The organism is Rhizobium sp. NFR07, from assembly GCF_900111905.1.
Classification (GTDB): Bacteria; Pseudomonadota; Alphaproteobacteria; order Rhizobiales; family Rhizobiaceae; genus Neorhizobium.
The window spans coordinates 1-112,913 of sequence record NZ_FOKM01000009.1; the positions used below are offsets into that span (position 1 = coordinate 1).

A 112,913-nucleotide genomic window follows, 5' to 3' on the forward strand; every position below is an offset into this window, starting at 1 on the left:
CCCAATCGGCAATACTGCTCTTGTTGCGGATGTTGAAAACCGCCGCAGCCTGACGATGGGAAAGCCCATCTTCCCATATCCGATGAAGTACCGATAGCTTGAACTCGGCATCGTAGCGGCTGAACTTCTTCTCCAGCCCCGAAAGACCGTGAGCCGCATGGATTGCCACCCACTTGCGAACCGTCGAATGATCAATCCCGAACCGAGTGCCGATCGCACGGAAACCATCCGTACCACCCGCATAGGCAGACACCACCGACTGCTTGAACGATATGCTGTATCTAGACATGCAAAACCCCGAAAAGTTGGGTCCAACTTTCCGGGGTCAGTTCATTTCCGGCGGGCTTTTTTTGTCTGGTTCGCGCTGCTTACTTGCAGGATGCGCAGAAGCGCTGGATGCGCTTGCAGGCTTCCTCGAGCAGTTCCTCGGAAGTCGCATAGGAGATGCGGAAGTTCGGGCCGAGACCGAAGGCGGAACCGTGCACGACGGCAACGCCTTCTGCTTCCAGAAGCTCGGAGACGAAATCCTCGTCCGTCTCGATGACTTTGCCCGTCGGCGTGGTCTTGCCGATGAGACCGGCGCAGGACGGGTAGACGTAGAAGGCGCCTTCCGGCTTCGGGCACACGAGGCCGGTCGCCTGGTTGAGCATCGAGACGACCAGATCGCGGCGGCCTTCAAAGATCGCCTTGTTCTTGGTGACGAAATCCTGCGGGCCGTTCAGCGCTTCGACGGCGGCCCACTGGGCAATCGACGACGCGCCCGAGGTCTGCTGGCCCTGGATCATGTCCATAGCCTTGATCAGCTCGATCGGGCCTGCGGCATAACCGATACGCCAGCCGGTCATCGCATAGGCCTTGGAAACGCCGTTCATCGTCAGTGTGCGGTCGTAGAGCTTCGGCTCGACCTCGACTGGAGTGGCGAACTTGAAGTCGCCGAAGGTCAGGTGCTCGTACATGTCGTCGGTCAGGATCCAGACATGCGGATGCTTGAGCAGAACGTCGGTAAGGGCCTTGAGCTCATCGGCGCTGTAGGCGGCACCCGTCGGGTTGGACGGCGAGTTGAACAGGAACCACTTGGCCTTCGGCGTGATGGCTGCTTCCAGTTCGGCAGCCGTCAGCTTGAAATTGTTTTCCTGCTTGGTGACGACCGGAACCGGCGTGCCGCCGCACAGTGCCACCATTTCCGGGTAGGAAACCCAGTAAGGAGCCGGGATGATGACTTCATCACCTGCATTAAGAGTTGCCATGAAGGCATTGAAAAGAATCTGCTTGCCGCCGGTACCGACGATCGTCTGCTCCGGCTTGTAGTCGAGGCCGTTCTCGCGCTTGAACTTTTCCGCAATCGCCTTGCGCAGTTCCGGAATACCGGAAACCGGCGTGTACTTCGTCTCGCCGCGATTGATGGCGTCGATGGCGGCCTGCTTGACGTTGTCCGGGGTGTCGAAATCCGGCTCGCCGGCGCCGAGGCCGATCACATCCCTGCCCTTCGCTTTGAGATCTCGCGCTTTCTGCGAGACTGCGATGGTGGCGGATGGCTTCACACGGGAAAGGGCATCGGCAAGAAAGGCCATATCTATCGGTCCTGGAGGCTGTTGATCGGTGCGGACGCACGGGCGCATCCGCCGAACAAGCTGTATGTCGAATGACGCCCACCGTTTCAAGCGGAAAGCTTGAATAGTTTCCATCAAATTGGGTGATCGCATGGCGGATGGCTGGCGATTTTGATTACATTTGCACGCTTTTGCCTGCCCGGTCCCGCCATCGTGAACAAAGAATTGACGCCGTGCGAAGATTACCGTGATGGTGGACCGCCAAGTACAAAGAGAAGAGCGAGAGAGCAACGCGACAGCATACGCGCTTTACCCTAAGCCGCCTGGGCTACAGTCGTCTAAGTTGCCGTCGGAGCGCATCGTCGAACGCCAATCCAATATGACACAACTGTAACTTTGGTGTCTCGGAACGGCACATTCCGCAATACAATCAATGATGGTTGTCGATATACTGTGGCCGCGCCATTGGCGTACGGGCGAAACGTCTTGCGTTTCAACGCCTTCACCCGATTCGATTTTTCAACCCATCGGCGCACCTTCGCAAAACTTTTTCTTGCCAATTTTCGATAAACACAGCAATCTGCCCACGTTCGGGCAATTTACGAGCATGGGAAGACCTATAAAAATGCGATCCGAAGGCGCCAAAACTTCGGGCGGGGAACTGGGGCAACGTTTTGAAACATTCCTTTATTCACCGCGGTAACACAGGGACCCTTTCTTAAAACTGCCTGCCGCCGCCCTTCGGGGCAATACTATGTTGTGCTGTCCGCCGCTGAACACGGACAGAGAGAAAAGGACCTGCTGCATGGCCGAAACTGGCACTGTAAAATTTTTCAATACTGACAAGGGCTTCGGCTTCATTAAGCCAGATAATGGTGGCGCCGATATCTTCGTCCACATCTCCGCCGTACAGGCATCGGGCTTGTCCGGTCTGTCGGAAAACCAGAAGGTGAGCTTCGACACGGAGCCGGATCGCCGCGGTAAGGGCCCCAAGGCCGTTAACCTGCAGATTTCTGGCTAAGCCTCTGGCTTGACCCAAGTTGAAGCCCGGCAGATTTGCCGGGTTTTTTTATGCCTGCACGGTTCTTAATGCCTGTATTGTCCCGTTACGGGCAGGAAATGCTAGAGCATTTTCGCCTTTCTTCGAAACGCGAAACTGCTCCATCTATCTGTTTCTACGCCATTCCGCATGCAAAACCGGTTTCCGCTTTTGCTGGAATTGCTCTAGAGCCCTTGAAGATAGGGATTGCCCCTGCGCTCGTCGCCGATCCGGCTGCCGGGGCCGTGGCCGCAGAGAAAGCCGACCTCGTCTCCGAGCGGCAGAACCTTGTCGCGGATCGATGCCAGCAGGGTCGCATGATCGCCGCCGGGCAGATCGGTGCGCCCGATTGACCCGTTGAACAGCACGTCGCCGAGATGGGCGAATTTCTGCAACGGATTGTAGAAGATGACGTGGCCGGGCGCGTGGCCCGGGCAATGGTAGACTTCGAAGACATGGTCGCCGAAGGACACCGTGTCACCGTCGGCAAGCCAGCGATCGGGCACGAGATTGTGCGCCTCCATGGCAACACCGAAGGACCGGGCCTGCATTTCGAGATTTTCCAGAAGCGGCAGGTCTGCTTCATGCGGTCCGATGACCCGGACATCCAGGGCGTCGCGAAGCTGGGAAGCGCCGCCGGCATGGTCGATATGACCATGGGTGATCCAGATTTCCTTGATCAACAGGTTGTTCTCGCGGATGGTCGCCTCGATCACCGGCACGTCGCCACCCGGATCAATCACCACGCCTTCGCGGGTCTCGTCATCAAAAAGGATGGTGCAATTCTGCTGGAAGGGCGTGACGGGTATGATCCCGGCTTGAAGTTTTCCCATGGCCTCCGACTTTCGCGCGTGTTTCGCGGGATATAGCGCCTGATGGGAAAGAATGCAGCCCTAAACTATTCGGCGGCGACGGCCATGTAGCGGGCATCGGCGGCAACCGGCGGGGCAAGCGAAGCCGTGGCGATCAGAAATGCGCAGACCGCAAGCTTCAGGGTCAGGACGGTAACGAAGACGGCACGCAGTGGATGCGGCTTGGCTTCTTCGATCGTAATCGGCGGGATGGAAGAATAGGTCTCAGTCATGGCGGGTGCTCTCCGATCTGTCTGGCGGTAATAATGAGTTTTCCGCCGGTAAGTTCCCGTCCTCGATCGGCATGAAGCTATATTGGAACTTGCTTGAGAAGCCGAATACTCTGATCGCGGGCCTCGGCTCATGTCATTTCGCCGAATGTCGCGCGTGCACGAGAAGATTGCCGACCGATCACGTTTCGTTGCCGGTTTGCGAACAAATTCTGTTGATTGTTCAAGCCGATCGCGCTTTATCGAGACCGAAGGATTACAATCGGTGGCGGTGAAACCCTGCCCTGACGTCTGGCCTGCAGAAAGGATTCGTACGTGTCTCGAGCAATGGCGGCCAAGCCCGTCAGGAAAGCCCAGCCTCCCATGCCGGCGGTCGATGAGAGCCGGATAGACTTCGAGACGATCGAGTTGTTCTTCTTCGCCTATCGTGACTTCATCTCCGACCCCGACGCCATCCTTGCCGGGATAGGCATGGGCCGGGCACACCACCGCGTGGTATATTTCGTCAGCCGCCAGCCCGGGCTGATGGTGAGCGACCTCCTCGATATCCTGCAGATCACGAAGCAGAGCCTCTCACGCGTGCTGAAGCACCTGATCGAGGCAGGCTATATTCGCCAGATGGCGGGCGCCAAGGACCGGCGCGAGCGGCGCCTTTATCCCACGCTTGCTGGCCGCGAGCTCTCGCTTGCCCTATCTGAGCCGCAATCGCTGCGCATCGCCCATGCGATGGAAGGCCTGAAACCGGAAGCCCGTGAGGCCGTGAAACAGTTCCTGAAGCAGATGCGCGGCCGCGACGAAAGCCTGCCGCCCGTTCATGACGACGTGGAATAGGATGCCGCAATGACGAAGACGCCACCATCCGACGACGCCCCTCACCTTCTGATCGTGGATGACGACAAGCGCATCCGCGACCTGCTGAACCGTTATCTGACGGAACAGGGATTTCGCGTGACGATCGCCGCCGATGCCGCCGAGGCACGGCGCAAGCTCGAGGGCCTGTATTTCGACCTGATCATTCTCGACGTCATGATGCCGGGCGAATCCGGCCTGTCGCTGACGAAGTCGCTCTACGAGAAAAAGACGATCCCCGTCATCCTGCTGACGGCCCGCGTCGAGGCAAACGCCCGCATCGAGGGACTGGAAGCGGGTGCCGACGATTATCTGGCAAAACCCTTCGATCCGCGCGAACTCGTCCTGCGCATCAACAACATCCTGCGCCGCAGCGCGTCCGACACGCCGAAGATCGAACAGGTCATCTTCGGGCCGTTCACCTTCTCGATCTCCCGCAAGGAACTGCGCCGCGCGGCCGAAACCATTCGCCTCACCGATCGCGAGCAGGAAATCATGCTATTGTTCGCGACACGCGCCGGCGACACGATCCCGCGCCATGAACTGATTGGCGACGATTCCGATGTCGGCGAGCGGACGATCGACGTGCAGATCAACCGCCTGCGCCGCAAGATCGAGGAGGATCCGGCAAACCCGGTCTATCTTCAAACGGTCCGCGGCATCGGCTATCGCCTGAGCATCGATTAAAAAGGTGGAGCGGCAGAGGAAGCGCCAATGGCCCTTTTCGAAACGCTGAGACAGAACGTGGCCGCCGTCACCCTTCCGGGCTGGCGCCCGTTGACGCGCTGGCTGCGCCGCCGCCTGCCGACGGGCCTTTATACCCGCTCACTGCTTATCGTCATTCTTCCCATGCTGCTGCTCCAGACCGTCGTCGCGGCGGTCTTCATGGAGCGCCACTGGCGCATCGTCACCGAGCGCCTGTCGGAAGGCACCGTCCGCGACATTGCCGGCATCATAGAGGTCATCCGCGCCTACCCGCAGGATGCCAATTACGAGAATATCACCCGGATCGCCGACCAGGCGCTGAGCCTGACGATCGCGGTCGAGGAACACGGCCAGTTGCCGCCGCCGCGGCCACGGCCCTTCTTCTCCATTCTCGACGATATCCTGTCCGACCAGATCACCCAGCAGATCCGCATGCCTTTCTGGCTCGACACGGTGGGCGACAGCCGGCTCGTGGAAATCCGCATAAAGCTGGACGAGCGGGTCCTGCGCGTCTTCGTCCGAAGAGGTTCGACCTACGCCTCCAACACCCACATATTCCTGGTGTGGATGGTCGGCACCGCTTTCGTGCTCGTGCTTATCTCGATCCTTTTCCTGCGCGGGCAGATCCGTCCGATCCTGTCGCTCGCCAACGCCGCCGAGAGTTTCGGCAAGGGACAGAAGAACGAGAGCTTTTCCCCCAAGGGGGCCGACGAGATCCGTCGCGCGGGTCTCGCCTTCATCCTGATGCGCGAGCGCATCGAGCGGCAGCTGGAACAGCGCACCGCCATGCTGGCCGGCATCAGCCACGACCTTCGCACCATCCTCACCCGCTTCAAGCTGCAGCTGGCGCTGGCCGGCGAAAAGCCGGAACTCAGCGGCATGACGGAGGATGTGAATGACATGCAGTCCATGCTCGAAGGCTATCTCGCCTTTGCCAAGGGCGAGGCCGAGGAGGATTTCGGCACGCTGCATCTGCGCGAGTTGCTGGAGCGTTTCCGCATCGATTTCGAATTGCGCGGCCGGCCGCTCACCTTCGAGATAGAGGGTGAGGACGAGATCGCCGTCAGGCCGAATGCCTTCACCCGGCTCGTCGGCAATCTCGTGTCCAACAGCGAGCGTTATGCCAAGACGCTTCACATCAATGCCCGTCACAGCGCCAAATGGCTGACACTGACGCTGGACGACGACGGCCCTGGCATCCCGGCAGAATCCCGCGAGGAAGTGTTCAAGCCGTTCTATCGGCTCGATGAGGCGCGCAACCTCGATTCCTCCGGCACCGGCCTCGGCCTAGCGATCGCCCGCGACATCGCCCGCGCCCATGGCGGCAATGTCACCCTTGGAGAAAGCCCGAGCGGTGGTCTGCGGGCCGTCGTCCGCATCCCGGCATAGTCCCAGCCCGCGGGAGGAATCAGGCCTGGTCCTCCGTTCCGCTCTCGGCGCGATTGCGCAGGAGATCAAGCCTGATGAGGCTTTCCGCACAGCTGACGATGGCTTCCTCCCTTGATCGGGGAGCCCAGCCCAGCAGGCGTTCGGCCTTCCTGCCCGTTGCGTTCATGTCATAGCCGAGCAGTGGCACGACCCCTTTGAGCTGCGCATTCGTCTCTGCCGCAATGCGAACCTGCTCGTCCGGCCAGACCTGTGTCGGCACGTTTTTGGCGGCTTCTCCGAGATGTTGCCGCAGCACGTCCGCGACCTCGATCATCCACATGGCCCTACCCGCCGTTGCGAGAAAGCGCTCTCCCTTTGCGGCGGGATCGATCATGGCGAGCAGATGCAGGTCCGCAACGTCGCGGACATCGACGCAGCAGGAATTGACGTTCACGCATCCCGGCTGGCCTTCGAGCATATTGACGATCAGCCGGATGGAATGGGAATAATCGGCCCCTAGAGCCGGTCCATAAACCGCCACGGGATTGATTGCCGCAAGTTCCAGCCCATTGCCTTCCCGCGCGATGAAATCCCAGGCCGCCCGCTCCGCGAGCGTCTTCGACTTCTGGTAGGGAGCGACGTTGCTGTTGAGATCGCTCCAGTCTGTTTCGTCGAATGGCCTGCGATAGTCCGCTCCATGGCCCACACCGATGGCGCCGAAGGCCGAGGTCAGCACGACCCGCTTGACGCCGGCGTCGCGCGCTGCCCGCAGCACCCTAAGGTTTCCGTTGACGGCCGGCTCGATCCAGTCTTCCTCGCGGGTCTGGCTGCCGGAAGGCGTGGGCGAAGCGCCATGCATCACATAGGTGCAACCGGCCGCTGCCTCCGCCCATCCGGCGTCATCGCCAAGGTCAGCGACAACGAACGACAGGCGATCGCCGGCCTCCACCCCGCCGACGCTCAGATGCTCGCGCACCTCCGTCTGCCGCCCGAGAGAACGGATTGTCGTGCGCACGCGATAGCCTTCGTTCAGCAGTGCCATCATGCAGTATTGCGCAATAAAGCCGGTGCCACCGGTCACGAGTACAAGATTATCGGTCATGTCACGCCTCAAACATAGGGAAGTCCGCGCCGCATGCGGTTGCAGGCGCTTGACGAGGCGAAAGCTATGGCGCGCCACCCGTACTGTGAATACTTGAAAATGCGCGTTACTTGCGCGAGAGTACGAACATGATCGTCGACCCCTTCTCGGACGTCCTCAGGCTCACCGATGCCGAAGCCGTTGTCACCGGCGGTTTCTGCGCCGGCGGCCCCTGGGCCATCCGTTTTCCGGGGCGCGACAAGATCAAGTTCTTCGCAGTGGTGAAAGGCAGTTGCTGGGTCACGCTCGAAGGCGAGCCCGAGCCCATACTTTTCGAAACCGGCGACGTCGGGCTTCTGGCGAAACGGCGAAGCTTCGTTCTTGGCAGTGCGCCCGAGATACCCGCCGTCGATGCCATGGAGCTGTTCGCCGGTGCAGGCAGAACGCTGGCGACGCTGGGTGACGGCCGCGACTTCGCCCATATCGGCGGTCATGTCATGCTCGATCCGGTCCGCGGCGGACTATTGGCGGATATATTGCCGACATGGATCCACACGCGGGCAGCATCGCCACAGGCCACGGTCTTCCGGTGGCTTCTCGACCGCCTCATAGAAGAACGGGAAACCGGGCAGCCGGGCGCACATCTTGCTTCGGCGCAGCTGACGCAACTGCTTTTCATCCAGATCCTGCGCGCGCATCTCGACACCTCCGCGCAGATGCCTGCCGGATGGCTGCGAGCGCTGGGCGACCCGCGGATTGCCCCGGCACTCAGGCTCATGCACGGCGATCCGGCCCGCGCATGGCATCTGGAAGAACTGGCAAGGGCATGCGCCATGTCGCGAACCTCCTTCGCCGTCCACTTCAGGACGGTCGCCGGGATCGCGCCGCTGACCTATCTCACCGAGTGGCGCATGCGCCTTGCCGAACGTGCATTGCGCGAGGAGCGCACGCCCGTCGCGGTCGTCGCCCGATCGCTCGGCTACACGTCGGAGAGCGCGTTCAGCAACGCGTTCAAACGCTTCAGCAGCAATTCCCCGACCGCCTATCGGGCATCTTTGAGAGCCTTGGACAAGAATGCGGCAATCGAAACGATCCCGGATGAGATTGATGATGCCGTGCCGGCGAACTGATCGCGGCCCGTCTCTGCCAATCCACCTAACTGGCAGCTTTGAACCAACTCGCCGTCACATATCCTTCACTCACGCCGGATAGGCAGGCCGGAATCGGAGACCGTCAATGCAGCCTGCCCCGCAATCCATTCGCCCCAAGATCGCCGAAACCGTAATCCACCAGACGGCGAGCTTACGCGAGTCGACCGTCGGAAAATGCTGCGAGATCCTCGACGATACGTCGCTGCACAATGTCGAGCTCGGGGACTATTCCTATCTCGGCCAGCGCTGCATGGTCGGCGATGCGAGTATCGGGAAATTCTGCGCCATCGCGGCGGAGGTTAGGATCGGCGCTCCCAATCACCCGATGGACCGGCCGTCCATGCACCGCTTCACCTATTGTCCGGAATATTATTCGGCGGATGCCGTGCGCGACCAAACCTTCTTCGACCAGCGAAAGAATGACCGCGCCATCATCGGCAACGATGTCTGGATCGGTCACGGCGTGATCGTGCTGCCCGGCGTGACCGTCGGGGATGGCGCCGTGCTTGCGGCCGGCGCGGTCGTCACCAGGGACGTTGCTCCCTACACGATCGTCGGTGGCGTGCCGGCAAAATTCATCCGCGAGCGCTTCACACGCGAGGCAGCGGAGAAGCTTGCGTCCATCGCATGGTGGAACTGGCCCTTCGAAACGATCATGGAACGGCTCGCCGATTTCCAGTCGGATGACATCGTGGCCTTCTGTGAACGCTGGTCCCCGGCGACGGCCAGTCCTAAGGTCGAAGCTTGATCCATGCGGAAAGACGGAGAAAGCCGGTCATGAGCGACGATAGACAACAGCACGATGCGGGCTGCCACTGCGGCTCGGTCAGGTTTCGCGTCAGACTTGCAGACGAGTTCAACACGATCCGCCGCTGCACCTGCTCCTATTGCCGCATGCGCGGTGCGATTGCCGCGTCGGCACAGCTCGCCGATATCGAATTCGTCCAGGGCGAGGACAACCTCACCCTCTACCAGTTCAACACCGGCACGGCGAAACACTACTTCTGCAAGACCTGCGGCATCTATACCCATCACCAGCGTCGCTCGAACCCGACCCAGTTCGGCATCAACGTCGCCTGCATCGAAGGCGTGAGCCCCTTCGACTTTCCCGAAGTGCGGGTCATGGATGGCGTCTCCCACCCGTCCGACACCGGTTCCGTTTCGAGGATCGCCGGCATCCTGCGGTTCGAACCGACGACGTAAAGTGATCCGTAGCGCCACGTCCTGCTTCGGATTTGGCTGCCCGACGGACTTTCGGAATTAAGCGCGATCTGTTCGTTTCTGTCCGTCATCGATATGCAATATCCGCGTGAGCACTCAGCCCGACAACATCATGCAGCGGTCGAAACGTCCGGCCGCCACATCAGCGGCAGGCGCCATGATGATGAGATCGTCGGCATCCCAGAACACCATGCCCGTGGCCGAGCCGGCGCGAAGGCGGACAAGCACTATCCATGCCTTGTGATCGTCCAGCCCCTCTGCGCCTTCCCTCTCGGCAAAGCGCGCGGCTTCAGAACGGCAATCGTGCCCGCCTCTGATGGTCGCGAACCCGAGCATCTGATGAACCTGCGGCGTTCCGGCGCCGGCAGTCGGTCCGGCAACGGCGCCGTCAAAAGCCTCGTAGACCTCGACCAGATCGTCCTCCGACCCCTTCCCCGTCTCCCCGATATGCGCCTCGGCAGCGGCGTTGTCGAAGGAGCGGCTGGGCTGAGGCCGCAGACGCACGGAGACCGCACTCGCCCAGCGATGATCGGACAACGCCTCGAAAGCCTCATCCGGCTCGCCTTTGGCCCAGGCCGGATCGGTCGTATGGGCAAATTTCAGAGCGCCTTCGGGCGTCAACTCCGCCATCACCAGATCGCCTTCCTCATGCGGCAAGCGACCGGGCGGGGTGTCGTCGTCAATGTCCTGCAGCAGATATATGGCCGCTTCCGAAGCCTCGATGATCGCGTCCGACATGGGATGGCGCGTGAGCGGCACGCCGGCCGGCGTGTAGACGACATCAACATCCAATGCATCGCCATGCACGAAGAAGGAAAGCAGACCATCCGCTGGCAATGGCCCGCTCGATCCGCCCTCAGAGGCGATTTCCGCAAGGTCGATCTGCATCAGGAACGGATGGTGCATGCCGCGCTCATTGCCCGGCCATGTCCCGGGCGGCAGATCCGGTCCGCCACCGATACGGCTTGCGCCGAGTGGCGCCTCCTCCCCGAACGGCTCTTCCACCAGCGAGACCGAGGCGGAAAAGAGTGCTGCAACGGCGGCAGGATCCGTCTCGCCGAGCGCCTCGGCAAATCGCCGGTCCCATGCAGCGTCGGCAGCATCGGGATCGATGGCCCCGCCCTGCCCCGCGGCTTCAAGCGCCGCAACCATCATCTCACGGGTCTTCTGCTGCCGATGGAACTGCGACTTCAGGATCGTGTCGCTGGTTTCATCGCTGCGGAACTGGAGGCCTTGCATCATCAGGTCGTAATTGCTTTCGACCACCTGCCGGCCATCCGTGCCCGAACGCCAGCCGAAGGCCCATATGCGCCCCTGCCGGCCACGCACGAGTGTCAGGCCGAGATCGTCCCCCGTCGTGCCATGGCGCGCCTCTCGTCCGAAAACCTGCCTCGGGGAAGGCGACCATGGGGCCTTGCCGGCAGCTCCGAAAAGCTCGGCGGCGACCTCCGAGAATCCGTCATCGAGGTCGAAGTCCTCGCCTTTCTCGATGACCGCCACGAGGAGCGAGGGGACATCCGACCCGCCGGGATAGGCGAAGAGTTCGAACCGCTGGAGATCGCTTGCCACGACATCAGGAAATCCGGGAGGCGCGGTGAAGACGAAGTCGCGTGTCATCCAGCGGATCGAGCGATGGGCCATGGAAATTCCCTTATATGCAAAAGGTCATAAAATTCGACGCGGAGCGGCCGCGCCCATGGACAAATGGCGATATAGGGTACGCAAACGACAGGGCTACGGCGAGAATATCGAACGATGTGCGGCAATCTGCCCGAGCTTGAAGCCGGCACGAAGCCATCCGGAACGCGGTGTCTGGCTGCCCGTGACGGCTTTCAATGTGCTGGGAAAGGCGCGGCCTCAGCCGCTCACATCATCCTGCGGCCGTTCGGCACGCCCTGCTCGACGGCGGCGAGAACGATGGCGCCGTTCTCATCCTCGAAGCCGAGAGTAAGAACTTCCGAGCGTACCGGTCCGATTTGGCGCGGCGGGAAATTGACGACGCCAAGGACCTGGCGGCCGACAAGCGATTCCAGCGTATAATGGACGGTGATCTGGGCAGACGATTTCTTCACGCCGATTTCCGGGCCGAAATCGATCTTCAGCTTGAAGGCGGGCTTGCGCGCTTCCGGAAAGGGTTCGGCTTCGATGATCGTCCCGACGCGGATATCGACCTTCTCGAAGTCGCCGAACGTAATCTCGTCTGCCATGATTTATCAGCTTCCCAGTTCTTCTGCCCGCTTGCGTGCCGCAGCGACCGCCTTGTCGAACAGCGGCTGCATACCGTCATCGGCCATCAGCACGGAAAGTGCCGCAGCCGTCGTGCCGCCCGGCGAAGTCACGTTCTTGCGCAGCTGCGCCGCCTCGTCGGAGGATTGATGGAGAAGTTCACCGGCACCGGCAACGGTCTCGCGGGCAAGTCGCATGGCGATATCCGCCGGCAGGCCGAGCTTGCGGCCAGCCTCGGCCATGCACTCGACGAGATAGAAGACATAGGCCGGACCGCTGCCCGACACGGCCGTGACGGAATCGATATCGGCTTCGGTCGCAACCCATTCGACCGGGCCGCTTACCTTGAGAAGCCCATCGACGGCCTCGCGCTGCGCGTCCGTCACCTTTTCATTGGCGAAGGCGCCGGTGACACCGCGGCCGACCATCGCCGGCGTGTTCGGCATGGCACGAACCATGACCGCATCGCCGAGATGGCTCTTCATGTAAGACAGTGTCTTGCCGGCCGCGACGGAGACGACGACGGTATTGTCGCCGACGATCGCCTTCAGCGGCGGAAGCACCGTATCCATCATCTGCGGCTTCACCGCCAGAAACAGGATATCGACACTGAGTCCCGCAGGCGCAGTCGTCACATGTTTCGCACCGGCTGCGGCAATCTTTGCCTGCATGGCATCCGACGGCGACGGATCAATGACCGTGATCCGGTCACCCGAAACACCATTATCGAGCCAGCCGGACAGCATGGCGCCGCCCATATTGCCGGCGCCGACGAGAACGATCGTTCCGCTGCCGCCGGCCATGATCAGCATTCACCGACGGTTTCGAACAGCACGGCATCGAGCGCCGCCTTGGCTTCCATGCCGGACCAGACGACGAACTGGAATGCCTGGAAGTAGCTCTCGCAGGCTTCGAGCGCGCTCGAAAGCAGCACTTCCACCTGCTGGTTGGTCGGCTCGGCGCCGCCGGCAAGCAGCAGCGACTGACGGAAGATGATGACGTCTTCCTGGCGCCACAGGTCGAAATGGCCCATCAGCGTCTGGCCGTTCACATGCGACAGAAGCCGGATGATCTCGTTGACGCGGGTCTCGGGGATCTTGAGGTCGAAGGCGCAGGCAAGATGCAGCGCCTCAAAATCTTCCATCCAGGAAAACGACACGTGATAATCGGCCCAGCGACCCTCGACGGTCATCGCGATCTCGTCCTCGCCGGATCGCTCGAACGTCCAATCGTTGGAGGCAGCGACGAATTCGATCATGTCGACCGGATTCGACTGACGTTCAATTTCCAATTCCATGAGGCTCATGCGGCACCTTCTTGACCGGAATGAATGCGGATTTGCGGATACGCCAACACGCGAACACTTAACCGGAACGACACTCCCGATGATCTTACGACGCCGCCAGATTAACGCTCTCACCCTGTCTGGAGCTTACCAGTTCGTTTCGAATCATCATTTAAAATCAGTGTAGCTAGACAGGTTCCGGTCGCTACCCCCTCACCCCATTATTTCCGTGGGGGAATCACTTGGCGGGTTCGTATCGGGGATCAGAAGAGAGTCTTAACTGACTCTGCCGACTTGCTTTTTCGGCTATGTCCACAGGCTGTATTTTTCACCTGAAGACTGATCCTTTTCTTTGGATAAGGACCAAAGAAGGTGTGCGGAAACGCGACAATTCTGCCGCGCAAAACAAAACGACCTCCCGCGTCGCCGCGGAAGGTCGCATATCGATTCCCAATCCGGCTTTGGTCGCCGGTCAGCCCTGCTGGGCGGAAAGCTTGGCTTCCAGTGCCTCGATGCGGGCCTTCAGGGCTTCGTTCTCGTCGCGGGCACGGGCGGCCATTTCGCGGACTGCCTCGAACTCCTCGCGCTTGACGATATCCATATTGTTGAGGAAGCGCTCGGCCTGGGCGTGGAATGCCGTCTCGACTTCCTTGCGCACGCCCTGCGCCGCACCGGCGGCATCCGTCATCAATCGGGCGAAATCGTCGAAAATGCGGTTGGTTCCGGTCGACATTGTCATCTCCTTGCAGCCGGTCGTCTAGCGTCCGGCAAAATATCCATGGCAAGGGAAGTAGGGCTAGAAACGCTCGGTTGCAAGCGCCATCCACTGCCACGGCGGGTGATCCGCCGATTCCAGCTTGACCGCCACAATTGCCGAGGCCATGTTCCCGCCACGACGGTCTCGCCTGGAAATTACATTTGTACGAAGCAATCCATCTTCTCGCCATTCTGCCGTTTCCGAACATCGATCCGGTGGCATTTTCCATCGGACCTTTGAAGATCCATTGGTATGGTCTTGCCTATGTTGCAGGAATACTGCTCGGCTGGTTCTATGCCTGCAAGCTGGTCGACAACGATCGCCTCTGGCCGAATGACAAGGCGCCGCTCACCCGCGTCCATCTGGATGACTTTCTCATCTGGATCACGGCCGGCATCGTGCTCGGCGGGCGTATCGGCTACGTCCTGTTCTATGACTTCCCCAAATACCAGCAGGACCCGATCAGCGTCTTCCAGATCTGGGATGGCGGCATGGCCTTCCATGGCGGCCTTATCGGCTCCACGATCGCGATGTTCGTCTTCGCCCGCAGGAACGGCATTCCGGTCTGGTCCATGTTCGACACCATCGCGGCAGTGGCGCCTATCGGGATATTCTTCGGCCGCATCGCCAATTTCATCAATGGCGAACTATGGGGCCGGCTGAGCGATGTTCCGTGGGCTGTCGTCTTCCCGACAGGCGGGCTCGGCGCGCGCCACCCGAGCCAGCTCTACGAAGCGGCACTGGAAGGTGTCCTACTCGCTGCCGTGATCGCGATCCTGATCTTCGGGTTTAAGGCCCTGCGCAAGCCCGGCCTCGTAACGGGCGTCTTCGTTGCAGGTTACGCCGTGTCGCGCATCATCGTCGAGTTCGTCCGCGAACCCGACAGGCAGGTCGGCTATCAGTTCGGCACCGACTGGATCACGCGCGGCATGACGCTGTCCGTGCCCATGGTTGCCCTTGGCCTGTGGGCAGCGGCGCGCGCAATCGTCGCCGCACGCAAGGCCCGCCACTGAGGATCGCCAGGAGTGATGACAACGCCCCTTGCAGATAAGATCAAGACCCTGATCCGCGCCAACGGACCGATCAGCGTCACCGACTATTTCGCGCTGTGCCTCGCCGATCCGGAATACGGCTATTATCGCACCCGCGAGCCCTTCGGCCAGGCCGGCGACTTCATCACGGCGCCGGAGATCAGCCAGTTGTTCGGCGAGATGCTCGGCATCTTCATGGTCCATGCCTGGCAGCAGCACGGCAAGCCGACCGGCGTGCGCCTCGTGGAAGTCGGCCCCGGCCGAGGCACGATGATGGCCGACATGCTGCGCGTCATCAAACGCATCGCGCCTGCCCTGTTCGAAGACCTCGACGTGCATCTGGTGGAAACCAGCGAGCGCCTGCGCGGCGTCCAGCGCATCACGCTCGAAGCCTATTCGACCAAGGTCAGCTGGCACGACAGTTTCGAGGAGATACCGGCAGGTTTCTGCCTGATCGCCGCCAACGAGCTGTTCGACGCCATTCCGATCCGCCAGTTCGTCAAGACGCCGACCGGTTTTCGCGAGCGCCTCGTAGCACTTGGCGCCGATGACGAGCTGACCTTCATCGCCGGCGTCGCAACGGTCGATCCGACGATGCTGCCTGCCCCCGCGGCCGGCATTCCCGACGGCACGATCTTCGAACATGCCCCTGCCCGGCAGGCGGTTATGCAGACGCTCTGCGAACGTCTGCAGCAGCAGGGCGGCACCGCCGTCATCATCGACTATGGTCACATGGTCACCGGCTTCGGCGATACGCTGCAGGCCATCATGAACCACGACTTCGACCCGCCGCTTGCCCATCCGGGCGAGGCGGACCTGACAAGCCATGTGGATTTCGAGGATCTGGCGAAGGTCGCGGTCAGCATCGGCGTCCACCTGAACGGCGGATTGCGCCAGGGCGAATTCCTCTACGGTCTCGGCCTTGCCGAGCGGGCCGCAGCGCTTGCCCGCGACAAGGATCCGGCCGAGCAGCGCCTGATTGCTGCAGCCGTCGACCGGCTTGCCGGTGAAGGCGCCGGCAAGATGGGCGAACTGTTCAAGGTGATCGCCGTCTCCAGCCCCGCACTGAAGCTCATGCCCTTCCGCCCCGTGGAGTGAGAAGCCCGTCGGCGGATTGACAGCAGGAGCCATCTTGCGCCAATCTCCATCACAAGAAACCGAAGCATTCGCGTACATTGCGAAATAATTTCAATGGGATGAACGCCGATGCCGGGACTTGGCCTGCCACAGCCGATTGAGAGCGATTTGCTGAACGAGCGGGCGTCGCCCCGTATCCGGCACGGCTTCTTCACCCGCCAAGGCGGCGTCTCCGAAGGCATCTATGCCGGGCTGAATGTCGGTGTCGGCTCCGATGACGACCGGGAAAAGGTGACGGAGAACCGCTCGCGCGTCGCTGCATGGTTCAGCCTTGGCACTGACAGGCTCAACACCGTCCATCAGATCCACTCTCCTGACGTCGTTGTCGTAGACGCCAGGAGCGCCGGCGGCGAGCGCCCGAAGGCAGATGCGATGGTCACGACAGTTCCTGGCGTGGCGCTCGGCGTCCTGTCGGCCGATTGCGGTCCCGTCCTGTTTGCCGATGCCGAAAACGGTGTCATTGGCGCTGCCCATGCCGGTTGGAAGGGCGCTCTCCATGGCGTGCTGGAGAACACGATCGAGGCAATGGTGACGCTCGGCGCCGACCGCTCGAAGATCACCGCGGTGCTCGGCCCGTCGATCGGACCGAAGAGCTACGAGGTCGGCCCCGAATTTGTCGAAAACTTCAAGATGGTCGATCCGGGCTACGCGATCTTCTTCCGGCCTTCGGAAAAGCCCGGTCATGCGATGTTCGACCTGCCATCCCTGACGATCAAGCGCCTGACCGATGCCGGCATCAATGCCGCCAATCTCGGCCTCGACACCTATTCCGATCCCGACAGGTTCTTCTCCTATCGGCGCACCACCCATGCAAAAGAGCCGGATTACGGCCGCCAGATTTCCGCAATCGCGATCCGGGAGGATTGACATGGCCCTGCACTTCGAACGCGAAGAATATGCCGTCCGCATGAACCGCCTGCTGGCCGCGATGCAGGAGCAGAAGCTCGATGCCGTGCTGCTGTTTGCCCAGGAAAGCATGTACTGGCTGACCGGCTATGACACGTTCGGCTACTGCTTCTTTCAGACCCTGATCGTAAAGGCGGACGGGTCGATGACGCTCCTGACCCGCTCGGCGGACCTTCGCCAGGCGCGCCAGACCTCCATCATCGAGAATATCAGTATCTGGGTGGACCGGCTTAACGCCGACCCGACGCTCGACCTCAAGAACCTTTTGAGCGAGATGGACCTGCTCGGCGCCAAGATCGGAATCGAATACGATACGCATGGCATGACCGGCCGCATCGCCCGCCTGCTCGATCACCAGCTCGCCACCTTCGGTCAGCTGAGCGATGCATCCTACATCGTAAGCGGCCTGCGCCTCGTAAAGAGCCCGGCCGAGGTCGCCCATGCGCGCCGCGCCGCCGAACTCGCGGACGATGCGCTCGACGCCGCTCTTCCGCTGATCAAGCCGGGCGCCGACGAGGCCGATATCCTGGCTGCGATGCAGGGTACGATCCTAGCCGGCGGCGGCGACTATCCCGCAAACGAATTCATCATCGGCTCCGGAGACGACGCGCTCCTCTGCCGTTACAAGGCCGGCCGCCGCAAGCTCGATGCCAATGACCAGCTGACACTCGAATGGGCAGGCGTTTCCGCGCATTATCATGCCGCGATGATGCGCACCGTCATCATCGGCGAACCGAGCTTTCGCCATCGCGAGCTCTACAAGGCGTCCCTTGAGACGATTCAGGCGATCGAAGAGGTATTGCGACCGGGCCATGTCTTTGGCGACGTCTTCGATACCCATGCGCGCATTCTCGACGAGCGCGGCCTCTCCCGTCACCGGCTGAATGCCTGCGGCTATTCGCTCGGCGCCCGCTTCTCGCCATCCTGGATGGAGCACCAGATGTTCCACGTCGGCAACCAGCAGGAAATCCTGCCCGACATGACCCTGTTCGTGCACATGATCATCATGGATTCCGAGACGAATACCGCGATGACGCTCGGCCACACATACCTCACGACAGGCGAGGCACCGGAGCCCCTCTCGCGCCACGGCCTCGACCTCATCGTATGCTGACAACCCGTCACCACCTCGGGCGTCGCGATTGACTCCCATTGAAGGCGACCTCTAAGCTCCCGGCCGGGGCAAGCTGGTCAGGAGACGGATTCGTGCGGCGTTTCGGAAGATTTCACATCGCCGCGCTGCTGATCGTCGGACTTGCCTCCTGCACCACGCCCGATGCGCTGACGCCTCAGGTGGATGTTGGCGGGGGCACGACACGCTCATCCACACCCGTCACCCAAGACGACACCGACCGAATGGCCGGCACCTACGCTCCCCGTACGACCCAGCCGTCTTCGGGCGGTTATGCCAGGCGGCCGCAGAATACGCTGGAGGCACAGGCCCGGGCACTCGATGACGGCAACGCGGTGTCGCCATCATCGTCAGGCCCGCCACCCGACTGGCAGGGCAACGAGAACGAGCCGATACGCTCGCCTGCGGATGAGACGATTGCTTCCGCGGAACCCCAGGTGGCGGCCCAGCCTCCGTCCGGAGGCGGCGGCACGATCCGCTTCCTCCCCATCATCGGCGCCCCCGTTCAGGCCGTCACGCCTCTCTCGCGACAATTGGGCGCAGAGGCCCGCGCAGGCGGCCTGACCATCCGCCCGTCGAGCGACAGCAGTACCGAGCAGATCCTAAAGGGCTATTTCTCCGCCTTTGCCGATGGCAGCAAGGTCACCATCGTCTATGTGTGGGATGTTCTCGACAATGCCGGCGCCCGCCTCCACCGCATGCAGGGCCAGGAAACCCTGCCCGCGCAAGGATCCGATCCATGGGCGGCCGTACCGCCATCCCTCATGCAGCAGATCGCCACGAAGACGATCCGCGGCTATCTCGCATGGCGCCAGACGCAGGCCGGGTGAAGCATCTCCGGCTGCCAAATATGCATCGCAAGTCACAGATCGTTCATAAAAAACGTGGGCAGGTGGGAAATGGCTATTGCATTCGAAACCTGCGGCGGTAAAAGGCGCCCATCCAGCTTCAAAACAGGCGGACCGCAATGAAGGTTTTCGCAGGCAACTCGAACCGGCACTTGGCCGACGCGATCTGCAGTTATCTCAATGTTCCAGTCGGAAAAGCCAGTGTCAGGCGATTTGCAGACCAGGAGATCTTCGTTGAAATCCAGGAGAACGTGCGCGGGGAAGACATTTTTGTCATCCAGTCGACGTCCTTCCCGACCAACGATCACCTGATGGAACTGCTGATCATGACCGACGCGTTCAGACGCGCTTCGGCCAGACGCATCACCGCAGTTCTTCCCTATTTCGGCTACGCAAGGCAGGACCGCAAGGCCGGGCCGCGCACGCCGATTTCGGCCAAGCTCGTCGCCAATCTGATCACCGAGGCAGGCGCCAACCGCGTCATGACGCTCGACCTGCATGCCGACCAGATCCAGGGCTTCTTCGACATTCCGACGGACAACCTCTACGCCGTGCCGATCCTGGCGCGTGACGTGAAGGAAAACTACGAACTCGAAAACGTCATGGTCGTCTCGCCGGACGTCGGCGGCGTGGTTCGTGCCCGCTCACTGGCCAAGCGTCTGGGCTGCCAGCTCGCGATCGTCGACAAGCGCCGCGAACGCGCCGGTGAATCCGAGGTCATGAACGTCATCGGCGACGTGACCGGCAAGGACTGTCTCCTGATCGACGACATCGTCGACTCGGGCGGCACGCTCTGCAACGCCGCCGAGGCCCTGTTGAAGAACGGCGCCACCAGCGTTACCGCCTACATCACCCATGGCGTCCTGTCGGGCGGCGCGGTGACCCGCATCTCCTCGTCGAAGCTGAAAGAACTGGTCATCACCGACTCGATCCAGCCGACGACCGCGGTTCAGTCAGCTCACAATATTCGCGTCATCTCGACTGCGAACCTTCTGGGCGAAGCGATCAACCGCACGGCGATGGAATCCTCGGTCTCCAGCCTGTTCGACTGACCGGCTGGCCAATTCCGCCAAAGTTCCCCATTAGTGCACCGGGCCGGAAGTCGTTTTCGATTTCCGGCCCGATGCTTTAGGGTCACCGTGATCAACCGGGGAGGATTCGCCATGTTTTCAATTACAAGCCAGCGCAACAAGCTGCCGCTTCTCGTTCTGTTGCCGATGCTTTCGGCCTGCGTCGAAGGCGGTCCGCCGTCCGGCCCGGGCGGCTATTATCCACCGCCGCGCCCTCAGCCCGGACCGCAGATGTGCACGATGGACTATCGTCCGGTCTGCGGTGAACGCGGTGGCCGGTTCGAGACTTTCGGCAATTCCTGCCAGGCCGGTGCGCGCGGCTTCCGTGTCGTCAGCTCCGGCGAATGCCGCGGTCCCGGCGGCTACCCGCCTCCGGGCCGCCCCGACAGGCCGGATAGACCCGAATGGGATCGCCCGGGACGTCCGGACCGGCCGGATTGGGACCGCCCCGGAAGACCGAACAGGCCTGATCGCCCGGAACAGGGCTTCTGCACCCGCGAATATCGCCCCGTCTGCGGCCAGAACCGCGGGCGCACCCAGACCTTCCCGAATGCGTGCGAAGCCCGCAATGCCGGTTTCGGCGTGATTTCCTCCGGCGAGTGCCGCCGCAGCTGATCGAAGAAATCGCTGTATGACGCAAAACAAAATGCCGGGATCGCTGTCCCGGCATTTTGCATTCGGCAAAAGCGTTGACTATGTAGATCGCAGATTCAAGGAGCCCCGCATGGCCTCACGCGACCGCTATTCCCGAAAACTCGAATGCTCCCAGTGCGGCCACACCGGCTTTGCCGAGGTTTCGGAAACGGACGACAAACGCGCCGGCAACCGTGACTTCCGCATCGATGAGCTGCCCAAGGGCTTTCACACCGAATTCGCATCGACCGATCCGCGCAAATACATGATCCGCTGCGGCGACTGCGGGTTCAAATTCCGCTTCGAGCAGAAGTCCTATTATGCACCGGGCGGAGAGGCCCGGCGCTAGACGGTTCGGTAGCGGCTGCCGTTTCAGGCGGCAGCGATCACGAGCTGATCGCCGATCGGCATCGGCCGCCCGAGAAGATAACCCTGCGCCTCATGGCAGCCTTCGTCCCGAAGGATCGTAAGCTGGTCGCGGGTTTCAACGCCCTCGGCAAGAACCGGTATCCGAAGCCCCTGCCCCAGAGCAAGGATCGCACGGACCATCGCCTTGGCCTCCTCGCTGCGCTCGACATCGGCGAGGAAGCTGCGGTCGAGCTTGATCTTGTCGAACGGGAACGACTGGAGCGTCTCCAGCGACGAATAGCCTGTGCCGAAATCGTCGATCGCGATCGACACGCCGAGCGCCTTGATCGCCCTGAGCGCATGGAGCGCACGCTGCTTGTCGGCGAAGATCGAGCTTTCGGTGATCTCGAGTTCAAGCCGGCTCGGCTTCAGTCCGGTTTCCAGGAGCACCGAGTGGACGATCGACGGCATGTCCGCATGGGCGATCTGCACCGGTGAAAGGTTCACGGCGACCTTATGCCCGACAGGCCAGGTCGCAGCCTCGCGGCAGGCTTCGCGCAGCACCCACTCGCCGATCGGCAGGATGGCGCCGCATTCTTCCGCCACTCCGATGAAATCGACCGGCGAAACCTGACCGCGCTCCGGGTGCCGCCAGCGCAGCAGCACTTCGTATCCGGTGATCTCACCTGTCGAGATCGACTTCTGCACCTGGTAATGCAGGTGGAACTGCTTGGCTTCGGCGGCTGCCCAGAGGTCCTTTGCCATCTTGGTGCGGTCGCGTGCAGCCTCGTCCATCTCCACGTCGTAGAAGCACACTTCGCGGGAAAGCGACCCCTTGGCGCGGTACATGGCAAGGTCGGCATTGGCGATCAGCGCCTCCGGCGAATTGCCGTCGTTCGGATAGAGCGCCACGCCCATGCTGGCGCCCGGCACCAGTCGGTGACCTTCGACATCCATCGGACGGTTGAATTCAGCCGCCATGCGCTCCAGGAACGCCTGAACGTCCGCAATGTCGCTGTAGCGCATGGCGGCCACGAATTCGTCACCGCCGAAGCGGGCGAACATATCGTTCGGGCCCATCAGCAGCAGCATGCGCCGCGCCATTTCCTTCAGCACTTCGTCGCCGACGGCGTGACCGAGCTGGTCGTTGATCTGCTTGAACTTGTTGAGATCGATGCCGACGACGGCAAGCTGGTCACCACTGTGCCCGGCATGCAGGACTTCACCTTCCAGGTAGCTCATGAAAGCCGCACGATTGGGCAGTTGCGTGAGGCTGTCATGCCTTGCCATGAAAGCGATCTGCTCCTCGGAGCGGACCTGTTCGGTGATGTCTTCGAAGGTCGCGACCCATCCGCCGCCGGGAAGCTCGTTGAGCGCGGTGCGGATCGTGTGGCCGCCATACGTACGATGCAGCAGGCTCTGCGGTCCCGCCTTCATCGCCGCCATGTAGCGTTCATAATGGGCGCGGGCGCGCACGCCGGCATCCTTGGGATCGGGATAGGACATCTCGAAGCCCTTGCGGACGATGTCCCAATAGCTGCGGCCGGGCACCACGAAGCCTTCCGGAAAACTGAACATGTCCCGATAGCGGCCATTGGACAGGATCAGCTTCTCGTCACGGTCGAACAGGCAGATGCCCTGGCTCATGTTTTCCAGCGCCAGATCCAGGTTCTGCGTGATGGCGGCAATGCTGTCGCTGTCTTCCTTCTGCCGCGTGATATCGCGCGTGATCTTGGCGTAGCCGACAAGAATGCCCTCCTCGTCGCGAACCGGCTGGATAACCACATGCGCCCAGAACCAACTGCCGTCCTTGCGGTAGCGCTTGCCCTCGGCATCGAAACGGCCCGTCTCGCGTGCGGTCTTCAGCGCATTCGCGGGCATGCCTGCTGCCTGATCCTCGGCATTATAGAAGCGCGCGAAATTTTGCCCGACGATTTCCTTGGCGGTATAGCCCTTGGCCCGCTCGGCGCCCGCGTTCCAGTTGGTGACGATGCCGTTCGGGTCGAGCATGTAGATGGCATAGTCCGTCACGCCGCGCACGAGGAGCTGGAAATTGCGCTCGGTGGCCCTCGATGACCGGGCAGCCTGGCTCGATATGATGGCGGCGGCAGCACCCGAACCGAGGAGGGAAAGAGAGACGACGATGATCGTCGACAGCATGAGAGGCTTGGAGATCGCGCCGATCTCGATCGTCTCGGAAAGATCCGGAACGAGCTCGACGGCCCCCATTGCGATGAAATGCATGCCGACGATCGCAAGCGACAGCGCAGCCGCAGCCTGGACCACGGTTTTCGCACCCTTTCCAAGGGCGATCAGGAACGCGGCGGGCGCCATGATCACGGCAGCGGCAATGGCGACGATGACCAGCGGCCGGGACCAGGCGATCGCGCCGCCGAACTCGATGGCCGACATACCGGTGAAATGCATGCACGACACGCCGGCGCCGAATACCATGCCGGCAGCAATCGCGCCGGGCCGCGTCGGTGCCGCGACCATCAGGAAGGCGGCAACGAAGGTCGAAATGAATGCCAGCGCAAGCGACGCGAGGGTGAGCGTCAGGTTGAAGCGGAACGACAGGCCGGGATCATAAGCGAGCATGGCGACGAAATGCGTCGACCAGATGCCGAAGCCGCCGGCCCCGCCGGCGACCGCAGCCCAGATCAGCCGCGCGCCCCGACGCGCCTGCTTCGCCCGTCCGATGAACGCGACCGTAGCCAGATTTGCAAGGAAACAGAGTATCCCTGCCACCACCACCAGTGCCAGATCATGCTCATAGGCCAGGCAGGTGAACACACCATACATAAGAACTTACCCCCGAAACTTGATCCTTTTTTAAGGGGCTGCGTCTTTAACAAACTCCATATGACTTATTGAGCCCACGCTTTTTTAGACCTTCACGGCAAAACGTGCTTAATAGTCCCGCAAGGACAGCCTACCCAGAGTAAGCCCTTGAAGACGCCGCACCGAAAGGCTGCGCGGATCCGAGCGTCAGTCAGCTTGACTGAGCCCTTGCCTCACTCCGGCCCTTGTATTATAGGGACCGCGTCCGCACAGACACCCTTGGAGGCAATGCGGATGGAGAGCGTCGTGAGATGCCCTCCGGTTCGAACCGGCAGATGCCGGCAGAACTCTCCAAACAACCTCGAAAGGAAATGCCATGAGCCAGGAAACTTACGTGCTCAAGGCCGAGGCGCGCGAACGGGTCGGTAAGGGGTCCTCCCGTGAACTTCGCCGCAACGGTTTCATTCCTGCAGTCATCTACGGTGACAAGCAGGCTCCTCTGTCGATCGTCCTCAACACCAATGAGGTCACCAAGCGTATCCACGCTGGCGGTTTCATGACGACGGTTGCATCCATCGAACTCGATGGCAAGAAGATCAGCGTCCTGCCGAAGGACTACCAGCTTGATCCGGTCCGCGACTTCACCATGCATGTCGACTTCCTGCGCGTTTCCGCCAAGACGGAAGTCAACGTCGAAGTACCGGTCCACTTCGTCAACGAAGACAAGTCCGCGATCAAGCAGGGCGGCGTCCTGAACATCGTCCGTCATACGGTCGAGCTTCACTGCCCGGCCAACGCCATTCCGGAATTCCTGACCGTTGACCTCGACGGCGCCAAGATCGGCGACAGCCTGCACATTTCGGCTGTCAAGCTGCCGAAGGGTGTTCGCCCGGTCATCACCGACCGCGACTTCACGATCGCAACGATCGTTGCGCCGGCAGCAGGCATTGCCGACGAGGAGGAAACCGCAGCAGAAGCTTCGACTGAAGAATAAGATCTTCAGCAGCATCCGCGATTTGCAGAGCCCGCCCCTTTCGGGGGCGGGCTTTCTTGTTTTCGGGACACCGCATACGCCGCCGGGCGCAGCCCTTAACGATGTATTTGCTTAACCCCATGAGGGAAGTTTAAAGCTTTCGATGGAAGTATGCCCCTCTATTTTGGGGAAATACTTTGATCGCATCTAGGCGAATTGCGGGGAAAACGAATGACTCATTCCGTTGAGAGTCGTTTCATTGCGCTGATTTCTGGCGCGCTTCTTGTCGTCGTTGCACCCCTTTTTACGCTTTTCCTGACATTGTCTTCCCAGCAGGCATCCCAAAGCCTGACCGAACATGTCGATGTCGTACTGACGAGCAATTCGCAGGCGCTCGGCAAGCCCCTCTGGGATCTCGACGTCGACAGCATCGGGCAGGTCGCCCTGATGCTCGTGGCCGATCCGATGATCCATGCCGTCGACATCCGCGATACGACCGGCAAGCTGAGCGTCTTCGAAGGAGACGGCAATCCGAACAATTTCTACGGCTTCGATGCCCGCACCCGGCCGGTGCTCTACAAATCCGTCCAGGGCATTCGCGAGGTGGGAACGCTGACCGTATGGGTGCCCCAGCCGAGCTGGTTTTCCGCCCTTCACCAGATCGAATTCGCTTTCATCTCCATCTTCATCATCGCCATCCTCACCGTGTTCGGTGCCGCCGTCTTCGGCAACAGGATGATGGTCATCAAGCCGCTGATGCGACTGACCGCCGCGATCGAGGCAACCCGCCGGCTCGGCTCGCGCCATCACGTCGACTGGCGCTCCAATGACGAGATGGGAAGGCTGGCCAAGAGCTACAACGAAATGCAGGCCCTGCTGGAGCGTGAGGAACGCGAGCTGAAGCGGGCACATGAACAATCGGTCGAGATCTACAATCTCACGCCCGCCATGCTCTTCTCGCTGACGACCAGCGACACGATCGCCGCGGTCAGCGACTACTGGCTGCTTGCCAGCGGCTATTGCCGGGAAGAAGTGATCGGCCGTCCATTCTCCGAACTGCTTTGCCCGGCGGATCGAGCCACCTTCGAAGGACGTCGCCCGGGCGGTGATGCCGAAAGCTCACCACTGGAGATCACCGTGCGCTTCCTGCGCGGCGACGGCAGCGTCATGGATGTGCTGATTGCGGAAGCGGAGCTTGCGGGCGTCAGTGGCCATCTGACGGGCTCCCTGAGCGTCATGACCGACGTCACGCAGTTGAAGCAATCCGAACTGCGCAATCGCCAGCAGGCGATCTCGGACCATCTGACCGGCCTCCTGAACAGACAGGGCTTTGAAGGCGCGCTCGACCTCAAGATCGTCGATGCCGACCGTCAGCGAACCAAGCTCGCCTGCCTTTTCGTCGATCTCGATCGCTTCAAGTCCATCAACGACAATCATGGCCATGCTGCGGGCGACACCGTTCTTTGCGAATTCGTGGCCCGCCTTCAGCCAATGCTGCACGAGGACGACCGTGCATCGCGTCTCGGAGGCGATGAATTTGCGATCCTGCTCGCAGGCGACGATGTCGAGGCAAGGAGCGAGGCGCTCTGCCGGAAGATCGTGGACATGCTCGAGGTACCGTTCCACCTTGCCGGTGCGACCGTGAGGCTCAGCGCCAGCGTCGGCGTCGCCTTCTATCCCCAGCATGCGTCGAGCGCAGCGGAACTTCTGCAGAAATCCGACCTTGCCATGTATGCCCGAAAACGCGACGGCAAGAACGGCACGCAGGTCTATAACGCGGCCATCCTCGACCGCACGCGCGAGCGTGCCGAGATCGAGAGCGACATCGAGTTCGGTATCGCGGGCAACTGGTTCGAGGCGCATTTCCAGCCGATCGTGGAAATCACCACCGGCCGAACAATGGGTTTCGAAGCGCTCATGCGCATGCGCCATCCGCGTAAGGGTCTTATGTCGCCCGGTCCGCTGGTCAGCGTGGCAGAAGAGATCAGCAGCATCATAGAGATCGGCAATCTGATCCTTGAGGACGCACTGGCAAATCTTGCCCGGACATCCCGCCTTCCGGGCCTGTCGGAGGCCTATGTTGCGGTGAACTTTTCGCCGCGCCAGTTCCAGGCGGGGCTGCCGACCCGTCTGGCCTCGCTTCTCGCACGCCACGGCATCAGGCCATCGCGCCTGGTGGTCGAGATCACCGAGGCCGTGCTGATGCACGACGACCCTGAAATCCGGCGCATCCTCGACGAGATCCATTCCTTCGGCTGCCGCATCGCGCTGGACGATTTCGGCACCGGCTATTCCTCGCTCAGTTACCTCAACCGCTTCCCCGTCGACATCGTGAAGATCGACCAGTCTTTCGTGCAGTCGCTGATCGGCCGGGAGCCGGATGTGGAGCGCAAGAGCCGGATGTTGATCGAGGGCATCACCACCATCTCGCACAAGATGAACTGCGCCGTCGTTGCCGAAGGCGTCGAGACGCGTCAGCAACAATTGCAATTGATGCAGATGGGCGTCGACTGCGCCCAGGGCTATTATTTCGCCAAGCCCCAGGGCATCAAGGACCTCCTGGCCAACCTGTCTTCACGGCCGGATGAAGCGTCCCTCGCAAGCTGATATGCCTTGAACCACCATTTGGCAGGCCCTCACACAAACACCGTCCGAGGCATGCGATGAAGAAGAAGACATTGCTGATAGGAGCGCTGGGCCTGGCATCGATGCTGGCATCACACGCCTTTGCGCAGCATGCGGTGACATTCACCACCGAAGCCTACCCGCCCCTCACCTATCGCGAGCCGGATGGCACCTATCGTGGCGCCGGCATCGAACAGGTCGGGGCGATGATGCGCAATGCCAGCATTCCTTTCACCATGGAAATCATGCCCTGGGCCCGCGCCATTGCACTGGCCGAGACCCAGCCGATGCACTGTGTCTTCGCCGCGGCCCGCACCCCCGAACGCGAGCAGAAGTTCAAATGGGTTACCCCGCTCAACGTAGATCGTAATTTCCTCGTGCGGAACGCCCAGTCCGCAGTACGTGCAGAAACCATGGACGAGGCAAAGCGCTATACGATAGGTACCCATCGCGCCGATTACACCGAAAGCCTCCTGCGCGAGCGCGGCTTTCCGACGGTCGATCTCAGCGCCGACTTCGCGTTCACCCTGAACAAGCTTCTGGAACAGCGCATAGACATGATGCCGATGTCGGAAAGCGCCTTCGAAAAGCTTCGGGAGGATGGCAAGCCGCTCGAGAAGGTCATCCTGTTTTCCGAACAGCAGCTCGGCATCGCCTGCAACAGGGACATGCCGGACCAGATGATCGAGCGGATGCAGGACGGCTTGGACACGCTTATACGCGACAAGCGGCAGGACGCGATCCTCGAACAATATGGTGTCAGGCCACTACGCTGGTGGGCGCGGTAAGCGAAAAACGGTTGACACGACCTCTGTTTCGCGGTGGTGAACCGGTAATAGCGAACGGAGATCTTCGATGCTGATCATTGCCGGCCTGGGTAATCCCGGAGCGAAATACGCGGGCAATCGCCACAATGTCGGCTTCATGGCCGTCGACGCCATCCAGCGTCGCGCGAGCTTTTCCCCATGGTCGAAGAAGTTCAAGGCGGAGATTTCCGAAGGCGAGATCGGCGGCGAAAAGGTGTTGCTGATGAAGCCTCAGACCTTCATGAACCTGTCGGGCGAATCCGTCGGCGAAGCCATGCGCTTCTACAAGCTGGAGCCGGCCAACATCATCGCCATCTATGACGAGCTCGATCTCGTGCCCGGCAGGACCCGCATCAAGACCGGCGGCGGCCATGGCGGCCATAACGGCATCAAGTCGCTCGACGCCCATTGCGGCAAGGAATATCGCCGCCTGCGCATCGGCATCGGTCATCCGGGTTCGAAGGAACAGGTTCACAACCATGTTCTGGGTGATTTCGCCAAGAGCGATCGCGTCTGGCTGGAGCCGCTGATGGATGCCATCGCCGACAATGCCGAGATGCTGGTCAAGGGTGAGGATTCCCAGCTGATGAACAAGCTGACGCTGGCGGTGGGCGGAAAGCCCGAAGCGGAAAAGCCTGCCAAGCCTGCGGCAGCAGCGAGACCGGCCGGCAAGTCTCACATCCATCAGGCCCGTGGCGGGACAAAGCCCAGCCTGCCGACGACAGGCCCTATGGCGGATATGCTGAAGAAGATGTTCGGCAACAAGGAATAAGCGCCTACTCTTCCGGCTCCGTGGTGAACATCAGCGGGAAACCCGCCTCCTTGCCGAGGTCGGTCGCTTCCTTCGCCTTCGTCTCGGCAATGTCCCTGGCACAGACCACCACGACGCAGGAGCCGAGGCGATGCGCGGTCATCATCACCCTCAGCCCGGTTTCCTCGCTCATGCGGAACACGGCCTTGAGGACCATGATGACGAATTCGCGCGGCGTATAGTCGTCGTTCAGCAGAATGACCTTGTAGAGCTTGGGGCGCTCCAGCTTGGGCTTCGATTTTGTCTTGGGATCTATAACGGTATCGTCGGCCATCAGCGCAACCTCCTGATGGGGCCCTGTTTAGGGCATTCGATTAACATTTATTTCGCATCACAATAGCGAGATTTCAAGGCGTAGCCGAAAGATCTCGTTCAGTCGGCATCAAGAACGAGGCTCCGCCGGCCTTGCGAGGCGACAACCGCCGCCGCCTTTTTGTCGAAGGTGACAAAGGTCTCTCCGCCGAGCCGCCGCCCCTGAAACTCGATCACCCCATCGGCGAAATCGCCCCCGGCATTGAGGAAAGCAAGGCCGGCTTCGACGGCTGCACGGTCAACGACAGCTCTGGGATCGCTTACGAGCAGGCGGATCGAATTCGCCAAATCAGAACGTGCTTCCCTGTAATTCTGTCGAGCAACCCAGACGAACTCACACAATGTCGTATTGGCAATGAAAATGCTCGCAGCATCTGCCATCGCTGCGCGCGCCTTCGGCGATTGAACGGCGTCGTCTCCCGCCCAGGCGCGCAAAAGCACGTTCGTGTCAACGATCATCGTCCAAACGCATCCCTTTTGACCAGCCGGCTTCGATCGAATCCTGGATTTCATCAAGCGTCAGATGAACGTTATGCGTATTCTTGAAACTGCCGAAGAATGCCTCAAGCCCACCTTCCTGGCTCGGCTTTGCGGCGGAAATCTCCAGCTTGCCGTTGGGCAGCGCCACAACCTCGATCTGATCGCCCGGCCCGACGTTGAGATGCCTTTGCAGCTCCTTCTTGAGCGTCACTTGCGCCTTGCTCGTCAATGTCAGAATGGTCATCGGAATGTCTCCTTACGACAGAAGTAAGGCACATTTACCTTACCTGCAAGAGCCGGCTGTTGCGCAAGCCTTGACCCGCAAGACACTTTCCCCCATAGCGACTGCAAAATCAGTTCAAGCGATAGGTTTCATCCCCGATGGGCTTCAAATGCGGTATCGTCGGACTGCCCAATGTCGGCAAGTCCACTCTCTTCAACGCGCTGACCAAGACCGCCGCCGCGCAGGCCGCGAACTATCCGTTCTGCACGATCGAGCCGAATACCGGTGAAGTGGCGGTACCGGATGCGCGCATGCAGCAGCTCGCAGCGATCGCGGGCTCCAAGGAAATCATCCCGACCCGCATCTCCTTCGTCGACATCGCCGGCCTCGTGCGTGGCGCGTCCAAGGGTGAAGGCCTGGGCAACAAGTTCCTCGCCAACATCCGCGAAGTCGATGCCGTAGTCCATGTCCTGCGCTGCTTCGAAGACGATGACATCACCCATGTCGAAGGCCGCATCAACCCGGTCGGCGATGCCGAGACGATCGAGACCGAGCTGATGCTCGCCGACCTCGAAAGCCTGGAGCGCCGCGTCGAGCAAACCCGCAAGCGCGCCACCGGCAAGGACAAGGAATCGGTCGCCCAGCTGCCGGTCATGGAAGCGGTGATCAAGCTGCTGCAGGACGGCAAGCCCGCCCGCCTTCTCCTCCAGACGCTGTCGCCGGAAGATATCGAGATCCTCAAGGGCCTGAACCTTCTGACCTCGCATCCGGTCCTCTACGTCTGCAACGTCGCCGAAGGCGATGCCGTCGACGGCAACGAGCATACGAAGGCCGTCGCCGAAATGGCGAAGAGCCAGGGCGCGGAATGCGTCATCATCTCGGCCGCGATCGAATCCGAAGTGGCCCAGCTGCCGGAAGAAGAAGCCAAGGAATTCCTCGGCGCGCTCGGTCTGGAAGAAGCCGGTCTCGACCGCCTGATCCGCGCCGGCTACCACCTGCTCGACCTGATCACCTATTTCACCGTCGGCCCGAAGGAAACGCGTGCCTGGACGATCGTGCGCGGCACCAAGGCTCCGCAGGCCGCGGGCGTCATCCACACCGATTTCGAACGCGGCTTCATCCGTGCCTTCACCATCGGCTTTGACGACTACATCGCCTACAAGGGCGAAGTCGGCGCCAAGGAAGCCGGCAAGGGCCGCGACGAAGGCAAGGAATATGTCGTCCACGACGGCGACGTGATCCACTTCCGCTTCAACACCTAAGTCTTCGACAGGTGACCATGGCAGACTAACCTCTGCCATGGTCACCGACCGATCTGCCGAGGCGCCGCATGCTCTACCTCGAGGATTTCACGCCCGGCCGCGTTCTGCCGCTTGCCTCGCAGACCATCACGGCCGAAGCGATCATCGCCTTCGCCTCCGAATTCGATCCGCAGCCGATGCATCTGGACGAAGAAGCCGGCAGGACCAGCATCCTCGGCGGACTGTCGGCCTCCGGCTGGCACACGGCGAGCGTGTTCATGCGCATGATGTATGACGGCTGGCTGGCGGATTCGACCTCCGAAGGCTCTCCCGGCATCGACTTCATGGAATGGAAAAGGCCGGTTCTTGCCGGCGACAGGCTCTCCGGCCGCTCGACGGTGATCGAGGCGAGGCGTCTGCAGTCGCGTCCCGGTATCGGCCTCGTCAGGTTCCTCCACGAAGTCACGAACCAGAATGGCGAGGTGGCGATGCGCGGCGAGAACCCGATCATGTTCCGCACCCGCACCGACGGGAGCAACCCTGCATGAGGCTCGCAGAACTCTCACCGCCCGGCCAGACGATCGTCATCGGCTCGCTACTCTTCACCGCCGAGGACATTATCGCCTTCGCGAAGAAGTTCGACCCGCAGCCGTTTCATACGGACGCGGAGCTGGCGAAAAACTATGTCTTCGGCGCCCTCTGCGCCTCGGGCTGGCATACCTGCGCCGGCTGGATGAAGACCTATATCGCCTATCGCGATCGCGAACGTGCCCGGCTTCTCGCCGAGGGCATCGACCCGCCGAAATTCGGCCCTTCGCCCGGCTTCAAGAAGCTGCAATGGCTAAAGCCCGTTTATGGCGGCGACACGATCACCTACTCGACGGCGCTTACCGAGAGCCGTGCGCTGATGTCGCGGCCGGGCACCTTCATCAACACATCCGCCAACGAGGGCGTCAACCAGAACGGCGAGACGGTTCTGCGTTTCCAGGGTAGCGTGCTGGAATTCGAATAGAGCGTCCTATCGGACGGCCACGACCGCAGCCCCTGCCCCGATCATCACCGTTCCGGCCGCCCGGTTGGCGCGCCGGACAACAGCCGGACTGCGAAGCGCACGCCGCGCCCGGGTCGCCAGCATCACATGTCCGCCCACGACCAGAACTTCCACGACAAGGATTACGGCAGCCAACGTCGCACCATCGGCTGCGGTCAGCCTGGTCCCGACCACATTCGGCAGCAGCGCGATATAGAATAGCGGCATCTTGGGATTGCCGAGATTGAGCACGACACCTGCGAGATAGGAACTCCAGACACCCCGCCTCGGCTTCGCATGGAGATCCGCAACGACGGGTTTCGCGGTCCAGAGCCGGATGCCGGTCCAGACGAGATAGAGCGCACCGGCATAGCGCAGCACGGTCATCACCGCACCCATTTCGCTGGCCACCACCGACAGACCAAAAACGGCAAGGCAGAGAAACAGCAGGATGCCGGTGCAGGTCCCCGCGCCATAGGCGATCCCCGACGCCGCACCCTGTGCGATCGTACGAGCAACGATCGTCACGTTGTCGGGTCCCGGGCTGGCGGCAAAGAACAGGAAGGCGGCCGCAAAAGTCGCAAGCGCAGTGATATCCATCGATTCCCCCATCGGAAAGATGGAAGCCTAGCAAGCTGCGTCTATCACGCCATCCCGTGATTATAGGGGAGGTGTGCGCATTTCACGGCTTTCCAAATGCTGCCCTTACGGCTGGATAGCCTTGAAATGGAAGTCATATTGCCGGGTGAACCGATCGCTCAGGGTGAAGAGCCCGCCATCTGCGGTCTCGCCATCGCAAGCTTTATACTTGCGATAATAGGCCCGGCACATTGGCCAGATGACAGCGTCTTCATTCTGCTGATCGAAGAACATATGCCTGTAGGACGCATCGTCGAATTGTGTGACGCTGGCATCGTAATCGCAGAAGTATGGGGTCTTGGAGAGGGTTGCCCTCGCCTGCTGGTTCAACTTTCCGAACAGGGCGCGATGGCAGTCTTCCTTCAAACCGCATGCAAGGACCGAAGTCCGAAACGCTTCGAATGAAGAAGTCAGCGAGACGCCCGCGCCTCCACTTTCTATTTCATTTCCGACGGTCTTTTCGACGTATTCGGCGAAGCTCTTTTCAAAGTGGTTTTCCAGCCCGAGCTTGTATTTCCACATCTGCACAAAGATGAGGTCGCTATTGCATGTTCTCAGAGCGGCCTCGATGTCTTTCGTCATGCCATATTGCTGGCAAATGCCCGGAAAATTCAGGGTTATTGTATTAAGCTCGCCGCGGCCCTGGCAGACGCCGGCGACAAAATTGGGTACGGTGACCGCACAGGTTTCGGGCAGTCTTGGCTCGGCGGAGGATTGAAGCGGCGTGGATGTTTGAGCGCTTGCTTGGCGGGACATGGGCGTCATTGCGACCAATCCCATGCATACCAACAAGGTGCACCATCTCTTCAACATCATGCCGCCCATACCCCGCTCTGATCGGTTTCAATAATCCGATGAATTGTAGCTGTAGGCTAAGCCGTTGATCAATGCCCCGAAAATTCCGCCAGCGTGCGCACTTCGACGCCGAGCGCCTCGAGTTTCTGACGGCCGCCGAGATCCGGCAGGTCGATGACGAAGCAGGCGGACACGACTTCCGCGCCGATCTGGCGCAGCAACTGCACGGCGCCGACAGCAGTGCCGCCGGTGGCGATCAGGTCGTCACAAAGGATCACCTTCTCGCCCGGCTTCACCGCATCGACATGGATCTCCATCTCGTCGGTGCCGTATTCTAGCGCATAGGCCATGCGGACCGTCTTGTGCGGCAGCTTGCCCTTCTTGCGGATCGGCACGAAACCGGCCGAGAGCTGATGCGCCATCGCGCCGCCGAGAATAAAGCCACGGGCTTCCATGCCCGCGATCTTGTCGACGCCAAGACCTTCATAGGGCTTCACCAGCTCGTCCACCGCCAGCCGGAACGCAGCGGCGTCGCCGAGCAGCGTGGTGATGTCGCGAAAGATGATGCCGGGCTTGGGATAGTCCGGGATCGAACGGATGGCGGCGGCGAGAATGTCTTTGGTGGAGGTCGTCATGAAAACCCTGTCTGTCGTCCTGTTGCGGCGTCTTGGAAAGCGCGCATGAAAAAGGCGGCCGAAGCCGCCTTCTCTACCTGTGAGCCAACGGGGGATCAATGTCCCTTGTTGGCGTAGACCGACTTCTTCGTCAGATAGATCAGGCCGGTGAAGATCACCAGGAACACCATGACCATGAAGCCGGTGCGCTTGCGCTCCTCAAGATGCGGCTCGGCGGTCCACATCAGGAAGGCGGAAACGTCCCTGGCATACTGGTCGACCGTCTGCGGTGCGCCATCGTCATAGGTCACCTGATCGTCGGCGATCGGCGGTGCCATGGCGAGCGAGGCGGCATTGGCGAAGTACGGGTTGTAGTGACCACCCTCTGGCACTTCGACGCCGGCCGGCGGCTCCTGATACCCGGTGATCAGCGAGTGGATATAGTCCGGCCCGCCTTCCTGGTACTGGGTGAAGATGTCGAAGATGAACTGCGGGAAGCCACGGGTGATACCGCGTGCCTTGGCAAGCAGGGACATATCCGGCGGGGCCGCACCGTTGTTGGCGGCGGCGGCGGCCTGCGGGTTCGGATAGGGCGACGGGAAATAGTCGGACGGCGTGCCCGCGCGCTCGAACATTTCGCCCTCGTCGTTCGGCCCGTCCTGCACCTGGTAATTGGCCGCGAAGGTTTTCACCTGCGCTTCCGAATAACCGAGGTCCTCCAGCGTGCGGAAAGATACGAGCCGCATCGAATGACAGGCGGCACAGACCTCCGTATAGACCTTCAGGCCGCGCTGCAGCTGCTGCTTGTCGTAGTGGCCGAACGGCCCGGCAAAGCTCCAGTCCTCATTCTTGGGATGATGGATCGGATAGTGCGGCGTGCCGCCCTCGGCATGTTCTTCGCCACCGGCGGCAGCGTCGTGGTTCTCCTGCGCCTGGACCTGGGTCAGACCGAGGCCGAGACCCACGCCCGCGAGAAGCGCCAGCGACAGGATGCTTGTAGCAAGCTTTTTCATGATCTTGTCCCTCTCCGCCGCGCTCATGCCGAAGCCTTCGCAGGTTCGGCAACGGTCGAACCGCTCTTCCTCGCCTGCTGTTCGAGCACCGCCTCGGTGATCGAGTTCGGGATTCTCCGCGGAGTTTCGAACAGGCCGAGCAGCGGCATGATCACCAGGAAGAAGCCGAAATAGTAGAGCGTGCCGAGCTGCGACAGCGTCGTATAGATGCCTTCCGCCGGTTGTGAACCGAGCCAGCCGAGAAGGATGGCGTTGGCGACGAACAGCCAGAAGAACGTCTTGTACCAGGGGCGATAGACGGCGGATCGAACCTTCGACGTATCGAGCCAGGGGAGGAAGAACAGGATGATGATCGAGCCGAACATGACGAGTACGCCGCCGAGCTTGGAATCGATCGGCCCGACATTGAAGGTAATCGCACGCAGCATGGCGTAGAACGGCAGGTAGTACCATTCGGGCACGATATGCGACGGCGTCTTCAGGGCATCGGCCGGGATGTAGTTGTCCGGATGGCCGAGATAGTTCGGCATGTAGAAGATGAACCAGGCATAGGCGATCAGGAAGATCGACACGCCGAGCGCATCCTTGAGCGTCGCATAGGGCGTAAACGCGACCGTATCGGTCTTGGTCTTCACCTCGACGCCGGTCGGGTTCGTCTGGCCGGTGACGTGCAGCGCCCAGATATGCAGCACGACCACGCCCGCGATCATGAAGGGCAGCAGATAGTGCAGCGAGAAGAAGCGGTTCAACGTCGGCTGGTCGACCGCAAAGCCGCCGAGCAGGAATTGCTGTATCCACTCGCCGACAAGCGGAAAGGCCGAGAAGAAGCCGGTGATGACCGTTGCCCCCCAGAAGGACATCTGCCCCCAGGGAAGCACGTAGCCCATGAAGCCGGTCGCCATCATCAGGAGGTAGATGACGACGCCAAGGATCCAGAGGATTTCACGCGGCGCCTTGTAGGAACCGTAATAGAGGCCGCGGGCGATATGCAGATAAACCGCGATGAAGAAGAACGACGCGCCGTTGGCATGCATGTAACGCAGGAGCCAGCCGTGATTGACGTCGCGCATGATCTTCTCGACGCTGTCGAAGGCGACACCGGTCGATGCCGAATAATGCATGGCGAGCACGATCCCGGACAGGATCTGCACGATCAGCATGACCGACAGCATGGCGCCGAACGTATAGGCGTAGTTGAGATTGCGCGGCACCGGATAGGCGACGAAGCTGTCGTACAGCATGCGCGGCAGCGGAAGCCGGGCATCGATCCACTTTTCCACGCCGCTAGACGGCTGGTATGACGAATGTCCACTCATGTCCCTGCCCCTCACCCAATCCGGATCACGGTATCGCTCGCAAAAGCGAATGTCGGAATTGCCAGGTTCTGCGGCGCAGGACCTTTTCGGATGCGGCCCGCAGTATCGTAGTGCGAGCCATGGCAGGGACAGAACCACCCGCCGAAATCCCCGGACTGGCCGAGGGGTACGCAGCCGAGATGGGTACAGGAGCCGATCATGACGATCCAGTTCTCCTTGCCGTCACCGGCCGAGCGGTCGATGCTCGTGGCCTCGGCGTCGGCTGCCAGATTGGCGTTGCGGGCGACGGGATCCTTCAGGTCGCCAAGCGCGACCGCGTTGGCCTCCTCGACTTCCTTCGGCGTCCGGTTGCGAATGAAGACCGGCTTGCCGCGCCATTTCACCGTCAGCGACATGCCAGCCTGCAGGGCAGCGACGTTCACTTCGATCGAGGCGAGAGCCAGCGTCGATGCGTCGGGACGCATCTGGTCGATGAAGGGCCATGCGACGGCTGCGGCTCCGACCACACCCGTCATGCCCGTCGCTAGATAGAGGAAATCGCGACGAGTAGGCTCGCTCACGGTTCCATCACTTGGATTATGCTCACTCACGGTTCAACCATCCTCTCATGCAATGTCCCAGTCATTCGCATGCCTCCTCCTGGCTATGGTTAAGCCTCCGCCACCATAGATCGAACATCGATTCCCCAGCAAGACGGCTCCTCAACGCTTTGATCGCAGAAAAACTCCCGCTTTGGCAAGGCCTTCGGCCTTCCAAGCGAGGGTCGCCCTACACTTTTGCGTCGCAACAACCAGGTGCTGCAACACTCCTTTTCAAGCGATGGCAGCAACACTGATTTAGCGCGCAAAATCAAAGCGTAGCTTGACATGGATCAAGTGTGGCGGAGCCGTTTACACCCGCCAGGGCTGCCGCGTTGCCAGTGTTTTGCAGGCATGCTAATGCATCGCAGCATCACGGGGCTTCGGACGCGATCATGACCATCAGACAGATCCTATCCGTCGCCATCTGCGTCATCGTGTCGCTTGTCTTATTTGCAATTGCGACGCGCTATTTCCATCCGCACTGGATTCTGGCGGCTCTGCACAGCCTGCAACTGCATTTTGCGCTGGCCTGTGTGGCCGCGATGCTGGTCGCGATCGTGCTTCATCGCAACCTCTTCAGCTATCTGCTTCTGATTGCCGCCCTGGCGCTGGCCGGGCACGCGGTCGTCATGGGCAGGCAGCTTGCAGCGGTCGTCACGGCGGCCGATGCCGATGCGCCGGACTTCAGGCTCATGTCCTTCAACATCCTGTCCAACAACTACACGAACGGCGAAGCGATCGCGAAGATGATCGCGGCCTCGGGCGCAGACATCGTCAACGTGATGGAGAGCGAGCCGCTGCGGGCGCATCTGCCGCTGCTCGCGGATGCCTATCCGTATCATGTCGGCTGTGGTGTCCAGGTCTTGGACTGCGACCAGCTGATGCTGTCGAAGACGCCGCTTGAAAACGGTGTGATCCGCAGTCTCGGCCCGATCTTCGACAATCGCTTCATCCTCGCCGAGACGATGATCGCCGGCCAGCGTGTGCATGTGGCCGGCATCCATACGACAAAACCCTATTTCGACAATTTCCAGACGATGGAACTGATCCGCGCCGCGCTCGCGCTGACCGACACGGAAGGCCCGCTCGTCCTGTCGGGTGATTTCAACGCGTCGAGCCTCGGACCGAATATACGCGAATTCCTGCGCTGGACCGACCTGCATGCCGCGTCCTGGGAGCCTGCGACCTGGCCAATCGAACTCGGTCCATTCGGCCTTGCGATCGACCATGTCTATGTTCGGGCGCCGCTGAAGTTCAGATCGATAACCCGCCTGCCCGAGGCCTACGGATCGAACCATGCCGGGCTGATGGCCGAGATCGCCATCACCGGCAACTGAGACGCCCCAACGCCGGTGCGACAGCCGATCTACTGCGCAGCGTCGGCGGCGAGGAACCCGCCCGTCTGGCGCGACCAGAGCTCGGCATAGAGCCCGCCCCGCGCCAGCAGCTCGTTGTGGGTGCCTTCCTCGACGATCCGCCCCTTGTCGATCACGATCAGCCGGTCGAGCATGGCGATGGTCGAGAGTCGGTGGGCGATCGCGAGCACCGTCTTGCCCTGCATCAGTTCGTCGAGGCTGGACTGGATCGCCGCCTCGACCTCCGAATCCAATGCCGAGGTCGCCTCGTCCAGCACCAGGATCGGCGCGTCCTTCAGCATCACGCGGGCAATTGCGATCCGTTGCCGCTGGCCGCCCGAAAGCTTGACGCCGCGCTCGCCAACATGAGCGTCAAAGCCCTTGCGGCCGCGCTGATCGACCAGGCTGGCGATGAACTCTTCGGCCTGCGCTCGTTTCACCGCATCGAGCAGTTGGGCATCGGAGGCATCGGGACGGCCGAACAGGACGTTGTCGCGGATCGAGCGGTGCAGCAGCGACGTATCCTGGGTCACCATGCCGATCTGCGCTCTCAGCGATTCCTGCGTCACCTTCGAGATATCCTGACCGTCGATCTCGATCCGGCCGCCTTCGAGGTCGTAGAACCTCAGAAGCAGGTTGACCAGCGTCGACTTGCCGGCGCCCGAACGGCCGATGATGCCGACCTTCTCCCCTGCCCTGATGGTGAGATTCATGTGGTCGATAACGCCGGCGCTGCGGCCATAGTGGAAGCTGACGTCGTCGAAACGGATTTCAGGCCGCACCACCGTCAGTGCCGGAGCACCGGGGACGTCGGTCAATCGGATCGGCTGCGAGATCAGCTCGGCTGCGTTCTGCACCGTGCCGAAATTGCGCATGATGCCGTTGAACTGCGTCATCAGCCGGCCGAGCAGGAAGTTCAGTCGCAGCACCAGCGCCAGCGTGAAGGCAACGGCGCCAGCGCTGATCTTGCCCTGCAGCCAGAGATGGATGCAGAGCGCCGCCATCGAGGTTATCATCACGCCGGAGAGAAGCGCCATGGAAGCACGCACGCCGGTGATGAACCGCGTGAACATGATGACCGACGACTGGAAGACGTCGAAGCCGTTGCGCATGTAGCGGTCATTCGCCTCGTCGCGGCCGAACAGCCTGAGCGTCTGGATATTGCTGTAGGCGTCGACCATCCGGCCGGAAAGCATCGATGCCGCTTCGGCGGTCTCCTTGGAATGATAACGGATACGCGGCACGAAATAGCGGGCGAGAGCGGCAAAGATCGCCACCCAGGCGAGAACCAACATCGCAAGTCGCCAGTCCAACCCGCCGATCAGCGTCAGCATCGACACCGAATAGATCAGGACGAACCAGACGCTTTCCATCAGCGACGTTACGAGATCGCCCGCCGCCTGACCGCCTGACCAGACCTTGGTAACGATCCGCCCGGCGAAATCGTTCTGGAAGAAGGACAGCGACTGGCGCGCCACATGCCGGTAGGACTGCCAGCGGACGAGATTGTAGAAGCCCGGCGTGATGATCTGCTGGTCGACCAGCGCCGTCACCATGGTCACGAGAAAACGCACGACGCCGATCAGCACCAGCATGCCGCCGAGTTCCCAGCGGTGGGCGGCCAGCAGGCCATCCCATCCTGCCGCCCGATCGACGGTGGCAAGAATATCGACCAGCCGCCCGACGAACCAGAACAGCGCCGCCTCGATGGCCGCCGTCAATCCGCCGAGCACCAGCATGGCCGCAAATGGCGCCTTGGCCTGCCGGACATAGAACCAGATGAAGGCGAACGTGCCGGAAGGCGGCCGCAGATCCTCTGCTTCGGCGAAAGGTTCGACACGTGTCTCGAAGAAGCGGAAGAATTGGGTGATGGCCATGGCCACCGATATATGCCGGTTCCACGATACGGCAAAGGGTGCGGGCGGATTACATTTCGGCAAGCATGATGAACCACCGGCAGAAACGAAAAACGGCGGCCCGAGGCCGCCGTTCGATGTCGTCGTCAAACCCGGTGTCGGGCTTAGAATTCGGACCATTCCTGCTTCACGGCTGCAGCCGAGGAACCGCCGCCGAAGGCAGAGGCGATCCTGTTGCCGAGCGCACGCGCCGGCGATGCGGCCGGACGCGAGGCAGGCGTTGCCGCACGCGGCGTGGCTGCTGCTTCGCCGCCGAGCTTGAACTGCGAGAGCAGCTCGTTCAGTGCCGCTGCCTGCGTTGCGAGGCTGTGGCTTGCCGCATTGGTCTGCTCGACCATTGCTGCGTTCTGCTGGGTGCCCTGGTCCATCTGGTTGACCGAAGTACTGATTTCCGAAAGGCCCGTCGACTGCTCGCGGGTGGAGACCACAATCGAGGCGACATTGCGGTTGATCATCTGCACGTCGGTGACGATCGTCTCGAGCGCCTTGCCGGTCTCTCCGACCAGCGTCACGCCGTCGCGGACCTTCTCGCCGGAGGCGTTGATCAGCGCCTTGATTTCGCGCGCAGCATTGGCCGAACGCTGGGCGAGTTCACGCACTTCCTGGGCAACGACCGCAAAGCCCTTGCCTGCCTCACCGGCGCGGGCCGCCTCGACGCCGGCATTGAGCGCTAGGAGGTTGGTCTGGAAGGCGATCTCGTCGATCACGCCGATGATGTTGGAGATCTCGCCGGATGACTTCTCGATCGCCTCCATGGCGGAGACCGCCTGACGGACGATCTCGCCGGAACGTTCGGCACCTGCACGGGTCTGGTCGACCAGCGTGCCGGCCTCGCCGGCGCGAACCGCCGAGTCCTTGACGGCCGTAGTGACCTGTTCGAGCGCCGCAGCCGTTTCTTCGACCGAGGCCGCCTGCTGTTCGGTACGCTTGGAGAGGTCGTCTGCAGCCGAACGGATCTCGTTGGCACCTGCATCGATCATGCGGGCATTGTCGCCGACCGAACGCAGCACAGTCTGCAGCTTGCCGACCGATTCGTTGAAGTTGACGCGGAGCATGTCGAGTTGACCGGAGAACTGCTGTTCCAGACGAACCGTCATGTCGCCATTGGAAAGGCTCTTCAGGCCATGGGCAAGACCATCGACGGCAAAGGCGACGTCGGCGGCTTCACGTGCCTTCTGTTCTTCGCGGGCGATCCGTTCGCGCTCGCTCATCGAACGGTTGGCTTCGGTCTCCTGCTCCAGTCGAACGCGCTCCAGCGCGTTGTCGCGGAATACGGCGACGGCCGCTGCCATTTCGCCGATCTCGTCCTTGCGGCCGGCATAGGGAATGGCGACAGAGGCGTTGCCCGCGGCAAGGACGTTCATCGAATTGGTGATCTGGGTAACCGGACGCGTTACGCGCATCAGGCACAGAACCGCTGCACCGATGGCAATCGCGACAGCGAAGAGAACGCCACCGATCGTCGACATGTAGACGAAGTCCGCCGTTTCGCTTGCCTTCTGGCGATCTTCGACGCTGCGGGTCTTGTTGTCGTTCATCAGGCCCTGCAGCATCGTGCCGACCTCTCCGCCCTTCGGAATCATCTTGGCGATGACGTCCTTGGCTTCGTAGATCCGCGACGACTGGATGAGACCGATGAACTGCTGGCCAAGCGCATCATATTCCGCCATGACCTTCTCGATCTCGGCGAATTTTTCCCTGGAGGCAGGGATCGTCATCGAGTCGCCATAGGCCTTGAAGGCTCCGGCGCGAGCCGAGTTCTTTTCCTGAAGTTGGGCGAGCCAGTTCTTCTTTTCCTCGGCATTGCTGGCCGTCAGCGTCATGAGATAGAGGCGGCGGATATCGGACAGCACGCCATCCATGTCCGCAACCATCAGTGCCCGATCGATGCGCCGGCTGATCTGGTCGGTCTGCGCGTCCATCTGCGCGACGGAACGTATGCCGAGAGCACCCTGAACAATTAGAATTAAGACCATCACGCCGAAGAGCGCAGGCAAAAGCAGTTTTATCTTAATAGAGTTCATCATCTCGTTAACCAGCTGAGGAAGAAGCCAAAAGTGCGAAGCACCCTGCTTCCTTGCTGCCAGTTTCCGATGAAGAAAGACTTACCAACCGATGGGAACAATCGGTGTTCAACGCAAAGTCGAACATGGATTTGACGAACGTCAATTCCGTTTTGCGCAAACCGCGCAGCGGACAACTACGAGACGAAATGCCTGAGACGGCGGGTTACCCCGCCGCCGCATCCTCCAGAGCATGATCGGCTAGGAACCCGCCGGATTGCCTGTGCCACAGATCGGCATAGATGCCGCCCGAGGCGACGAGTTCCTCATGCGTCCCGACCTCGACGATATGCCCCTTGTCGAGCACGATCAGCCTGTCCATTTCCGTCAGCGTCGACAGGCGGTGCGCGATGGCGATCACCGTCTTCCCTTGCATCAGCGCGAACAGGTTTTCCTGGATCGCGGCTTCGACCTCCGAATCGAGCGCCGATGTCGCCTCGTCCAGCACCAGCACCGGCGCATCCTTGAGGAACACGCGAGCGATGGCGATTCGCTGACGCTGACCGCCGGAGAGTTTTACGCCGCGCTCGCCCACATGGGCGTCGAGACCGGTACGGCCCTGCAGGTCGGACAGTCCCTCGATGAACTCCCAGGCATTGGCGCGCTTCGCCGCCTGCATGATCTCCGCATCGCTCGCCTCGGGGCGGCCATAGGCGATGTTGTCGCGGATCGAGCGGTGCAAGAGCGACGTATCCTGCGTCACCACGCCGACGAGACCACGCAGGCTGTCCTGCGTGACCGCCGAAATGTCCTTGCCGTCGATCGTGATCCTGCCCACTTCCAGATCGTAGAAGCGCAGGAGCAGGTTCATCAGCGTCGTCTTGCCGGCGCCGGAGCGGCCGACGAGACCGACCTTCTGCCCGGCCGGAATGTCGAGCGACAACCCATCGATGACACCCTTGTTCTTGCCGTAGTGGAAGCGGACATTTTCGTAGCGGATATGCCCCTTGCCGCCCGTGGCCGACCCGCTAGCGATCGGATGAGCGCCCTCGACATCGATCACGTCATGGGGCTTGGTCATCATGTTCATGCCGTCGTAGACGGTGCCGATCGCTTCGAAGAGCGCGGTGACTTCCCACATGATCCACTGCGACATGCCGTTGATGCGCATGGCAAGGCCGATCGCGACCGCGATCGAGCCGACGGTCACGCCGCCGCCGAGCCACAGCCAGATGCCGAGGCCCGCCACGGCAAACACCGTAAGTGCATTGTTGAGGTCCACGAAGATGTTGAGCAGGCTGATCTGGCGCATCTGGCGATGCACCGTGCCGAGAAACTCGTTCATGCCTTCCTTGGCGTAACGCTCCTCGCGACCCGCATGGGAAAACAGCTTCACCGTGCCGATATTCGTATAGCTGTCCACGATCCGGCCGGTCATCATCGAACGGGCATCAGCCTGCTCGCTGGAAAGCTTGCGCAATCTCGGAATGAAATAACGCAGGATCAGCACATAGAGCACGAACCACATGACCAGCGGCAGCACCAGCCGCCATTCGACCGCGATGACCAGCGCCAGCATCGAGACGAAGAAGCTGATCGCATAAACGAAGACGTCGATGATCTTCATCGTCGCTTCGCGCACGGCAAGCGAGGTCTGCATCACCTTGGTCGACACGCGACCGGCAAACTCGTTGGCGAAGAAGGCCATCGAATGCCGGAGCAGGAAGCGGTGCATCTGCCAGCGCGCCATCATCGGATAGTTGCCGGCAAGCACCTGGTGCATGGTGATAGTATGGACCGCGCCGACGAGCGGCAGGCCGATCAGCACCAGAGCCGCCATCCAGAACAGCTTTGCCCCCTCGTCCGAGAGGAAGGTTTCGCGGTTTGCCGCGGCCAGCCAGTCGACGATATTGCCGAGAAACTGGTAGAGCAGCACTTCCGCGACCGCGATCAGCAGCGAGCAGGTGCCGAGCAGCGCAAGCCACGGCCAGACCGGCTTGGTATAGTGCCAGCAAAAGGCAAAAAGCCCCTTCGGCGGGAGGGTCGGCTGATCGTCCGGATAAGGATTGAGACGACGTTCAAACCACGAAAACATGAAAGAGCTCCGAAGGACGGAAACCTCGAGCGATCCGGGGACACAGGCATGCCTTGGTCGCCACATATCGAGATGAAACAGGTATGGACGCATTCGATAACGAACGGTCCCTGAAGAGCGGATCAGTGAAGAATAGACTTTGCGTGAACCGCGAGACGCCTCAGGCCAGACGAAGATCCGACTGGCGGAGGCGCGTGAGCACGGTCATATCCATGTAGGCCTCCGGGTTGGGCGTTAAACAGGCCGTCCTCATACACGCTTGCGGCAAAATTGAAAAGACCATTTCGGCCACAGATCGCCTCTCGTGAAAAGTCATCGAAGGCATGGGGACTTGAGCGGGAGACCCGGTCTCCGCTAACAAGGTTGCCATGACAGACCTGCGCATTGCCCTCTACCAGCCGGACATTCCCGGCAATACCGGCACGATCCTGCGGCTCGCCGCCTGCCTCGGCCTCGGCGTCGACATTATCGAGCCGGCCGGCTTCGACATATCCGACCGAAATCTGAAACGTGCAGGAATGGATTACCTTTCCGCGGTTTCCCTCACCCGTCACGTGAACTGGCAACAGTTCGACGAATGGCGCAGCAGTGCCGGCCGCAGGCTGGTACTGGCGACGACGAAGTCACCCGAACCCTACACGCAATTCGCCTATCGGCCCGACGACATCCTGCTCTTCGGCCGCGAAAGCGCCGGCGTGCCCGACCATGTGCATGACGCGGTCGAAGGACGCATCCTGATCCCGATGATGGAAGGCCAGCGCTCGATCAATGTCGCCATGTCGGCGGCCATGATTGCCGGCGAAGCGATGCGCCAGACGGTCTGGAAATAGCGACACCGGCAGGGCCTAACCACGTCGCCTAACACGCAGAAAACTGTCGCGGCGAGAACCTTGCAAGGGCTCGCAAAAGGGCTATCATTCATTAGCCGGCAATGGAATCGCCTGTTCCTTTTCAGCTGAAATCAGGGAGCTCGATGTGCAGTCGACGCTCGTCGTCATAAACATTCTAGGCGCAGTCGCGCTGCTGCTCTTCGGCCTTTCCCAGGTCAAGGAAGGTGTGACGCGTGCCTTCGGCGCGAGGTTGCGGACCGGACTGGCCAACAGCACCCGCAGCGGCGCCCGCTCCCTCGTCTCCGGCCTCATCGCGACGATCGCGCTGCAGAGCTCGACGGCCACCGCCTTGATGACAGCCTCCTTTGCCGAGCGAGGCCTGATCAACCCGCGCATGGCGCAGATCGTGCTGCTCGGCGCCAATATCGGCACTGCGGTAACGGCCTGGCTGGTCGCGGCAGGAACCGAAGTCTTCGCCCCTCTCCTACTGCTTGCCGGCGTGATCCTGTCGCGTAACGGATCCACGGCGCGAAAGGGTCTCGGCACCGCCCTGATCGGTATCGGCCTCATGCTGCTGTCGCTTCAGCTGCTCGGGTTGGCGACTGAGCCGATGCGCCGGTCGCCGGCGCTTGCGGCCTTCCTCAACCTGCTCGACTCCGCCTGGCTCGTCGCCCTCATCTTTTCCGCAGCGCTTGCCTTCGTCTCGTCGTCGAGCCTTGCGATCGTCATTCTGGTCTTGTCACTCGCATCGAGCGGCATCGCCTCGCCGGGTCTGGTCCTCGTGCTGATTCTCGGCGCCAATCTCGGCGGCGCCATCCCGCCGGTCGTCGCGACGTTGGCAAGCCCGCCCGAGGCGCGTCGCATCACCCGCGGCAACCTCCTCGTCCGCACGATAGGCTGCGTGCTCGCGCTACCGCTTGCCGGTGTTGCCGCCGATCTCCTGCAGACGCTGCCCATCTCGCCGGAAAAGCTGCCGGTCGACGCCCATCTGGCCTTCAACCTGCTGCTGGCGCTGCTGGCCTGGCCCTTCGGCGGTCTGGTCTCAGACCTCATGACGCGTATGATCCCAGACGAACCCGAAAAGGAAACCGGACCGCAGTTCCTCGATCCGCAGGAACTCGATGATCCGGTGCGCGCGCTGGCCAACGCAACCCGCGAAGTACTCGGCGTCGGCGACCAGATCGAGCGCATGCTGATTCGCGCCGAGAATGCCTTTAAGCACAACGACGCCTCGCCGCTGAAGGAGATCGCCACGATCGAAGGACGCGTCGACAGACTGCAGCAGGACGTGAAGCTCTATGTCTCGAAGCTTGGGCAGCGTGGGCTGGACGACGAGAATTCGCGGCGATCCATCGCGATCATCGACTACGCGATCAACCTCGAACATATCGGCGACATCATCGAGAAAGGTCTTTGCGACCAGTTGGACAAGAAGATCGCCAAGGGTCTGAAATTCTCCGATGACGGCTATCGGGAGCTCGCCGATCTCTTCGATCTGACGATCGATAACCTGCGTACCGCCCAGACGGTCTTCGTCACCGGCGACTTCAATCTTGCAAGACGGCTGATGGAGATCAAGGTGGATGTCCGCCACCTGGAAAAGCTGTCCGCGGAACGTCATCTGGAGCGCCTGCGTGACGGCCGGCCGGAAAGCCTTCAGACAAGTTCGCTGCATCTCGACATGCTGCGCGACCTGAAGCGCATCAACGCTCATATCGTCTCGGTCGCCCATCCGATCCTGGATGAGAGCGGCCTGCTGATCGAAAGCAGGCTGAGACAGGCCGACCAACGATCCTGATAACTTGCGCCGTTCCCTGCAGAAATACCCGGTCAATCCGCGGTCGGCAGGCGCCGCATGGTGAACTCGATCTGGTCGCCGTCCAGTTGCCGCCAGCTTTCGACCTCGGTCCAGTAGGCGGCTTTCGGAAATTCCTCGAACCATTCCCGCGCCTTTTCGCGCGCGTCGAGCCGGGACATCTGGAACGTTTCCCGCACGAACATGCCGGAACGCTCACCGGCGGTCTGCTGCCGGTGGCGGTTGATCCGCCGCTTCAAGCCGTCGAGCGGCGGTGGTGTGAATTTCGCCATGAAAGCCTCTCATCCGCACCTTGCTGACTCAAAAGATAAGCCTGCTCTGCACGTTTTACGAGTCTGATTTTACACGGATGATTAGCCGTTGAACGGACTGCGGAATGGCTCGCGAAAGTCATTGCTGTTATGCCGGAGGCCGAGGAGCCGAATCGCCCAAGCAAGCGACTGCGCAAGACCGGAAGGAAGTATCGAATGGAGCGTCCAGACCTGCCGAAAGGCCTGCCCGAGGACATCGAGGACAAGAAGCAGGCCGCCCGCGCCTGGTTCGAGAGCCTGCGCGACACGATCTGCGCCTCCTTCGAGACCCTGGAAGAGGAGCTGACCGGCATGCTGTCGGACCAGCCGCCGGGAAAATTCACGGGCAAGGACTGGCTGCGCGACGGCGGTGAAGGCGGCGGCGGCCGCATGTCGATGATGGAAGGCCGCGTCTTCGAAAAGGTCGGCGTCCACACCTCCACCGTCCACGGAGAATTCTCTCCCGATTTCCGCAGCCAGATCCCCGGCGCCGAAGAAGACCCGCGCTTCTGGGCCTCCGGCATTTCGCTGATCGCCCACCCGGTCAATCCGAATGTACCGACCGTTCACATGAACACCCGCATGGTGGTGACGTCGAGCCACTGGTTCGGCGGCGGCGCCGACCTGACCCCGGTGCTCAACGACCGCCGCACCCAGGAAGATCCGGATACGCAGCTCTTCCACCGGGTGATGGAGATCACCTGTGAGCGGCATGAGCAGGTCGCCGATTACCCGCGCTACAAGGCCTGGTGCGACGAGTATTTCTTCCTCAAGCATCGCAACGAGCCCCGCGGTGTCGGCGGCATCTTCTTCGACTGGCTGCATTCGCCCGCGGAAAAGGGCGGCTGGGATGCCGACCTCGCCTTCGCGCAGGATGTCGGCCGCGCTTTCAACCTCGTCTACCCGCGCATCGTCCGGTCGAACTTCAACAAGCCCTGGACAGAAGAGCAGCGCGACGAGCAGCTCGTCCGCCGCGGCCGCTATGTCGAGTTCAACCTTCTCTATGACCGCGGTACGATCTTCGGGCTGAAGACGGGAGGCAACGTTGAATCGATCCTCTCCTCCCTGCCCCCGGTCGTCCGCTGGCCATAAAGACGTAGCGGCGCACGAATCTTTGATCACCCCGACAACTCTTCGTTGATAAATGTCATACGCGAATCGTCACCTTGGTGTTAGCTTGTTCTAACTTAGCTCGAAGGAGCTAGCACCGGAGGAGGAGTCGATGAGTGAATCGAAGAGCATGCCCTCGCCAGCAGCATTGCCTCCCAAGGATGATCCGACCCGCCCTATCGACAAAGCCGAGCTGATAGACCGGCTGGCCCGCGAGATGCGGGTCGCAAGCGGTGGCGAACTTCCCCATTCCTTCTGCGTCGAGCAGGTCAAGCGCAAGCTGGCCGGCAAGTCTGCGGAAACGGCAGCGGCCAACAGCGTGGCGTCATTGTCCGCCAAGAAGGCCCAGGCCGGCGGCGGATCTGTTTTCCATTCCTGGGCGATGCCAGAATAGGCCGATCACTGCAGGAAGCTGCCGATTGACGGCAAAGAACGAAGGGCAGGACGGAACCCTTGTCGTCTCCGATGGTTTTCGTTTCGCCACCCGTAAAACGGGCGACGGACAATCAACCATGAGGAGATATGGCCATGCGGCTTTTCGAATGCGGGACGCTTGTGCCCGGATGCCAATGGCACACGCGCGCCGACGAGGATGCGGAAGTCGTGCGTCGGGCGGTAGAGCATATGCGCAGCGCCCACGGCGAGGAGATCATTCGCGAAAACATGGTGGAAAACATCAAGGCGCGCGTTCGCAACGAGCAGAACGCGCCCGCCTGAGTTTCATCCGGCCTGAGCTTCATCCAGCCTGAGCTTTCGGGCTAGTTCTGCTTGCTCACCATATCTGACAGACGGGCGGCCAGCTCTGGCCGCTCGGGATTGAAGTTCCGGCTGATCCAGAATTCCTCCAGTTCCTTCAAAACCTCGCCCACCTGCTTGCCCGCAGGCACTCCGGCCGCGAGTACATCCGCGCCGCTCAACGGGAATGCGGGCTTTTCGTATTTTTCCGCCTTCGACAGAAGCTGCGACAGTCGTGCGCTCTTGCGCATCGCGATCGGATCGCCCTCGGCGGACGTCCGTGCCGACGCCAGCGCCAGCTTCAGCCGGCTGATCATGCCCGGCTTGCCGTGCCTGTAAAGCAGTCGCGTGAAACCGACATCCGTCACTTCATCCGGCGGCATCGGGGTCGAGGCCCATCGCGTCAGTTTCAGCGCATCGGCATTCGACAGGCGAAGCCGCTTGGCAAGCGCCTCCAGCCGCGGCTCATCAGGCGGCACGATCGCGGCAAGCCTGAGCAGCGGGTCGGGGGCCCAGCCGAGCGACTTTTCCGCCGCCACCAGGCCGTGAATGGAATCGATGCCCCATTTCTCGGTCTCAGGCAGGATTTCCGTCAACACGCCGGCCTGCCGCATCCACAGAAGCGCCCGCGACGGGTCCGGTGCGGACAGCAGCTTCTTAGTCTCGGCCCATACCCGTTCCGCCGACAGGGTGGAAAGCTTGTCCTTCGCCCGGGCGCAGGCCCGCAATCCGTCGGCATCCGGCCGACCGGAGCCATAGAAGGCGAAGAACCTAAAGAACCTGAGGATCCGCAGATGATCTTCCGCGATCCGTTGTGACGCGTCGCCGATGAAGCGGATGGTCCGTTTTTCAAGATCCTTCTGCCCCTCGACGAGGTCGATCACCTCACCCTTGGCATCCGCGTAAAGAGCATTGATGGTGAGATCCCGCCGCTCCGCATCGGCCTTCCAGTCGGTGCCGAATTCGACCACCGCATGCCGACCATTGGTCTCGATGTCGCGCCTGAGCGTCGTCACCTCGAAACCGCGACCGTCGATGACCAGCGTGACCGTGCCGTGTTCGACACCGGTCGGAACGCTCTTGATGCCGGCCGCCCTGGCACGCTCGACGACAACCTCGGGCCGTAGCGTCGTCGCAATATCGACATCGGCAACGGCAAGGCCCATCAGCGCATTGCGCACGGCACCGCCGGCGACCCGCGCCTCGCCGCCATCGTCATTGAGCAGCGAGAGAATGCGCTGCAGGGCTGGATCCTGGAACCAGGGTTCGCCGGCCACGGATGTCATGCATAAAGCCTTTCGTAGAGAGTGCGGAGGATCCCGGCTGTGATCCCCCATATATTCCGGTTCTCGTAGGGCATCAGGTAGAAATGCCGCTCCGTGCCGTTGAACTGCCGCGTGCCGCGCTGATGGTTCGCCTCGTTCATCAGGAAGGACAGCGGCACCTCGAAGGCATCGTCGACCTCGGCCGGATTGAGCTTGAGGTCGAAACCGCGCCTGACCACGGCAAGCACCGGTGTGATGCGAAAGCCGGTCATCGCGTAATATTGCGGCAGCCGCGCAAGCGGTTCGACGAAACGGGGATCGAGCCCGATTTCTTCCTCCGCCTCGCGCATGGCAGCTCGCTCCGGCGAGCCGTCCTCGGGATCGACGGCCCCGCCCGGAAAGGCGATCTGGCCGGAATGCTTTCTCAGCGTCGCCGTGCGCTGCGTCAGGATCACCTTCGCCTCGTCGCCATCGTCTATGACGGGCACGAGCACGGCTGCGTCCTTCAGCTTCAGTTCCATCGCGGTCTGGACGAATTGCGGATTGAGTAGATGGTCGCCATGGTCGCGCCATGCCGTCTCCAGCGGAGCTCCTGCCTGATGCAGCGCCCTGCGGCGAAAGCTTTCCGCCGAAAACGGCGCAAGGTCATGGGCCGAAAGATCGCTCATGACGCCAGCCGATCGAGTTCGTCCGCCGGCATGACCGGGAAAGTGAGGCCGCCCGAGCGGACCGCGAACATCGCGACACCATCGACATCGATGACATCGCCAAGCTCGACGAGATCATACATGACGGGCCGGGAGACCAGCGCCTCCAGCCGGCCGCGCACGAGGAGATAGGGTTTTAGCTGCCGGTCTTCGCCCACCATCTCGAAGCGCAACGGATGATCGGCGCCGATCTCCACCACGTCACCGACATTTGTGCGGAACGTGAGCACCGGCTCGCCATCCCGATCGGTCACCTGCATCTCGACGGCCAGAAACGGTGCGTCGACGACCCGAATACCGACCTTTTCCACAGGCGTGACGAGGTAGGTCCTGCCGTCCTCGTCCTTGCGCAACACGGTGGAAAACAGCCTGACGAGCGGTGCCCGGCCGATCGGTGTGCCCATGTAGAACCAGGTGCCGTCGGCCCTGATTTCCATGTCGAGATCGCCGCAGAAAGGAGGATTCCATTTGTCGACCGGCGGCAATCCGCGCTTTCCGTCCCCGGATTGCTCGGCGGCACGAGAAATCATCGCCGCAAGGCCGGCGGCATCGAATGCCGAATTAATCGTTTCTGCTGCCATCTTTCAGTCCCGGTTCGATTTTAATCGTTCACGGTCGCGGTCGTTCTCACGAGATAGTCATTCGAAACGAGCTTGTCAGCCATATTTCGGGTAATAACTTCTGAGGGTATCGTGTCTGTTGCGCTGCAACGAGTCGCGACCGGGCATGAAGCCGTTCGGTTTTGAACTAGACCTTGATCATGGAGAACGACATGGGCGTGATGAATCCAACCGAGGCCGTTCTTGATGAGAAGGCGATCGTCGCAGCCGCCGAAAAGGCGCTCGCAGACATCGCGGCTGTTCGCGAGGAAGTCGCCAAGGTCATCTTCGGCCAGGAGCGGGTTGTCGAAAACACGCTGCTTGCGGTTCTTTCCGGCGGCCACGCGCTGCTCGTCGGCGTTCCGGGTCTCGCCAAGACCAAGCTCGTCAATACGCTCGGCACCGTACTCGGCCTCGATTCCAGCCGCATCCAGTTCACGCCCGACCTGATGCCGTCAGACATTCTCGGGTCCGAAGTCATGGATACCGACGAAAACGGTCGCCGCTCGTTCCGCTTCATCAAGGGTCCGGTCTTCGCCCAGCTGCTGATGGCCGACGAGATCAACCGCGCCTCGCCGCGCACCCAGTCGGCGCTGCTGCAGTCCATGCAGGAATATCACATCACCGTCGCCGGCCAGCGCTACGACCTGCCCGCCCCCTTCCACGTGCTCGCGACCCAGAACCCGCTGGAGCAGGAAGGCACATACCCGCTGCCGGAAGCCCAGCTCGACCGTTTCCTGCTGCAGGTCGACGTTCTGTATCCGGATCTCGCCGCCGAGCGCCAGATCCTGCTCGACACCACAGGGATGGCCGAAGCAAAGCCGCGCGGCGTGATCGACAGCGCCCGCCTGCAGGAAATCCAGATGCTGATCCGCCAGATGCCGGTCTCGGACAAGGTGGTCGACGCCATCCTGTCGCTCGTCCGCTCGGCGCGCCCCGGCCACGGCAATGCCCAGACCGACAAGCATGTCGCATGGGGTCCCGGCCCTCGCGCCGGTCAGTCGCTGATGCTGACGGCGCGTGCCCGCGCGCTCTATGAAGGCCGTCTCGCGCCCTCGCTGGATGACGTCTATTCGCTGGCAGAACCCGTTCTCGAACACCGTATGGCCCTCAATTTCGCAGCCCGCGCCGAAGGCATGTCGGTGCGTGACGTGATTGCCGGATTGGTAAAGCAGGCTCGCGGGTAAAATCCCGCTCCTCTGAAAGGACAGTGCGTGGCATCAATCGGCCAGATCGTCGAGCAGACATCCAGCAGCGAAGTCCTCTCCCGCGCCCAGGCGCGCGCAGCGCTCGTTCCCGACTGCATGGTGGAAGCAAAGCGCATCGCCAACACGGTGATCGCCGGCTGGCATGGCCGGCGCAAGCGCGGCATGGGCGAAAACTTCTGGCAGTTCCGCCCCTATGCCGATGGCGAAAGCCTGTCGCGCATCGACTGGCGCCGCTCCGCCCGCGACGACCATACCTATGTCCGCGACCGCGAATGGGAGGCGGCCCACACGATCTGGCTCTGGGCCGACATGTCGCCGTCGATGATGTACAAGTCTACGCTCGCCATGGTCTCGAAGGAAAGCCGCGCGCTGGTACTGATGCTGGCATTAGCCGAAATTCTCGCCCGCTCCGGCGAGCGCATCGGATGTCCGGGCATCATGGAGCCGGTCTCGTCGCGTAATGCCGCCGAACGGCTCGCGACCGCCATCATGCACGCACCGCTGACGACCGGCCTGCCGGAAACCTCGATGATCCGCGGCCAGAGCGATATCGTCCTGATCGGCGATTTTCTCGATGATGCCGATACCGTGATGAGCCGCATCTCGCCGCTCGGCAAGCGTGGCCTGCGCGGCCATGTGGTCGAGGTCTCCGATCCGGCCGAAGAAACCTTCCCCTATGCCGGCCGCACGGAATTCTCGGATCCCGAGACCGGCGAAAAGCTGACCGCCGGCCGCGCCGAAATGATCCGCGACGACTACCAGCGCGCCTATCTCGCCCGCCGCGATGCGCTCGGCGAAGGCCTGCGCCGGCTTGGCTGGAGTTTCGTCTTCCACCGGACCGACCATCTTGCGTCGGAAGCGCTCGTTGCCGTCCACGGTTATCTTGCCGGCATGCCGGCCGTCATTCCGGGAGCCCGCACATGAGCGCTCTCGCCTTCGCCAACCCGTTCATCCTCTTCGGCCTTCTCTCGCTTCCGGTCATCTGGTGGCTGCTTCGGTTGACCCCGCCGCGGCCTCAGGCGGAAGTCTTTCCGCCGCTGCGCATTCTTGCGACCGTTCTCAAGCGCGAGGAAACGCCGGCGCAGAGCCCTTGGTGGCTGACGCTGCTGCGCATGCTGCTCGCCGCAGCCGTCATCCTGGCGATCGCTGATCCGGTTCTCAATCCGCGTGCCAGCTCGCTGAATTCCGGCGGTCCGCTGGTGCTTGTGATCGATAACGGCTGGTCGAGCGCCATCGACTGGGAACGCCGCATCGAAACCGCCAACATGCTGATAGACGAGGCAGAGAGCTCCGACGTTCCGGTCTCCGTCATCTTCACCGCCGAAGCGACCAACGAGCCGGTTGCCGGCACGGCCGCTGCCGCCCGCGACAAGCTTGCCGCCGCAGAAACGCGGCCCCTGGTTCCCGATCGCCTGCGCGCCGCCCGCGCGCTTCAGGAGGCGCTGAACGGCAATGAGCCCGGCACCGTCGCGATGATTTCGGACGGTATCGCCGCTACCGGTGACGAGGAGGCAATGACCACCCTGGCCGGCCTCTCCCCCGCCGAATTCCGCCTCTATGAGGGCGATGGTCGCGGATCGATCGCGCTGACCGACGCCACCAACAATTCAGCTTCGCTGGCCGTGACCGCAACCCGTCTCGACACCGGCGCTGCGCAACAGATCACCGTCAATGCGCTGGATCAGCAGGGCCGCGCACTCGCAGCCGGCACGATGGATTTCGCCGCCGGCTCCGGAACCGCGACGGCGGAAATCACCGCCCCCTTCGAGCTGCGCAACGATTTTGCCCGCCTGAGCATCGAAGGCGTTGCGACGGCCGGGGCCACCCATCTGCTCGACGACGGTTTCAAGCGCCGTCGCATCGCGCTGATCGCCGGCGAAAGCGGCAGCGATTTTCAGCCGCTGCTCCAGCCGCTCTATTATATCAGCCGCGCGCTTTCGCCCTATGCAGACGTGATCCAGCCGAATACGGCCGACCTTGCGGTCTCGATCCCGCAGATCCTGGAAAGCAACCCATCCGCCATCATCATGGCCGACGTCGGCCGTCTGCCGGCCGAAACCTATCAGCCGCTGCAGCAATGGATTTCCCGTGGCGGCACGCTGATCCGCTTTGCCGGTCCGCGGCTCGCTGCCGCCCCGGCCGATGATCCGCTGGTGCCGGTAAGATTGCGCCAGGGCGAACGTGCGCTCGGCGGCGCCATGTCCTGGTCGGAGCCGCAGGTGCTGGCCGATTTCCCGAAATTCGGCCCCTTCGCCGGCATGCCGCGCGCGACCGACATCACCGTCACCCGCCAGGTCCTGGCCGAACCGACGCCGGATCTTGCCGAGCGCACCTGGGCGAGCCTTGCCGACGGCACGCCGCTCGTGACGACGCGCGAAGTGGAGGCAGGACGTCTCGTCCTCTTCCACACGAGCGCCGAGGCAACCTGGTCCAACCTGCCGCTGTCGGGCAATTTCGTCGAGATGCTGCGCCGCGTGGTCCAGCTCGCCCGCGCCGGCGGTGCGACGACCTCGTCATCGGGCTCGGATGCTGCGGCAGCCACCCTGCCGCCCTATCGTCTGCTGACCGCTGACGGCCTGCTGACGACGGAAACCGGCGGTGCCCGCCCGATCACCATCGCCGCCGGCCAGACGCCATCCGCCAATTTCGATCATCCGCCCGGCCTCTACGGCACCGAAGATGGCTTCTCCGCAGTCAACCTGCTGCCGCCCGGAACCGTGCTCGCCGCCTTCGATCCCGCCGCGATCGGCCGCCCCGTCGTGCGCGAGGGGCTGGCCGGTGGCGAGGCCGTATCGCTGCGTCCTTCCCTGTTTGCCGCAGCCTTTGCCATGCTCATCCTCGACAGCCTGATCGTGCTCTTCATGAACGGTGCCTTTTCCCGCCGACCAAAAGGGCCGCGCGCCCGCTCCGGTGCTGCAGCTGCAGCCATAGCCGCGCTTGCCTTCGGCCTCTTCGCTCTTCAGCCGAACCCTGTTTCCGCCCAGGAAATGCCGGAGGGCAGCGGCGCCAAGGCCGGTGACGAGCAGATCCTCGAACATCTCGACACGACCCACCTCGCCTACGTCGTCACGGGTGAATCGGACGTGGACCGCATCTCGGAACAGGGGCTGGACGGCCTCTCCCAGTTCCTCACCTACCGCACGACGCTGGAACCAGGCGCTCCGGTCGGCCTCGACATCACCAAGGACGAACTTTCCTTCTACCCGATCATCTACTGGCCGATTTCCGCCAATGCGCCGATGCCCTCTCAGGCTGCGATCTCCCGCATCGACGCCTATATGCGCAACGGCGGCACCGTACTGTTCGATACCCGAGACCAGGTTTCCTCGTTGGACGGCGGCACCTCGGCGAATGGTGAACGGCTGCAGGAAATCCTTGCCAATATCGACATTCCGCCATTGGAGCCCGTGCCGGAAAACCATGTCCTCGCCCGCTCGTTCTACCTGCTGACCAACTACCCGGGTCGCTATACCGGCAGCCCGCTCTGGGTCGAAGCCCGGCAGGACGGACGCAACAGCGCCAATCAGGTGTCTTCCGGCGGTGATGGCGTCTCGCCAATCATGATCACCGGCAACGACATGGCCGGCGCCTGGGCCGTCGACGCACAGGGCGCACCTGTGCTGCCGACAGTTCCGCCGGACGACATGCAGCGCGAATATGCCTACCGCGCCGGGGTCAACATCATGATGTACATGCTGACCGGCAACTACAAGGCCGACCAGGTGCACGTCCCCGCCCTGCTCGAACGGCTGGGCCAGTAAGGGAGATAGACGATGACGCTCGAATTCGCGCCCTTCTTCCCCTGGCCTGTGCTGATCGGCCTTGGCGCCTTTGCGCTCATTCTCTGCGCCATGGCCTTCTGGCGCAGCGTCCGCGGTGCGAGCCTGCGCACGCTGGCGCTCGCCGCCCTGCTTCTGGCACTCGCCAACCCGACGCTTCTGCAGGAGGACCGCGAGCCGCTGTCGACCATCGTGCCCGTCATCGTCGACCGCTCGCAGAGCCAGCAGACCGAGGAGCGCAAGCGCCAGACGGATGAGGCGCTGGCCGAACTCCGGGACCGTTTCTCCCGTTATCCCCGCATCGAGACCCGCATCGTCGAGGTCGATGACGACCCGGACAGCGACACACCCTCGACGAGGCTCTACACCGCGCTCCGTGCCGCGATCTCCGACGTTCCGCCCGCCCGTCTCGGCGCCGCCGTCTTCGTCACCGACGGCCAGATCCATGACCTGCCTGGCACCAATCAGGACCTAGGCTTCAATGCACCCGTCCACGGCCTGATCACCGGCCAGCCGGACGAGTTCGACCGCCGCGTCGAGGTTGTCCGCGCCCCGCGCTTCGGCATCGTCGGCGAGGAACAGGAACTGACCCTGCGCGTGGTAGATGACGGCCGCTCCAACAATGCACCCGCCGAAGTGACGGTGCGCGTCAACGGCGAGCAGACGGCCACCTTCCGCGCCACGCCGGGCGCCGACACGCCCTTCCCCTTCACCGTGCCGCGCGCCGGCAACAATGTCATGGAATTTTCCGTCGGCGAATTGCCGGGCGAAGTGACGACCGCCAACAACCGCGCCGTCCACGTAATCGACGGCATCCGCCAGAACCTGCGCGTCCTGCTCGTCTCCGGCGAGCCCCATGCAGGCGAGCGCGCCTGGCGCAATCTGTTGAAATCCGACGCCTCGGTCGATCTCGTCCATTTCACCATTCTGCGTCCGCCGGAAAAGCAGGACGGCACGCCGATCAACGAACTGTCGCTGATCGCCTTCCCGACCCGCGAACTCTTCGTCGAGAAGATCAAGGATTTCGACCTGATCATCTTCGACCGCTACAAGCATCGCGGCGTCCTGCCGATCCTCTATTACGATTACATCTCCCAATATGTGCAGAACGGCGGCGCGCTGCTGATCGCGGCCGGCCCTGAACATGCAAGCGAGGATTCGATCGCGCTTACGCCGCTCGAACAGGTTCTCCCCGCCTCGCCCACCGGTGAGATCCACAATGCCGGTTTCTACCCGCATCTCTCCGAGGCGGGTCAGAAGCATCCGGTCACCCGCGGCCTCGATGGCTCGAACTCCAATCCGCCCGCCTGGGGCCGCTGGTTCCGCACGGTCGATGTCGACCAGCCGCAGGGCCAGACGGTGATGGAAGGCGACGGCAACCGGCCGCTGCTGGTGCTCAACCGCCAGGGCGAAGGCCGCGTCGCCATGCTGCTTTCCGACCAGGGCTGGCTCTGGGCGCGCGGCTTCGAAGGCGGCGGCCCGCATGTGGCCCTCTATCGCCGCATCGCCCACTGGCTGATGAAGGAACCGGAACTCGAGGAAGAGGCTTTGACCGCCCGCTCCTCCGGCCGCACGCTGGAGGCGACACGCCAGACGATCGGCGACGATCCGGGTCCCGCGACCGTCCGTTTCCCCTCCGGCCGCACCGAGACGATCCCGATGGCGGAGGCCGGCCCCGGCCAGTATCGTTTCGAACGGCGCATGGATGAGGTCGGCCTCTTCCAGGTCTCGAACGGCGATTTCACCACGCTCGTCCATGTCGGCGCGGTGGATGCGCCGGAATTCAAGGCGATGATCTCGACGGAAGAAACGCTGAAGCCGTATGCCGACGAAACCCGTGGCCTCGTGACCCGCGTTGCCGATGGCGCCGGCATTACTCTGCCCGACATCCTGCCGGTACGCGGCGAGGTGCGCATCAGCGATCCGAACCGCATGATCGTCCGCATGACCGATGAATCCGTCCTGCGCGGCATCAACAGCCTGCCGCTGTTCGCCGGCTTTGCGGGCCTTTCGGCTCTGCTCTTCGCCGTCGCCGCCATGTGGTGGCGCGAAGGTCGCTGATCCGTGGCCACGATAGAGCTGACGGCTTCACCCTCGGGCGAGCACCTGGATGTAATCCTCAAGGGCCTCACCGCCTATAACGAGGCCGAGGTCGGCCCCGCCGACCGTATCCCACTGGCCGTGCTGATCCGCGATGACGGTGGAGACGTGATCGGCGGCCTGTCGGGCTATACGTCCTGGGGCTGGCTCTTCACCCAGCTTCTGTTCATCCCCGAACAGCTTCGCGGCCAGGGCATGGCGGCGAAACTCCTCGATGCGGCGGAGAATGAAGCCCGCGGGCGCGGCTGCGGCGGTGCCTGGATCGACACGTTCAATCCGCTCGCGCTGAAGGCCTATCAGCGCCAGGGCTACGAGATCTTCGGCGAACTGCCCGCCTTCGTCGGCGATCGCACCCGCACCTTTCTCAGAAAGAAGCTTTAGTTTATCCATGCGCGCTCTTTCAGGAGGAGCGAATGGATTTCGAGTTGAGCGTCACCGAGGGCGTCGCGCCCGAGGAAGAACATCTCATCCTGCAGAAGCTGAAGGCGTTCAATGTCACCACCTTCGGTGAAAGCGATCGTCGCGAACTGACGATCCCGCTTTACGGAGACGGCAGCGAAATCCGCGGCGGCCTTGTCGGTTATACCGGTCGCGGCTGGCTCTATGTCTCGATGCTCTACATCCCGGAGGAACTGCGCGGCCAGGGGCTCGGCTCGCGCATGCTGGACATGGCAGAGCAGGAAGCCCGCAAGCGCGGCTGCATCGGCGCCTATATCGATACGATGAACCCGTCCGTGCTGAAACTCTATCTCAAGCTTGGCTATGCCGAGATCGGCAGGCTCGACGCGCTTGCCGACGGCCATGTCGTGACATGGCTCGCCAAGCGCTTATGATCCTCAGGCGATTTCCAGTTCTGTGACCGCGGGCGCGCAGACCTTTTTCTCGCCCGCGACGCCGGTGCAGGCAAGGCTGTCACGGATCTGCTGGCGCATCCAGGCATTGGCGGGATCACTGTCCGCATGGGCGGCCCAGACCATGTTGATCGGCGGCAGCGCCAAGGGAACCGGAACCGGGCTCACCTCGAGCCCGAGCAACGACGCATATCGCTCGGCGATCCGCTTCGGCACCGTCGCGAGAACCGGGCTCACCTGCGCGGCCGCCAGCACGGGCATGAAACCCGGCGCCGCCGTCACCACGTCGAGCTCGATACCCGCAAGATCCAGCGCCTCCTTGATGCAGCCCTGCAGGCTTTCGTTCTGGGAAATCACCGCATGCTGGGCGGCGAGATAGGTATCTAGCCCGATCGGGTTCGGCAGATCCAGCATCGCGGGATTGAAGCAGCACGCCACCTCGACGTCATAAAGCGTCTCCGACAGGCGGCGGCTCGTCCGCACGAATGTGCATCCGACCGCAAGGTCGACATTGCCGTCCTCCAGCGACGGCTCGGCCGCGTCATAGGAAAACACCCGTGCCAGCACCTTGATGCCCGGCGCCATGCGGCGAAGCCGCGTCGTTAGGTCGGGCAGAAGCAGCATCTCGATTTCCGGCGACATGGCAATGCGGAACGTCCGCTCTTCGGTCGCGGGATCGAAAGCGTCGCCGCCCGTCAGCGCCAGCTGCGCCTGCCGCAGGGCCTTGCGCACCGGCACGGCCAGACTGCGTGCCTTGGCGGTCGGCTGCATCACCTGGCCGACACGGATGAACAGCTCGTCCTGCAGCAGCACGCGAAGCGTCGAGAGCGAATGGCTCATGGCCGGCTGCTGGATCTTCAGCCGCTTTGCCGCCTTGGTGACACTGCCCTCAGCCATCAGCGCATCGAAGGCGACGAGCAGATTGAGGTCAAAGGAGCGCAGATTGAAATGATCGATAGTTGTCATGAGCCGCATCGATTTGTTTGCTGATATGCCGATACATACGTGCTCTCCAGGTCAGTTCAAGACCGCAGTTCAATTCACACCTGGAGCCTTTCATGCAGACACGTCGCGCCCTCCTCAAATCCACAGCCGGCATCACGCTCGCCGCCGGCGCCGCTGCCGCCCTGCCCTCCGCCGTCCTTGCCAAGGCACCGATCATCGGTCACCAGGCAGCCGGCTTCTATCGCCTGAAGCTCGGCGATTACGAAGTCACGGCGCTGTCGGACGGCACCGTGGCGATGCCCATGGCGAAGATCTATGAAGGCATCGAGGAAAAGGATGCCGAAGCCTATCTGGCCGGCTATTTCCAGAAGAACCCGACCGAGACCTCGGTCAACGCCTTCCTGGTCAATACCGGCGACCGGCTGGTGCTGATCGATGCCGGCACCGGCAATGTGATGGGACCGTCGCTCGGCAGGATCGTCGCCAATATCGAGGCCGCCGGATACAAGACCGACGAGATCGACGACGTCATCCTCACCCACATCCATGCCGACCATTCCGGCGGCCTGACGACCGCAAACGGTGAGCGCGTGTTCGGGAACGCCGTCCTGCATGTCAACGAACGAGAAGCGCAGTTCTGGCTGCAGGCCGACGAAAAGGCCAAGGCAGATGCCGGACTGGGTCCGCAGATCGTCCAGGCGGGCAAGAATATCGGGCCGTACAGAGAAGCCGGAAAGTTCGAGACCTTTGCCGACAACGATGCTCCGATCCCGGGCTTCGCTTCAATCCTCCGGCCGGGCCATACGCCGGGACACAGCGCGATCGTAGTCGAGAGCAGGGGCGAGAAGATCGTCTTCTGGGGCGACATCGTCCATGGCGACGTCCTGCAATATGATCGGCCGGACGTGACCGTCGAATTCGACGTCGACCAGAAGCGGGCGGCCGCGACACGCGCGATCGCCTTTGCCGAAGCGGCCGACCGGAAATATCTCGTCGCCGGCGCCCATCACGCCTTCCCGGGCATCGGCCACGTTCGCCGCGACGATACGAATTACGACTGGGTACCGCTGCTCTACAGCGCCAATTATTGATTGATATCCGGGCGCGGTTTACCGGCCGCGCCCGAGCCTCTTCACGACAGCGAAGCGTCCCTCGTCTCGACACGGATCATCAGCGAGGCGATCGCCGCAACCAAAAGCAGTGCGGCGAAGATGCCGATCGTCAGGGCAAAGCCATGGGCAACGATATAGACCATGGCCGACGGGGCGATCAGCCCGCCAAGCCGCGCCATGGCGCCTGCTGCCCCCATGCCGGTCGCACGGGACGTCGTCGGGTAGAGTTCCGGCGTATAGGCATAAAGAGCCCCCCAGGTGCCGAGCAGAGCGAAGCTCATGAGCAGCAGCGACGCGCCGATCACGACCGGACCCGATGCCAGGACGAAGAGCAGGCAGCCGATTGCCGAGAGCAGGCAGAAGCCCGTCAGCGTCGGCTTGCGACCCCATTTTTCCACCCCGTAGGCGGCAAGCGCATATCCCGGCAGCTGGGCCAGCGCGACCAGCACAAGGAAGCCATAGCCGCGGACGAAACCGAAACCGTCGCTGGCGAGCCGCGCCGGCATCCAGGTGAAGATCCCGTAATAGGAAACGGATACGAGGAACCAGACGGCAAGGATGATCACGCTCGTCCGGCGCAGCGCCGGTGCGAATATTCCGACGCGCGGTTCCGCCGGCGGCAGAGCCAGTTCTTCCGAAAGTGCGAGCTCCTTGCCGGTATTGACCGCAACGATGCGGTTCACCACTTCGCGCGCCTCATGCTTCTTGCCCGTGCGCAGCAGATAGATCGGCGATTCGGGAATGAGGACACGCATGCCGATACCAATGATTGCCGGCAGCGCCGTGATTGCGAAGATGACCCGCCATGCATCGGTGATACCGGCAATGTTTGCAATCCAGGCCGTGAGCGCGACGATCAGCGTGCCGATCGCCCAGAAACCTTCCAGCGCCACCAGCCAGCGGCCACGGTTCTTCGCCGGAAGGAATTCCGACATCATCGCATAGTCGACCGGCAGAGTGCCGCCGACCGCCATGCCGGTAAACAGCCTGAGGATCAGGAGGATGGTGAAGTCGGGCGCAAAGATCGACAGCGTCCCGAACAGCGCGTCGCAGGAGACAGTGATGATCAGCACCGAGCGGCGGCCGATCCGATCAGCCAGTCGCCCGAAGCCGACGGCACCGATCAGCATGCCCAGGAAAAAAACCGTTCCGGTCTGCAGGGCCTGCGGGATCGTCAGCCCGAAGGTCGTCGCGATCGATGCAGCGGTAAAACCGACCGCCAGGACCTGCATCGCATCGGCGGCCCAGACGAGGCCGAAAATGCCGATCAGCCGACGCTGATAGCGTCCGGCGCCGGCACGATCCAGCGCTTCGTCGACAGTGATATATTTCATGCCCGCCCTCACCCCTGAGTTCAGTTCGGCTTTCGCCACCAGCCAAGGCTAGGCATAATCGATTTAATTTATTCGCGCCAGCCAATGACGCCCTTCAGGCCGTCATGCACGCCCTCCGCCAGCGGCACGACCAGAACCCGCGCCGGATCGACCGGACCGGGGAACTTCAAAGCGTCATAGGCGACCTTCTCGAAACCGAGCGGCATGTAATAGGGCGGGTCGCCGATCAGGATCACGCCTTCGGACCCCTTGCGCCTTGCTGCCTCGATCGCGATTCGCACCAGTTCCCGGCCGATGCCGCGGTTCTTGTGCGAAGGCCGGACCGCGAGCGGCCCGAGCATGTGGCCCTTCACCGAGCCTGCGAGAACCGGCGTCATCCGCACGGAAGCGATCGTCTCCCCGTCATCGGTACAGACGAAGGAGAGCGACCGGTCATGCGGTCCCTGCTCGCGGATGCGGGCGGCCGCCCTGACGTGGCGGCCGGGGCCGAAGGCCTCTTCGTTGATCAGTTCGATGACGTCATCATGGGATGCGTCCTCGGTGAGATAGACGAGATCGTGCTTTGCGAGCGACTGGGTGCTGAGAAGGTGCAGGGACATGATGAACCGAAGCCGTAGATAAGGGAGCGGACAGGACAAGCGTAATCGATGACGCCTCTCGTGGCGTCTTGGTCGATCTTCAGCGTCGTCGCAGTGTCCGTGCTTCGGTCATGAAATCATGTATTCCAAAAAAAGTGTGAGATGCGAACTAGCAGCATTTCCCTTGCCCGTCCAACGCAAAAACGCACCGTTCGCAAAATCGCGGCTCGCCATCTGCGGCGAGTGCCGTATCTATGCAGCGACACAGAAGAGGAGAGCGCCATGGGCATGCTCGTCGAAGGCAAGTGGCAGGACGTCTGGTACGATACCAAGGCGACCAAGGGACATTTCAAGCGGACGGAATCGCAGTTCCGCAACTGGATCACGCCCGATGGTTCCGCAGGCCCGACGGGAAAGGCCGGCTTCGAGGCTGAAGCCGGGCGTTATCATCTCTACGTGTCCCTCGCCTGCCCCTGGGCGCACCGCACGCTGATATTCCGCAAGCTGAAGAAGCTGGAGGACCTGATCTCCGTTTCCGTGGTCGACTACCTGATGCTGGAGAACGGATGGGAGTTCAAAAAGCGCGAGGGCGCTACCGGCGACGACCTGTTCGGCTCGGACTATCTCTATCAGGTCTATCTCAAGGCCGATTCCGGCTACTCGGGGCGCGTGACGGTGCCGGTCCTGTGGGACAAGCAGCAGAACACGATCGTCTCCAATGAGAGCGCCGAGATCATCCGGATGATGAACAGCGCCTTCGACGAACTGACGGGATCCGAACTGGATCTCTATCCCGCCGACCTGCGGAGCGAAATCGACGACCTGAACGCCATCGTCTACGACCGGGTCAACAACGGCGTCTACAAGTCAGGCTTCGCGACAACGCAGGAAGCCTATGAAGAGGCCGTCAGAGCCCTGTTCGAAACGCTCGACATGCTGAACCAGCGGCTTGAGACCAGCCGCTATCTCTTCGGCGATCAGCTTACCGAGGCAGACTGGCGGCTGTTCACCACGCTGCTGCGCTTCGATCCGGTCTATGTCGGTCACTTCAAGTGCAACATCCGCCGCATCGCCGACTATCCCAACCTGTCCGGCTATCTGCGCGATCTCTACCAGCAGCCCGGCGTGGCCGAGACCTGCAATCTGTTCCACATCAAGCACCACTATTACGAGAGCCATAAGACCATCAATCCCACCGGCATCGTCCCGGTCGGCCCGGCACTTGACCTGAATGCCGCGCATGGGCGCGAGGGGTTGAGCGATAGCTAGCATGCGGAAACGTTGAAGATGCGCAGAATTCTTAAAGTGATTCCGGCCGGCATCTGCCTGCTGCTGCTGCTAGCTTCGGCATCGAAGGCGGAAACGCTGCACCTTGAAGCAGAACATGCTCGTGCAGCACTCGGTTATGACGGCCGGCACGTGGTTCACGTTCAACTGACACCCGCCAGCGCGGAGCAGTTTGCCCGGTTCACATTCAATAACGTGAAAAAGACTGTGATCATTCGTTTGGACGGCAGGGTGATGGCATCCCCCGTTATACAGACCCCGCTCTCAGGTGGCACGATGCAGCTGGGGACCAGCCTGGAACTCAACGCGCCCCAGGCAACGGCAATCGCTGAACAGATTCTCGGCGACGGCAATTTGACCATCGAAGACGCCGAGTAATAGGCTACCAGTAATCCGACCGTTCAGCCTCTCCAGTCAACTCCCGTAGCCGCCGGAGCGTTGCGTCGGTTACGCCATCCGGCAGGGCGTCCAGGGAAAAAAATCCGCTCTCGGCGATCTCCATATTGGGCAGGCGCGGCGCTGTCTGCTCCACCTCGACCCGATAGAAGAGCACATGGTCGCGCTTGCTGGCGTTGCGGTTGTGGTAGACGTGAAAGAGCTTCGGCTCGCCCCTGACGACAAGGTTGCCCTCTTCCCGCAGCTCCTTGTACAGCGCTCCGAGTGCCGTCTCGCCCCGCTCCATGCCGCCGCCCGGCATGTACCAGCCGGGAACATAGGTATGCTGGACCAGAAAGACGCGGCCCTTCGCATCGAAACAAGCAGCCCGCACACCAACGGTCATGCCGCGCGTGAGATAGAAGACGCGATGCATGAGCCACACGACAACGCGGGTACGCCAGCTGCCGATTTCAGGTATTCCAGCGCCGCTCATCTTGCCTCCGGCTCGCTCGCGTAAATTTCATAACGAATTTGCATTTCGTGCGTTATGTCTGGGCCATGTTCAAATTCGCCCATATTTCCGATATCCATCTCGGGCCTCTCCCGAGGCTTACGCTTCGCGAGCTGATGTCCAAGCGCATCACCGGCTTCGTGAACTGGCACCGCAACCGGCGCAAGCACCTCTTCGTCAATACCCTCGACCTTCTCCTCAGCGACCTGAGGAGCCGCCATCCCGACCAGCTTGTCATCACCGGCGATCTGGTCAATTTGGCGACGAAGATCGAGACGCGGCTGGCGCGGGAATGGCTGGATACGATCGGCACACCCGAGACGATGACGGTCGTGCCCGGCAATCACGACGCCTATGTGCCCGGCGCCCACGATAAATCGGTCGAAGCCTGGTATCCCTATATCGCCAGCGACGATGATTCCCAGCACTGGTCCGAGGAAGACCATATCTTCCCGACCCTGCGCCGCCGCGGACCGCTGGCGATCATCGGCTGCTCCACGTCCAATGCCACGCCGCCCTTCTCGGCATCCGGCTTCTACAGCCCCAGACAGGCGCGCGAGACAGTTAATCTCCTGAGAAAGGCCGGTGAAGAAGGCCTTTTCCGCGTCGTCCTCATCCATCATCCGCCGATCCATGGCGCGGCCGCATCCCACAAGCGCATGATCGGCATCCGGCGCTTTGCCGCAGCGATCTCGACCGGCGGTGCCGAACTGGTCCTGCATGGCCACACCCATCTGAACACGGTCTATCAGTTGAAGACCCATGCAGAACCGGTGCCCGTCATCGGTATTGCATCGGCCTCCCAGGGTCCTGGCGGCCACAAGCCGCGCGCGGCCTATAATCTCTTTACATTGTCGGGAGAGCCAGGCGCCTGGAACCTGCTTTGCGAGCGTTATGCGCTCACCGAAGGCGGCGATCACGTGCAGCTTGACGAGAGCCGACTGTTCTATGGCCACATGCCGGAACAAATCCCGGTGGAGGAAGTGGCCCGAACACTACAAGTTTAAGAGAAGCTTGTTGCATAATCGTCACAATCGATTCATAGCTAGGGTCATGCACTCGACTGATCGATGAATGGCGAAGAGGCCTCCAGCGCATACATGAACGCATCCGCCATTCCCAATGACATCCGCCGTGATCTCGTGGCCCTGCTGCCGCGCCTCAGACGCTTTGCGCTGGCGGTGACCGGCGATGCCTTGACGGCAGACGCCCTGGTCCAGGATGTCTGCGCACGGGCGATCCAGAAGAGCCATCACTGGAAGGGCAAGGGTCGGATCGAGAGCTGGCTTTTCAGCCTGATCCGCACCGCCTGGAGCGACGAGACGAAAAAACGCGGAAACCTCGGTCCTGCAGAGATCGGCGCATCGCAATCTGCAGACGCCCATGGCCCGGCCACCAGAACGCTCCTCTGTCTTCCGGAAGGCTTTGCCGGCACGCTTCTGCTCGCAGATGTCGAGCATTTCGACTATGCCGAGGCGGCATCCATCCTCGGCATCTCGGCCGAACTTTTCGCCTCCCGCCTCTGCGCCGCGCGACTGCATCTCTCGTCGCTGCCCCCGGAGCCAATGGAGCGCCGCGCATGACCGTGGCCAATGTCGAGCCTTCCGCGCTGGAAAAGCGTCTTTCTTCCTTTGTCGACGGCCAGGTCTCCGACACCGAGAGGCAGGATATAGAGGCGCTGCTCGTCAACGATCCCGAAGCGCGAATCCTGCATGACGGGCTGAAGCGTGGTGGCGATGTCGGCCGCCGCCTGTTCGACGACATGCTGAAGGAACCCGTTCCGCTCGATCTGGTGCGCGGCATCAAGAATGCGCCGCTGCCGCGCAAGGCGGTACGCCTTCCCTCGGCTCCCCGCCCGATGGCCTTCAAGCCTTCCGGTCCCCAGACACTGGCCGCCTGTCTCGCGACGCTCATCCTCGGTGGCGGCATCGGCTACATGATCGGCACGCAGCCGCTCGGCGTCACCTCGCCGCAATTGGTGCAGAGCAGCACAGCGGCAACGCGTGACTGGTTCGACGATATCGTTGCCCAATACCGGCTTTATACGAGGCAGGACAACCGCATGGTTGAGATCGGCGCCGACCGGCCAGCCGATATCCTGCAATGGCTGACCACCGGCACCGGCGTGACGTTCCGCATTCCGGACTTGAACGAGAGCGGCCTGACCTTCCTTGGCGCCCGCATGATCGCAGCCGACAACACGCCCACCGGCATCCTGTTCTACCGCCGTGCGGATGCCGATGTCGGCAACGACATCATCGCGCTGACATTTTCCAAGGTGCGCCCGGAAACCAGCAAGCCGGCCGAAGACATCCGCATCGATACCGGCCTCGTTTCCTGGAGCACACCCATGGCCACCTACGTGGTGGTCGGCCCCTCCTCCGCCGCGGATCTCGACGAGATTGCCGCCAAGGCGGCCGGTCTCATCTGACGTCGGAATTCATTCGGCCAACCTGGCCCGAGAACGAGAAAAGCCGCATCGGATGTTGATGCGGCTTTTCTGTTTGAACGTTCCGAAGACTTAGCGGCTGCGTTCTTCCAGAACCCGGTTCGCGGCAGACACGATCGCTTCCAGCGAGGCGGTGACGATGTTCTTGTTCACCCCCGCACCGAACAGTTTTCCGCCCGGATGTTCCATCTCGACATAGGCGATTGCCGAGGCATTCGAGCCGTGCTGCAGCGAGTGTTCGGAATAGTCGTTCACCGACAGCTCGATGCCGAGATAGGTCGACAGCGCATTGATGAAACCGTCGATCGGCCCCGTACCCTTGCCTTCGATCCGCTTCGTCTCGCCGCCGTCGGTAATCTCGGCAGCAACGACGCGAACGCCCTTGTGGTTAGGCTCGGAGGGATAGGTGTGGTGATCGACAAATTTCAGTCGCGCGCCGGGCTGCTCGACATAGCGCTCCATGAAGCGCTCGTAGATGCGCTTGGAACCGACTTCCTTGCCTTCTTCGTCGGTGATCCGCTGGATATCCTCGCGGAACTCCACCTGCAGGTTGCGCGGCAGGTTCAGGCCGTAATCCTGCTGCAGGATATAGGCGATGCCGCCCTTGCCCGACTGCGAGTTGATGCGGATGATCGCCTCGTAGGACCGGCCGACATCGCGCGGATCGATCGGCAGGTAAGGCACTTCCCATACAGGATGGTTGGCGAACTTGATCGCCTTCATCCCCTTGTTGATCGCGTCCTGATGCGAGCCGGAAAACGCGGTGTAAACCAGCTCACCGACATATGGATGGCGCTCGGGAATGACCATCTCGTTGGAATATTCGTAGACTTCCTTGATCCGCTCGATGTCGGAGCAGTCCAGTTCCGGGTCGACGCCCTGTGTGTACATGTTGAGCGCCAGGGTCACGACGTCGACATTACCGGTGCGTTCGCCATTGCCGAACAGCGTGCCTTCGACGCGGTCGGCACCCGCCATCAGCGCCAGCTCGGTCGCGGCAATGCCTGTGCCGCGGTCATTGTGCGGATGGACGGAGATGATGACGTTCTCACGATTGTCGATATTGCGGCACATCCATTCGATCTGGTCGGCATAGATGTTCGGCGTCGCCATCTCGACGGTCGACGGCAAGTTGAGGATCAGCTTGTTGTCGGCGGTCGGCTTGATCTCGGCGATGACGGCGTTGCAGATTTCCAGCGCCACATCCAGCTCGGTGCCGGTGAAGCTTTCCGGTGAATATTCGAACCGGTAGCCGCCGCCGGCCTTGGCCGCCATGTCGGTGATCATCTTGGCGGCATCCACGGCAATCTGCTTGATGCCATGCACATCCTTGCCGAACACCACGCGGCGCTGCAGCTCGGATGTCGAGTTGTAGAAATGGATGATCGGCTTGTATGCGCCTTCCAGCGATTCGAAGGTCCGGGTAATCAGTTCCGGCCGGCACTGCACCAGAACCTGCAGCGATACGTCCTCCGGCACGCCGCCCTCCTCCACGCACCAGCGGGCGAAATCGAAGTCCGTCTGTGAGGCGGAGGGGAAGCCGATCTCGATCTCCTTGAAGCCCATGTCGAGCAGCAGCTTGAACATGCGGGCCTTGCGGTCATGGCCCATCGGGTTGACCAGCGACTGGTTGCCGTCGCGCAGATCGACCGAACACCAGATCGGCGCCTTCTCGATCACCTTCGACGGCCAGGTGCGGTCGGGAATGTTGATGGTGGGATAGGCCCGGTATTTCACCGCAGCGTCGGTCATGCCCTTGTTTGCAACGGAAATCTTGCTGTCCATGTCTTCGTCCTCGTCAAGCCATCCGGGGCTTCGCGTCTTAAGCGCGGCCTGTAACGAACGGATGGCGCCCCTGTCGGGCTAATCTCAGCTTTTAATAGAAATTCTTGCGAGGAGCTCTTACGCCGGCGGGCTTTGTCGGCCGCCGGGCGCTCCTCAACGGACCCGGCAACCGAGTGTAAGGTCGAGGCTAAGAAGCGAGAGAGGCGCGAAAACCGGCGCCCCGGCAGCGATGCTGCGGGCGGCAAAACGGTCGGACATGATCGCGCCTGTCATGGTCATGGGCGGATGTATAACCGCACCGGGCGGATCAGGCAAGAACCGCTTTCGCGCTTCCGGTACGGTTTGCCTCAGGCCTTTTTGCGCATCACGCGCGAAAGCACCATCATCACGCCACCTGCAACGAGGCCCCAGAAAGCACCGGAAATCCCGGCAAAAGTGGCGCCGGAAGCGGTGACGAGGAAGGTGATCACGGCCGCTTCGCGTGTTTCAGGATCGCGCCATGCTGCAAAGGCCGCATTCGAAAACGCGCCGATGAGACCGAGGCCGGCGACGGCCTGCAGGAGAATCGGCGGCGCCATCGAGACGAAGGCGATAATGCCGCCGGCGATCAGGCCGAGCACGATATAGGCCGCACCGCCGACGACCGCCGCCCAATAGCGTCTCGCGGGATCGGGATGGGCGTCTTCGCTGGCGCACATCGCCGCCGTAATCGCCGCCATGTTGACCGGCAGGGCGCCGAAGAAGGCGCAGATGGTGGAGAACACGCCGGTCGAGGCAAACAGCGGCCCAGGCTCCGGCTCGTAGTGATGCGCCTTGAGGATGGCGATGCCCGGAATGTTCTGCGAGGCCATGGTGACGATGAACAACGGCAGCGCGACCGAGACGACACCATGCCAGGTGAAGACCGGCATGACGGGGATCAGGTCCGGATGGATCGCAGCACCGATCCGGGCAAAGGCATCATCCGGCAGGTCGACACCGAAAATCAGCACCAGCACGAATGCGGCGAGTGCTGCAGGCACGGCCCACAGCCGCCATCTCGAGACAACCACCATCCAGGCCAGTACGATCGGCAGGCCGAGGGCGGCATCGAAGGCGACCGCTTTGACCGGCGCGAGGCAGAGCCCGAGAAGGATGCCGGCCAGCATGGCATTGGCGAGCGCGGTCGGGATCAGCCGGATCGCCCGGCCGAGCGGCCGAAACAGTCCCGACAGGGTGATCAGCACGCCGCAGATGACGAAGGCGCCGACAGCCGCCGGAAAGCCACCCTCGATCATGCCGGTCGCGGCCAGCAGCGCACCACCGGGCGTCGACCACGCCATCATGATCGGCATGCGCAGCCGCAGCGAGAAGTAGATAGCCAGTACGGCCTGCGCGAGAGAAAGTGCCAGAAGCGCGCTCGCCTGTTCCGCACCCGTCGCCCCCATCGCCTGCAATCCCTGCAGGATGACGGCAAAGGAACTGATGAAGCCGACGAAGGCCGTCAGCAGCCCCATGGTCAGGGCGGAGGGGGAAAAGTCTTTGAGCATGGATGACTCGGGACAGATTGCGCGAACTTGTCCGTTCGTCAGATCAAACCCGGCGAAGTCTTGCAAGCCGGGGAAAGCCGAAAGCGTTCGCCGGTTCGCGTCTCCCGCTCATCCATGTGGTGAAGAGATCACGCGACCACAAAGGCCGCGTGATCCCGGTGCTATTTAGGAAAGCATTCCGTCATGGGCATGGGCTGCCGAACTTGCGTTCGCCTGCTGCATGTCATCCAGCGAGTAGGCACGGATATAGTCCACCTTCAGCTCCGAGCCGTTGGGCAGGCCGTCGGACGGTGCGCCCGCCATGCCGCCGATCGCAAGGTTGACGATCATGTACATCGGGTCATGCATGTCCGAAGGCGTGTCCGTCTGCGCAACGGCGACGTCGTCGAAATACCAGGTGATATGCTCTTCATCCCAGAGAAGGCCGTAGGTGTGGAAGCCCTCCGTGCTCGCCACGCTGACATCCTGGATGACCGAGGTTTGCTTGCCCGTCTCGTTCGAATGCGCCGACAGGATCAGCGAATTCGGGTTCTGTCCGCGCATTTCGATCACGTCCAGCTCCGGTGGCCAGCTTCCGTCTTCCGGCAGCAGCCAGAAGGCAGGCCACGCGCCCTGATCGTCCGGCATATCGGCGCGGATTTCGAAATAGCCGTAGGTCTGGGCAAAGCTTGCATGCGTCGTCAGCATGCCCGACGTGTAATCGTAGTTTTCAACATGAGATGACAATTCGTCGGGCGTCTGTTCCGCCCTGATCGTCAACACGCCATCGGTTACCGAGAAAGGGTTGGCAGAGGCGGTCGGGCCATATGCCGGATTGACGTACCACTGGTACTCGCCATTGGTATGAAGTGATGCCCCCTTGTCCGGTGCCCACCAGTATTTCGCCTCCCATGTGCCGCTTTCGCCGTCATAGAGCGAGAGCGAGTTGAAATCGTCATTGAATGTCTGGGTGAGATTGGAGCGATCGAGGTTCAGGTCGAACTGCTCGGCGCTCAGATCGTCCTTGGTCGTATTGGCGAGAACGATGCTCTCGCCGTTATCGAAATTGAGCCAGAGGTCGTCGCCCTTCTGGGTCGAGTCGCTGATCAGCTGATCGAAGGTCGTGGCGCCGTATCCGTTCAGGCGGATCGAGTCGTCGGCCCCGAAATCGCGGATCAGATCCGTGCCGTTTCCACTGGTGAAGACGAAGGTGTCGGCACCGCCGCCGCCGATCAGAACGTCGTTACCCGCTCCGCCGTCGATGGTCTGGCTGCCGGCTCCGCCGGTGATGATATTGTCGGTGGAATTGCCGAAGGCAAAGCGACCGTCACCGGTCACCCTGAGATTCTCGAAATTTTCCGGCAGCGTGTAGCTCATCCACGTATCGATCGTGTCGACCCCTGCCCCGGGTGCCTCCACTGCACGGTTGATGCTGGAATAAAGGTAGTAGATATCGTCGCCGGTTCCGCCGGCCATGGTGACGTTGACGCTGCCGTCACCCCAAATGGAATCATTCCCGGCGGTACCGTTCAGTGTCGCCCCGGACCCCGTTGCCGAGAGCCAAGCCGTTGATGCACCGCTATAATAAAGGGGTTGGCCTAACGCATTCAAAATGGAATTCGTCATCGAAATCGCTCCTGTTGCGTGGTCTCCTCCCGATTTTCTCCCGGCGGGAACATGCGGTCGGAATGGGGCGACAATGCAACAAACCGAGACATAATCCGATTTTGATACACCTAATTCGTCTTCGGGGTTAAGTCGGGCTGAAACGATGACCGGCCGCCGTGCCGCAATGAGACGGGCCTCATTGCGGCATTCACCCGCAGGGAGTGGCGGCTCAGCGCTTGGTGGCGACCACCTCGAGGTATTCGCTCGGAACCACCATCGTGCCATCCTTCGCGTGATTGAAACGCGCGATCAGCACCAGCAATTCCCTTTCGAGATCGGCCTGCTTCTCCGGCGCCAGGGCACCGAACGCCTTGTGAACCGGCCCGTACCAGTTGCGGAAAACCTCGACCCAGTGCTCGGGCGAGCGATACCGGAACACGAAAGCCTGGACCTCGATCGCCAAATCCGCTGCCGGCTCGAAAAGATCCTCCAGACGCCCCGGCGTGCCCCACAAGGACGGCGGCTGCAAACCGGCCGGCGGCGGAACATGACGACCGATCGTCTTGAACAACTGCCCGATGAAACTGTCGGGCGTCCAGTTCGCCATGCCGATGCGACCGCCGCTTTTGCAGACCCTGAGCATTTCCGCCGCCGCCTTTTCCTGGTCCGGCGTGAACATAACGCCGAAGGTGGAAACAACGACATCGAATTCCTGATCGCCGAACGGCAAGGCCTCGGCATCCGCCACCTGGAAATCGACGGCGAGCCCTTCCGCCTCAGCACGACGTCTACCCTGCTCCAGCAGGGCCGGCACATAGTCCGTCGACGTCACCCTGCACCAGCGCCGCGCAGCCGCGAGCGTTGCATTGCCGTTTCCGGCGGCGACATCGAGCACCGTCTGGCCGGCCCGCAGGTCAAGCGCCTCGCACAGCCGCTCGCCGACGATCTGCAGCGTCGTACCGACCACCGCGTAATTTCCGGACGCCCAGGCGCCCTGCTGCCGTGTCTTGACGGCAGAAAGATCCACACCGCCGGAAAGCACCGGCTGCGAAGGTGGTGCTGGATTGCCAGAGGATGGGTTGAGATTGGTGTTCTGCATTGTAATCCCTCCACTCGAATGATCGGCCCGCTTGATTTCGGGCAACGAAGGAGAAAATGCAGGAAAGGAGCTCGACCGCTCCAGTGCAGGAAGTGTAGCGGACCCGCTACAGAAACTGGACCGGTCAGCAGCCCGCAAACGAGCTGCGCACCATCCATGCATCGATCCGCGCCGCAATTTCGGGGTCACCGACCAGTGAGATCGTGCCGCGATCGATCTCCGCCTTCAGCCCGGACAGCCCCATCCAGGCGGCAGTCATGGCCTTGAGCTGGGCGGTGATACAGAGGTCGACGTCATATCCGGGGTCTATCAGGCAGAGATCGACGGGCTCTCCTGGCTTGCTGACGATCCAGTAATTGCGCTCCTCGCGCGGCAGTTCCGGATAGCTGAATTCGATGACGCTGCGCTTCCGCTTCGGCAGTCCGGTGGCATCAACCTTGCGGCGCATGTTCCACATCAGCAGACGCGCATCGAGATGTTCGAGCGTCACTTCGGCATCGACATTGCGATGCGCCCAGCGGCCGAGTTCCCTGACGATCGGCGCAAGCTCGTTGGCAATATCGGTTGGCACGTAGGTGATCTCGCCCGTCCGCCCGTTGATGGAGCGGATGACCAGACCGTTCTCTTCCAGCTGCTTCAGCCGCTTCGACATGAGCGTCGGCGACATTCCCGGCACGCCACGCCTGATCTCGTTGAAATGGGTCGATCCTGACCACATCTCTGAGAGCAGCAGCAAGGTCCACCGCGGCTCGATAAGCTCGCAAGCCTTGGCGATCGGGCAGAACTGATTGTAGCCTTCACCCTGCATGACTGCGCCTCCGTCCGGTAAATTATGCGCTCAGGTACAGGCATGGTCTAGTCCATGAATTGTACCGGCACACACGTGAAACAACCGTAGGTGAGCGCCGCACAGATCTCGGCTTAACGTCTCCAACACCTTATTCCTAAAGTATAATTTTAAATGTTATCTGGAATACTGGCCAAGTATCCGATCGGAATATTCTATGGCCTTTTATACGTCTTCCGCAGCACCCGGCGCACCGGCGACCAAGTCGTTCGGCATCAGCTACTTTCTGCCGGCCATCGTGGTGGTGGTGGCCGTGAGCCTTGCCGTCGTTCAGGCTGATCGCGAACAGCATGAGCAATTCCTGTCTGAACAGAGGCTCGTCGCATCCGAAAAACTTGCGCAGGTATCCTCCAGGCTCGAGACGCAGATCCACGGAAACGTCAATCTCGTTCACGGCCTTGTTGCCGCCATCGCCGCCAGCCCGGAGATGAGCCAGCCGCAGTTCGCCGCCCTGTCCGAACGCATATTTTCCGTACCCTCGCAGTTGAGGAACGTAGTTGCCGCGCCCAATCTCGTGGTCCGGCTCATCTATCCTCTCGAAGAGAACAAGGCGCTTATCGGCCATGACTATGCCGCCCATCCCAAGCAGTCGGGTTCGGTCATGGAGGCGATCAAGCGCCGCAAGACAATGATTGCAGGCCCGGTGAAGCTGGATCAGGGCGGCTCCGGACTTCTCGTCCGCTACCCGGTTTTCAAGCTTTCCAACGGGCATTTCTGGGGTATCGTCTCCTCCGTCATTGATGCGGACCGGCTCTATCGCGACAGCAATCTCAATGCCGAGCGCCAGCCGCTCGATATCGCCATATCCCGGCGCCCGACCCCAGAGCCCAAGGACGTCTTTGTCGGCAACCCCGCCGTCTTCTCCGAAGACGCGGTGCATACGCGCATCGAGCTCGGCTACGACACCTGGTATCTCTCGGCCGTTCCCAAGGGCGGCTGGATCGAGACCCCGCCGTCCATCGCGATCTTTCGCCTCTATGCCGCGCTGATCGCCGTCGGCATCGTTGCGCCGATGATATGGGCCGGCCTGCTGATGAAGCAGCGGCACCGCACGCTCGTCACCCTGCAGCAGCGCGAGGAGGAACTCGGAGCGATATCGCACCGCCTCGGCCTTGCTCTGGAAGCATCCGGCATCGGCGTCTGGGAATACGACCCCGATAGCGGCAACCTGCTCTGGGATCGCCGCATGAAAGAAATGTATGGAGCCGAGAAGGATCGCTCCACATTCGGCTTCGATGACTGGAGAAACGCCATCCACCCCGAGGATCTGGAGGCCGCACAGGAAGGCTTCCGCCAGACGCTCGCCGAGGACGTCCCCTACGTCACCCAGTTCCGCGTCGTCTCGAAGGACGGCGACGTTCGCTATATCCGCGCAAATGGCCGGGTCTACCGCTCCGCCAGCCGCCAGATGAAGGTCGTCGGCGCGAACTGGGACGTGACCAACGACATGATGCTGCAATCGGAACTGAGCGAAGCGCGCCAGCGCGCAGAAGAGCAGAACGACCAGTTGCGCGCCACGCGCCGCACCCTGGAGCACCAGTCGCTCCACGACTCTCTGACGGGACTGCCCAACCGCCGTTTTCTCGACCAGTTCATGGATGCCGAGAATACCGAGGATGCCAACCACCGCCTGGCCTTCATCCATGTCGATCTCGATCGCTTCAAGGAGGTCAACGACACGCTTGGCCACGCTGCCGGCGACGAAGTTCTCAGGCAGACGACCGAGCGGCTGCTCAAGCTGATCGGCCACGATGAATTCGCCTCGCGCGTCGGCGGCGACGAATTCGTTGTCGTTACCAGCGGCCCGCAGGCCTGGCGCCGCTCGCGCGAACTCGCGCTCGCGATCGTCCGGTCGCTCGCCAAGCCGATCGAGATCGACGGCCACAAGTGCCGCGTCGGCTGCAGCGCAGGCATCGCCTGCCAGACAGCGGCGACGGAAGACCCGCGCCAACTCCTCGTCAATGCGGACATCGCCCTCTACGAGGCGAAGAAGCGCGGGCGCAACCGCATGGAAGTCTTCTCGGAGGAACTTCGCATGGCGGCGGTACGCCGCAAGAACACATCGGACGAATTCCTGACGGCCCTCGAGCACGACCAGATCGTTCCGTTCTTCCAGCCGCAGTTCGACGCCCTCACGCTCGATATCGTCGGCGTCGAGGCGCTCGCCCGCTGGGAGCATCCCGAGCGGGGCATCCTCGCGCCCGACAAGTTCCTCGATATCGCCGAAAGCCTCAACCGTGCAGCCGATCTCGATGCGATCATGCTGGACAAGGCCTTTTTCCAGTCGAACCGCTGGCAGGCCCTCGGCCTCGACGTGCCGCACCTGTCGGTCAACATCTCGGCGCAACGCCTCAAGGACGGCCGCCTGATGGACAAGCTCGCCGGCATGAACTTCCGGCCGGGCAGTCTCTCCTTCGAACTGCTCGAATCCATTTCCTTCGACGGCAATGACGACGAACTGCGCCTGGCGGCCAGCAGGCTGAAGTCTCTCGGCGTGGACATCGAGATTGACGATTTCGGCACCGGCCATGCGTCAATCGTCAGCCTTCTCGAACTCGGTCCGAAACGCCTGAAGATCGACCGCAAGCTGATCGCGCCGCTGGAAGCCTCCGCCTCGCAGCGCAGGCTGGTCGCTTCCATCATCGAGATCGGCAAGTCCCAGAATATCGAGATCCTCGCCGAAGGCGTCGAAACCCCGGCGCATATCGAGATCCTGCGCAATCTCGGCTGTCACGCGCTGCAGGGTTATGCCTTCGCCAAGCCGATGTCGGCGGAAGCTTTTGTCGACTTTGCCCGCGAATGGCAGAACCGCAACCGGCTGGGCAGCGCAGTCGCATGATTGCCGGCAGCGATTGAAAGCCGAACGAATGCACGCAACGACTTGACCTTGCCCCTGGGTCCGCCCCGATAAGGATGCGGACCATAACCAGCGAGGTGATTCCGTGAGCCCCTATTCCTCAGACCTTACCGCATCGCAGGCCGTGCGCAGGCTCGGCGTCTCCCGCAAGGCCCTCCTCCTTTACGAACGGCACGGACTGATCGAACCGCAGCGCTCGGCTGCCGGCTGGCGGCTTTACGGGCCGGAAGAGATGGCGCGGGCAGCAGCCATCGTGGAATTGCGCAACCTCGGCCTCAGCCTCGCCGAGGTCAAGCGCGTCCTCGGCGGCGAGGTGCAATCGATTGACGCGGCCCTCTCGGCCCATCAGGCAAGGCTCCAGCGGCAGATCGCCGTGGTGTCGGAAAGACTGCGGGCGGTGAACGAGCTTCGAGCCGGCCTGTCCCTCGGACACAAGCCGACGCCCGAGGACCTGGATCGCTGCCTGCGACGGAAACCGAAGATATCCGTTCTCTTCGATCTTCCCTGGCCCTGGGGCGGTGAACGCTTCGAATTCGTCAGCGATGCGACGCTGATCTACATCGTCGGCCCGCTCGGCAGCGGCAAGACCCGCCTCGCCGAGGCCCTGGCCGGCAACATCGCCGATGCGGTCTTTGTTGGCATGAACCGTGAAGGCGCAGACGACCGCAAGCACATGGCTGTCAACAGCGAATTCGCCGGGCGTGTGGAACGGGCCTTGCAGTGGCTGGTCGAGGAAGGCGCAGCCGAAACCCCTGCCCTCTTCGCCCTGATCAATGCCATCGAAAGCGATCCTGAGAGCGTCAAGGTGATCGACATGATCGAGCACGGCCTCGATATGGCCACCCAGCAGGCGGTGGCAGCGTGGCTGAAACGCCCGGACCGGACCCTGCCCACTTTCGCCATGACGCGCTCGTCGGCGATCCTCGATCTTGCTGCGATCGGCCCGCAGGAAGCAGTCCTGTTCTGCCCCGCCAACCACAGTCCGCCTCTCGCCGTGGAGGCTCGCCCCGGCGCCATAGGCTTCGAGGCGGTCGAGACCTGCCTTGCGACACCCGAGGTGCGCGCGCGAACCGCAGGGACAGTCGCCTGGCGGCCAGCAGCCGCCTGACGAAAAAAGCCCTGCCGGCTATGAGCAGGCAGGGCTTCAAGAATGGATCACGAGGCAGAGGCGATCAGATTTCGCTCTGCGACGTCACGATCTTCGACACCAGACCGTAGGAAACGGCATCCTCGGCGGAAAGCCAGTAATCGCGATCGATGTCCTTGGCGATCTTGTCTTCCGACTGGCCGGTGGCCTTGGAGAAGATCTTGATCAGACGCTCGTTCATCTTGATGATTTCGCGGGCCTGGATTTCGATATCCGAAGCCATGCCGCGGGTACCACCGGACGGTTGATGAAGCAGGAAGCGGGTATTCGGAAGCGCCACGCGGCGCTCCTTCGGAGCGGCTGCATAGATCAGAGCACCGGCGGAGGCGACCCAACCGGTCCCGATCATCCAGACCTTTGGCTTGATGAACTTGATCATGTCGTGGATCGAATCACCCGATTCCACGTGACCGCCGGGCGAGTTCACATAGATGCGGATATCGTCATCGCTCGCGGCCGAGAGGGCGACCAGCTGCGTATTGACCTTCTGCGCCAATTCCTGGGTGATCGGCCCGTAGATGAAGATCGAGCGCGACTTGAAAAGATTCGCCTCAGTTTCCTTGCCCAGCGGCAATTCTTTGGTCTTGTCGTCGTTGTCGTCTTCGTCGTTCAGCACAGTCAGTGTCTCCTGCATGGGATTCATATACGGGACATAATGTGTTCGCGGCCGTAAAACAATGGAGACAAGGCCCAAGCCGCACGCTTAGCGGTGACTAAGGTGAATGACGTAGCAACCAACGCCGCCGAAGCGCAATTGCCGTGGACAGATCGGGCCGCCCCATCCTATCATTTCCAATATTTCGACTAAAAAGCAGAATTAGGGGATCCGATGTTCAAGCGCCTTTCTCTCTCAGCCGCCATCTTTGCCGCCGCCGCGGCACCTGCCTTCGCCCATCTCAATCCCGAGGAACACGGCTCGTTCATGGCCGGCTTCTCCCATCCGCTGTTCGGCATGGACCACATCCTGGTCATGGTAGCCGTCGGCCTTTGGGCAGCGCAGGTTGGTCAGGATGGCAGGCGAAGCGCCTTCTGGATCGTCCCTTCCGCCTTTGTCGCGACCATGGCGGTCGGCTTCTCGCTGGCGCTTGCCGGTATCGCGCTGCCCTTCGTCGAGCCGGCAATCCTCGCATCGGTGATAGCGCTTGGCCTTCTCGTGGCCATGGCGGTCCGTCTTCCGACGACCGGTTCTGCGGCAATCGTTGCACTCTTCGCCCTTTTCCACGGTCACGCCCATGGCGGTGAACTCGGCTCCGCCGGAGTGCTGCAGTTCGGCATCGGCTTCGTCGTCGCAACCGCAGTGCTGCATCTCACCGGCATTGCCGCAGGCCTCGGCATTTCCCGTTTCAGCCCCTATATCACCCGCATTCTCGGCGGCATCACAGCCCTGCTCGGCCTGTCGCTGGCCTTCGGCTGAAGCCAGTTACAGATCCGGGCCCATACCCGGGCCCGGCGCGACCGCATTACCGCGAATTAACCTTCCCGCCGTTTGAAAAGCCACCTGGCCCTCCTACCTCCCTGTGTATGGAAACCGCCCCAATGGACACCCAAGGGGCACACAGGGAGGCAGTCATGTCGCCGGAAGAACGCCAGCTTCTCAACGGACTTTTCGAACGCGTCCGCACCGCATCCGCCACGCCGCGGGACAGGGAAGCGGAAGAACTGATCGAGCAGGAAACCCGCCGCCAGCCTTATGCCACCTACTATCTGGCCCAGGCCGTGGCCGTGCAGGAAAAGGGGCTCGAAGCAGCCGCCAACCGCATTCGTGACCTGGAAGACCGTATCCGCGAGCTCGAGGCCGGCGAGAGCGACCACCGCCGCGCCGAACAGGGCGGCGGCTTCCTGAGTTCGATCTTCGGATCGTCCCAATCCCAGCAACGTGCGCCCATGCAGCAGACTTCGGGTCCCTGGAGCAACACGGGCAGACCGTCCAATGATGGCCGTGGCTATGATGACGGCTATCGCACTCCACCGCCCTCCTCCGGCTACCAGCCGTCAGCGGGCCAGCCGTCGGGTCCATGGAGCGGCAACGCCTATCGCGGTCCGTCCGCCGGCAGCAGCTTTCTGACCGGTGCTCTCGGCACTGCCGCGGGCGTCGCGGGCGGCATGCTTCTCGCAAACTCGCTGTCTGGAATTTTCAGCAACCACATGTCGGGCGCAGGCCTTGGCAATCCGCTCGCAGGTGCCGGCGCATTCGGCGCTTCCGAACAGCCCCCCGTCGAGGAGACCGTCGTCAATAACTATTACGGCGACGACGCGATACGCGAGGCGTCGGACAATGGCGACGATGGCAATACCGGCAACGACAACGATGGCTGGCAGCAGGCAGATTACGGCAACAATGACGGCGGTTCAGATCAGTCGGATTTCGGCGGCAACGACGACAGCCTCGACATATGACCAGCACCTGAAACGGCCGCCGGGCGATAATGCCCGCCGGCCCGCGTCGTCGGATTGCATCACGGGCGGCGTCGATACGTGGTCCGCTTGCCGGCGGAGGTGATCATCCAGAAAGTCTTTCCGTTGTCCTCCGTCACGATGCGGTCGCAGCGGTTGCGGCGGCTGTCGAAATGGATGCAGATCCTGCCGTCGGAAATCCTGTAGACGCCCGGATATTTCCCGGCATGGACGTAACGGCCATTCTCCATGTAGCGCATGCGGCCGTTGATGGTATGGCCGACGGCGATCCGCTCGATTTCCGCTTTGGTCGCCGGACGCTCGATGGCATGCGCCAGGCTCCCCGAAAGAAGCGACGCCATCAGGGCGAGCCCTGAAACGCAAATGATCCTCATGCTCTTCCTCCAGCTTTAGATGAAGCTGAAGTAAAGCAGACTATTCATGGGCCGACATAAACCTATGTTGGTGAAGGATGCAGATAATCTGAAAACTAAGCAGTATTGTCGGCGATACTTCGCTTCGGGCGGCCATCACCGGTGGCCGCCTCAATGCTGCGTCGCCGACGAACGGCAGGCCTCTCAGCCTCGGCCGCGATAGGTCGGTACGCCCTGATCGGGCAGCCACACACCGGCCGGCACGTCGCCCGTCTGCCAGAACACGTCGATCGGGATTCCGCCGCGCGGATACCAATAGGCGCCGATCCTCAACCACTTCGGCTGCAGAAGCTCGACGAGCCGCTTGGCGATATAGACCGAGCAGTCCTCGTGGAATGCACCGTGATTGCGGAACGAGGTGAGAAACAGCTTCAGCGACTTCGATTCCACCAGGAAGGCATCCGGGATGTAATCGATCACGATATGCGCGAAGTCCGGCTGGCCGGTCATCGGGCAGAGCGAGGTGAATTCCGGCGCGGTAAAGCGCGTCACGTAATCCATGCCCTGATTGCTGTTCGGCACGCGTTCAAGCACGGCCTCTTCAGGGCTCTTCGGCGCGTCCACCTGCTTTCCGAGCTGCGATAGCCCGCTGACATCCGTCATCGTCATTTTACGCTTCCTTCAACGTCTACTTTCTGTCCATGCGCATGCTCGCCCTCGGGCTCCACATGGATCGCCAATGTGGCGCCGGGAATAACCTCTTTGATCGCATCTTCCAAGCGGTCGCAGATGCCATGCGCCTCGCCGACAGACATCGAAGCCGGCACGACAAGGTGGAAATCGATGAAGGCCGCGGCCCCTGCCCGCCGCGACTTGAGGTCGTGCACGTCGAGCGCGCCGGTGGAATGGGTGGTGATCGCCGCGCGCACCGCCGCCTCCTCGTCCGGCTCCAGCGCCTTGTCCATCAGGCCGCCGAGCGAGTGGGAGATCACCTTGTAGCCCTGCCACAGGATGTTGATCGCCACGAAGATCGCCAGCAGCGGATCGAGGATCGCATAACCGGTGACGACGGCGAGGATAAGACCGACGAACACGCCGGCAGACGTCACGACATCCGACATGATGTGATGCCCGTCGGCCTTCAGTGCCGGAGAGCGGAACTTGGTGCCGGTGCGGATGAGGATCGTCGCCCAGACAGCATTGATGACGCCTGCAACCGCATTGATCGCCAGACCCAGCGCCGGGGCCTCCATTACGGCCGGAGATGCCAATGCGCCCCACGCCTCCTGGATGATCAGGATCGCCGCAACGACGATCAGCACGCCCTCGACGACGGCGGAAATATATTCCGCCTTGTGGTGGCCGAACTGGTGATCGTGGTCGGCCGGGCGCTCAGCATAGCGGATGACGAAATAGGCGATGAACGCGGCCGTCACGTTGACGAAGGATTCCAGTCCGTCGGAGAGCAGTGCCACCGATCCGGTCACCCACCATGCCAGCATCTTCAGGCCCATCACGCCGATCGAGATCGGGATGCCCCAGAATGCCAGCCTGCTGACGATGGACCTGTCCTCTGCGAGAGCGGTATTCACGGATCTTGCCTCTATTTGCGTGTGCGAATGACTTGCAGGAGCGAAGCTCCAAAACGGCGAAACCGCCGCAGCGAGATGGGTCTCGTTGCGGCGGTTTCGATGGGCCGGCTTATCGTTCAGAAGTGAAAATTTGTCAAAGGATGATTTGCCGCATTCCTCTCAATCCACCACGAGCCCGATGCGCTCCTGATCTTTGGACACCAGGATCGTGACGATACGGCCGGAAATGCTGTCGGCGGGGACGAAGCCTTTTGATCCCATCTGATCGGGAAAGCGGCTATCGGCGGAATTGTGACGGTTGTCGCCAAGCACGAAATAGTGCCCCTCGGGGACATGGAACGGACCTGCATTGTCCATGGATGGCTGGGGGTTGCCGCTGATCCCGATATCGTATCGCCGTCCGTCCGGCGCAGCTTCCGTGTAGATGGCGATCTCGCCGGTCAGGACGCTGTCGAACCGGCGCTCGGTCGGCGTCTGCGTCAAAGCTTTCCCGTCGATGAGAACAACCCCCTCGCGAAGTTCCACTGCCTCGCCGGGCATGCCGATGATCCGCTTCACATAGGTTGACGGCTGATTGGAATAAGCCGGCACGGTGTCGAAGGTGACGATGTCGCCGCGTCTCGGTTGCTCCCCGGCGGAATAGCCCTTGCGAACGACGAATTCGCTCTCCTGCAACGTCGGTGCCATCGATGTCGAGGGTTGCCGCAACAACTTGAGCCCACAGAGATCCCGCTTGAACCGAGCCGCATCACAATCCGCAGGCGCCACCTCTGAAAGCCCCGTCGCCGCCCTGTCGGCCGACGACGCAAGACGTTGCGGGTCGCTTTCCCAGGCCCCCGCCTGCGCCAAAAAGAGCGGATAGGCCGGGCGGATGAATTCGGCGAATGCCTTTGCACGCTCCTGATCGACGTCTGCCAAAACAGGAGATGACATCATCAGCATTGCTGCCAGTGAAATACCGCAAACCGGTCTTTTTCTCATTCCCCATCCTCTGCCAGGAGCAACGAATAAATCTCTATCAAAACAATTAGACGAGCCTTATATGATTTAGACCTAATAAGAATCGCGTCACAAGAAACGGGACAGTAAAATAGGGATGGTATCGACATTTCAGTTCTTCATCGAACTCGACAGTGAGACGATGAGACGCATAGACGTCACCCGGGCTGCCGATGGCAGCTACGCCCTGACCACGACCATGCAGTTCGATGCCGGCTGGGAAAAGCCCGAAACCATCCTGAATTTCTCTGAGCGGAAGAAACTGGCGCGCTTTCTTCTGAATGAAGGCGTTCCTGGCGAAGAGATCGATGCCAAGCTAGGCATGTGAGCAAGGGGGGCAGCGCCCCCCAAACCATTTCAAGCCGCCTTTGTCTCGCGCTTGCGTGCCAGATTGGCCACGACATTCTCGATCATCCGCATGCCGGCATCACCACCTAGGGTCATGATCGATTCCGGGTGGAACTGCACGGCCGCGATCGGCTCCTTTGCGTGTTCGATACCCATGATCGTGCCGTCTTCGCTCTCCGCCGTGATGATGAAGTTCGGATCGAGCGTCGCCGGATCGGCAAAGATCGAATGGTAGCGACCGACCGTCACCTCCCTTGCGAGCCCGGAGAAGACGATGCCCGGCTCCAGCACGCGAATGCGTGAAGGCTTGCCGTGCATCGGCAGCGCCAGATGGCGCAGCTCGCCGCCATAGGCCTCGGCCAGCGCCTGCAGGCCGAGGCAGACGCCGAAGATCGGCAGGTTCTTTGCCCGCGCCGCCTTGATCGTCGCCTTGCAGTCGAAATCCTTCGGGTTGCCCGGTCCGGGCGACAGCACGACGAGATCCGGGTCGATCCGGTCGAACACCTCTTCCGGCACCGGCGTGCGAACGGTCGAAACCGTTGCCCCCGTCTGGCGGAAATAGTTGGCAAGCGTGTGGACGAAACTGTCCTCGTGGTCGACGAGCAGGATTTTCACCCCCTCGCCCACCCGCGCGACGTCGCGGGACACCTTGCCCGTATTGCCGGCACGCGCATCGCGGATCGCTGAAATCATGGCCGATGCCTTCAGTTCGGTTTCTGCCTCTTCCTCCTCCGGGTTGCTGTCGTTGAGCAGCGTCGCGCCGGCACGCACCTCGGCAATGCCGTCCTTCACGCGAATGGTACGCAGCGTCAGACCCGTATTCATGTTGCCGTCGAAGCCGACCATGCCGATCGCCCCGCCATACCATGCCCGTGGGCTCTTTTCGTGGTTCTCGATGAAGCGCATTGCCCATAGCTTCGGCGCACCGGTGACCGTCACCGCCCAGGCGTGGGACAGGAAGCCGTCGAACGCGTCCATGTCCGGACGCAGGCGCCCCTCGATATGGTCGACCGTATGGATGAGGCGCGAATACATCTCGATCTGGCGGCGGCCGATCACCTTCACCGAACCCGGCTCGCAGACCCGGCTCTTGTCGTTGCGGTCGACATCCGAACACATGGTGAGCTCGGACTCGTCTTTCTTAGAGTTGAGCAGCTTGAGGATCTGCTCGCTATCGGAAATCGCATCCTCTCCGCGCTTGATCGTGCCCGAGATCGGGCAGGTCTCGATCCTGCGGCCGGATACACGCACGAACATTTCCGGCGACGCGCCGATCAGATATTCCTGGTTTCCGAGATTGATGAAGAAGGAATAGGGCGACGGATTGATCGCCTTCAGCCGCTTGGAAATCTCGGAAGGCTTGCTATCGCAGCGCTCCATGAACTTCTGGCCCGGCACCACTTCGAACAGGTCGCCGCGGCGGAAGCTTTCCTTGGCCTTGGTGACGAGGCTCGCATATTCGCCGGGCTTGTGATCGCCCTTCGGCGGCGTGACGGTCGTGCGACGGAACGGATCGGGCGCCACATCGCCAGACTTGCCCTCGGTCGTCACGCCATCCTTTGCAAAATCATAGCGGTCGACCCAGGCCTTCGCCGCATGGTGGTCGACGACCAGGATTTCGTCCGGCAGGAAAAGCACCATGTCGCGCTGGTCCCCTGGCCGTTCCATCGACAGCTTGATCGCATCGAACTGGAAGGCAAGATCGTAACCGAAGGCGCCGAACAGGCCGATGGCCGAATCCGCATCGGAGTAGAAGAGGTCGACGATCGAGCGCAGCACGGTGAACACCGTCGGCATCTTGGAGCGTTCTTCCTCCGTGAAGACGCGCGACGGCTGGTTGACCGTCAAGTCGAGCCGACGTGCCGTCCGTTCGCCGAGCGTCAGATCCCCGACCGTTGCAAGCCTGTCGGAAACGAACCCGAGCAGGACCTCGCCGCGCTCGTTATAGGCATCGATCCACACCTTGCGGCCATTGCAGGTGATCCCGAGCGGCGGATCGGCGATCGCCGTGTCCCAGCGTGTGTAGCGACCTGGATATTCGTAGTTGGACGAGAAGACGGCGCCGCGGCGCTCATCAAGCCTGTCTACATAGGAGGAGATGGCGGTCGCATATTCCGCCGGCCGGCGGGCGCGGCTGACGGTAATGCCGCCTTTCGTCTCGTAAGTCTCCGATCCGTCGTCGCTGATGATCGTTACCATGGCATGCCTCTCCGGTCTCTCGTCTCCGGCGCAGGCCCGACGTCACGTCGTATCAGCCTGCTCGGGTTGTTCAGTACCCGTTTCCCGCGCCGGCCAACAAAAAAGCCGCCTCGGGTCTCGGGCGGCTTGGTCTCGTCTTGTCGATGGACATGACTGGTCAAGGCCGCGCTAGCGTGCCCACCACCAGTTACCATTGTTGTTCATCGAAATCGTCATGGGCAGAATTGTTAGCGTGGGTCCGTTTCGCGCGCAAGCGCAAAAATACAGTCGACGGATGCGACCAAATCCGGGTCATGCGCGTTGCCTGTCTGGCCGGAGGTCTGAGATCAACCGGCAAAGGGGCATCCAGCCCCGTGGATAGACCAGGAATAGGACAGGACGAAGGATGAAGCGATCCCTTTATCTTCTTGCCTTGGGCATGCCGCTAATGCTCGGCGCAGCGCCTCCGCCAACTCGGCCGATACCGCAGGCCCAGCCCGCTGATGTCGTCGAAATAAACGTCCTCGACCGCTTCCTGCAGGATGCCGGCGTCAGGAAGCGCCCGTCTTCCCAGCGCACCAGAACACGTTCCCAGACCAATCGCGGCGCATTCCCCAAACCACCGGCTCTGGCAAGCGTTCCATTGCCGCTGCCAAAGCCTGCGGAAGACGCGCAAGCTGCATCGCCGGCCACATCGGAAGCCCCCCCGGCGACCGAACAGGCCCAAACCGAGGGCAAGGGCACCGCCGCCCCGACGCCGGAGGAAAAGCCTGCAGCCGCCGCATCCCAAAAGGCGGAAACTGCAAACGAGAAACCGGCCGACACCGAAGCCGCATCGCCGGAAACCGCCCCGCCCCCGGCTGCAAAGCCCGAGACCGCAAAGACCGAGGAGCCCCCTTCTCCATCCGCACAGGCACCGACCGACGAGGCAGCCATCCCTCCCGTCGTCCAGCAGCCTGGCACGGCCACCGAACCGGCGCATTCGGCGGAAGTCCCCAAACCGTTGGCCAAGCCCGAAACGGATGAAGCCAAGACCGGCACCGGGGAGCCAGCAGCAAAGGACACCCAGGAACAAGCCAGGGACGGCGAGACCGCTGCCGACGAGACCAAGCCCGACGGCAAGGCGGCCGAAGAGGGTGAAAAGGCCGAGACCGAGCCACCCCCGCCGCCGCTCGTCGAGGAGAACCCGCAGGAACTGCAGGCCTGCCTCGCCGATCTCAAGGCCATTGGCGCAAAATTCGAAGCCACCGACCCGATCGACGAAGGCAAAGGCTGCGGCATAAAACAGCCGATCGACGTGGCCGAGGTTCTGCCCGGCGTCGACCTCGGCGGCGCGACCATGCGCTGCAAGACCGCGCTCACCATGGCCCATTGGCTGAAGGATACCGTCCAGCCGGCCATGAACATCGCCATGCCCGGCCGCAAGATCGTCCGTCTCATCCCCGGCTCGACCTATCAGTGCCGCCTGAGAAACAACGCCTCGACCGGCAAGATTTCCGAACACGCGCGCGGCAACGCCTTCGACGTCGCGGCCTTCAAGCTCGACAATGGCGAGATGATCACGATGAAGCCGCGCGACGAGGATTCCACGCTCGAAGGCGCCTTCCAGCGCACGGCAACCGCCGGCGCATGCCTGCACTTCACCACCGTGCTCTCGCCCGGCAGTGACGCCGCTCATGAGGATCACCTGCATCTCGATGTGCTCGAACGCAAAAACGGCTATCGCTACTGCCGTTGAATCAATCTCTCAACAGCCTGAATCAGGCTCGCAAGAACAGCACCCAAAGCACTGTTCCATAAAAACAATCCCACGGAGCCGGCCAAAGCTCCGCGGGATCGAACTTCCCGAGAACAATTCCCGGATCAGAAGATCGGCTTGAAGCAGACCTCGACAACCCGGCTTCCATCCGGATCGGTGATACGCAGCAACTGGCAATCGCGAACCTCACGACGCACATAGGTCGCGCGGACCTCGCGATAGTGTCGCGCCTGCGATGGCGCGGAATAGCCGCCGACGAGATCGGCCGACAGAGCCGAAGACTGCGACGAAGCAACGGCGGCGAGCGCAGCCAGTGCAGAAATGATAAGTCGCGTATTTCTGATTTTCGACGTCATGAATTCATCTCCGCGCAAGAAAATCGATAAGAATATCCGGATGGCAATGCTTGCTCATCCTGCGCGGCCTTAATTCCGAAATCAAGTTTAGGTTCCCGACGACCTTAAAAGATCGACAAGACCCGGCCTTGAGCCAGATGATTTATTGCGCAAAAGACCCGTTCAGAGATCCCGAGCCGCTGCGACGCCCGCGACATCCTCGTCGGTCAGCACGATCTCGTATTTCTGGTCCGGATCGAACACCTCGACGCGATTGGCTGTCACCTCGCTGTTTTCCGTCAGCGCTCGCGAAAAAGCCTCGGGCGACCGCTCGTCCTCGACCAGAATGGTGCTTCCGGCCTTCAATGCGACTTCGAGATAGGGCATGGCGGCTCCTTCCTGCGTTCCTGCCTGTGAAACTGAACGCCCGGAGCCGTCATCGGTTGCCTAGAAAAGCCCCTCGATCTGGCCTTCCTCGTTGAGCATGATCCGCTCGGCCGACGGCGAGCGCGGCAGGCCCGGCATGGTCATGATCTCGCCGGTGATCGCGACGATGAAGCCGGCACCGGCCGAAAGCCGCACTTCGCGCACATGAACGACATGCCCTTCCGGCGCGCCGCGCAGGGCGGGATCGGTCGAGAAGGAATATTGCGTCTTGGCGATGCAGACAGGCAGGTTGCCGTAACCCTGCTCCTGCCAGGCCTTCAACTGGTCGCGCACCGCCTTGTCGGCCGTCACTTCGCCGGCATGGTAGATCTTGGACGCGACGATCTCGATCTTTTCCATCAGCGGCGTATCGTCCGGGTAGAGCGGCTGGAAATCGGCCTGCCCGCTGTCGGCAAGTTCGACCACCTTGTAGGCCAGTTCCTCGATGCCGGCGGAGCCCTGCCCCCAGTGGCGGCACACGATCGCATCGGCGCCGTGCCGATCGACATATTCCTTGATCGCAGCAATTTCCGCTTCGGTATCCGAGATGAAATGGTTGATGGCGACGACGACCGGCACGCCGAACTTGCGCACATTGGCGACATGGCGCCCGAGATTGGAGCACCCCCGAACAAGCGCCTCTACGTTCTCGGCCGAAAGGTCTTCCTTCTTCACGCCGCCATTCATCTTCAGCGCCCGGATGGTCGCGACGATGACGGCTGCGTCAGGCTTCAATCCAGCCTGGCGGCACTTGATGTCGAAGAATTTTTCCGCGCCGAGATCGGCACCGAAACCGGCTTCGGTGACGACATAGTCACCGAGCTTCAGCGCAGCCTTGGTGGCGATCACCGAGTTGCAGCCATGGGCGATATTGGCAAAAGGCCCGCCATGCACCAGCGCCGGATTGTTTTCCAGCGTCTGCACCAGGTTCGGCTGCATCGCATCCTTGAGCAGAACCGCCATCGCCTTGTCGGCCTTGAGGTCCCGCGCATAGACCGGCGAGCGGTCGAAACGGTAGCCGATGACGATTTCGCCGAGACGGCGCTCAAGGTCGGCGAGATTTTCGGCAAGGCAGAGGATCGCCATGACTTCCGACGCTACCGTGATGTCGAAACCGCCCTCGCGTGGAAAACCGTTCTTGGCGCCGCCGAGCGAAGCCACGATCTCGCGCAGCGCCCGGTCATTCATGTCCATCACCCGCCGCCAGGTCACGCGGCGGATGTCGATATCCAGCTCGTTGCCCCAATAGACATGGTTGTCGATCATCGCCGACAGAAGATTGTGCGCCGAGGTGATCGCATGGAAATCGCCGGTGAAATGGAGGTTGATATCCTCCATCGGCACGACCTGCGCATAACCGCCGCCGGCCGCCCCGCCCTTGACGCCGAAGCATGGCCCGAGCGAAGGCTCGCGCACGCAGATGACGGCATTCTTGCCGATACGGTTCAAACCGTCTCCGAGACCGACCGTGGTCGTCGTCTTCCCCTCGCCCGCCGGCGTCGGGTTGATCGCGGTGACAAGGATCAGCTTGCCGTTTTCGCGCCCTTCGAGCGAAGCAATGAAGCGCTCGCCGATCTTCGCCTTGTCGTGGCCGTAGGGGATGAGGTCACCGGACGGAATGCCCAGCCGGTCACCGATCTCGCCGATCGGCTTCTTCACCGATGCGCGGGCGATCTCGATATCCGATTTCACGGTCGCCATGCTTTGTCCTTCCGGTCTTGCTGTCATCTCGGTTTCTGTGCCCGCATCGATAGCCAAGCCGGACCAATCCGCAAAGGGGCTGCGGTCACATCTTCACAGGCAAGGCCGAAAAAATAGCGGCATTGGCAGGAAAACAACGTCTCGCAAAAACTTGAGTTTTCCGCTCAGATTCAAACTTGACTCTTTTTGTGCAGATTTCTAACACATTGGCGGGGCTTCTGCTTCGGCGGAAATCAAACAACAATTCTGAGCTCCCCATGCGCTCGCAGGTCGCGGCGCGTGGCGGTCGCGCATGCCATTTTGAGGGGTCTTATATGGGGTCTAGTACATTTAGCCGACGGCATCTTTTTGCTGGCTCGGCTCTTTTCGTCGTGCTTTCGTCTGCGCCACTGGCCCATGCTCAGGACGCCACGACGGCCACCGGCCAGCAGGCCGAAACGCAGGAACAGACATCGACCGATCTCCAGCCGATCGTGCTGCGCGGCGGTCGCGTCGGACAGGCTCCCGCCTCGCCGCTGACCCAAACGACCGAGCGCTCGGTCATCCAGAACCGCATGGTCACCGACTTCAAGGATTTTGCCCGCCGCGTCGACGCTGGCGTCAACTTCAACAGCACCAATCAGAGCATCAACATCCGCGGCCTGCAGGATGACCGTGTCCTGACGACGATCGACGGCATCCGCCAGCCCTGGCTGTCCGACCCGCGCGGCGTCCAGGGCGGCGTCACCGCCTTCGATTTCGACAGCCTGTCCTCCGTCGACATCACCAAGGGCGCCGATTCCAGCCGCTTCGGCTCGGGCGCGCTCGGCGGTGCGGTCGAACTGAAGACCCTGAACCCGGAAGACATCATCGAAGAAGGCAAGAACTTCGGCGCGCTGACCAAGAGCACCTATGACAGCACCGACGACAGCTTCGGCAACAATGCAGCCATCGCCGGTCGTTCGGGCGATACCTGGTTGCTGGTCCAAGGCAGCTTTAAAAAAGGCCATGAGACAGACAACCGAGGAAGTGTCGGCGGATATGACGACACCCGTTCGGAAGCCAATCCTGCCGATTTCTGGCAGCGAAATCTGCTCGTAAAGTTTCATCAGTATCTCGAGGGCGGCCATCGGTTCGGCCTGACAGGCGAGCTTTTCAACCGCGAAAAGGACACCGACAACTTCCGCGGTACCGATCCGGCCACTTATCAGGCTGGCACGCTTCGGAGCGGAGAGGACGTAGATCGCAAGCGCATTTCCGGTTCCTACGATTTCATCTCGCGGGGCGGCGACGACATCGTCGATCAAGCGAATGTCACGGTCTATTGGCAGAAGGAACAACTGCGCAATACGACCGATGGCATTCGTCTCAGGGACTCACGCGCCTTCATTCCGGGCGACCCCTTCTACTACGGCTTCCCCGAGGGTGAATTCAGACGGGACAACAGGCTGCAGCAGACGTCTTACGGCATCACCGGTACGGCCTCCAAGGACGCAACGCTCGGCGGGCTCGACCATAGCTTCCGTTTCGGCGGCGAACTCTATTGGACAAAGACGCATCAGTATTCCGCCGGGGTCGACAATTGCCCGGATGTTGACTGGACGACGATTGCAGATCCCTTTGGCCCGCAATCTTGCCGTTTCCTCCATTCAAATTCTTCCGACATGGCTGACGTCGATGGCGTGACCTTCGGCGCCTTTGTCGAAGATGACATCAAGTTCTTCGAAGATCGCCTGACCATTACGCCCGGCCTGCGTATGGACTGGTACGACTACGACCCGAAGTCCACGGCAGCGTATGAGGCAAGCCCGAATTATGACCCGGCCTACCTCCGGTCGTCGAGCGATTTCGGCCTATCCCCGAAGCTGCGCGCAGCCTGGAAGGCAACGCAGGAACTCGAACTCTTTGCCCAGTACACCCGTGGTTTCCGTGCTCCGAGCGTGCTCGAGCTCTACCAGAACTACGGCGCGCCGGGTTCCTACGCTCGTATTGGGAACCCGGACCTCGAAACGGAAACCAGCAACGGCTTCGAGATCGGCGCCAAGTATCAGGCCACCGACTACGCTCTGCGCGCGACGGTGTTCAACAACTACTACCGCAACTTCATCGACACGGTCGCGCTTGACGATCCGACCGGTGACTATCCTCTCGGCATCAGCGGCTACGAAAACCTTAACAAGGTGCACATCTATGGCATCGAACTCGGCGGCGAATGGCAATTCCACGAAAACTGGCGCACCTGGGGTTCGTTTGCCTGGACCTATGGCAAGGACACTGAAAACGACGCCTATCTAAACTCGGTCGCACCGTTGCGCGCCATTGTCGGCCTCGGTTATTCGACCGAAACCTGGGGGTCGGATGTCTCCCTCACTCTGGCATCATCCCGCAACAAGGTCAGCGGAGGCGGCTTCAAGGCTCCCGGCTACGGGCTTGTCGATGCGACCGTCTGGTGGACGCCTGACAAGGTCGGCGAGCTTGATCTCTCGGGCTTGAAGGTTCAGGCCGGCGTGTTCAACGTTTTCGACAAGAAGTATTGGGACGCGGTAAGCGTGCCGGAATCGGTCAGCGGCAATAGTGATTACTTCACCGAACCCGGCCGCACGTTCAAAGTCTCGATCACCAAGAAGTTCTGACACTTTCCCTGCCCAAGACCGAAACGCCGCATCCGCGAGGATGCGGCGTTTCGCATTTTCGAACTGTCTTGCGGAGTCTGAACTCTGCCTTTATGGGCAGGATGGGAGAGATCGAACCGGAGACCGAACCGAATGAAATCGCTGGAATTGCTGGTCGAAAAGATCATCCTCTCGAGCCGCTGGATCCTCGTTGTCTTTTACATGGGTCTCGTTGCTGCACTGGGCATCTACGCGCTCTCCTTCATCGCGAAATTCTGGAAGATCGCCAAGGAAGTCTTCACCCTCGGCGAAGCCGAAATGATCCTTGCCATGCTCGGCCTGATCGATGCGGCTCTTGTCGCAAGCCTGATCCTCATGGTGATGATCTCCGGCTACGAGAATTTCGTCAGCCGCTTCGATGAAGCCGAAGCCGATGTCTCCTTCCTCGGCAAGCTCGATGCTGGCAGCCTGAAGATCAAGGTCGCGTCGTCGATCGTCGCCATCTCGTCGATCCATCTCCTGCAGATCTTCCTCAATGCCAGCCAGTACAGCAACGTCCACCTGATGTGGTACACGATCCTCCACCTCACCTTCGTCGTATCCGCCGTCATGCTGGGCTGGCTGGAGCGCATCATGGCCGCGACCAAGGCGGACAAGGCCGAGGCGAGCAAGGAAGACGGCCACGAGGTGAAGCTCTGACACAGCATATCTGCGGTTGTCCGCAATGTTTCCGCCTCGAACTAAAGTAGAGCGAACAACAGCAGAATGAACATTTTCACATAATTGATTGGTAATGGATGTCGGTTACCAGTGTAGCCCATGCACTGGAGCGAGACATGACTGTTGGCAGGGACAATCTGCTCATGGCCGATGGGCCGGGCAATCGCCACGCGAACGAAATCCTTCTTATCGAGGATTCCGTGGCGCTCTCGACCCTGCTGACCCAAAGACTGGAAGAGGAAACCGGAGCTGCCGTGACCCGTTGCGGCAGCATGGCGGCGGCCCGCGGCAAGCTGCAGGAACGCAGCTTCATGCTGGCACTCTCCGGCCTCAACCTTCCGGATGCCCCGAACGGCGAAATTCTCAACCTTCTCGACGAAGCCGGCGTTGCGACCATCGTCTTCACCGCCCGGTTCGACGTGAACGCGCGGGAAAAATACGCCGAGAAGAAGATCATTGACTATATCGTCAAGGACGGCAGCCGCACGGTCGATACGGTTGTTAACACCGTCCGCCGTTTCTGCACCAACAATGCCTACCGAATTCTCGTCGTTGACGATGTCCGCACCGCCCGTTCGGGCCTGACCGACATTCTCAATCGCCAGAATTTTCAGGTCCTGGAAGCCCATTCCGGCAGGCAGGCGCTCGAGATCCTGGCCGGAGATGACACGATCGAGCTCGTCATCACCGACTATCACATGCCCGACATGGACGGTTACGAGCTGACCCGTCGTATTCGCGAAACCCGTGGCTCCGAGGAGATCCGCATCATCGGCGTCTCGTCCTCCTCCGACCGCCTGCTGTCTGCAAGCTTCCTGAAAGCCGGCGCCTCGGACTTCATCTACCGCCCCTTCGTGCCGGAAGAACTGCAGTGTCGGATCGACAACAATATCGAGACGCTGACCCAGCTGAAGCACCTGCGCCGCCTGGCGGAACGCGATCATCTGACCGGACTGGCAAACCGTCGGCACTTTTTCGACCGCATGCGCAATCTCGGTGCAGACGCGCTATCCGGCTCCATTGCCCTGCTCGACATCGATCACTTCAAGAACGTCAATGACAGCTACGGCCATGATGTCGGCGACCGCGTGCTGGTCACCCTGGCGACCGTGATGGAGAAGATGTGCGCAGCCGGCCGGCATATTCCCGCGCGACTCGGCGGCGAAGAGTTCGCAATATTCCTCAACAAGGCCGACGCCTTCCAGAGCCATTCCTTCTGCGAAGAGTTGCGCAGGGCGATCGAGGAGGCCAACGTGCCGACCGGAAACAGCAAAATATCCGTCACGGTTTCGATCGGTGTTGTCGAGATCGAGCCCGGCGAGACTTTCAGCAATCAGATGAACGCCGCCGACCAGCTTCTCTATCTGGCCAAGGCCAACGGCCGAAACCGCGTCTATTCCTCGCTGACGCTTCCCGAAGCCATGCGCTCGGCGGCGCCTTCCGTGTAAAGACATAAGTCAGCTGTCGAAGCTTCGACGGGATCATCTACCCGCAAAAGTATATTTCGATTGTATTTATTGAAATAAATATTACCATAGGTTGCCGATTAAACAATAGCTGACGGGGGTAATGTTGCGTAGCTTGGGCGTGGCATCAATAATCGCGTCTTGCTTTATCGTTCCGCCAGTTCTGGCGGCTGACTGGTCATTTTACACGCCAGAGAACGGCGTCGTAGATTTAAACACAGTTAATGGCGCCGTGAGTGGGACATATAGCGGCTTCACGAAGCAAGGCGCTCGCTTTCAAGTCCCGATTGTCGGAGAAAATACAACTGACGGAATACTCCAACTGGATTTCGATTTTGGCGGTCATAAGCGATCGGTCGAACTGAGAAAGACAGGCGCCTACGATGGCTACCGTACTTGGGTAGTTACATCCGGAGCGATGCCCAGCGGCGAGACCGAAATGTCGGCGCCGATCTTTGTGGAAACCGACAGCGCTGCAGACCTCACCCGTAGGTGGGAGCAAGCGCGTCAAGCGAGCTACCCGTTCGAAAAGTATCAGGTCTACCTTCGGGAAAAAGCCGACCTATTAAAAGAAGCTTTTGGCGAAGCGTACTCGGCCGAAGCATTCAGCACAACGGTTGGGGTTATTGATCACCGCCGCAATTACTCTCGCTGGCAGGTCGCCGCTAAACTGGCGCTAGATAAGACTGCAGGCATCAAGACACTTGGAACAGCGAGCGATATCGCAATGATTTCCGTACCCGATACGCTTCTGACCAACGGACTAACCCCGACCATCTTTCGGAACAGCGGCCTCCCAATGGAGCCGCCGCCATCGATATTTCCGCAATCAACGAAAACTGCTCGCATTCCCGTCAGCAATGTCTTTCATACGCTTTACAGCAATGGCGTCCTCGGTCCTGGAGACACCAACGAATTTATGTCGTTGTTCGTAGGTCGCGATTGTAAGATGCACCCGCCAAGATCGACCGTCGTTGCAGCCACCTGCACCTATCACTCAGATACATTCAAATACTCTCGCAACGAGCACCTCTGGATTAAGACAATGGTCAGCTTCCGTCTTGGCCCGTCCCTGCAAAATAATAAGCTGCAAGTCGTCTACATCGAAAGCGATACCTTGGCCGCGTCTGGAGCAAGCGATGACAGCCCAATGGCCGATAGGTATAATTCGGAATACGTCACATCGCCGACGGCAACATTCTGCATAAGCGCATTCGAGAGAGAGATTAATTCCAATATTGTTCTCAAATATCCAACAACAACCATGGAGGAATAAATGCCTAGGGGATACTTAGTCATATTTACCGCGCTAATAATCCTTTTTGGCCACATTGGATTTTCTGCTTATATATTCGCGGGAAGCAACAGGCTCACTTACGATGAGCGTATAGACACGATGCTCGTGATAGCTCCGCTGACGGCGGCCTATTTCATGAGCGTCACTATTTTTGTCATAAAGAACCAAAGAAATGAAATCGTGGTAAAAAGCGATCAGGCCAATCTCTTATTCTACATATTTTCCGTAGTGATTGTACTCGTCTTCATTATATCCATATTTTGGCTGCTGCGCTCATATGAAGACGGATCCATCTCGTCAATTACCAGTCTCAAGCGAGGCATCGGCGCTGTCGAAACGATTGTTGGCGCAGGCTTCGCGCTTATAATGGAGACACTCTTCGGCGCTGTAGAGCGAAAAAACGAGCCGAGGTGAACCACCAACTCAGCTATTCGTTCTCGGCTAGCAGCAACTAACGATTTTGCACGTCAAAGGCTCCATTGGAGCCTTTTGCCCGCAAGCCGTCGCGCCTCACCCCTCCCCGATCGCGATCAGGCTGGCGTTGCCGCCGGCAGCGGCCGTGTTGACGGAAACCACCTGCTCTTCGGCAAAGCGCATCAGATAGGCCGGGCCACCCGCCTTGAAGCCGGTGCCGGAGAGCTTGGAGCCGCCGAAGGGCTGGGTGCCGACCACGGCGCCGATCATGTTGCGGTTGACATAGACATTGCCGACGTCGAGCGCTTCCGACAACTTGCGGATCGTCGCCTCGATGCGGCTGTGGATGCCGAGCGTCAGGCCGTAGCCGGTCGCCTCCACCGCCTCGATCACCTTGTCGAGATCCTTTGCCTTCCAGCGCACCACATGCAGAACCGGGCCGAACACTTCCTTGGTCAGTGCTGCGGCGCTGTCGAGTTCGATGATATGAGGCGCGAAGAAATTGCCTGTTGCTGGCGCCTTGCCGGCATAGCGCACCTTCTGCTTGGCACCCATCTCGGCAACATGGCCGGACAGCATCTTCGTCTGGTTCTCGTCGATGATCGGACCGACATCGGTATTGGCGAGCATAGGGTCGCCGAGATTGAGTTCGGCGGCAGCCCCCTCGATCATCTTCAGCATGCCGTCGGCAATGTCTTCCTGCAGGAACAGAAGGCGCAGCGCCGAGCAGCGCTGGCCGGCCGAACGGAAAGCCGACATGACCACGTCGTCCGCCACCTGCTCACCAAGCGCGGTCGCATCGACGATCATCGCGTTGATACCGCCGGTCTCGGCGATCAACGGCACGATCGGGCCATCCTTGGCGGCAAGCGTCCGGTTGATCGCCCAGGCGGTCTTCGTCGAGCCGGTAAAGGCGACGCCTGCGAGTTTCGGATGCGCTGTGATGGCAGAGCCGATTTCTGGCCCGCCCGGCAGGAAGGCCAAAGCTTCAACAGGAATGCCCGCCTGATGCAGCAGCTTGATTGCTTCAAAGGCGACCAGCGGCGTCTGCGGCGCGGGCTTGGCGATAACGGTATTGCCGGCAACCAGGGCCGCCGAAACCTGCCCGAGGAAAATCGCCAGCGGGAAGTTCCACGGCGAGATGCAGGCAAACACGCCGCGGCCTCGCCACAGGTGTCGATTGTCCTCACCGGTCGGACCCGGCATCAGCGTCGGGGTTGCGAACAGCTCGCGGCCCTTGTCGGCGTAATAGCGAAGGAAATCGACTGCTTCGCGAATTTCGGCAACGCCGTCATCCAGCGTCTTGCCGGCCTCCTGTGCAAGCAGCGCCAGCAGGCCGTCGCGATTGTCTTCCAGAAGCCCTGCAGCGCGCTCCAGGCAGGCCGCGCGTACTTCCACCGGCTGGCGCGCCCAGCCCTTGAATGCCTTGGAGGCGGCATCGAAAGCGACGCCGACATCCGTCACACTCGCGTCCTGAACCGTGCCGACGACCTTCTGCCGGTCGGAAGGCGAGCGCACCGGCTTGGCTTCCGCCTTGGACATCAGGCCTGCGACCAACGGACCGGCCTTGATCTCGCCGAGCGGCCGCTCAAGCGTCGCCATCAGCCGTTCAAGGTTTTCGCGATGGCCGAATTCGAACCCGGCGCTGTTCTTGCGGCGACCATAAAGTTCCGACGGCAGCGGGATCTGCTTGTGGCGGGCGCTCGCGCCATCATCCAGGCCAAGGCGCTGGGCGGGGCGCTCGAGCAGCTTCTCGACCGGGATCTGCTTGTCACCGGCAACCGCCACGAAGGACGAGTTCGCACCGTTCTCCAAGAGGCGACGAACGAGATAAGCGAGCAGGTCGCGATAACCGCCGACCGGCGCATAGATGCGGCAGGCAATGCGGTCGTTGCTTTCCAGCAGGTCATCGTAGAGAGCCTCGCCCATGCCGTGCAGGCGCTGGAATTCGAAGCCGCTTCGATCCGGGCCGGCCAGCTCCAGAATGGTCGCGACGGTCAGCGCATTATGGGTGGCGAATTGCGGGAAGATGCGGGCACGTTTCGACAGCATCTGCTGGGCGCAGGCGAGATAGGCCTGGTCGGTGGCGGGCTTGCGGGTCCAGACCGGATAATCTTCGAGCCCGCGCTCCTGCGTGCGCTTCACTTCGGTATCCCAGTAAGCGCCCTTGACGAGACGCACCATCATCCGGCGGCCATAGGTGGAGCAGAGATTGTCGATATAGTCGATCACCTGAGGCGCGCGCTTCTGGTAGGCCTGGATGGCAAGCCCGAACCCGTCCCAGCCGGCGAGCGACGGATCGGAGAAGACGGCGGCGATCACGTCAAGCGACAGTTCCAGCCGGTCGGCCTCTTCCGCATCGACGGTGAAATTCAGCTGATGTTCCTTGGCCATGCGGGCAAGATCGAGAAGATCCGGCACCAGTTCGCGCATCACCCGGTCGCGATGGGTGGCGAGATAGCGCGGATGCAGCGCCGAAAGCTTGACCGAAATGCCCATGCGGTCGGGCAGTTCCTTGCCCTTGCCCTTCTTGGCCATGAAGGTGCCGATCGACTGGATCGCGTCCGCATAGGAGCGGAAATAGCGCTTGGCGTCTTCCGCCGTGCGGGCGCCCTCGCCCAGCATGTCGAAGGAATGACGATAGCCGCGCTCCTCGCTCTTGGCCGCGCGGCCGAGCGCATCCTTCATCGTCTCGCCGAGCACGAAGTGATGGCCGAGGAAACGCATTGCCTGCTTGGTCGCGCTACGCACGGTCGGTAGGCCGACGCGCTTGACGAGACCGCGCAGGACACCTTCCGGCGTCTCGCCGGGACCGATGACGCGGGCGGAGACGGCAAGCGCCCAGGCGGAAGCCGAAACGAACCAGCTTTCGCCGGTGGCCTCATGGGTGCTCCAGCCGCCCTGACGCAGCTTGTCCTCGATCAGCCTGTCCTGGGTAATGGAATCGGGAACCCGCAGCAGTGCTTCGGCCAGCACCATAAGCGCCAGCCCCTCGCGGGTGGAAAGCCCGTATTCGCGCAAAAAGTCCTCGACGCCGCCGACCTTGCCCGAACCGTCGCGGATGGCATTGATCATCCGCCTTGCGCGCTGGTCGATCGCCGCGTCCTGGGCGGCGGTAAAGCTGGTGCGGGCGGCGAACTGGCGGATCAGCCGATCGTCGTCACCTGCATAGGGGGCATTGAACAGCGCAAAGGTCTCGGTCACGTTTCTCGACTCCATGGGGATTTCCCGTCTCATCGCCTAACTAGCGATAAATTGCTGGCGCTTCCCTCCGATTTTGCCGATGATAGCGGTGAATTTCACCGTCATAACGACATTTACTAGGGACAACATGAAGGATCTCGACCGTCTCGACCGCAAGATACTCCGGCTGCTGCAGAAAGAGGGCCGCCTGACGAATACCGAACTGGCCGAAAGGGTCAGCCTGTCACCCACCGCCACCGCCGAACGCGTCAAGCGATTGACGCGGGAAGGTTACATCACGGGCTACGGCGCGCAACTCTCCCCTGCCAAGCTCGGTCGCAATCTTCTGGTCTTCGTCCAGGTCAAGCTGGATCGCACGACGCCGGACGTCTTCGATGCATTTGCGGCCGCGGTAAAGCGCAGTGACGACGTGATGGAGTGCCACATGGTGGCGGGCGGGTTCGACTATCTCGTCAAGGCGCGGGTATCTGGAATGGACGCCTACCGGCAGTTTCTATCGGAGGTAATTCTTCCACTTCCGGGTGTAAGGGAGACACATACCTACGCCGTCATGGAGGAAGTGAAGTCGGCTGGGCATATTCCTGTATGATTGACATTTGCCCACAACCCACTGATATTAAATAATTAATGTGAGTAGATATCAGAAATGTTGCATCGATAACCGTTCGTGTACTAATTTCTGCTGGCTATTCAAACTAATTAGTATATTTATTAACAATAACATAGCTCCTCGAAACGACGAACTGATGATCACTCTCGAACGGCAATCGGTGCTGAGCAGCGAGATCTCCGCTGTCCATTCACAGGAAGGCTTGTTTCTTGCCCTGAGGCGTGTGACGCACGAATTTAGTCTGCGGCATGTAACTTTGCTTTCCCTTCACAATCCGGACGAAGAATTTCTTTCGCGGATGGTGGTGGAGACCAGTGTTCCGGAAACCTTTCACCAGGAATTCGATCGCAAGCGGCTCCTGAAGAAGTGCCCGATCGCGCCGATCATCCTCAATTCGAAACTGCCCTTCTGTTGGTCGATCAACGACACGATCCAGACCCGCGGTTTCGAACTCGATCCGGCGATTGAGGAATTGCAGCGCCGCTACGACCTCATCACCAGCGTTGCGATGACCCTGTTCTCGCTGGACGGCGGCCGCTTCATCATGCGTTTCGACGGCACGCGCCACCGCCTGACCCAGGTGGAGCTGAACGAGATCGGCATGATCATGCTGCATGCGTTCGACGTCTATGACCGGATCAAGCGCTGCGAGCGAAAGGCCGCTCCGGCGCTCCTGACGACCCGTGAACTGGAGGTCGTACGATGGACCGCCCAGGGCAAGACCTCGGCCGAAATCGGCCAGATCCTGTCCCTGTCCGACCACACCGTAAATGCCTACATGACCAATGCGATCAAGAAACTCGATTGCGTGAATCGCACCCAGTTGGTAGCTAAGGCGTTGAGGTTGAGGCTGATCGCCTAGTTTGTGAAGGGGGTCTCACCGGCGGCAGGAGACCCTGGATTGGCGTCCTGGATCGAACATTCTCGCAAACCGTACGAAGCGCAGCATCGTATGGTTGGATTGAGCGACGGCGAAGTCCTGGAACTGGTTTCGTCATTCCGTCTCTGCGGCTTCTGGCGCTTTGACATAGACAGCGGTCATTTCTTCGGCAGTCCAGACTATGCCCGCATCTTCGGCATGCCCCACACGACAGGGCCGATCAACCTCGTCAAGCTCAGCTCCCTCATCCATCCCGACGACTTGTCGGCGATGATGGAGACCTTCGAGCGTGCCAGCGCCGCGCGCCTCACCTATCACAATCTCTACCGGGTCAAGACCGACGCCGAGAGCTACAGATATGTCCGCAGCGTCGGCAAGTTCCGCCCCGCGGCGGAGGGCGGCGGCAAGGGCGACGTCATCGGCATGACCTACGAGCTGTTTCCCCAGGAAACCACCATTGGCTTCATTCCCGGGGAAGACGCCCACGAGGGCTGAAGCCTTTCCTGGTTAGCGGTCCAGCACCGAGCGGATTTCCACGAGGTTGGAGCGTATCCGCAGGGTGTAGAAACCCATCACCGCGAGGTGTGTCGGCATGATCCAGCCATCTTCCGCTCCATTGGAAATGATCGCCGGCTGGATGCGCAGCGCCGCCTGCATCTGCTTCAGCGTATCGCCCCAGAGCGTGGAAAGATTGCGCTCGCGGATGACCTGCGAGAAGTCGGCACCGGCGCCCGAAAGGAGCGCGTAGTAGCCGTAGATCTGTCCATAGGCGAACCAGAAGCGGTCGTCTGCCCGGGTATCGAACCATCCGCCGTTATAGTTTTCCGAACGCTCCCTGAGGATTGCCGATGTGCCGCCTAGATCGTTGGCGACCCGGTCGAGGAACTGCACGAGATTGTCGGCGCGGCTGTCGAACATCGTCGAGCAGTTGCCGAGTTCGACGTTGAACTTGCGCAGGCTGTCGATTGCCGCGCGATAGTAGCTCGGCGTCGGGGTCTTCGGCCCGAACGGGCTGAGACCGAAATACCAGGAATATTCGTCGAACTGCAGGTTGCTGCGCGCGTCCTGGAGATTGTTGTTGACGCCCGACGTGCCCCTCACCCGGGCAAGCGTGTCGACCAGTTCCACCGACGTGCGGCGGACTGCCTGGTTCACGCCGCGCTGGAAAGACGCCTTGTTGTCGAGAAACGGCGTATCGTCCCAGTCCATGCCGAAGAAGCCGAGGCGATAAAGCAGCATGGAGGAAATCCACGCATTCTGGTTAACGTTCATGTCGGTCAGGTCGACGGCCGCGTCTGCGATCGCAGAAGTCTGGCACTGTTTGGGAACAGTCGAGGTCGCCGCGGCATCGGCCTGAACCTCGGGCCCGGCGGCGGGCAGCTCCTGGCCTGCCGGAATGTTTCTCTCGCTCCAGCGATAGCTGTCGACGAAGTTGGGATTAAAGCCGCTCCAAACCTGCGTCTGCCAGATGAAATAGCCGTAAAGCCCGACCAGGAGGACGAGGAACGCGGCGATCGGCGCCTTTACCCAAAGGTGTCGGCCCCGGTACCAGCCATGGGCTGCCATGAACGGCCAGACCAGCCACGCAATCAACAACCGGATCCCGCGCCCTATGATGGACACGATCCCTCGAAGAAATCCGGTGATCTGGTCGAGCATTAGTCCTCCTGGAACCTATCAACAATCATGACCGCTGACATATGTCCTCGGACCCGCTTGTACAACAGCACGGCGTCTCAACCGTGTCCGCGAGGCGAAAACCGTTCCTCGAACGCGCGATCCGCGGCATGACGTGCAGGCGCAAGGCGCCCGCCGGGCAGGATGCCGTCTGCGAGCCGAGCGACCGACGCACTGAAATGAGGATAGGCTTCCGGCCCCGGCAGCGCCTCGCGCACGATCCCCATGTCGGTCAGGATATTGTAGACCTCCAGCGCATGCTCGAGATCGAAAGTCAGCTTGTGCAGCAGAACGATATGATCGGCGATTGCCGCATTGAGTGCGTCGACGAAAGCCGAGAATGACATGGCCGCCCTGTCCATCGCCTGCGCCCTCTCGATATCCGAATGACGCGGCAATTCTTCCTCGCCGCTGCCGGCCTCCTGCTCGCGAGCGCGGGAATAGAGCGTTGAAAGCGCGGCTTCGGCAGTATCACGCTGACCCCTCACCATGTCGCGATGGGTCTCGATGATGCCTGTCAGCCGGTCGCAGCGGCCGAGCGCCACCAACAGTCCCTGCCCCTTGGTTGATCTGCCGGAGCGCCCCGCAATCCGGCGCCGCATCAGTCGTTTCGAGATATGCCCGATCCACCGGTCGCTGCGCTGCGGCTCATCCTGACCGTCAAGCGCGGCCCTGGCCCCATCGACAGCCGCCGCGATTTCGCCGAGCTGCCCGGCCAGCATGGCATGGGCGACTTCCTGGCGGGCGATCACTGCATCGCAGGTGCGGTCGAAGTCGGCGATAGTGACCACGTCAGGAGGAATTCTGGAGCTTGCGACCAGCACGACGCGCTCGACAAGCCCGTTGGCCATCTCGCCGATCGCCTTCAACTCGGCGCATGTCTGCGCCATCGCCTCTTCAAACGATCCGGATCCTTCAATCCCCTGCATGCGTGCCCCCTCGAACCTGCGCCAGGCCGCCCCCGGCCTTCACGTCGCCGGACGAAAATAGGGCCGCCACGCGATTTGGCGATGGCAGCCCTGCTTGCAGATGCAGAAATCCGTAAATTTGTGCCGGATGGAAAAAGTCAGAGCCCGAGATTGGCGATTTCCGCGTCGAGCCGGTCCTTGGCCTTCTTCGGCATTTTCGCAGCCTTGACGGCTTCGAGATTGGCAGGTGTGTCGCCGACGACGACAAGTGCTACCATGCCCATGCCGAAATGCGGTGTGCATTTGAACACGTAGGCACCGGGCTGGTCGACGGTAACCGACAGGTCCTGGCTCATCTTGCCCTTGATCGCGGCAACGCCATCCGGCACGAGCCCCGGCAGCGAGGCCGCATCATGGCCCTTGTCGACGGCGACGAACTTGATGGTGTCGCCGGGTGCGGCCTTGACGGCTGCGGGCTCGAACACCATTGCCTGGCCGTCCGTGCCCTTGTTCATCATCTTGATCTCGATTTCGGCGGCAAATGCCGGGAGTGCCAGCAGGCTCAGGCCGGCAGCCAGAACGAAGGGAGTGAAACGGATCTTGGTCATTTAAATTCTCCTGCGAGGATCACGCGAAACCGTGCCAACGGTGTTCTAGCCTTCCTCCCGGAGCACGCTTTGACATCGGTCAATTGTAGCGCGCAAGACAATCCCGTCCCACGTCTGGACACGATCGCGTTTACTCGCAGCGCATCGCCTCTTCCCAGTGGCGACGGCAGAGCGACACGTATTTCTCGTTGCCGCCCACCTCGACCTGCGCGCCCTCGCGGATCACCTCTCCCGCCTCGTCGACCCTCACCACCATCGTCGCCTTGCGACCGCAATGGCAGATGGTACGGACCTCGCGCAACTCGTCGGCGATCGCCAGAAGTTCCAGCGAGCCGGGAAACAGCTTGCCCTGGAAATCGGTGCGCAGCCCGTAGGCCATGACGGGAATGCCGATCCGGTCGGAGACCCGCGCCAGCTGCCACGCCTGTTCCGCCGACAGGAACTGTGCCTCGTCCACGAAGACGCAGGCGATCGGCTCGGCCGCGTGCATATCGCTGATCATCGAGAAGAGATCCTCGCTGCCGCCGAAGGGGATGGCTTCCGACGACAGGCCTATGCGCGAGGCAACGCGCCCCTTGCCGGCGCGATCGTCGAGCGCGGCGATGAAGATCGCCGTGCGCATGCCCCTTTCCCGATAGTTGTACGACGCCTGCAGCAGCATCGTCGACTTGCCGGCATTCATCGTCGCGTAATGGAAATAGAGCTTGGCCATGGCACGCGTTTTGACCTTCCGCCGTCTCCGGCGGAAGGTGCAGAGGCCGATAACCACAGAATTTTACGGCACCGACTGCAGAGCCCCCAGTCAGGCGAACTCCGTTAGCCGAACAGGGACACGAGATTGTAGGTCAGGTAGGAAATCAACGCCGCCGCGGGCATGGTGACGATCCAGGCGATGACAATATTGCCGGCAAGCCCCCAGCGCACTGCCGACATGCGCCGGGCCGCGCCGACGCCGATGATGGCGCCGGTGATCGTGTGGGTGGTCGAGACAGGAATGCCGAGCCAGGTCGCGCCGAACAGCGTCAGCGCCCCGCCGGTTTCGGCACAAAAGCCCTGCATCGGGTTGAGCCGGGTGATCTTCGATCCCATCGTGTGGACGATCCGCCAGCCGCCGAACAGCGTGCCGAGCGCCATTGCAGACTGGCAGGTGATCACAACCCAGAACGGCACGTAGAAATCCGAACCGAGATAACCCTGGCTGAACAGCAGCACGGCAATGATCCCCATCGTCTTCTGCGCGTCGTTGCCGCCATGGCCGAGCGAGTAGAGCGAGGCCGAAACGAACTGCATGATGCGGAACGTGCGATCGACCGCGAAAGGCGTCTGGCGCACGAAAATCCAGGAGACGGCAAGCACCAGCACCAGTGCCAGGAAAAAGCCGATCGCAGGCGACATGAAGATCGCCCCCGCGGTCTTCAGGAAACCGCTCCACACGATCGAAGAGACGCCGACCTTGGCAAGCCCGGCACCGATCAATCCGCCGACGAGCGCATGGGACGAGCTGGACGGAATGCCGAAGACCCAAGTGACGATGTTCCAGACGATCGCCCCCATCAAGGCGGCAAAGATCACTGCAGGCGAAACGATGCCGGGATCGATGATGCCGGTTCCGAGCGTTTCGGCCACATGCAGGCCGAAGAAAAGGAAGGCGATGAAGTTGAAGAACGCCGCCCAGGCAACGGCATATTGCGGCCGCAGCACCCGGGTCGAGACGATCGTGGCGATCGAGTTGGCGGCGTCGTGCAATCCGTTGAGGAAGTCGAAGAACAGCGCAATACCGATAAGGGCGATGAGCAGCGGAAGAGCGAGTGTCGCGTCCATCAGACGTTCTCGATCACGATGCCGCTGATCTCGTTGGCGACGTCCTCGAACCGGTCGACGACCTTTTCAAGTTCGCCGTAGATCTCGCTGCCGATCATGTAGGCCATCGCATTGCCGGCCGCGCCATAGCGAACGAAGAGATCCTTCAGGCCCTGATCGTGCAGGTCGTCGGAACGACCTTCGACGCGGGTGACTTCCTCGGCGATGGCGCTCAGACGCTGCGCATTGGCGCCGACCTTGTCGAGCAGCGGAATAGCCTCCGCGACCAGATGTGCCGCCTTGACCACCTCCTCGCCCATCTGTCGCATCAGAGGATCGAAACTCGTCTGCTCGAATAGGCGGATCGTCTTCACCGTCTTGTGCATCATGTCGATCGCGTCATCCATCGACTGGATCAGATCCTTGATGTCGCCGCGGTCGAAAGGCGTGATGAAGCTGCGCCGCACGGCCAGAAGCACCTCGCGGGTAATGTTGTCGGCGCGGTCTTCCAGCGTCACGATCCGCTCGCAGTTCGCCTCTACGTCTTCACCGTTGAGAAGATTGCGCAGAGCCTCGGCGGCATCGACCACCGTGCGCGAATGCTCCGAAAACATGTCGAAGAACTTGTCCTCGCGTGGCATCAACTTCCGGAAAACGCTCATCATGGCCCTGTTCCCTAGTATCGTCTCAATGTCGACTGTCTGCGCCGCCACTGTCACAAAACTGTCATAAATGCTATCGGGCCACTGGAATCAACTGTGAAAATCGGCTTTTAACGGGTCATGAAGCCCGCCAGGAAGGATCCGAAGCGATCCACCGCCAAACCCAGAACGTTGCTGCAGCAACTCGCGCAGATGCCGGACAAGCTGTTCGGCGGCGAGTTCCGGCAGCAATATGCCGCGCTGTGCTACCGACAGGCGGCAGGCCGTGGAGGTATCGAAATCCTGGTCATCACCTCGCGGGAGAGCGGCCGCTGGGTGATCCCGAAGGGCTGGCCGATGAGAAGGAAGAAGCCGCACGAAGCCGCCGAGATAGAGGCATGGCAGGAAGCGGGCGTCCGCGGCCGGGCGAAAAAGAAGCCTGTGGGTCGCTACACCTATCTGAAATGGCTGGACGACGGCGATGTCGCGCCCTGCATGGTGGAAGTCTACGAGATCGAAGTCACCGAGATAGATGCCAAGTTCAAGGAACACGGCCAGCGCGAGCTTGCCTGGCTGTCACGTGAGGAAGCCGCCTATCGCGTCCGCGAGGTCGAACTCAAATCCCTTATCATCGATTTCAAGCCGAAGCGAAAATAAGGGGCGAGCCAACATCGTCTAGCCCTGCCCTCACCCTTCCATTCTCAAGGTGTCCAGCACGAAATCCGCCCGTTCGCCGACCGGGGCCTTCGGCAGCGGGATCACCTCATAACCGAGCGCCGGATAGGCCGCGGTTAGCCGGTCGTATTCGGCAACCGCAGTATTCAGCGAATGTCGCCGCTCGGCGTCGCCGATATAGATCTCCGGCCACGGCGGCGTCATGAAGACCCTGGCATGGTAGGGATGGGACGCATTGAGGCGTGCAGCGACGGTCTCTCCCGTCGCCTGCTCCAGTGCCGTGGCCGCATCGATCAGCCCCCGGTCAAAGAAGGTCCAGCCGTCATTCGCGGCAGCCAGAGCACGGTCGGCAATCGCCATGTCGATCGCCCGCCGCGCGAACGCAGCAAGATCCACCCAGGGAAGCGCTGCCCCCTTGCCTTCCACCTCCTCTTTCACGATCCGCCGGCCGGGCTCCTCCACGACGGCGTGACCGCGCGCCGCAAGCTCGGCAAGAAGGGTCGACTTGCCGCCACCCGAACATCCTGAAATCACCACGAAGCGGTTCATGCGAAAAATCCTGTCCTGCAATTTGGTTCGATGGGCAAGGTTTCGGGTATTGCCGCGATCGTCGCCATGTCTAGTCTGCGCAAGACGACATCGGAGTGCCGCACGTGCTGAAACTCGATCATCTGACCGTCATAGCGCCGACACTGGCCGAAGGGGTCGAGCATGTCCGCGATTGCCTGGATCTCGATGTGCCCTTCGGCTCGCGCCACGACTATATGGGCACCCACAACCATCGTCTCCAGCTGGGAAATTCCGTGTATCTCGAAATCGTCGCGCTCGATCCGGACGGTCGTCATCCCGGGCGGCCGCGCTGGTTCGGCATGGACGATCAGCGGAAGATCAGGTCGGACTGGGATGCCGGTCGCCGCCTGAGGGGATGGGTTGCCAATACCGAGCACATGGATGCCATCTGCTCATCCCGTGGCGCGATCTTCGGCGACAAGGTCGACCTCCCGACCGCTGACCCGACATTCGCCTTCTCCATTCCGCAAGACGGCTCGCTTCCGCTGGATGGCGCGGCTCCTTCGATCATCGATCATCGCGGCGATGCTAGCTACGTGGCCACCATTCCGGATCTCGGCGCACGCCTTCAGGCCTTCGTCCTTCGGCATCCGGACCCGACCGGCATCGAAGCTCTCTACCTCGAACTCGCCATCCGGCACGCGCCGGCCCTGATGGCGGGCCTCGAGCTTCGCTACCAGGCGACGATCGCAACACCGGCAGGATTGAAGCAATTGACCTGATCAGCCAGTCGGTCGCCCCCCGGCAGCGACCGGCATTCGCCCACCTCCGCCGTTGCAAGCCAATAGCGATGAAGGTTTCCGGAAACACCGGCACAATTCGTCACGCGGCCTCAGTGCCGCGAAACACGTGGCTTGAAGAACAGATGAGGGCGCCCTTCCAGCCCTTCCGGCCTGAGCAAGGGCTCGGCCGCCATGCCGTCGATCCGCTGGATGAAAACGTCATACTTGGACGCATCGACCAGATTCCAGATGTCATCGGGCTTCCAGCCGAATTCGCGCACGATATTGCAGTGGATTTCAAGCGAGAGCGCCGGCGTTCTTGCCAGCGCCTTCTGCGCTCCGCGCAAGATCTCGAACTCGTAGCCTTCCACGTCGATCTTCATGATGTCCGGCCATAAGCCGTGCTGTTCCGCCCATCCGTCCACGGTCACGACCGGTACTTCGATCCCGCTGCCGCGGCGCGAAACCTTTGCGTTTGAACGGGACCTGATGAAGAGCGACCCCGGGCTCGCGCCCACTGCGGCACCGACGGTGACGACATTGTCCAGGTTGTTGAGCTTCACATTCCTTTTCAGCACATCGACATTGTCTGGATGTGGCTCGAAGCTCACGACGCAGCCATTGGGTCCGACCATTTTCGCCAGCACCACGCAATCGCGCCCGTGATGCGCACCACACTCGAAAATCGTGGCGTTCCTCAGATCAAGCGCAGCCAGTGCCGCAAGCTCGGGAGAATAGTCGTTCGGCTTGCGCGCATACCAGTTCTTCGCAAGGGGCGTCGATATGACGAAGTCGAACGGAATATCGTTTACCGTCAGCTTTGCTTCGTGGGGCGAGGCATTCCGGGCGGATTACATCGGGAGTTCGCGATCTAAACCTTCTGTCTATTGTTCCCGATCACGCCGCACCGAGCGCCAGGAATCGACCTCCCAAAGCCGAGCAAGCCCAGTCGAGGCGCGAAAGAAGTACAAAGTCGATACTTAATCAGCATACGAGAGCGTCCGCTGCATCACGCCGTCGAGGCAACGTTGAGCGCCCCCTGATGCACGACAATGCGGGCATGGTAGGGCACACGGGTATAGAGATCGAGAATATCCTGGTTGACGAAGCGTACGCAGCCCGATGACGTCGCCTTGCCGATCGACTGCCATTCAGGCGAACCGTGCAGGCGGTAGAGCGTGTCCTGCCCGTTCTGGAAGATGTAGAGGGCACGCGCGCCGAGCGGGTTCTTGATGCCCGGGTCCATGCCGCCGGCTTCCACCGAATAGCGTGCGAGCGAAGGCTGCCGCGCGATCATCTCGTCCGGCACCTTCCAGCGGGGCCAGGGCTGCCGCCAATGCACCACGCCCTCGCCTTCCCAGGCAAATCCGTCGCGGCCGATACCGACGCCGTAGCGCATCGCCGTGCCGCCGGGCTCGACCACGTAGAGAAAACGGTTCGGCGTATCGACGACGACGGTGCCGGGTGTTTCGCCGGTCGGGTCGAACACCCGCTGGCGGTAATATTTCGGGTCGATCTCCCGATATGGGATGGCCGGGATCTGGTGCCCGCTGTCTTCCAGCGCAGCTTAACGTGCCTGCAGCTCGGCTTCGTCAGGCGGCCCGACCGGGCGCTGCACCACTGCAGGAACCACCGTCGGCCTCGAGGCGGTGGAACAGCCGGCAAGCGCAGCACTGAGCGAAAGCGAACCGAGAAGAAAGCTGCGCCGTGGCAAGGAAGATTGAAAGTCCATGGGAATCGATTCCGGAAATTTCGCTAGAAGTGATAGGCCTCTATCCGCCTGCGATCACGGCAGATCAAATCACAAGTCAGACATCCGGCATAACCGGCCGATCGCCCGGCTGAGGCTTCCTTCCGGCTTCGATACTGTCCACCGTTTCGTCCAATGTCGCAAACACCCCCGCTACCGTGCCGCGAATGCACGCGCTTGCCTCCCGTAGGAAGATATTGATAATGACGGGAACAAATAAAAACGGGAGCAAATCATGCGCATCCATACTTCGCTCGCCTTCGCCGCCGCCCTTTCCGCCTCCGTCGCCGGTCTCGCCACTCAGGCTACTGCTGCCGAACCGGCCTCCTGTGGCACCGTCCGCTTCTCCGATGTCGGCTGGACCGATATCACCGCCACCACCGCGACCGCCTCGGTTCTGCTGAAAGCCCTAGGTTACGAGACCGACATCAAGGTCCTTTCCGTTCCGGTCACCTATTCGTCGCTGAAGAACAAGGACATCGACGTCTTCCTCGGCAACTGGATGCCGACCC

Annotated in this window: 112 protein-coding genes and 1 pseudogene (1 of these 113 running past the window's edge); 57 read left to right on the top strand and 56 right to left on the bottom strand. The window is 61.5% G+C overall.

Going from position 1 to position 112,913, the window contains the following annotated elements; genetic code table 11:
* Both BM216_RS18860 and BM216_RS18865 read right to left on the bottom strand, forming a co-directional pair.
* The coding region (locus tag BM216_RS18860; RefSeq protein ID WP_143102797.1) for a helix-turn-helix domain-containing protein at positions 1-289 on the bottom strand (289 nt) is incomplete at its 3' end.
* 79 nt (positions 290-368) lie between these two features.
* Positions 369-1,571 (bottom strand): pyridoxal phosphate-dependent aminotransferase, encoded by a 1,203-nt coding sequence (locus BM216_RS18865; RefSeq protein ID WP_093000760.1) that lies wholly within the window; start codon positions 1,569-1,571, stop codon positions 369-371.
* 784 nt (positions 1,572-2,355) lie between these two features.
* On the opposite strand from BM216_RS18865, the gene BM216_RS18870 reads away from it, so the two are divergent.
* The gene (locus tag BM216_RS18870; RefSeq protein WP_046633016.1) at positions 2,356-2,571 is read left to right on the top strand and encodes a cold-shock protein; all 216 of its coding nucleotides are present in this window, start codon (positions 2,356-2,358) and stop codon (positions 2,569-2,571) included.
* A gap of 203 nt (positions 2,572-2,774) precedes the next feature.
* Here the strand turns inward: BM216_RS18870 and BM216_RS18875 are convergent, their stop codons facing one another.
* Together BM216_RS18875 and BM216_RS18880 are read right to left on the bottom strand one after the other, a co-directional pair.
* A complete protein-coding gene (locus tag BM216_RS18875; protein ID WP_093000761.1) occupies positions 2,775-3,422 on the bottom strand; it encodes an MBL fold metallo-hydrolase in 648 nt (215 codons plus the stop codon).
* A 65-nt stretch (positions 3,423-3,487) separates the two neighbouring features.
* Positions 3,488-3,673, bottom strand: coding sequence for a hypothetical protein (locus BM216_RS18880; protein ID WP_093000762.1), 186 nt, complete (start codon positions 3,671-3,673; stop codon positions 3,488-3,490).
* Between the two features lie 324 nt (positions 3,674-3,997).
* Between BM216_RS18880 and BM216_RS18885 the strand changes: the two genes are divergently transcribed.
* Genes BM216_RS18885 through BM216_RS18895 form a run of 3 tightly spaced genes read left to right on the top strand, consistent with a single transcriptional unit; the run spans position 3,998 to position 6,613 of the window.
* The gene (locus BM216_RS18885; RefSeq protein ID WP_093000763.1) at positions 3,998-4,501 is read left to right on the top strand and encodes a MarR family winged helix-turn-helix transcriptional regulator; all 504 of its coding nucleotides are present in this window, start codon (positions 3,998-4,000) and stop codon (positions 4,499-4,501) included.
* A gap of 9 nt (positions 4,502-4,510) precedes the next feature.
* The gene (locus BM216_RS18890) at positions 4,511-5,206 is read left to right on the top strand and encodes a response regulator (protein ID WP_093000764.1); all 696 of its coding nucleotides are present in this window, start codon (positions 4,511-4,513) and stop codon (positions 5,204-5,206) included.
* Positions 5,207-5,233: 27 nt separating this feature from the next.
* Positions 5,234-6,613 (top strand): ATP-binding protein, encoded by a 1,380-nt coding sequence (locus BM216_RS18895; protein ID WP_093000765.1) that lies wholly within the window; start codon positions 5,234-5,236, stop codon positions 6,611-6,613.
* Between the two features lie 19 nt (positions 6,614-6,632).
* On the opposite strand, the gene BM216_RS18900 is transcribed toward BM216_RS18895, so the two are convergent.
* Positions 6,633-7,694, bottom strand: a complete 1,062-nt coding sequence (locus BM216_RS18900; protein ID WP_093000766.1) for an SDR family oxidoreductase — start codon at positions 7,692-7,694, stop codon at positions 6,633-6,635.
* A 128-nt stretch (positions 7,695-7,822) separates the two neighbouring features.
* Between BM216_RS18900 and BM216_RS18905 the strand changes: the two genes are divergently transcribed.
* The 3 genes from BM216_RS18905 to BM216_RS18915 all read left to right on the top strand — a co-directional run bounded on the left by BM216_RS18905 (position 7,823) and on the right by BM216_RS18915 (position 10,027).
* Positions 7,823-8,803 (top strand): AraC family transcriptional regulator, encoded by a 981-nt coding sequence (locus tag BM216_RS18905; protein ID WP_177230836.1) that lies wholly within the window; start codon positions 7,823-7,825, stop codon positions 8,801-8,803.
* 106 nt (positions 8,804-8,909) lie between these two features.
* Positions 8,910-9,572: a DapH/DapD/GlmU-related protein gene (locus BM216_RS18910; protein WP_093000768.1), complete on the top strand. Its 663-nt coding sequence runs from the start codon at positions 8,910-8,912 to the stop codon at positions 9,570-9,572.
* A 29-nt stretch (positions 9,573-9,601) separates the two neighbouring features.
* Positions 9,602-10,027 carry a GFA family protein gene (locus BM216_RS18915; protein WP_093000769.1) on the top strand — a complete coding sequence of 142 codons (426 nt, stop codon included), beginning with the start codon at positions 9,602-9,604 and terminating at the stop codon, positions 10,025-10,027.
* 114 nt (positions 10,028-10,141) lie between these two features.
* Here the strand turns inward: BM216_RS18915 and BM216_RS18920 are convergent, their stop codons facing one another.
* From BM216_RS18920 to BM216_RS18940, 5 genes are all read right to left on the bottom strand, one after another.
* Positions 10,142-11,686 carry a DUF1963 domain-containing protein gene (locus tag BM216_RS18920; RefSeq protein ID WP_093000770.1) on the bottom strand — a complete coding sequence of 515 codons (1,545 nt, stop codon included), beginning with the start codon at positions 11,684-11,686 and terminating at the stop codon, positions 10,142-10,144.
* A 224-nt stretch (positions 11,687-11,910) separates the two neighbouring features.
* Positions 11,911-12,252 carry a tRNA-binding protein gene (locus tag BM216_RS18925; protein ID WP_093000771.1) on the bottom strand — a complete coding sequence of 114 codons (342 nt, stop codon included), beginning with the start codon at positions 12,250-12,252 and terminating at the stop codon, positions 11,911-11,913.
* A gap of 6 nt (positions 12,253-12,258) precedes the next feature.
* Complete coding sequence (proC, locus tag BM216_RS18930) at positions 12,259-13,074, bottom strand: pyrroline-5-carboxylate reductase (RefSeq protein WP_093000994.1); 816 nt, start codon at positions 13,072-13,074, stop codon at positions 12,259-12,261.
* 2 nt (positions 13,075-13,076) lie between these two features.
* A complete protein-coding gene (locus BM216_RS18935) occupies positions 13,077-13,577 on the bottom strand; it encodes a type III secretion system chaperone family protein (protein ID WP_093000772.1) in 501 nt (166 codons plus the stop codon).
* 451 nt (positions 13,578-14,028) lie between these two features.
* Positions 14,029-14,289: an accessory factor UbiK family protein gene (locus BM216_RS18940; protein WP_093000773.1), complete on the bottom strand. Its 261-nt coding sequence runs from the start codon at positions 14,287-14,289 to the stop codon at positions 14,029-14,031.
* A 185-nt stretch (positions 14,290-14,474) separates the two neighbouring features.
* Here BM216_RS18940 and lgt point away from each other — a divergent pair, with 185 nt between their 5' ends.
* From lgt to BM216_RS18980, 8 genes are all read left to right on the top strand, one after another.
* On the top strand, positions 14,475-15,326 hold the full coding sequence (lgt, locus tag BM216_RS18945; protein ID WP_177230837.1) for a prolipoprotein diacylglyceryl transferase: 852 nt from the start codon (positions 14,475-14,477) through the stop codon (positions 15,324-15,326).
* A 15-nt stretch (positions 15,327-15,341) separates the two neighbouring features.
* Positions 15,342-16,442 (top strand): class I SAM-dependent methyltransferase, encoded by a 1,101-nt coding sequence (locus tag BM216_RS18950; protein ID WP_093000774.1) that lies wholly within the window; start codon positions 15,342-15,344, stop codon positions 16,440-16,442.
* Between the two features lie 108 nt (positions 16,443-16,550).
* Positions 16,551-17,348 carry a peptidoglycan editing factor PgeF gene (pgeF, locus tag BM216_RS18955; protein WP_093000775.1) on the top strand — a complete coding sequence of 266 codons (798 nt, stop codon included), beginning with the start codon at positions 16,551-16,553 and terminating at the stop codon, positions 17,346-17,348.
* 1 nt (position 17,349) lies between these two features.
* On the top strand, positions 17,350-18,501 hold the full coding sequence (locus BM216_RS18960; protein WP_093000776.1) for a M24 family metallopeptidase: 1,152 nt from the start codon (positions 17,350-17,352) through the stop codon (positions 18,499-18,501).
* Between the two features lie 92 nt (positions 18,502-18,593).
* A complete protein-coding gene (locus BM216_RS18965; protein ID WP_093000777.1) occupies positions 18,594-19,349 on the top strand; it encodes a hypothetical protein in 756 nt (251 codons plus the stop codon).
* Positions 19,350-19,486: 137 nt separating this feature from the next.
* The gene (locus BM216_RS18970; RefSeq protein ID WP_093000778.1) at positions 19,487-20,419 is read left to right on the top strand and encodes a ribose-phosphate pyrophosphokinase; all 933 of its coding nucleotides are present in this window, start codon (positions 19,487-19,489) and stop codon (positions 20,417-20,419) included.
* A gap of 111 nt (positions 20,420-20,530) precedes the next feature.
* Positions 20,531-21,052 (top strand): Kazal-type serine protease inhibitor family protein, encoded by a 522-nt coding sequence (locus BM216_RS18975; protein ID WP_093000779.1) that lies wholly within the window; start codon positions 20,531-20,533, stop codon positions 21,050-21,052.
* A 109-nt stretch (positions 21,053-21,161) separates the two neighbouring features.
* Positions 21,162-21,419 carry a hypothetical protein gene (locus BM216_RS18980; protein ID WP_093000996.1) on the top strand — a complete coding sequence of 86 codons (258 nt, stop codon included), beginning with the start codon at positions 21,162-21,164 and terminating at the stop codon, positions 21,417-21,419.
* Positions 21,420-21,442: 23 nt separating this feature from the next.
* Here the strand turns inward: BM216_RS18980 and BM216_RS18985 are convergent, their stop codons facing one another.
* Positions 21,443-24,220, bottom strand: a complete 2,778-nt coding sequence (locus BM216_RS18985; protein WP_093000780.1) for a bifunctional diguanylate cyclase/phosphodiesterase — start codon at positions 24,218-24,220, stop codon at positions 21,443-21,445.
* Between the two features lie 355 nt (positions 24,221-24,575).
* Between BM216_RS18985 and BM216_RS18990 the strand changes: the two genes are divergently transcribed.
* The 4 genes from BM216_RS18990 to pth all read left to right on the top strand — a co-directional run bounded on the left by BM216_RS18990 (position 24,576) and on the right by pth (position 29,375).
* Entirely contained in the window at positions 24,576-25,193 is a 618-nt protein-coding gene (locus tag BM216_RS18990) for a 50S ribosomal protein L25/general stress protein Ctc (protein ID WP_093000781.1), read from the top strand.
* A gap of 210 nt (positions 25,194-25,403) precedes the next feature.
* Complete coding sequence (locus BM216_RS18995) at positions 25,404-27,779, top strand: putative bifunctional diguanylate cyclase/phosphodiesterase (protein WP_093000782.1); 2,376 nt, start codon at positions 25,404-25,406, stop codon at positions 27,777-27,779.
* Positions 27,780-27,835: 56 nt separating this feature from the next.
* Positions 27,836-28,585 carry a substrate-binding periplasmic protein gene (locus tag BM216_RS19000; RefSeq protein ID WP_093000783.1) on the top strand — a complete coding sequence of 250 codons (750 nt, stop codon included), beginning with the start codon at positions 27,836-27,838 and terminating at the stop codon, positions 28,583-28,585.
* 67 nt (positions 28,586-28,652) lie between these two features.
* The gene (pth, locus tag BM216_RS19005) at positions 28,653-29,375 is read left to right on the top strand and encodes an aminoacyl-tRNA hydrolase (RefSeq protein WP_093000784.1); all 723 of its coding nucleotides are present in this window, start codon (positions 28,653-28,655) and stop codon (positions 29,373-29,375) included.
* A 4-nt stretch (positions 29,376-29,379) separates the two neighbouring features.
* Here pth and clpS read toward each other — a convergent pair whose 3' ends face one another.
* From clpS to BM216_RS19020, 3 genes are all read right to left on the bottom strand, one after another.
* The gene (clpS, locus tag BM216_RS19010) at positions 29,380-29,688 is read right to left on the bottom strand and encodes an ATP-dependent Clp protease adapter ClpS (RefSeq protein WP_093000785.1); all 309 of its coding nucleotides are present in this window, start codon (positions 29,686-29,688) and stop codon (positions 29,380-29,382) included.
* Between the two features lie 98 nt (positions 29,689-29,786).
* Positions 29,787-30,185, bottom strand: a complete 399-nt coding sequence (locus tag BM216_RS19015; protein WP_093000786.1) for a type II toxin-antitoxin system VapC family toxin — start codon at positions 30,183-30,185, stop codon at positions 29,787-29,789.
* Positions 30,175-30,450, bottom strand: a complete 276-nt coding sequence (locus tag BM216_RS19020; RefSeq protein WP_093000787.1) for an AbrB/MazE/SpoVT family DNA-binding domain-containing protein — start codon at positions 30,448-30,450, stop codon at positions 30,175-30,177. The genes BM216_RS19015 and BM216_RS19020 overlap by 11 nt, the downstream gene beginning before the upstream one ends.
* 137 nt (positions 30,451-30,587) lie before the next feature.
* Here BM216_RS19020 and ychF point away from each other — a divergent pair, with 137 nt between their 5' ends.
* From ychF to BM216_RS19035, 3 genes are all read left to right on the top strand, one after another.
* Complete coding sequence (gene ychF, locus BM216_RS19025) at positions 30,588-31,691, top strand: redox-regulated ATPase YchF (protein WP_093000788.1); 1,104 nt, start codon at positions 30,588-30,590, stop codon at positions 31,689-31,691.
* Positions 31,692-31,759: 68 nt separating this feature from the next.
* On the top strand, positions 31,760-32,218 hold the full coding sequence (locus BM216_RS19030; protein ID WP_093000789.1) for a MaoC family dehydratase: 459 nt from the start codon (positions 31,760-31,762) through the stop codon (positions 32,216-32,218).
* The gene (locus BM216_RS19035; protein ID WP_093000790.1) at positions 32,215-32,682 is read left to right on the top strand and encodes a MaoC family dehydratase; all 468 of its coding nucleotides are present in this window, start codon (positions 32,215-32,217) and stop codon (positions 32,680-32,682) included. The genes BM216_RS19030 and BM216_RS19035 overlap by 4 nt, the downstream gene beginning before the upstream one ends.
* Before the next feature lie 6 nt (positions 32,683-32,688).
* Here BM216_RS19035 and BM216_RS19040 read toward each other — a convergent pair whose 3' ends face one another.
* From BM216_RS19040 to petA, 6 genes are all read right to left on the bottom strand, one after another.
* Positions 32,689-33,300, bottom strand: a complete 612-nt coding sequence (locus BM216_RS19040; RefSeq protein ID WP_093000997.1) for a LysE family translocator — start codon at positions 33,298-33,300, stop codon at positions 32,689-32,691.
* Positions 33,301-33,405: 105 nt separating this feature from the next.
* Positions 33,406-34,104 (bottom strand): hypothetical protein, encoded by a 699-nt coding sequence (locus BM216_RS19045; RefSeq protein WP_143102798.1) that lies wholly within the window; start codon positions 34,102-34,104, stop codon positions 33,406-33,408.
* 119 nt (positions 34,105-34,223) lie between these two features.
* The gene (locus tag BM216_RS19050) at positions 34,224-34,769 is read right to left on the bottom strand and encodes an adenine phosphoribosyltransferase (protein WP_093000792.1); all 546 of its coding nucleotides are present in this window, start codon (positions 34,767-34,769) and stop codon (positions 34,224-34,226) included.
* 95 nt (positions 34,770-34,864) lie between these two features.
* Positions 34,865-35,761, bottom strand: coding sequence for a cytochrome c1 (locus BM216_RS19055; protein WP_093000998.1), 897 nt, complete (start codon positions 35,759-35,761; stop codon positions 34,865-34,867).
* Positions 35,762-35,784: 23 nt separating this feature from the next.
* Entirely contained in the window at positions 35,785-37,077 is a 1,293-nt protein-coding gene (locus BM216_RS19060; RefSeq protein ID WP_093000793.1) for a cytochrome b, read from the bottom strand.
* Positions 37,078-37,088: 11 nt separating this feature from the next.
* The gene (gene petA / locus BM216_RS19065; protein WP_093000794.1) at positions 37,089-37,667 is read right to left on the bottom strand and encodes a ubiquinol-cytochrome c reductase iron-sulfur subunit; all 579 of its coding nucleotides are present in this window, start codon (positions 37,665-37,667) and stop codon (positions 37,089-37,091) included.
* A gap of 383 nt (positions 37,668-38,050) precedes the next feature.
* On the opposite strand from petA, the gene BM216_RS19070 reads away from it, so the two are divergent.
* Positions 38,051-38,995 carry an endonuclease/exonuclease/phosphatase family protein gene (locus BM216_RS19070; protein WP_093000795.1) on the top strand — a complete coding sequence of 315 codons (945 nt, stop codon included), beginning with the start codon at positions 38,051-38,053 and terminating at the stop codon, positions 38,993-38,995.
* Between the two features lie 29 nt (positions 38,996-39,024).
* Here the strand turns inward: BM216_RS19070 and BM216_RS19075 are convergent, their stop codons facing one another.
* The 3 genes from BM216_RS19075 to BM216_RS19085 all read right to left on the bottom strand — a co-directional run bounded on the left by BM216_RS19075 (position 39,025) and on the right by BM216_RS19085 (position 45,027).
* Positions 39,025-40,890: an ABC transporter ATP-binding protein gene (locus BM216_RS19075; RefSeq protein WP_093000796.1), complete on the bottom strand. Its 1,866-nt coding sequence runs from the start codon at positions 40,888-40,890 to the stop codon at positions 39,025-39,027.
* Positions 40,891-41,033: 143 nt separating this feature from the next.
* The gene (locus BM216_RS19080; RefSeq protein ID WP_093000797.1) at positions 41,034-42,953 is read right to left on the bottom strand and encodes a methyl-accepting chemotaxis protein; all 1,920 of its coding nucleotides are present in this window, start codon (positions 42,951-42,953) and stop codon (positions 41,034-41,036) included.
* A 205-nt stretch (positions 42,954-43,158) separates the two neighbouring features.
* A complete protein-coding gene (locus BM216_RS19085; RefSeq protein ID WP_093000798.1) occupies positions 43,159-45,027 on the bottom strand; it encodes an ABC transporter ATP-binding protein in 1,869 nt (622 codons plus the stop codon).
* Positions 45,028-45,395: 368 nt separating this feature from the next.
* Between BM216_RS19085 and BM216_RS19095 the strand changes: the two genes are divergently transcribed.
* Both BM216_RS19095 and BM216_RS19100 read left to right on the top strand, forming a co-directional pair.
* Entirely contained in the window at positions 45,396-45,857 is a 462-nt protein-coding gene (locus BM216_RS19095) for a tRNA (cytidine(34)-2'-O)-methyltransferase (protein WP_093000800.1), read from the top strand.
* Positions 45,858-46,002: 145 nt separating this feature from the next.
* Entirely contained in the window at positions 46,003-47,655 is a 1,653-nt protein-coding gene (locus BM216_RS19100) for a Na/Pi cotransporter family protein (protein ID WP_093000801.1), read from the top strand.
* A gap of 32 nt (positions 47,656-47,687) precedes the next feature.
* On the opposite strand, the gene BM216_RS19105 is transcribed toward BM216_RS19100, so the two are convergent.
* On the bottom strand, positions 47,688-47,945 hold the full coding sequence (locus BM216_RS19105) for a hypothetical protein (RefSeq protein ID WP_093000802.1): 258 nt from the start codon (positions 47,943-47,945) through the stop codon (positions 47,688-47,690).
* Between the two features lie 195 nt (positions 47,946-48,140).
* Here BM216_RS19105 and hemF point away from each other — a divergent pair, with 195 nt between their 5' ends.
* The 3 genes from hemF to BM216_RS19120 all read left to right on the top strand — a co-directional run bounded on the left by hemF (position 48,141) and on the right by BM216_RS19120 (position 49,790).
* Positions 48,141-49,055: an oxygen-dependent coproporphyrinogen oxidase gene (hemF, locus tag BM216_RS19110; protein WP_093000803.1), complete on the top strand. Its 915-nt coding sequence runs from the start codon at positions 48,141-48,143 to the stop codon at positions 49,053-49,055.
* Positions 49,056-49,185: 130 nt separating this feature from the next.
* On the top strand, positions 49,186-49,467 hold the full coding sequence (locus tag BM216_RS19115; RefSeq protein ID WP_093000804.1) for a hypothetical protein: 282 nt from the start codon (positions 49,186-49,188) through the stop codon (positions 49,465-49,467).
* Positions 49,468-49,601: 134 nt separating this feature from the next.
* Positions 49,602-49,790 (top strand): DUF1059 domain-containing protein, encoded by a 189-nt coding sequence (locus BM216_RS19120; RefSeq protein ID WP_093000999.1) that lies wholly within the window; start codon positions 49,602-49,604, stop codon positions 49,788-49,790.
* Between the two features lie 41 nt (positions 49,791-49,831).
* Here the strand turns inward: BM216_RS19120 and BM216_RS19125 are convergent, their stop codons facing one another.
* Genes BM216_RS19125 through BM216_RS19135 form a run of 3 tightly spaced genes read right to left on the bottom strand, consistent with a single transcriptional unit; the run spans position 49,832 to position 52,361 of the window.
* Positions 49,832-51,094 (bottom strand): CCA tRNA nucleotidyltransferase, encoded by a 1,263-nt coding sequence (locus BM216_RS19125; RefSeq protein ID WP_093000805.1) that lies wholly within the window; start codon positions 51,092-51,094, stop codon positions 49,832-49,834.
* Positions 51,091-51,741 (bottom strand): CoA pyrophosphatase, encoded by a 651-nt coding sequence (locus tag BM216_RS19130; RefSeq protein ID WP_093000806.1) that lies wholly within the window; start codon positions 51,739-51,741, stop codon positions 51,091-51,093. Before BM216_RS19130 ends, BM216_RS19125 begins: the two co-directional genes overlap by 4 nt.
* The gene (locus tag BM216_RS19135; protein WP_093000807.1) at positions 51,738-52,361 is read right to left on the bottom strand and encodes a DUF1285 domain-containing protein; all 624 of its coding nucleotides are present in this window, start codon (positions 52,359-52,361) and stop codon (positions 51,738-51,740) included. Before BM216_RS19135 ends, BM216_RS19130 begins: the two co-directional genes overlap by 4 nt.
* 191 nt (positions 52,362-52,552) lie before the next feature.
* Between BM216_RS19135 and BM216_RS19140 the strand changes: the two genes are divergently transcribed.
* The 6 genes from BM216_RS19140 to BM216_RS19165 are packed head-to-tail and all read left to right on the top strand — an operon-like array spanning position 52,553 to position 60,299.
* The gene (locus tag BM216_RS19140; RefSeq protein WP_093000808.1) at positions 52,553-53,566 is read left to right on the top strand and encodes an AAA family ATPase; all 1,014 of its coding nucleotides are present in this window, start codon (positions 52,553-52,555) and stop codon (positions 53,564-53,566) included.
* Positions 53,567-53,593: 27 nt separating this feature from the next.
* Complete coding sequence (locus BM216_RS19145) at positions 53,594-54,511, top strand: DUF58 domain-containing protein (RefSeq protein ID WP_093000809.1); 918 nt, start codon at positions 53,594-53,596, stop codon at positions 54,509-54,511.
* Entirely contained in the window at positions 54,508-57,348 is a 2,841-nt protein-coding gene (locus BM216_RS19150) for a DUF4159 domain-containing protein (protein ID WP_093000810.1), read from the top strand. Before BM216_RS19145 ends, BM216_RS19150 begins: the two co-directional genes overlap by 4 nt.
* Before the next feature lie 12 nt (positions 57,349-57,360).
* Positions 57,361-59,427 carry a hypothetical protein gene (locus BM216_RS19155; RefSeq protein WP_093000811.1) on the top strand — a complete coding sequence of 689 codons (2,067 nt, stop codon included), beginning with the start codon at positions 57,361-57,363 and terminating at the stop codon, positions 59,425-59,427.
* Between the two features lie 3 nt (positions 59,428-59,430).
* The gene (locus BM216_RS19160) at positions 59,431-59,847 is read left to right on the top strand and encodes a GNAT family N-acetyltransferase (protein WP_093000812.1); all 417 of its coding nucleotides are present in this window, start codon (positions 59,431-59,433) and stop codon (positions 59,845-59,847) included.
* 32 nt (positions 59,848-59,879) lie between these two features.
* On the top strand, positions 59,880-60,299 hold the full coding sequence (locus BM216_RS19165; RefSeq protein ID WP_093000813.1) for a GNAT family N-acetyltransferase: 420 nt from the start codon (positions 59,880-59,882) through the stop codon (positions 60,297-60,299).
* 3 nt (positions 60,300-60,302) lie between these two features.
* Here the strand turns inward: BM216_RS19165 and BM216_RS19170 are convergent, their stop codons facing one another.
* Positions 60,303-61,283: a LysR family transcriptional regulator gene (locus tag BM216_RS19170; RefSeq protein ID WP_093001000.1), complete on the bottom strand. Its 981-nt coding sequence runs from the start codon at positions 61,281-61,283 to the stop codon at positions 60,303-60,305.
* Between the two features lie 92 nt (positions 61,284-61,375).
* Here BM216_RS19170 and BM216_RS19175 point away from each other — a divergent pair, with 92 nt between their 5' ends.
* Positions 61,376-62,353 (top strand): MBL fold metallo-hydrolase, encoded by a 978-nt coding sequence (locus BM216_RS19175; RefSeq protein ID WP_093000814.1) that lies wholly within the window; start codon positions 61,376-61,378, stop codon positions 62,351-62,353.
* A gap of 41 nt (positions 62,354-62,394) precedes the next feature.
* On the opposite strand, the gene BM216_RS19180 is transcribed toward BM216_RS19175, so the two are convergent.
* Both BM216_RS19180 and BM216_RS19185 read right to left on the bottom strand, forming a co-directional pair.
* Positions 62,395-63,708 carry an MFS transporter gene (locus BM216_RS19180; protein WP_093000815.1) on the bottom strand — a complete coding sequence of 438 codons (1,314 nt, stop codon included), beginning with the start codon at positions 63,706-63,708 and terminating at the stop codon, positions 62,395-62,397.
* A gap of 68 nt (positions 63,709-63,776) precedes the next feature.
* Complete coding sequence (locus tag BM216_RS19185) at positions 63,777-64,307, bottom strand: GNAT family N-acetyltransferase (RefSeq protein WP_093000816.1); 531 nt, start codon at positions 64,305-64,307, stop codon at positions 63,777-63,779.
* A 261-nt stretch (positions 64,308-64,568) separates the two neighbouring features.
* Between BM216_RS19185 and BM216_RS19190 the strand changes: the two genes are divergently transcribed.
* Positions 64,569-65,555 carry a glutathione S-transferase family protein gene (locus BM216_RS19190; protein ID WP_093000817.1) on the top strand — a complete coding sequence of 329 codons (987 nt, stop codon included), beginning with the start codon at positions 64,569-64,571 and terminating at the stop codon, positions 65,553-65,555.
* A gap of 18 nt (positions 65,556-65,573) precedes the next feature.
* Positions 65,574-65,951, top strand: coding sequence for a SecDF P1 head subdomain-containing protein (locus BM216_RS19195; RefSeq protein WP_093000818.1), 378 nt, complete (start codon positions 65,574-65,576; stop codon positions 65,949-65,951).
* Between the two features lie 4 nt (positions 65,952-65,955).
* Here the strand turns inward: BM216_RS19195 and BM216_RS19200 are convergent, their stop codons facing one another.
* The gene (locus BM216_RS19200) at positions 65,956-66,444 is read right to left on the bottom strand and encodes an NUDIX domain-containing protein (protein ID WP_093000819.1); all 489 of its coding nucleotides are present in this window, start codon (positions 66,442-66,444) and stop codon (positions 65,956-65,958) included.
* Positions 66,445-66,509: 65 nt separating this feature from the next.
* Between BM216_RS19200 and BM216_RS19205 the strand changes: the two genes are divergently transcribed.
* The 3 genes from BM216_RS19205 to BM216_RS19215 all read left to right on the top strand — a co-directional run bounded on the left by BM216_RS19205 (position 66,510) and on the right by BM216_RS19215 (position 68,893).
* Positions 66,510-67,469: a metallophosphoesterase family protein gene (locus tag BM216_RS19205; RefSeq protein ID WP_093001001.1), complete on the top strand. Its 960-nt coding sequence runs from the start codon at positions 66,510-66,512 to the stop codon at positions 67,467-67,469.
* Between the two features lie 93 nt (positions 67,470-67,562).
* Entirely contained in the window at positions 67,563-68,045 is a 483-nt protein-coding gene (locus BM216_RS19210; RefSeq protein WP_093001002.1) for an RNA polymerase sigma factor, read from the top strand.
* Entirely contained in the window at positions 68,042-68,893 is an 852-nt protein-coding gene (locus tag BM216_RS19215; protein ID WP_093000820.1) for an anti-sigma factor family protein, read from the top strand. The genes BM216_RS19210 and BM216_RS19215 overlap by 4 nt, the downstream gene beginning before the upstream one ends.
* Before the next feature lie 90 nt (positions 68,894-68,983).
* On the opposite strand, the gene leuA is transcribed toward BM216_RS19215, so the two are convergent.
* From leuA to BM216_RS19240, 5 genes are all read right to left on the bottom strand, one after another.
* On the bottom strand, positions 68,984-70,696 hold the full coding sequence (leuA, locus tag BM216_RS19220; RefSeq protein ID WP_093000821.1) for a 2-isopropylmalate synthase: 1,713 nt from the start codon (positions 70,694-70,696) through the stop codon (positions 68,984-68,986).
* A gap of 347 nt (positions 70,697-71,043) precedes the next feature.
* Entirely contained in the window at positions 71,044-72,243 is a 1,200-nt protein-coding gene (locus tag BM216_RS19225) for a benzoate/H(+) symporter BenE family transporter (protein ID WP_280141691.1), read from the bottom strand.
* Between the two features lie 147 nt (positions 72,244-72,390).
* A complete protein-coding gene (locus BM216_RS19230) occupies positions 72,391-73,830 on the bottom strand; it encodes an endo-1,3-1,4-beta-glycanase EglC (RefSeq protein WP_093000823.1) in 1,440 nt (479 codons plus the stop codon).
* Positions 73,831-74,041: 211 nt separating this feature from the next.
* Complete coding sequence (locus BM216_RS19235; protein ID WP_093000824.1) at positions 74,042-74,911, bottom strand: class I SAM-dependent methyltransferase; 870 nt, start codon at positions 74,909-74,911, stop codon at positions 74,042-74,044.
* 124 nt (positions 74,912-75,035) lie between these two features.
* The gene (locus tag BM216_RS19240) at positions 75,036-75,719 is read right to left on the bottom strand and encodes a winged helix-turn-helix transcriptional regulator (RefSeq protein WP_093000825.1); all 684 of its coding nucleotides are present in this window, start codon (positions 75,717-75,719) and stop codon (positions 75,036-75,038) included.
* Between the two features lie 196 nt (positions 75,720-75,915).
* On the opposite strand from BM216_RS19240, the gene BM216_RS19245 reads away from it, so the two are divergent.
* Positions 75,916-78,597 carry a bifunctional diguanylate cyclase/phosphodiesterase gene (locus tag BM216_RS19245; protein ID WP_093000826.1) on the top strand — a complete coding sequence of 894 codons (2,682 nt, stop codon included), beginning with the start codon at positions 75,916-75,918 and terminating at the stop codon, positions 78,595-78,597.
* Between the two features lie 103 nt (positions 78,598-78,700).
* Complete coding sequence (locus tag BM216_RS19250) at positions 78,701-79,723, top strand: MerR family transcriptional regulator (protein WP_093000827.1); 1,023 nt, start codon at positions 78,701-78,703, stop codon at positions 79,721-79,723.
* 64 nt (positions 79,724-79,787) lie between these two features.
* Here the strand turns inward: BM216_RS19250 and BM216_RS19255 are convergent, their stop codons facing one another.
* Complete coding sequence (locus BM216_RS19255; protein WP_244530243.1) at positions 79,788-80,375, bottom strand: ATP-dependent Clp protease proteolytic subunit; 588 nt, start codon at positions 80,373-80,375, stop codon at positions 79,788-79,790.
* Positions 80,376-80,591: 216 nt separating this feature from the next.
* On the opposite strand from BM216_RS19255, the gene BM216_RS19260 reads away from it, so the two are divergent.
* Together BM216_RS19260 and BM216_RS19265 are read left to right on the top strand one after the other, a co-directional pair.
* Complete coding sequence (locus tag BM216_RS19260) at positions 80,592-81,176, top strand: HupE/UreJ family protein (protein WP_093000828.1); 585 nt, start codon at positions 80,592-80,594, stop codon at positions 81,174-81,176.
* Between the two features lie 155 nt (positions 81,177-81,331).
* A complete protein-coding gene (locus BM216_RS19265; RefSeq protein WP_093000829.1) occupies positions 81,332-82,159 on the top strand; it encodes a DUF2076 domain-containing protein in 828 nt (275 codons plus the stop codon).
* A 59-nt stretch (positions 82,160-82,218) separates the two neighbouring features.
* Here BM216_RS19265 and BM216_RS19270 read toward each other — a convergent pair whose 3' ends face one another.
* The 4 genes from BM216_RS19270 to lepB form a co-directional block, all read right to left on the bottom strand.
* Positions 82,219-82,551 (bottom strand): hypothetical protein, encoded by a 333-nt coding sequence (locus BM216_RS19270; protein WP_093000830.1) that lies wholly within the window; start codon positions 82,549-82,551, stop codon positions 82,219-82,221.
* Positions 82,552-82,734: 183 nt separating this feature from the next.
* A complete protein-coding gene (queF, locus tag BM216_RS19275) occupies positions 82,735-83,199 on the bottom strand; it encodes a preQ(1) synthase (protein ID WP_093000831.1) in 465 nt (154 codons plus the stop codon).
* Positions 83,196-84,122: a cation diffusion facilitator family transporter gene (locus tag BM216_RS19280; RefSeq protein WP_244530232.1), complete on the bottom strand. Its 927-nt coding sequence runs from the start codon at positions 84,120-84,122 to the stop codon at positions 83,196-83,198. The genes queF and BM216_RS19280 overlap by 4 nt, the downstream gene beginning before the upstream one ends.
* A gap of 159 nt (positions 84,123-84,281) precedes the next feature.
* Positions 84,282-85,103 (bottom strand): signal peptidase I, encoded by an 822-nt coding sequence (lepB, locus tag BM216_RS19285; RefSeq protein WP_093000832.1) that lies wholly within the window; start codon positions 85,101-85,103, stop codon positions 84,282-84,284.
* 115 nt (positions 85,104-85,218) lie between these two features.
* On the opposite strand from lepB, the gene BM216_RS19290 reads away from it, so the two are divergent.
* Positions 85,219-85,449, top strand: a complete 231-nt coding sequence (locus BM216_RS19290) for a hypothetical protein (protein WP_093000833.1) — start codon at positions 85,219-85,221, stop codon at positions 85,447-85,449.
* Between the two features lie 29 nt (positions 85,450-85,478).
* On the opposite strand, the gene BM216_RS19295 is transcribed toward BM216_RS19290, so the two are convergent.
* A complete protein-coding gene (locus BM216_RS19295) occupies positions 85,479-87,668 on the bottom strand; it encodes an anthranilate synthase (RefSeq protein ID WP_093000834.1) in 2,190 nt (729 codons plus the stop codon).
* Positions 87,669-88,053: 385 nt separating this feature from the next.
* On the opposite strand from BM216_RS19295, the gene BM216_RS19300 reads away from it, so the two are divergent.
* Complete coding sequence (locus BM216_RS19300; RefSeq protein ID WP_093000835.1) at positions 88,054-89,385, top strand: extensin family protein; 1,332 nt, start codon at positions 88,054-88,056, stop codon at positions 89,383-89,385.
* Between the two features lie 125 nt (positions 89,386-89,510).
* Here the strand turns inward: BM216_RS19300 and BM216_RS19305 are convergent, their stop codons facing one another.
* From BM216_RS19305 to BM216_RS19315, 3 genes are all read right to left on the bottom strand, one after another.
* Positions 89,511-89,762, bottom strand: coding sequence for a hypothetical protein (locus tag BM216_RS19305; RefSeq protein ID WP_093000836.1), 252 nt, complete (start codon positions 89,760-89,762; stop codon positions 89,511-89,513).
* 162 nt (positions 89,763-89,924) lie between these two features.
* Positions 89,925-90,128 carry a hypothetical protein gene (locus BM216_RS19310; RefSeq protein ID WP_093000837.1) on the bottom strand — a complete coding sequence of 68 codons (204 nt, stop codon included), beginning with the start codon at positions 90,126-90,128 and terminating at the stop codon, positions 89,925-89,927.
* Between the two features lie 60 nt (positions 90,129-90,188).
* The gene (locus tag BM216_RS19315) at positions 90,189-91,868 is read right to left on the bottom strand and encodes a formate--tetrahydrofolate ligase (RefSeq protein WP_093000838.1); all 1,680 of its coding nucleotides are present in this window, start codon (positions 91,866-91,868) and stop codon (positions 90,189-90,191) included.
* A 314-nt stretch (positions 91,869-92,182) separates the two neighbouring features.
* Here BM216_RS19315 and BM216_RS19320 point away from each other — a divergent pair, with 314 nt between their 5' ends.
* The 5 genes from BM216_RS19320 to BM216_RS19340 all read left to right on the top strand — a co-directional run bounded on the left by BM216_RS19320 (position 92,183) and on the right by BM216_RS19340 (position 98,356).
* Positions 92,183-94,480, top strand: a complete 2,298-nt coding sequence (locus tag BM216_RS19320) for a TonB-dependent hemoglobin/transferrin/lactoferrin family receptor (RefSeq protein ID WP_177230838.1) — start codon at positions 92,183-92,185, stop codon at positions 94,478-94,480.
* Between the two features lie 132 nt (positions 94,481-94,612).
* Complete coding sequence (locus BM216_RS19325; RefSeq protein ID WP_093000840.1) at positions 94,613-95,158, top strand: TIGR00645 family protein; 546 nt, start codon at positions 94,613-94,615, stop codon at positions 95,156-95,158.
* Between the two features lie 137 nt (positions 95,159-95,295).
* Positions 95,296-96,627 (top strand): GGDEF domain-containing response regulator, encoded by a 1,332-nt coding sequence (locus BM216_RS19330; protein ID WP_244530233.1) that lies wholly within the window; start codon positions 95,296-95,298, stop codon positions 96,625-96,627.
* Positions 96,628-96,748: 121 nt separating this feature from the next.
* A complete protein-coding gene (locus BM216_RS19335; protein WP_093000841.1) occupies positions 96,749-97,921 on the top strand; it encodes a hypothetical protein in 1,173 nt (390 codons plus the stop codon).
* Positions 97,922-98,356, top strand: coding sequence for a hypothetical protein (locus tag BM216_RS19340; RefSeq protein WP_093000842.1), 435 nt, complete (start codon positions 97,922-97,924; stop codon positions 98,354-98,356).
* 96 nt (positions 98,357-98,452) lie between these two features.
* On the opposite strand, the gene putA is transcribed toward BM216_RS19340, so the two are convergent.
* Complete coding sequence (gene putA, locus BM216_RS19345; protein ID WP_093000843.1) at positions 98,453-101,575, bottom strand: bifunctional proline dehydrogenase/L-glutamate gamma-semialdehyde dehydrogenase PutA; 3,123 nt, start codon at positions 101,573-101,575, stop codon at positions 98,453-98,455.
* 112 nt (positions 101,576-101,687) lie between these two features.
* Here putA and BM216_RS19350 point away from each other — a divergent pair, with 112 nt between their 5' ends.
* From BM216_RS19350 to BM216_RS19360, 3 genes are all read left to right on the top strand, one after another.
* On the top strand, positions 101,688-102,149 hold the full coding sequence (locus BM216_RS19350) for an Lrp/AsnC ligand binding domain-containing protein (protein ID WP_093000844.1): 462 nt from the start codon (positions 101,688-101,690) through the stop codon (positions 102,147-102,149).
* 157 nt (positions 102,150-102,306) lie between these two features.
* Positions 102,307-103,032 (top strand): helix-turn-helix transcriptional regulator, encoded by a 726-nt coding sequence (locus tag BM216_RS19355; RefSeq protein WP_093000845.1) that lies wholly within the window; start codon positions 102,307-102,309, stop codon positions 103,030-103,032.
* Positions 103,033-103,122: 90 nt separating this feature from the next.
* Positions 103,123-103,545 carry a PAS domain-containing protein gene (locus tag BM216_RS19360; protein WP_143102799.1) on the top strand — a complete coding sequence of 141 codons (423 nt, stop codon included), beginning with the start codon at positions 103,123-103,125 and terminating at the stop codon, positions 103,543-103,545.
* A 12-nt stretch (positions 103,546-103,557) separates the two neighbouring features.
* On the opposite strand, the gene BM216_RS19365 is transcribed toward BM216_RS19360, so the two are convergent.
* The 6 genes from BM216_RS19365 to BM216_RS19390 all read right to left on the bottom strand — a co-directional run bounded on the left by BM216_RS19365 (position 103,558) and on the right by BM216_RS19390 (position 108,708).
* Entirely contained in the window at positions 103,558-104,709 is a 1,152-nt protein-coding gene (locus tag BM216_RS19365) for a DUF2333 family protein (protein WP_093000847.1), read from the bottom strand.
* A gap of 77 nt (positions 104,710-104,786) precedes the next feature.
* A complete protein-coding gene (locus BM216_RS19370; RefSeq protein WP_143102800.1) occupies positions 104,787-105,656 on the bottom strand; it encodes a hypothetical protein in 870 nt (289 codons plus the stop codon).
* A 137-nt stretch (positions 105,657-105,793) separates the two neighbouring features.
* Positions 105,794-106,243 (bottom strand): pseudoazurin, encoded by a 450-nt coding sequence (locus BM216_RS19375; protein ID WP_093000849.1) that lies wholly within the window; start codon positions 106,241-106,243, stop codon positions 105,794-105,796.
* 130 nt (positions 106,244-106,373) lie between these two features.
* A complete protein-coding gene (locus BM216_RS19380) occupies positions 106,374-106,955 on the bottom strand; it encodes a thymidine kinase (protein ID WP_093000850.1) in 582 nt (193 codons plus the stop codon).
* Positions 106,956-107,059: 104 nt separating this feature from the next.
* Complete coding sequence (locus BM216_RS19385; RefSeq protein ID WP_093000851.1) at positions 107,060-108,064, bottom strand: inorganic phosphate transporter; 1,005 nt, start codon at positions 108,062-108,064, stop codon at positions 107,060-107,062.
* The gene (locus BM216_RS19390; RefSeq protein ID WP_093000852.1) at positions 108,064-108,708 is read right to left on the bottom strand and encodes a DUF47 domain-containing protein; all 645 of its coding nucleotides are present in this window, start codon (positions 108,706-108,708) and stop codon (positions 108,064-108,066) included. The genes BM216_RS19385 and BM216_RS19390 overlap by 1 nt, the downstream gene beginning before the upstream one ends.
* Positions 108,709-108,825: 117 nt before the next feature.
* On the opposite strand from BM216_RS19390, the gene BM216_RS19395 reads away from it, so the two are divergent.
* Entirely contained in the window at positions 108,826-109,341 is a 516-nt protein-coding gene (locus BM216_RS19395) for an NUDIX hydrolase (RefSeq protein WP_093000853.1), read from the top strand.
* Positions 109,342-109,371: 30 nt separating this feature from the next.
* Here BM216_RS19395 and BM216_RS19400 read toward each other — a convergent pair whose 3' ends face one another.
* Complete coding sequence (locus BM216_RS19400; RefSeq protein WP_093000854.1) at positions 109,372-109,908, bottom strand: AAA family ATPase; 537 nt, start codon at positions 109,906-109,908, stop codon at positions 109,372-109,374.
* A gap of 104 nt (positions 109,909-110,012) precedes the next feature.
* Between BM216_RS19400 and BM216_RS19405 the strand changes: the two genes are divergently transcribed.
* Positions 110,013-110,651 carry a VOC family protein gene (locus BM216_RS19405; RefSeq protein WP_093000855.1) on the top strand — a complete coding sequence of 213 codons (639 nt, stop codon included), beginning with the start codon at positions 110,013-110,015 and terminating at the stop codon, positions 110,649-110,651.
* Positions 110,652-110,761: 110 nt separating this feature from the next.
* Here BM216_RS19405 and BM216_RS19410 read toward each other — a convergent pair whose 3' ends face one another.
* From BM216_RS19410 to BM216_RS33570, 3 genes and pseudogenes are all read right to left on the bottom strand, one after another.
* Positions 110,762-111,469, bottom strand: coding sequence for an FkbM family methyltransferase (locus BM216_RS19410; RefSeq protein WP_093000856.1), 708 nt, complete (start codon positions 111,467-111,469; stop codon positions 110,762-110,764).
* A 191-nt stretch (positions 111,470-111,660) separates the two neighbouring features.
* Positions 111,661-112,383: pseudogene (locus BM216_RS19415) on the bottom strand (L,D-transpeptidase).
* Positions 112,384-112,459: 76 nt separating this feature from the next.
* Complete coding sequence (locus BM216_RS33570; protein ID WP_143102801.1) at positions 112,460-112,648, bottom strand: hypothetical protein; 189 nt, start codon at positions 112,646-112,648, stop codon at positions 112,460-112,462.
* Between BM216_RS33570 and BM216_RS19420 the strand changes: the two genes are divergently transcribed.
* Positions 112,637-112,913, top strand: the start of a protein-coding gene (locus tag BM216_RS19420; protein ID WP_093000857.1) for a choline ABC transporter substrate-binding protein. It continues 677 nt past the right edge of the window; only the first 277 of its 954 coding nucleotides appear in the window; the start codon lies at positions 112,637-112,639; its stop codon lies off the right edge, out of view. The genes BM216_RS33570 and BM216_RS19420 overlap by 12 nt on opposite strands.

Excerpts from the sequence above, each read along its gene's own strand:
- BM216_RS18865 (WP_093000760.1), bottom strand. The coding sequence starts at position 1,571 with ATGGCCTTTCTTGCCGATGCCCTTTCCCGTGTGAAGCCATCCGCCACC.
- BM216_RS18870 (WP_046633016.1), top strand. The coding sequence starts at position 2,356 with ATGGCCGAAACTGGCACTGTAAAATTTTTCAATACTGACAAGGGCTTC.
- BM216_RS18875 (WP_093000761.1), bottom strand. The coding sequence starts at position 3,422 with ATGGGAAAACTTCAAGCCGGGATCATACCCGTCACGCCCTTCCAGCAG.
- BM216_RS18880 (WP_093000762.1), bottom strand. The coding sequence starts at position 3,673 with ATGACTGAGACCTATTCTTCCATCCCGCCGATTACGATCGAAGAAGCC.
- BM216_RS18885 (WP_093000763.1), top strand. The coding sequence starts at position 3,998 with ATGGCGGCCAAGCCCGTCAGGAAAGCCCAGCCTCCCATGCCGGCGGTC.
- BM216_RS18890 (WP_093000764.1), top strand. The coding sequence starts at position 4,511 with ATGACGAAGACGCCACCATCCGACGACGCCCCTCACCTTCTGATCGTG.
- BM216_RS18895 (WP_093000765.1), top strand. The coding sequence starts at position 5,234 with ATGGCCCTTTTCGAAACGCTGAGACAGAACGTGGCCGCCGTCACCCTT.
- BM216_RS18900 (WP_093000766.1), bottom strand. The coding sequence starts at position 7,694 with ATGACCGATAATCTTGTACTCGTGACCGGTGGCACCGGCTTTATTGCG.
- BM216_RS18905 (WP_177230836.1), top strand. The coding sequence starts at position 7,823 with ATGATCGTCGACCCCTTCTCGGACGTCCTCAGGCTCACCGATGCCGAA.
- BM216_RS18910 (WP_093000768.1), top strand. The coding sequence starts at position 8,910 with ATGCAGCCTGCCCCGCAATCCATTCGCCCCAAGATCGCCGAAACCGTA.
- BM216_RS18915 (WP_093000769.1), top strand. The coding sequence starts at position 9,602 with ATGAGCGACGATAGACAACAGCACGATGCGGGCTGCCACTGCGGCTCG.
- BM216_RS18920 (WP_093000770.1), bottom strand. The coding sequence starts at position 11,686 with ATGGCCCATCGCTCGATCCGCTGGATGACACGCGACTTCGTCTTCACC.
- BM216_RS18925 (WP_093000771.1), bottom strand. The coding sequence starts at position 12,252 with ATGGCAGACGAGATTACGTTCGGCGACTTCGAGAAGGTCGATATCCGC.
- proC (WP_093000994.1), bottom strand. The coding sequence starts at position 13,074 with ATGGCCGGCGGCAGCGGAACGATCGTTCTCGTCGGCGCCGGCAATATG.
- BM216_RS18935 (WP_093000772.1), bottom strand. The coding sequence starts at position 13,577 with ATGAGCCTCATGGAATTGGAAATTGAACGTCAGTCGAATCCGGTCGAC.
- BM216_RS18940 (WP_093000773.1), bottom strand. The coding sequence starts at position 14,289 with ATGTCGACCGGAACCAACCGCATTTTCGACGATTTCGCCCGATTGATG.
- BM216_RS18950 (WP_093000774.1), top strand. The coding sequence starts at position 15,342 with ATGACAACGCCCCTTGCAGATAAGATCAAGACCCTGATCCGCGCCAAC.
- pgeF (WP_093000775.1), top strand. The coding sequence starts at position 16,551 with ATGCCGGGACTTGGCCTGCCACAGCCGATTGAGAGCGATTTGCTGAAC.
- BM216_RS18960 (WP_093000776.1), top strand. The coding sequence starts at position 17,350 with ATGGCCCTGCACTTCGAACGCGAAGAATATGCCGTCCGCATGAACCGC.
- BM216_RS18970 (WP_093000778.1), top strand. The coding sequence starts at position 19,487 with ATGAAGGTTTTCGCAGGCAACTCGAACCGGCACTTGGCCGACGCGATC.
- BM216_RS18975 (WP_093000779.1), top strand. The coding sequence starts at position 20,531 with ATGTTTTCAATTACAAGCCAGCGCAACAAGCTGCCGCTTCTCGTTCTG.
- BM216_RS18980 (WP_093000996.1), top strand. The coding sequence starts at position 21,162 with ATGGCCTCACGCGACCGCTATTCCCGAAAACTCGAATGCTCCCAGTGC.
- BM216_RS18985 (WP_093000780.1), bottom strand. The coding sequence starts at position 24,220 with ATGTATGGTGTGTTCACCTGCCTGGCCTATGAGCATGATCTGGCACTG.
- BM216_RS18990 (WP_093000781.1), top strand. The coding sequence starts at position 24,576 with ATGAGCCAGGAAACTTACGTGCTCAAGGCCGAGGCGCGCGAACGGGTC.
- BM216_RS18995 (WP_093000782.1), top strand. The coding sequence starts at position 25,404 with ATGACTCATTCCGTTGAGAGTCGTTTCATTGCGCTGATTTCTGGCGCG.
- BM216_RS19000 (WP_093000783.1), top strand. The coding sequence starts at position 27,836 with ATGAAGAAGAAGACATTGCTGATAGGAGCGCTGGGCCTGGCATCGATG.
- pth (WP_093000784.1), top strand. The coding sequence starts at position 28,653 with ATGCTGATCATTGCCGGCCTGGGTAATCCCGGAGCGAAATACGCGGGC.
- clpS (WP_093000785.1), bottom strand. The coding sequence starts at position 29,688 with ATGGCCGACGATACCGTTATAGATCCCAAGACAAAATCGAAGCCCAAG.
- BM216_RS19015 (WP_093000786.1), bottom strand. The coding sequence starts at position 30,185 with ATGATCGTTGACACGAACGTGCTTTTGCGCGCCTGGGCGGGAGACGAC.
- BM216_RS19020 (WP_093000787.1), bottom strand. The coding sequence starts at position 30,450 with ATGACCATTCTGACATTGACGAGCAAGGCGCAAGTGACGCTCAAGAAG.
- ychF (WP_093000788.1), top strand. The coding sequence starts at position 30,588 with ATGGGCTTCAAATGCGGTATCGTCGGACTGCCCAATGTCGGCAAGTCC.
- BM216_RS19030 (WP_093000789.1), top strand. The coding sequence starts at position 31,760 with ATGCTCTACCTCGAGGATTTCACGCCCGGCCGCGTTCTGCCGCTTGCC.
- BM216_RS19035 (WP_093000790.1), top strand. The coding sequence starts at position 32,215 with ATGAGGCTCGCAGAACTCTCACCGCCCGGCCAGACGATCGTCATCGGC.
- BM216_RS19040 (WP_093000997.1), bottom strand. The coding sequence starts at position 33,300 with ATGGATATCACTGCGCTTGCGACTTTTGCGGCCGCCTTCCTGTTCTTT.
- BM216_RS19045 (WP_143102798.1), bottom strand. The coding sequence starts at position 34,104 with ATGACGCCCATGTCCCGCCAAGCAAGCGCTCAAACATCCACGCCGCTT.
- BM216_RS19050 (WP_093000792.1), bottom strand. The coding sequence starts at position 34,769 with ATGACGACCTCCACCAAAGACATTCTCGCCGCCGCCATCCGTTCGATC.
- BM216_RS19055 (WP_093000998.1), bottom strand. The coding sequence starts at position 35,761 with ATGAAAAAGCTTGCTACAAGCATCCTGTCGCTGGCGCTTCTCGCGGGC.
- BM216_RS19060 (WP_093000793.1), bottom strand. The coding sequence starts at position 37,077 with ATGAGTGGACATTCGTCATACCAGCCGTCTAGCGGCGTGGAAAAGTGG.
- BM216_RS19070 (WP_093000795.1), top strand. The coding sequence starts at position 38,051 with ATGACCATCAGACAGATCCTATCCGTCGCCATCTGCGTCATCGTGTCG.
- BM216_RS19075 (WP_093000796.1), bottom strand. The coding sequence starts at position 40,890 with ATGGCCATCACCCAATTCTTCCGCTTCTTCGAGACACGTGTCGAACCT.
- BM216_RS19080 (WP_093000797.1), bottom strand. The coding sequence starts at position 42,953 with ATGAACTCTATTAAGATAAAACTGCTTTTGCCTGCGCTCTTCGGCGTG.
- BM216_RS19085 (WP_093000798.1), bottom strand. The coding sequence starts at position 45,027 with ATGTTTTCGTGGTTTGAACGTCGTCTCAATCCTTATCCGGACGATCAG.
- BM216_RS19095 (WP_093000800.1), top strand. The coding sequence starts at position 45,396 with ATGACAGACCTGCGCATTGCCCTCTACCAGCCGGACATTCCCGGCAAT.
- BM216_RS19105 (WP_093000802.1), bottom strand. The coding sequence starts at position 47,945 with ATGGCGAAATTCACACCACCGCCGCTCGACGGCTTGAAGCGGCGGATC.
- hemF (WP_093000803.1), top strand. The coding sequence starts at position 48,141 with ATGGAGCGTCCAGACCTGCCGAAAGGCCTGCCCGAGGACATCGAGGAC.
- BM216_RS19115 (WP_093000804.1), top strand. The coding sequence starts at position 49,186 with ATGAGTGAATCGAAGAGCATGCCCTCGCCAGCAGCATTGCCTCCCAAG.
- BM216_RS19120 (WP_093000999.1), top strand. The coding sequence starts at position 49,602 with ATGCGGCTTTTCGAATGCGGGACGCTTGTGCCCGGATGCCAATGGCAC.
- BM216_RS19125 (WP_093000805.1), bottom strand. The coding sequence starts at position 51,094 with ATGACATCCGTGGCCGGCGAACCCTGGTTCCAGGATCCAGCCCTGCAG.
- BM216_RS19130 (WP_093000806.1), bottom strand. The coding sequence starts at position 51,741 with ATGAGCGATCTTTCGGCCCATGACCTTGCGCCGTTTTCGGCGGAAAGC.
- BM216_RS19135 (WP_093000807.1), bottom strand. The coding sequence starts at position 52,361 with ATGGCAGCAGAAACGATTAATTCGGCATTCGATGCCGCCGGCCTTGCG.
- BM216_RS19140 (WP_093000808.1), top strand. The coding sequence starts at position 52,553 with ATGGGCGTGATGAATCCAACCGAGGCCGTTCTTGATGAGAAGGCGATC.
- BM216_RS19150 (WP_093000810.1), top strand. The coding sequence starts at position 54,508 with ATGAGCGCTCTCGCCTTCGCCAACCCGTTCATCCTCTTCGGCCTTCTC.
- BM216_RS19155 (WP_093000811.1), top strand. The coding sequence starts at position 57,361 with ATGACGCTCGAATTCGCGCCCTTCTTCCCCTGGCCTGTGCTGATCGGC.
- BM216_RS19165 (WP_093000813.1), top strand. The coding sequence starts at position 59,880 with ATGGATTTCGAGTTGAGCGTCACCGAGGGCGTCGCGCCCGAGGAAGAA.
- BM216_RS19170 (WP_093001000.1), bottom strand. The coding sequence starts at position 61,283 with ATGACAACTATCGATCATTTCAATCTGCGCTCCTTTGACCTCAATCTG.
- BM216_RS19175 (WP_093000814.1), top strand. The coding sequence starts at position 61,376 with ATGCAGACACGTCGCGCCCTCCTCAAATCCACAGCCGGCATCACGCTC.
- BM216_RS19180 (WP_093000815.1), bottom strand. The coding sequence starts at position 63,708 with ATGAAATATATCACTGTCGACGAAGCGCTGGATCGTGCCGGCGCCGGA.
- BM216_RS19185 (WP_093000816.1), bottom strand. The coding sequence starts at position 64,307 with ATGTCCCTGCACCTTCTCAGCACCCAGTCGCTCGCAAAGCACGATCTC.
- BM216_RS19190 (WP_093000817.1), top strand. The coding sequence starts at position 64,569 with ATGGGCATGCTCGTCGAAGGCAAGTGGCAGGACGTCTGGTACGATACC.
- BM216_RS19195 (WP_093000818.1), top strand. The coding sequence starts at position 65,574 with ATGCGCAGAATTCTTAAAGTGATTCCGGCCGGCATCTGCCTGCTGCTG.
- BM216_RS19200 (WP_093000819.1), bottom strand. The coding sequence starts at position 66,444 with ATGAGCGGCGCTGGAATACCTGAAATCGGCAGCTGGCGTACCCGCGTT.
- BM216_RS19205 (WP_093001001.1), top strand. The coding sequence starts at position 66,510 with ATGTTCAAATTCGCCCATATTTCCGATATCCATCTCGGGCCTCTCCCG.
- BM216_RS19210 (WP_093001002.1), top strand. The coding sequence starts at position 67,563 with ATGAACGCATCCGCCATTCCCAATGACATCCGCCGTGATCTCGTGGCC.
- BM216_RS19215 (WP_093000820.1), top strand. The coding sequence starts at position 68,042 with ATGACCGTGGCCAATGTCGAGCCTTCCGCGCTGGAAAAGCGTCTTTCT.
- leuA (WP_093000821.1), bottom strand. The coding sequence starts at position 70,696 with ATGGACAGCAAGATTTCCGTTGCAAACAAGGGCATGACCGACGCTGCG.
- BM216_RS19230 (WP_093000823.1), bottom strand. The coding sequence starts at position 73,830 with ATGACGAATTCCATTTTGAATGCGTTAGGCCAACCCCTTTATTATAGC.
- BM216_RS19235 (WP_093000824.1), bottom strand. The coding sequence starts at position 74,911 with ATGCAGAACACCAATCTCAACCCATCCTCTGGCAATCCAGCACCACCT.
- BM216_RS19240 (WP_093000825.1), bottom strand. The coding sequence starts at position 75,719 with ATGCAGGGTGAAGGCTACAATCAGTTCTGCCCGATCGCCAAGGCTTGC.
- BM216_RS19245 (WP_093000826.1), top strand. The coding sequence starts at position 75,916 with ATGGCCTTTTATACGTCTTCCGCAGCACCCGGCGCACCGGCGACCAAG.
- BM216_RS19260 (WP_093000828.1), top strand. The coding sequence starts at position 80,592 with ATGTTCAAGCGCCTTTCTCTCTCAGCCGCCATCTTTGCCGCCGCCGCG.
- BM216_RS19265 (WP_093000829.1), top strand. The coding sequence starts at position 81,332 with ATGTCGCCGGAAGAACGCCAGCTTCTCAACGGACTTTTCGAACGCGTC.
- BM216_RS19270 (WP_093000830.1), bottom strand. The coding sequence starts at position 82,551 with ATGAGGATCATTTGCGTTTCAGGGCTCGCCCTGATGGCGTCGCTTCTT.
- queF (WP_093000831.1), bottom strand. The coding sequence starts at position 83,199 with ATGACGATGACGGATGTCAGCGGGCTATCGCAGCTCGGAAAGCAGGTG.
- lepB (WP_093000832.1), bottom strand. The coding sequence starts at position 85,103 with ATGAGAAAAAGACCGGTTTGCGGTATTTCACTGGCAGCAATGCTGATG.
- BM216_RS19290 (WP_093000833.1), top strand. The coding sequence starts at position 85,219 with ATGGTATCGACATTTCAGTTCTTCATCGAACTCGACAGTGAGACGATG.
- BM216_RS19295 (WP_093000834.1), bottom strand. The coding sequence starts at position 87,668 with ATGGTAACGATCATCAGCGACGACGGATCGGAGACTTACGAGACGAAA.
- BM216_RS19300 (WP_093000835.1), top strand. The coding sequence starts at position 88,054 with ATGAAGCGATCCCTTTATCTTCTTGCCTTGGGCATGCCGCTAATGCTC.
- BM216_RS19305 (WP_093000836.1), bottom strand. The coding sequence starts at position 89,762 with ATGACGTCGAAAATCAGAAATACGCGACTTATCATTTCTGCACTGGCT.
- BM216_RS19310 (WP_093000837.1), bottom strand. The coding sequence starts at position 90,128 with ATGCCCTATCTCGAAGTCGCATTGAAGGCCGGAAGCACCATTCTGGTC.
- BM216_RS19315 (WP_093000838.1), bottom strand. The coding sequence starts at position 91,868 with ATGGCGACCGTGAAATCGGATATCGAGATCGCCCGCGCATCGGTGAAG.
- BM216_RS19320 (WP_177230838.1), top strand. The coding sequence starts at position 92,183 with ATGGGGTCTAGTACATTTAGCCGACGGCATCTTTTTGCTGGCTCGGCT.
- BM216_RS19325 (WP_093000840.1), top strand. The coding sequence starts at position 94,613 with ATGAAATCGCTGGAATTGCTGGTCGAAAAGATCATCCTCTCGAGCCGC.
- BM216_RS19330 (WP_244530233.1), top strand. The coding sequence starts at position 95,296 with ATGACTGTTGGCAGGGACAATCTGCTCATGGCCGATGGGCCGGGCAAT.
- BM216_RS19335 (WP_093000841.1), top strand. The coding sequence starts at position 96,749 with ATGTTGCGTAGCTTGGGCGTGGCATCAATAATCGCGTCTTGCTTTATC.
- BM216_RS19340 (WP_093000842.1), top strand. The coding sequence starts at position 97,922 with ATGCCTAGGGGATACTTAGTCATATTTACCGCGCTAATAATCCTTTTT.
- putA (WP_093000843.1), bottom strand. The coding sequence starts at position 101,575 with ATGGAGTCGAGAAACGTGACCGAGACCTTTGCGCTGTTCAATGCCCCC.
- BM216_RS19350 (WP_093000844.1), top strand. The coding sequence starts at position 101,688 with ATGAAGGATCTCGACCGTCTCGACCGCAAGATACTCCGGCTGCTGCAG.
- BM216_RS19355 (WP_093000845.1), top strand. The coding sequence starts at position 102,307 with ATGATCACTCTCGAACGGCAATCGGTGCTGAGCAGCGAGATCTCCGCT.
- BM216_RS19360 (WP_143102799.1), top strand. The coding sequence starts at position 103,123 with ATGGTTGGATTGAGCGACGGCGAAGTCCTGGAACTGGTTTCGTCATTC.
- BM216_RS19365 (WP_093000847.1), bottom strand. The coding sequence starts at position 104,709 with ATGCTCGACCAGATCACCGGATTTCTTCGAGGGATCGTGTCCATCATA.
- BM216_RS19370 (WP_143102800.1), bottom strand. The coding sequence starts at position 105,656 with ATGCAGGGGATTGAAGGATCCGGATCGTTTGAAGAGGCGATGGCGCAG.
- BM216_RS19375 (WP_093000849.1), bottom strand. The coding sequence starts at position 106,243 with ATGACCAAGATCCGTTTCACTCCCTTCGTTCTGGCTGCCGGCCTGAGC.
- BM216_RS19380 (WP_093000850.1), bottom strand. The coding sequence starts at position 106,955 with ATGGCCAAGCTCTATTTCCATTACGCGACGATGAATGCCGGCAAGTCG.
- BM216_RS19385 (WP_093000851.1), bottom strand. The coding sequence starts at position 108,064 with ATGGACGCGACACTCGCTCTTCCGCTGCTCATCGCCCTTATCGGTATT.
- BM216_RS19390 (WP_093000852.1), bottom strand. The coding sequence starts at position 108,708 with ATGATGAGCGTTTTCCGGAAGTTGATGCCACGCGAGGACAAGTTCTTC.
- BM216_RS19395 (WP_093000853.1), top strand. The coding sequence starts at position 108,826 with ATGAAGCCCGCCAGGAAGGATCCGAAGCGATCCACCGCCAAACCCAGA.
- BM216_RS19400 (WP_093000854.1), bottom strand. The coding sequence starts at position 109,908 with ATGAACCGCTTCGTGGTGATTTCAGGATGTTCGGGTGGCGGCAAGTCG.
- BM216_RS33570 (WP_143102801.1), bottom strand. The coding sequence starts at position 112,648 with ATGGATGCGCATGATTTGCTCCCGTTTTTATTTGTTCCCGTCATTATC.